Raw genomic sequence first — 112,330 nt, 5'->3', positions numbered from 1 at the left:
GTTGTCGAGGCAGATCCAGCCGCTCGCGCCGTCGACCCGCTGCTGGGTGCCCTTGATGAGCCGCCACTCGTTGCGGACCTCTTCGAGGGTGGGGATGTCCTTGCTGCCCTTGGCGAACCGGATGCCCTGGTACGTCAGCCGCATCGCGTCGTAGGCGATGATCAGCTGGCCGTCCTCCAGGTCGACGTCGCCGATCGGGCCCACCTTGTCGCCCTGGCCTTCCAGCACCAGATCCTGGAGGACCTTCGCGTCGGCGGCCGAACCCCCGGTCGCGGGCGGGGACTTCAGCCACGCGTCCGGATGGGCGAGGGCGGTGTAGCGGACGGTGAGGTTGCGGTTCAGGGCGTCCCGGTCCAGGTCCTTGTCGCCGGTGAGGTAGGACGCCTCGTCGCCGGTGAGCAGGGTGAACTTCCGCTTCTGGCAGCCGCGTTCACCGAGTGCGTTGATGAACTGGCGCAGCTGGGTGTGGCGTCCGGCGAACAGGATGGTGTCGGTGCCGGTGTCCGTGTCGCAGACCAGGTGGGTGATCTGCTCGAAGTCGTTGGCGGTGGAGCCCTCCAGGCTGCGGTCGCCGGGCGGGTTGAACGACCAGGGGGCGTACGGCGATCCCTTGAGCAGTTTCTCGAAGGAGCGCTGGAGGGTCAGTGAGTAGGGGTCGCCGTCGTCCTTGTCGTCCGCCTTCTGGTCGTAGACCAGGACCGCCTTGTCGGCCGCGACCTGGGCGAAGGAGGTGAGCGCGCGGGCCTCGTCGGTGTTGGTGGGGGCGACCCGGGCGAGCCCGGGGAAGGGGTCCTTGCCGCTCTGGCCGTTGGCGAGGTTGTCGGCGGTGATGGAGGTGCCGATCACCGCGATGCCGCGGGCGGTGAGCTTGCTGACGGCCCGTTTGTTGTTGGCGGTGCTCAGCCCGATCCCCGCCACCGCCCGCAGCCGGTCCTTGCCGCCGGTCATGCTCTCCAGCTGGTCGACGGTGTGTTCCCAATGGGCGCCGGTGGCACCGGGGTTGGCGAGCACCAGCCGGATCGCGGGGACGGTCCCGTTGGACCGGTGGTTGGCCTGGTACTGCGCGAGATATGCGCCCTGGAGCTCGTGCAGCACGTCACCGAGGTTGTCGGCGTCGGTCGCGGTGAAGGGCTCGAACAGGGCCACGGTGACGTACGGGCCCTTGATGGACCGGTTCTCGCGGTCGATCGCCCGGACGACCGGCCGCAGCGGGGCCCTGCCCCAGTCGTAGCCGGTCGCCGAGACGCCCACGCACTCGTCGCCGCCGTCCGCTTCGACGACCCCGGCCGCGCAGGAGTGGTCGTCGTGGGCGAGGGTGCGCACGCCGAGGACCAGGCCCGCCGTCACCGCCACGGCGAGCACGATCGCGACGTACCGGCGCAGCGGAATCTCCCACACGCCCTCCCGCAGCCACGTCCCGAAGCCTCTGCCGGCCATCACGCCTCCCCCTCGCTGTCGTCCTCGTCGTCCGGGATGCGCAGCGACCGCCCCGCGAGCGCGTCCTCGGGCCAGTCCCGGGAGGCCCGCCACAGCAGCGCGTTGCCGGCCGGGCGCAGGTTGGACAGCTGCTCCAGCTCGAAGCGCAGCCGGTCGCAGACCCTCGGGTCCGGCAGCGCGAGCGGGTCGGTCAGCTGCCACACGGCGTGCAGCAGCCGTCGTATCCGCAGATGCAGGACGGGGTCCGCTTCGTCCACGTCGTCCGGCACCCGCTGTACGGCGTCCGTGTGGCCCAGCGCGATCGCCGCGCGCCGGTCGTCGCGGGCGGCGAAGTCGTGGCCCTCGGCGTCGTGCGCGTGGAAGTAGGGTGCCGAGGCGACGAAGCGAAGGGTGCGCAGCCAGGTGCGGGTGTCCAGGGCGGTGAAGGTGTCGCGCAGGTGGGCCACGGCCGACTCGGTGGTGCCGAGGGCGAGTTCGTGGTGCAGCCGGTAGCGGGCGCGGGCTTCGTCCGGACCGGTCGGGGCGTAGTACGCGATCAGCGTCTCGTGGGCCTCGCGCCAGCGCCCGTGGTCGGCGGAGCGGTGGTGCAGCCGGAGCAGCAGCAGGGTCCGCACGAAGGGGTCGCCGACGAACCGGCCCGGCACCTCCGGCAGCCCCTCCTGGATGAGCCGGGTCTGCAGGGCCCGTACGTCGGCCGGCCCGAAGTCGTCCGGCAGAAGGGCCTCGGCGAGCGCGGTGGCGGAGTCGTGGTCGTGGGCGGCGGCCAGCACGGTGAGCTCCTCGAGCCGGTCCGCGGGCACGAGCCGGTCCAGGAGTTCGACGTAGGCGGGCCTGCCGTCGCGGTCCTCGTGCAGCCGTACGTCCGAGGTGAGCAGGTCGCCGAGGGAGGCGGTGCCGTTCTGTGCGGCGGACTCGGTGAGCAGCGTGATGCCGAGCGGATTGCCGCCGGTCAACCGGTGCACTGCGTGCGGGAGTTGGGGTGGCACCTGGTGCTCGTCGACGATGTGCAGGGTGTCGTCGGCGGTCAGCGGCGGCAGGGAGACCAGCAGGGCGCGGGAGGAGGGGGACGCGGGGTCGGGTGTCCAGTCGGTGCGCCGGGCGACCTCGGGGAGGGTGTGCCGTACGGCGTTGCGCAGGGCGGGGCGGCCGGCGCCGCGCAGTGCGGTGATGAAGACGACATGGTCGGCGATGCCCTCGGAGCGGTCCCGCAGGACGGGGTCGGTGAGGCCGGGGCCGGGCGCGGACTGGGCGTTGTCGACGAGGACGAGGGGGCGGCCCAGGCGCTGCATACGGGGCAGTACGCCGGTGTAGGCGTCGGTGAGGTCGGCGAGCAACGCCCGGACGAGATACCGCTCGGCGTGTTCGCGGGAGGTGCCGCCGGCCCGGAAGTGACCGGACAGCAGCATGAGTCCGCGCCGTGCGTTGCGGCTCGCGTTGGGGTAGTCCCGCCACCAGGTGGCGGCACGCTGCTGACGGCGGTGGACGAAGCTGTCGGAGATGGACTCCAGCGTCGCCTCGATGGCGGAGGACAGCAGTGGCCCGGTGCCGGTCGCGGCGGCGGCGACATTCGCGGCGACCCGCCCGGCCCAGCGCCCGGCGAACCCGGCGATCCACGACCCGCTCTCGTTGAGCAGCAGGATCCGCTCGACCTCGCGCCGGATCCGCTCGGAGTCGGCGTCCCGCCACCCTCCGGCGGCGACCGCGACCAGGCCCGACATCAGCCGCGGGAAGGTGATCCGCCCCGCGCCGGTCACCGGCTCCGCGAGCTGCTCGGCGATCACCAGCAGGGCTTGCGAGACCGGCGACCAGGCCTCGGCGTCCCGGCCCGCGGGCGGCGCCGCGAACTCGGCGGCCTCGCAGTCGATCAGGGCGACCGGGGTGTGCCCCTGGTAGGCCTCCCGCAACTCGCCGAGCAGGGCGCTCTTGCCCGTGCCGCGCGCGCCGGTGAGCACGACGAAGGGGAGTTCCTGCGGATGTTCCACCGCGATGGCCCGGTGCTGGTGCGGCCGCAGTCCCACGAGCCGGGGCGCGAGCCCCGGCGGTTCCGTGTCGAACAGCGCCCCGCGCCCGTGCAGCTGTCTGTGCACCCGCATTCCCCCCATGCGCGCTGTGTATCAATTACAGGGTACGGAGGGGGAGTTGGTTCGGACTAGATCGCGTGATGTCCGTCGGGTTACGAAAGTGTCGACTTGGGACCGGTCAGGAGCCCGCTCTGAGCACGAGTTCCAGCAGGCCCGGGAAGCGGGCGTCGAACTCCGCCCGCCGCAGCCGGTTGACCCGCCTCGGCCCCTCGTCACGCTGCTCCACGAGCCGGCCGACGGGACCGTGTCCCTGCCGGTCACACGGGCAAGCTGCTGCTGAGGGTCGGTCGATCCTCGTGAAGTGCCGCCCGTCTCCTGGACATTCGGCGGGGAATTTTGACACGGTGGGGTGCGCCGGCCCGTAATCGAACACGTGGTCGATGACGCCTTTCGGGAGCCCGCCGTGTCCCTCTCCTTCTACGCCGAGCAGAGTGCCTTCTCCGACCCGGGTGAACTCGCCTTTCTCTACGACGAGTTGCCGCACGATCCCGCCCAACTGGCCCGTGTCGTACGTGATGTGATGATCCACCGGGTCGAGGGTGATCTCTTCGGCCACACCCATCCGGCCGACCGGCTCCACAACGACGCGGAGTCCCGCTACATCGACGTCGTCCTGCGGATCCTCACCGAGCGGAACGACGCCCCGCTGACCGTGCGGCGCGAGCCGGGGGACCGGTTCGTCGGGATCTGCCGTGACTTCACGCTGCTGCACGTCTCCCTCCTGCGCCATGCCGGCATCCCGGCCCGGCTGCGGTCCGGGTTCGCCGACTACTTCGGTACGACCGGCTTCCACGGCGACCACGTCGTCACCGAGTACTGGGACGAGGAACGGGGCTGGCTGCTGGCGGACGCGCAGCTGGCCGACCCGGAGTTCACGGCCAACTGGGCGGTGGACTTCGACCCGATGGACGTTCCCCGGTCGCGTTTCCTCGTCGCCGGTGAGGCCTGGCGGGCGATCCGGGAGGGCGGGGCGGACGAGACGGCCTTCGGACTGCATCCGCCGACGGAGGGGCCGTTCTTCGGGGAGCGGTTCGTGGCGGGCAACATCCGGCTCGACCTCGCCGCGCTGAACAAGGTGGAGACCTTGCTGTGGGATGTCTGGGGTGAGGACGACGGGGAGCCGGGGACGGCGTTGCCGCAGGCGTCGAGGGAGTTCTACGACCGGGTCGCGCCGGTGGTGAGCGGGGAGGTGTCCTTCGAGGCCGTGCGGAGGCTGTTCGCCGAGGAGGACGGGTTGCGGACGCCGCCGACGGTCACGTGTTACGCGCCCTTCAACGGGACGCACCTCGTCACCCTGCGCTAAGCGGTTCTTTTGAGGTGCGGCGCCGTCGCGGCCGGCCGCCGCGTTTCACGTACGACCCGGTGCGCACAGGTCGCCGTCAGCAGCTCCCCCAGCAGGTCCGGGTCGTCGATCTCCAGGCCCAGCAAGGTCTCGATGCGCTCCAGGCGTTGGTACAGCGACTGACGGCCTATGTGGAGCAGAGCGGCCGTGCGGGTCGGGGAGCAGCCGTTCCTCAGATGGGTCTCCAGGGTGCGGACCAGGTCACTCGGGTGGGCCGCCTCCCAGGACAGCAGGGGGCCCAGGGTGCCCTGGACCAGGGCCGACAGGCGTTCTCTGTTGGCGTCCACCCCACCCCTCGTCAGCTCCCGCTCCAGGGCCAGTGCCCTCGACGAGGTCACCAGGGGGCCCTCCGGGTCAGCCGGTTCGGCCGAGGGGACGGTCAACGCCAGCTCCAGCGTCGTACGGGCCGCCCGCAGTGTGTCGCTCCAGCGCAGCCAGCCGCCGTCGGAGGCGGAGACGGCGTGTCCCACGGCGACCGTGAGTCCGGGGGCCGCCGTCGTGCGGAAGACCTCCTGGACCGCCTTCACCGGGTCGCCGGGGCGGGTGGCGCCGTGCAGGGACAGCAGTGCCAGGACGTCGCCCGGGAACGCGGCCCGCACCACCCCGGCCCCGCCCAGCAGCCGTACCGCACGGTCGACGGTGCTCACGTCCCGGGTGCCGTGCAGCGACACCCCGATCAGCCGGGCGCCCGGGCCCGGATGGAACCCGGCGAGCGCCGCCCGCGCCTCGACCTCCGGCTGGTTCAGCGCCGCCCGGTCGGCGAGGTCGGCGAGCAGGGCCGCCGTATGGTCGTCGCCCCACGGCCGTACCACCGAACGGCCCGACAGACCGCGGGCGACGATCGCCCGGTTGGCGGCCTCCGTGATCCGTACGAAGGGCACGACCCGGTGCATCGCCAGCAGCGGCAGCTCACGGCGGCGGGCCTCGTCGACCACCTCGGCGGGCATCACCGGCAGGGACCGGCCGACCTCCACCGCCAGCCCGGCGGCGCCCCGGGCGGCCAGCTCCCGGACGTAGCGGCGACGGGTCTCCTCGTCGGGGTCGGACAGGCCGAAGCCGTTGGTGAGCAGGAGCTCGCCGCCGTCCAGGAAGTTCGCGCCCTCGTAGACCTCGCTCGAGTGCACCCAGCGCACCGGGCGGTCCAGCGCGGTGTGTCCGGCCAGCAGGTCGGGCTCGGCGGCGCGGACCGGATCGAGGGTCAGGATCTCGCGAAGGGTGAGTGCGGGCATGCGCGCCTCCCGACAGTTCGTCCGGCTGTGGGCTGCCCGGAGAGTACTTTCCGCACGTTGCCCTCGTGTTTCGGCCACAGGAGAGTGAGAGGCATGGATCAGGCACAGGCACACCAGTGGCTCGCCACCGCCGTCGAGGAGGCCCGCGCCGGGCTCGCCGAGGGCGGCATCCCCATCGGGGCCGCGCTCTACGGCGCCGACGGCACCCTCCTCGGACGCGGCCACAACCGGCGCGTCCAGGACGACGACCCCTCCACGCACGCCGAGACGGCCGCCTTCCGGGCGGCCGGACGGCAGCGGTCGTACCGCGGTACGACGATGGTGACCACCCTCTCGCCCTGCTGGTACTGCTCCGGACTGGTCCGGCAGTTCGGGATCGGGCGGGTCGTGGTCGGGGAGGCCACCACCTTCCACGGCGGCCACGACTGGCTCGCCGGGCACGGGGTGGAGATCGTGCTCGTCGACGATCCCGAGTGCGTCCGGATGATGACCGACTTCATCGAGAAGAACCCGGCACTGTGGAATGAGGACATCGGTGAGTGAGCCCCGCATCCCCACGATCGATCTGCGCCCCTGGGTGGACGGCGACCCCGAGGCCCGCGCGGCGATCGCCAGGACCGTCGACGAGGCGCTTCGGACGGCCGGCTTCCTGCTGGTCACCGGGCACGGAGTCGACCCGGCCCTGCGCACCCGGATCCGGGAGGCGGCGCGGACCTTCTTCCGGCTGCCCGCGGAGACGAAGAGGGAGTACGAGGCGAAGGTCGGCGGCCGGGGATGGCTCGGTCCGGGCGCCGAGGCCAACGGCTACTCGGAGGGGACCGAGACCCCGCCGGACCTGAAGGAGTCGCTGACCTTCGCCACGCACGAGCCCTTCGAGGACCCGGTCGTCAACGCGGAGTGGTACGCGCCGAACGTCTGGCCCGCCGAGGTGCCGGAACTGCGGACGCTGTGCGAGGAGTACCTGGAGCAGATGGGCGAGCTGGAGAAGCGGCTGCTCTCCCTCCTCGGTGAGGCCCTCGGGCTCGAACCCGACTTCTTCTCCCGGCACATGGACCATCCGACCTACGGCTTCAACATCAACTGGTATCCGGGGACCGAGGTCATCGGGGAGCCGCAGCCCGGGCAGTTCCGTATCGGCCCGCACACCGACTTCGGCACGGTCACGATCCTCGACCGGCAGGCCGGCAAGGGCGGCCTCCAGGTCTTCACGGACGCCGGCGGCTGGGAGGACGCGCCCTTCGACCCCGACGCGTTCACCATCAACATCGGTGACCTGATGGCCCGTTGGACCGGCGACCGCTGGCGGTCCGGCCGGCACCGGGTGCTGCCGCCACCGGCCGACGCGCCCGCCGAGGAACTGATGTCACTGGTCTACTTCGGCGAGTGCACCCCGGGCACGACCGTCGAGTCCGTCCCGGCACCGGTCGGACGCGTGGCGTACGAACCCGTCGACTCCCACACGTACCTGCGGGCGAAGCTGGACTCGATCACGGTCGCCTGAGGAGAGCACGGCGGGCGGGGCCCCCGTGGGCTTTCCGGCTACGGGGGCCCCGCAGCGCGGCGGCGGCTCACCTGTGCCGACACTGCGGCCGTCGACGCGCAGGCCGCCGCCAGTGCACCGAGGGCACCCTCGTCGCCCGGGCCGAGGGAAACGGCCGTGCACTGCCGACCGTCCGGTCCTCGGCCTGAGCGGCCGTCACCTGGCCGGTGACCGCCTCCGCAGCGCCGCGTACAGCACCGCGCTCACCGCGAAGCCGACTACAGGGGTGATGTCCCCGAACGACGGCCAGTGCTCCGGTACGTAGCCGACGTAGTCCTCCTGGTTGGAGAAGAGGGGGACTGAGACCGCCACTCCGATCAACAGGGCCGCGAGACCGGGCCAGTTGGTGAAGGCGCGGTCGGTGAGGCGGGCGGCGAGGACGTCGTGGGAGGTGCGGGAGCGCGTGAGGCGTTCGACCAGGACGACGCCCAGCCAGGGCGCCACCCAGTACGCGATCACCAGCAGGAACGCCTCATACGCCGCCCCCGCGTCGGAGAGCGAGGCCCACGCCGCCGCCGTACCGGCGACCCCGGACACCACGACCAGCACGCTCCGGCTCAGCCAGGCGGGGAGGTCCAGGCCGAAGGAGGCGATCGAGATGGCACCGGAGTACACGTTGAGGGCGTTGGCCGAGACCCCGCCCAGGATGATCGCGAGCAGGACCAGGTCGCCCAGCCAGCCGGGCAGATGGCCGGTGAAGGCCGCCGTCGGGGTCGCGTCCTTCGGGGCCAGGATGGTCGCAGAGGCCGCGCCGATCACCGCGACCACCGTCACCGACAGGAACAGCCCGAGCGCCGGGTAGAGGATCGTCCTGAACCTGTTCGCGGTACGGGGGAGATAGCGCGAGTAGTCCGAGGCGTACGGGTTCCAGCCCGCCGCGTAGCCCCAGGCCGCGCTGAACGCGAGCAGGAACCCGCCGACGCCGCCGCCGGTGCCGCCCCCGCCGAGGTCGGCGTCCTTGAAGGTCCACACCCCGGCGAGCAGGAAGATCACCGCGAGGGCGGGGAAGGCGTACTTCTCGAAGACGTGGACGAAGTTGTGGCCGATGAAGCCGATCAGGATCTCGGCGGCCACCACCAGGAGGAGGGACGGCAACGGGCGCAGCCCGGTCAGGGTGTTGAGCGCGAAGGCCGCGCTCACGCTGTTCACCGCGAACCAGCCGACGCCCGCCACCAGGCCGTTGGCCGCGGCGGGCAGGATGTTGCCGCGGTGCCCGAAGGAGAAGCGGCCGATCACCATCTGCGGCACCCCGAACCGGGGCCCGTCCAGGGACAGGACGCCCTGGGTGATCGCGCCGAGGGCGGTGCCGAGCACGATGGCGGCCGTGGCCTGCCAGAAGCTCAGGCCGAAGAAGAGGACCGCGATCACGCCGATGAAGACGGTCGCGAACTCGATGTTCGGAGAGGCCCAGGTCCACAGGAGCTGGAGCGGGCCGCCGTGGCGTTCGGCCTCGGGGATGGGTTCCGAGCCCGCCGCCTCGACGGCGATGACCTTGTCACCGTATGCGGGAGCGAGGGTGCCGGCGGAGTCGGCGGGAGCTGTCGTCATGCGAGGTAAGTGTCCGGCCCGCGTCCGGCTCCGCCCAGGGGCGCAATGTCCGCTTCGGGGGGCTCGGCGGCTTACAAGGTGTACGGCTTACACGGCGTACGGCCCCGGGTCAGTTCGCCTTCGGGTCCTCGCCCTGCTCCCGGCGCTTCAGTTCCTCCTCGCGGCGGCGCAGGTCGGCCTCCCAGTCCTTCAGCAGGGCCTCGTCCTTCTTGTGCTCGGCCTTGAGGGAGTTCAGGAACTCGGGGTTGTCGTCGGGGGCGACGTACTCCATGCGGTGGTTGCGGTGCCACTCGGAGGGGGTACGGCCGTTCACCGGCGGGGTGCGCAGCTTGCCCGCGGCGAGCCAGGCGATCGGGCCGACGATCCAGAACAGCAGGATGATGAAGACCCAGGCGATCTTCGGAAGGTGCTTCGCCTCGTCCTCGGGGGTGTTGAGGCAGTCGATGAACGCGTAGATCGTCAGCGCCAGCGGAATCAGGTACATCAGCAGCCGGAACATGTCTTTTGGCCCCCCAGGGAACGTTGTGTGGAGCCTGTGACGGGCCCCTGACGGGGTCAGGGTAGCGGCTCGGGGATACTTGACCCCATGGCTTACGACGATCTTCGCTCCCTGCTCAGGGCACTGGAACGCGAGGGAGACCTCAAGCGGATCAAGGCCGAGGTCGACCCGTATCTGGAGGTCGGGGAGATCGTCGACCGGGTCCAGAAGGCGGGCGGCCCCGCGCTGCTCTTCGAGAACGTCCGCGGGTCCGCCATGCCGCTCGCCATGAACGTCTTCGGGACCGACCGCCGGCTGCTGAAGGCATTGGGCCTGAAGTCGTACGGCGAGATCTCCGAGAAGATCGGCGGGCTGCTGCGTCCCGAACTCCCGCACGGCTTCGTCGGCGTGCGTGAGGCCTTCGGGAAGCTCGGCGCGATGGCGCACGTCCCGCCCAAGAAGGTGAAGTCCGCGGGCGCCCCGGTCCAGGAGGTCGTCCTCACCGGGGACGACGTCGACCTCGACCAGCTCCCGGCACTCTTCACCTGGCCGCAGGACGGCGGGTCCTTCTTCAACCTGGGACTCACCCACACCAAGGACCCGGAGAGCGGGATCCGCAACCTCGGTCTGTACCGCCTGCAGCGCCACGACAAGCGCACGATCGGCATGCACTGGCAGATCCACAAGGACAGCCGCAACCACTACCAGGTCGCCGCCCGGCGGGGCGAGCGCCTCCCGGTCGCGATCGCCTTCGGCTGCCCGCCCGCGGTCACCTACGCCTCCACGGCCCCTCTTCCCGGGGACATCGACGAGTACCTCTTCGCCGGGTTCATCGCGGGCAAGCGGATCGAGATGGTGGACTGCAAGACGGTCCCGCTCCAGGTCCCCGCGCAGGCCGAGGTGGTCATCGAGGGCTGGCTGGAGCCGGGCGAGATGCTGCCGGAGGGGCCCTTCGGGGACCACACAGGGTTCTACACCCCGCAGGAGCCGTTCCCGGCGCTGAAGATCGACTGCGTGACGATGCGGAAGCGGCCGCTGCTCCAGTCGATCGTCGTGGGCCGCCCCCCGACGGAGGACGGACCGCTGGGACGCGCCACGGAACGCTTCTTCCTCCCCCTGCTGAAGATCATCGTTCCGGACATCGTGGACTACCACCTGCCCGAGGCGGGCGGCTTCCACAACTGCGCGATCGTATCGATCGACAAGAAGTACCCGAAGCACGCGCAGAAGGTGATGCACGCGGTCTGGGGGGCACACATGATGTCGCTGACCAAACTGATCGTGGTCGTCGACGCCGACTGCGACGTGCACGATCTGCACGAGGTCGCCTGGCGGGCGCTGGGCAACACCGACTACGCCCGTGACCTCTCGGTCGTCGAGGGACCGGTCGACCACCTCGACCACGCCTCCTACCAGCAGTTCTGGGGCGGCAAGGCGGGCATCGACGCGACGAGGAAGTGGCCCGAGGAGGGCTACACACGGGACGGCGGCTGGCCCGAGATGGTGCTGTCCGACCCGGAGACGGCGGCGAAGGTCGACCGCCGGTGGAAGGAGTACGGCCTGTGAGCCCCATCCCCGCGGGCGGCCCGGCCCTGTTCATCGGCACCGACACCGACTACGTGGCCCTCGTGCGGCCCCGACTGGACCCGGCCGACCCGGGTGTCCGGGCGGCCGCAGAGCAGGCGGGCGTCACGCCGGAGGAGCTCGCCGGCCCAGGTGACACCTGGGCCGTCCTCTTCGAGCACGGCGGCGACGGCGACGGCTTCGAGCTGCCCGGTGTGCGCGACGCGGAACCCGCCGACTTCGCGGAGCGGCTGCGCGCGGAACTCAGTGCGGCGGACGGTCCGTTCACGGTCGACGGCGGAGCGGCGCTGCGGCTGGACGCCCGCCCGGCCGGCGCGGACGGATACGCCTTCACAGCGCACATCACCCCGCCCGACGACGCCGGGACACCGCTGACCGTGCAGACGGGCCCGCTGTCCGCCGCCGCACTCCTGACCGACCTCGACGCCTTCCTCGGGAGCCTCGCATGATGACCACCGCCGACGGGGTCGTGGGCCCGGGCCCGGCCCCTCAGCCGACGGGGAAGGTGAAGGGCTTCCTGCGTCTCGTGATGATCGAGCACTCGGTCTTCGCGCTGCCCTTCGCGTACATCGCCGCGCTGACCGCGATGTACGAGTGGGACAAGAACATCCACTGGGGGCGGCTGCTCCTGGTGACGGTCTGCATGGTCGGCCTGCGCACCTTCGCGATGGCGGTCAACCGGATCATCGACCGGGAGATCGACGCGCGGAACCCCCGGACGGCACAGCGGGAGCTGGTCACCGGGGCGATGTCGGTGAAGCACGCCTGGACCGGCGCACTGGTCGCGGTCGTGGTCTTCCTCGGCTCGGCGGCGCTGCTGAACCCGCTGTGCCTGGCGCTCGCTCCCGTCGCGGTGATCCCGATGGTGGTCTACCCGTACGGGAAGCGGTTCACGAACTTCCCCCAGGCCATCCTCGGTCTCGCCCAGGCGATGGGTCCGGTGGGCGGCTGGCTCGCGATCACCGGGGAGTGGTCCTGGGACGCGGTCATCCTCGGTCTGGCCGTCGGCATCTGGATCGGCGGGTTCGACCTGATCTACGCCTGCCAGGACGTGGAGACGGACCGGGAGATCGGCGTCATGTCGGTGCCGGCGCGGTTCGGTATCCCGGCGGCGATCTGGGGGGCCCGGGTGTGCCACGCCCTGACGACGTCCCTCCTGATCTGGTACGCCGTGGCCACGGAGGCGGGCGGGTTCTTCTGGGTGGGCCTGATGATCGTCGCGGGTGCGTTCGTGTACGAGCACTCGATCGTGCGTCCGCATGACCTGTCCCGCCTCAACCGGGCGTTCTTCAGCGTCAACGGCTTCATCGGGATTGCCCTGTTCGTGTGTGCGCTGCTGGATCTGCTGGTGCGGGGGTTGACGGTCTGAGGCGGGATCATGGGGGCCCGCGGGTCGGTTGCGGGCTTGCGGGTTGTGGGGGTTGCTCGCGCAGTTCCCCGCGCCCCTGAGTAGGTACAGGTCCTCGGTGTTTGAACGCGAACGCCGTTGCCACCCCTGCCACCAGGCCCGGCGGGCTGCGAGGCGGTGGGGGAGTGGGTTCACTCACGCCTGGAGCGCGTCGTGACCCGGCTTGCGCCTGAGCAGGAACGCGGCCGCCACTCCCGCCATCAGCCCCAGCAGATGCCCCTGCCAGCTGACCCCGGTCTGGGTCGGCGCCAGGCCCATCACGATCGAGCTGCCCCAGATCGCACCGACCAGCACCCCTGCGAGAACGCCCAGCGGGCGGCGCTCCACCACCCCGCTCACCAGCAGGTAGCCGAACAGGCCGAAGATCAGGCCCGACGCGCCCGCCGTGTTGGTGTGGGCCGGGGCTATGAGCCAGACGCCGAGGCCGTCGGCCACGATGATCAGGGCGCAGACGGCGGCGAACCGGCGCAGGCCGCCGAGGGCCGCGAGGAACCCCATGACCAGCAGCGGGACGCTGTTGGCGGCCACGTGGGCGAACCCGAAGTGGATGAAGGCGGCCGGGACGACGTCGACCAGCTCGGACGGGGTGCGCGGGGTGATGCCGAGGCCGTCGAGGGCGTGGCCGCTCGCCACGTCCACCACTTCCAGCAGCCATAGCAGCGCGACCCAGCCCGCCATCAGCTTGGCCGCAGCCTTCGCACGGTCACCGCGCGACCACTCGAGTTCCCTGCCCGTCATGCCGATCCCCTCCCCGTCGGAAGAACGCCCGACCCCCCTTGGCCGGTTCCCACCCTGTGACGCCGGATAGGCTCGGGGGTGTGAACCCAGTCAAGCCAGGAGAGACGCGGCGTACGCCTTGGATCGTAGGGGTGTCCGGCGCCTCCGGCACCCCGTATGCCGCGTCCGTACTGCGTGCGCTGCTCGCCGCCGGTGAGAGCGTCGACCTGGTGGTCTCCCGTGCCTCGCGGCTCACCCTCCTCGACGAGACGGGGATCTCGTTCCGGGACGCGCACTGGCGCGAGGACCTGCGGGAATGGCTGGACCGGGGGGCCGACGGCAAGCCCGGCACCTTCGAGGCGGACATCAGCGCCGTGCGGTACTGGAACGCCGGGGACCTGGCCGCAGGGCCGTCCTCGGGGTCGTATCCGAGCAAGGGGATGCTGATCGTCCCCGCCTCCACCGCCTGTGTCGCCGGAGTCGCCCTCGGCCTCTCCAAGGACCTGTTGCAGCGGGCCGCGAGCGTGACGCTGAAGGAGCGGCGCCCGCTGGTCGTGGCCGTACGGGAGACTCCCCTGAACGGCCAGACGCTCCGGCACCTCGTCGCACTCGACGACGCCGGCGCGAGCGTGGTCCCGGCCTCGCCGGGGTTCTACGCGGGCGCCACCCACATCCAGGACCTGGTGGACTTCGTCGCCGGGCGGGTGCTGGACGCGGCGGGTGTCGGGCACGACCTGTACCGGCGCTGGCGGGGCGAACTGGGCGGCGGCGCCCCGGGTCAGTAGGGCGGGTCAGGTCGGCACGGCACGTCGGGTCAGCAAGGCAAGTGGCAGTACCTCTCATCACTTCAGGCACTTTTTCAGCGGAAGGCTTCGATCCCATGGACGCGGTGGACAGGCAGCTCATCCAGGCCCTGAGGGAGAACGGCCGGGCCTCCTACGCGGAGCTGGGGCGCCTCGTCGGTCTGTCGGGACCCAGCGTCACCGACCGCATCAACCGGCTGGAGGCGGCCGGTGTCATCACCGGTTACCGCGCCACCGTCGACTCCGCCTCGCTCGGCCTCGGCGTCACCGCGCTGATCGGTATCTCGCTGGGGGACGCGGTCGACCACGAGGACGTGGCGCGCCGGCTGAGAGACCTCGGTGAGATCGAGGACTGCTGGTTCATCGCGGGCGACGACTCGTACATGCTGAAGGTCCGGGCGCCTGACGTCGACGGGCTGGAGAAGATCATCCGGCGGCTGTCCGGGACCGAGGGGGTCTCCCGGACCCGCACCACGATCGTGCTGTCGACGAAGTGGGAGAACCGGGTCGGCGAGCTGCCCGAAGAGGCGTAGACGTACGGTTGTCGGAGTCGTTCGGGGTCGTCGGAGAGAGGTGTGGGCATGGACGTCGGGCTCAAGCGCGAGCTGGAGGACAAGGTCAGGGCCGGTGAGCGGCTGACCCGTGAGGACGGCATCGCGCTGTACGAGTCGGACGACCTGGCCTGGCTGGGCGGTCTCGCGCACGAGGTGCGGACGCGGAAGAACGGCGACGTCGTCCACTTCAACGTCAACCGTCACCTCAACATGACCAACGTGTGCACGGCGTCCTGCGCCTACTGCTCCTTCCAGCGCAAGCCGGGGGAGAAGGACGCGTACACGATGCGCATCGAGGAGGCGGTGAAGCTCGCCAAGGCGATGGAGGGCGAGAACCTCACCGAGCTGCACATCGTCAACGGGCTGCACCCGAACCTGCCGTGGCGCTACTACCCGCGGTCGCTGCGCGAGTTGAAGGCGGCGCTTCCGGAGGTCTCCCTGAAGGCCTTCACCGCGACCGAGATCCACCACTTCGAGACGATCTCGGGTCTGTCGGCGTCGGAGATCCTCGACGAGCTGATCGACGCGGGTCTTGAGTCCCTCACCGGCGGTGGCGCGGAGATCTTCGACTGGGAGGTCCGGCAGCACATCGTGGACCACCGCACCCACTGGGAGGACTGGTCCCGCATCCACCGCCTGGCGCACGAGAAGGGGCTGAAGACCCCGAGCACCATGCTGTACGGCCACATCGAGGAACCCCGTCACCGCGTGGACCACGTCCTGCGGCTGCGTGAGCTCCAGGACGAGACCGGCGGCTTCCAGGTCTTCATCCCGCTGCGCTACCAGCACGACTTCGTGGACGTGAAGGACGGCAAGGTGCGCAACCGCCTTCAGTCCCGCACCCAGATGGCGACGGGCGCGGAGGCCCTGAAGACCTTCGCGGTCTCCCGCCTGCTGTTCGACAACGTCCCCCACGTCAAGGTCTTCTGGGTCATGCACGGCGTCCAGACCGCCCAGCTGGCCCTCCAGCACGGCGCGGACGACATGGACGGCTCGGTGGTCGAGTACAAGATCACCCACGACGCCGACAACTACGGCACGCCGAACAAGCTGACCCGTGAGGACCTGCTGGACCTCATCCGCGACGCGGGCTTCCGCCCGATCGAGCGGAACACGCGGTACGAGATCATCCGCGAGTACGACGGCCCGGACACGGGCCGCCGGGAGGCACCGCAGCCGATGCGTCTCTGAGCGCCCGGAGGCGGCCCGGGTCGCGGAAGCCGACACTCGGTGAACTAAGCGATCAACCCTCACGGCCCCGAGACCGCGCCCCTCTTGGCCCACCGCCTGCACCTACGGGCACGTGGACGCCGCCAGGGGCGCGGGGAACTGCGCGATCAACCCCCACCGGCCCGCACCCGGGGCCCGAGACCGCACCCCCTTCGCTCACCGCCCGTACCTACGGGCACGTGAATGCCGCCAGGGGCGCGGGGAACTGCGCGATCAACCCCCACCGGCCGGCACCCGGGCCCGAGACCGCACCCCCTTCGTTCACCGCCCGCGCCCACGGGTACTCGGCCGTCATGGTGAGCGCCGAGGCACCTGAGGACGCGTACACCGCCGAACCCTTCCTCCCGGACCGTGGCGGCCTGGCCGCCCTGCGCGAGGCCGCCGCCGGCTGCCATGGGTGCCCCCTCCACCGGGACGCCACGCAGACCGTCTTCGGCGAGGGCACCGCACACGCGCGCGTGATGCTCGTGGGCTAGCAGCCCGGTGATCAGGAGGACCGGCAGGGGAAGCCGTTCGTCGGGCCTGCCGGGAAGCTCCTCGACCGGGCCCTCGCGGAGGCCGGGATCGACCCGGCGGACGCCTACGTCACCAATGCCGTCAAGCACTTCAAGTTCACGCAGGCCGAGCCGCGCAAACGCCGTATCCACAAGGCGCCGAACCTGAGGGAGATGACGGCCTGCGCCCCCTGGCTCGCCAGGGAGCTGGAACTCGTCGGACCGGAGCTGATCGTCGTGCTCGGCGCCACCGCGGGCAAGGCGCTGCTCGGCTCGTCGTTCCGGGTGACGCAGGTGCGCGGGACCGTGCTGGAGGAGGAGATCCACGGCAGGCGCGAGCGCCTGGTGCCGACCGTGCATCCGTCGGCGGTGCTGCGGGCCGACGACAGGGAGGCCGCCTACCGGGGCCTGGTGGCGGACCTGGAGGTGGCGGCCCGGGCGCTCGGGTGACGTACGTGACGCCGGACCCCACTTGAGGCGACCCAGACGTAATGTCTCGCCTCATGCCCCTTACCTTCACCCTCGACCCGGCCGTCACCCCCGCCCTCCGCGACGGAATCCTCGACCTGTGGGCCGACGTCTCCAACGCCGGTGGCGCCGTCGGGTTCGTCGCACCGGTGGAGCCGGAGACGATCCGCCCCGAGCTGGTGAAGCACTTCGCGGGCATGGCGGAGGGGCGGACACGGCTGCTCGTGGGACACGACGAGGAGGGACGGGTCGCCGCCACCGCCTTCTTCAGCTTCAACACGCACCGCCTGATGACCCACTGGGTCTGGCTGTACACGGTGATGGTCCACCCCCGCCACCAGGGCCGGGGCTACGGCCGCGACCTCCTCTCCGCGGCGGCCGACGCGGCCCGCACCTTCGCGGGCATCGAGGCGATCCGGCTGACCTGCCGCGGCGGTCTCGGCCTGGAGCGTTTCTACGGCTCCTGCGGCTACAAGGAGGTCGGCCGCATCCCGGACGCCATCCGGGTGGCGCCGGGTGACGACCGGGACGACGTGATCATGCTGCTGCCGCTCGCCTGACCCGCGTCGAAGATCGGGTGCCCGGCGTGCTTCACTGGACAGTGCCCCTTTGGGGTGTTCGAGCCGTTCGATACGGATACGGAAGAGTGGATTGACATGCTCCGCTACACGCTGATGCGCCTCGGGATCCTGGTGGGCTGCCTCGTGGTCGTCTGGGGCCTCGTCTACTCCGGCCTCGCCCCGCGCGGTCTCGGCGACTCCAACGGCATGTGGATCGTCCTGCTCTCCCTGCTGCTCTCCGCCCCCATCAGCTTCGTGGTCCTGCGCAAGGAGCGCGACCGCGCCTCCATCCAGGTCGTGCAGCGGGTCGACCGCATGAAGGCCAACCTGGAGGCCAACCGCAGCCAGGAGGACGAGGCCGCCGACGAGTCCGCCGCCCCCTCCCAGGGCCAGGCCCCGCAGACCTCCTGACGTCAACGCCCCTGCTGCCGTGCCCGCGTGACCGTACGCTTTGCGCATGGGTGTCGTGAAGAGCAAGCGCATGCCGCGTGCCGTGCGGGAGCAGCAGATGCTGGACGCCGCCGTCGAGATCTTCGGGCAGCGCGGGTACATGGCCGCCTCGATGGACGAGATCGCCGAACTCGCCGGTGTGTCCAAGCCGTTGGTCTATCTGTACCTGAACTCGAAGGAAGACCTCTTCACCGCGTGCATCCGCCGGGAGGCGGCCGCGCTCACCGAGGCCGTGCGGACGGGCGTGCGGACCGACCTGCCCGCGGACCGTCAGCTCTGGGACGGGCTGCTGGCGTTCTTCACGCACACCTCGCAGAGCCCGCACGGCTGGTCCGTGCTGCATCTCCAGGCCCGTATCCACGGTGAGGCGTTCGCCGCCGAGGTCACCGCGATGCGCGAGGAGATCGTCGCGTTCGTGACCCATCTGATCGTGGTCGCGGCCCGCGAGGCCCACCGCGACCCCGATCTGCCCGAGCGTGAGGTCGCCGGCCTCGCCGAGGCGCTCGTCGGTGCCGCCGAGTCCCTCGCCGCCTGGGCCAACGCGACCGAGGGCGTGACCGCGCGGCAGTCGGCGGCCACCCTCATGAACTTCGCGTGGGCCGGTCTCGGGAACCTGATGGAGGGCCGGCCGTGGACCCTCCAGGACACGTCTTCCGGGAGCGCCCCGCTCCAGGTCAGCTGACGGCGCCTTCCGGACCGTGCCCGGGCAGTGCGTACACGCCCCCGCTCACATGCACCCGGTCGCCGCCGCACAGCTCGAACCGCTCGCCGTCCGCCGCGTACGTCACCGTCCCCGGCAGCAGCACCGGCGCCCTGAACTCGGCCCGTACCAGCACCGCTTGCGGTGTGCCGTGCGCCGCCAGACAGCGGGCCGCCGTCCACATGCCGTGCGCGATCGCCCTCGGGAAGCCGAAGAGGCGGGCCGTGAGCGGGTACAGGTGGATCGGGTTGCGGTCCCCGGACGCGGCGGCGTAACGCCGTCCGATGTCCCCGGCCAGCCGCCACTCGGCGACTCCGGGCAGCGACTCGTGCTGCTCCCGGTCCCCTGACGGCTGACCGCCGGTCTCCGTCGTGCGGTGCCGCGCCAGATAGGTGCTCACCGACTCCCACACGACCTCCTCGCCCACCCGCAGCTCGGTGACGACCGCGACCTCCGTACCGCGCCGGTGCGGCACCAACCCGTCGACGTACACGGTGAGTTCGTACTCACCCGACGCGGCCAGTTCCCGGTACCGGGTGACCTCGATCGACGTGTGCACCAGTCCGAGCAGCGGCAGCGGGAAGTCCCGCCCGCTCATCAGCCTCATGGCCAGGGGGAAGCCCAGCACATGCGGATACGTCACCGGCAGCGCGTCCTCCCCGGTCGGGAAGCCGCACACCCGCTCGTAGGCGGCCAGCCGCGCGAGGTCAACCCGCAGCCGGGGCAGCACCAGCCGGGTCCGGGGGAAGGCCGCGCCGGCGGAGGGCCGCTTGAAGGGGGAGCGCAGGGCGCCCGCGGCCAGGAGGGGGAGGAGGGAGGGCGACCGGGTGAGGATGGTCGGGAGCCCACCGGAGTCCGGCCCCGCGGGCCCCGAGCCCGAGGCCCGTCCGCCCCCGCCGTGCGACCCCTCGGCCTGTGTGTCGTCCGCGTACATCCCCACTACGCCCCCAGCAAGCTCTGGCCGCAGACCCGCACGACCTGCCCGTTCACCGCTCCGGACGCCGGATGCGCCAGCCACGCCGTAGTCTCGGCCACGTCGACGGGCAGTCCGCCCTGTCCGAGGGAGTTCATCCGCCGCCCCGCCTCCCGGATGAACAGCGGGATCGCCGCGGTCATCTTCGTCTCGATGAACCCCGGGGCGACCGCGTTCACCGTGACCCCGTGCTCGGCCAGTGCCCGGGGTGCCAGGGAGCGCACCAGTCCGACGACACCGGCCTTGCTGGCGCCGTAGTTGGTCTGCCCGGCGTTCCCGGCGAGCCCCGCGATGGAGGCGGTGGCGACGATCCGCCCGCCCCGCCGCAGCGTGCCCGTCTCCAGCAGCGCGTCCGTGGTGCGCAGCACGCTCGCCAGGTTCACGTCGAGCACCGAACTCCAGCGCTCCGCGGGCATGTTGACCAGGCGCCGGTCCCGGGTGATGCCCGCGTTGTGGACCAGCACGTCCAGCCCGTCCGGCAACGCCTGAGCGATCCGCGCGCCCGCGTCCGCGGCCGTGATGTCCAGCGCGAGGGCACTGCCCCCGAGCCGCGCGGCCAGCCGCTCGGCGTCCGCCGACGCCCCCGGCACATCGAGTACGACCACCCGCGCCCCGTCCCTCGCCAGCGTCTCGGCGACCGCCGCACCGATGCCCCGCGCCCCGCCGGTCACCAGGGCCGTCCGCCCGGCCAAGGGGTGATCCCGGTCGACGTCGGCCTCCTGCGGCTGTCCGACCTCGATCACCTGGCCGCTGACGTACGCCGACTTGGGGGAGAGCAGGAAGCGCAGGGTCGACTCGGCCGCGGACGCGTCGGTCAGCCGTACGAGATTGACCGTTCTGCCCCGCCCGATCTCCTTGCCGAGCGAGCGGGTGAACCCCTCCAACGCCTGCTGGGCGGCGGCCTGGTGGTGGTCGGAGGGGTCGAGCGGCGCCCCCAGGACGACGACCCGCCCGGACCCGGCGACCGACCGCACGACCGGGTGCAGAGCGGCATGCACCTCCGCGAGCCCTTCGACGTCCCGTACACCGGTGGCGTCGAGGAGAACGGCGGCGGGCGCGTCCGACGGGGCGGGGAACTCCGGACCGGACAGCTCCGGACCGGACAGCTCCGACTTGCCCGCCGTGAGCAGCAGCACCCCACCGTCGAAGGCCGGGGACTCCTGCGACCACCGCCGCAGCACCGCCGGCTGCGGAAGTCCCAGACGGCTGGTGAGGAACCGACCCGGCGCGGTACCGGTGAAGCTCAGATAGCGGTCGGCCATGTCCATCTCCCGGGTCGGTCGCAGATTCCTTACTCTGGAGTAAGGTTACCGTAGGTAACTCGATTTTCGAGGTGAGGAGCTGGTGGAGATGAGGCCCCTGAAGCCGCCGGTCGCCCGGCGCGTGGCGATCGTCGCCGGTACCCGCGTCCCCTTCGCCCGCTCGGACGGCCCGTACGCCACCGCCTCGAACCAGGACATGCTCACCGCCGCCCTCGATGCCCTCGTCGAACGCCATGGGCTCCAGGAGCCGGGCACCGTGGGGGAGTTCGTCGCCGGTGCCGTCCTCAAGCACGCCCGCGACTTCAACCTCGCCCGCGAGACGGTCCTCGGCTCGCGGCTGGACCCGCGCACCCCGGCGTACGACATCCAGCAGGCGTGCGGGACCGGTCTCCAGGCCGTCATCGCCGCCGCCAACAAGATCGCCCTGGGGCAGACGGAGTCCGCGATCGCGGGCGGTGCGGACACCGCGAGCGACGCGCCCCTCGGCGTCAACGACGACCTGCGCCGCATTCTGCTGGAGGCCCGGCGGGCGAAGTCGGCCGGCGGCCGCCTGAAGGCGCTCGCGCGCATCCGCCCCACCCACCTCGTGCCCGACATCCCGCGCAACGCCGAACCCCGTACCGGTCTGTCGATGGGCGAGCACGCGGCCGTCACCGCCCGCGCGCGGGGTGTGAGCCGCCAGGCGCAGGACGAGCTGGCGGCGACGAGTCACCAGCGGCTGGCGGCGGCGTACGAGCGGGGTTTCTTCCGGGAATTGGTGGTTCCGTTCCGGGGCCTGGCGCGCGACCAGAACCTCCGTCCCGACTCGACCGCCGAGAAACTCGCCGGGCTCAAGCCGGTGTTCGGCCTCAAGGACCCGGAACCCACCATGACGGCCGGGAACTCGACCCCGCTGACGGACGGCGCGGCTCTCGTGCTGCTCGCGTCGGAGGAGTGGGCCGAGGCGCGCGGCCTGGAAGTCCTGGCGTACCTCACGGCGTACGAGACGGCGGCCGTGGACTTCGTGCGGGGGGATGTCGTACAGGGTGAGGACGGGCTGCTCATGGCTCCCGCCCACGCCGTCCCCCGGATGCTGGAGCGGGCCGGGCTCGGCATGGAGGACTTCGACCTGGTGGAGGTCCACGAGGCCTTCGCCTCCCAGGTCCTGGCGACCCTGGCGGCCTGGGAGAAGCGGGGCCTGGCCCCGGTGGACCGGGACCGGCTCAACGTCACCGGATCCTCCCTCGCCACCGGGCATCCCTTCGCGGCGACCGGTGCGCGGATCGTGGCCACGCTCGCGAAGCTGCTGGCCGAGCGGGAGGGCCCGGGGCGCGGCCTGATCTCGGTGTGCGCGGCGGGCGGGCAAGGCGTCACGGCGATTCTGGAGCGCCCGTAGGGGCCGATAGCTGACAAAGTCTCACTTTGCGGTCGAGATTGCACAGTCCCGGCTCCGGACCATCAACGAACCCGCACAGGCTCGCCACTTGAGCCACTTAGGATCACCGTCCTAACCCCTGGTAACCCTTCCCGGCGCACTCGCGGGTGAACGCCCCGGTACGTCCCCTGCGTACCTCATGCAGCGGAGCTGTACCGAGCTGCACGTCCCAGGAGCTGACCATGTCCCTCTCGTACGTGTCCGGCCACGACTACGACGGCGCACCCGTACTCGTGGAACCAGAGATCGTGCGGCTGGACGGTGAGGTCCGCGAGGTGTCGGTGCCGCCGCTGGTCCCGCCGCTGACCCACGGCTCACTCGCCGACCTGCCCTTCGACAACGCGGAGGCGGCGCCGGAGCAGCGGGTGATGAGCCGCCGTACCGACGACGGCCACTGGGTCGACCTCACGGCCGCCGAGTTCGCCCAGCAGGTGCTGGCCGTCGCCAAGGGCCTGATCAGCGAGGGCCTGATGCCGGGCGACCGGGTCGCGATCATGGCGCGTACGACGTACGAGTGGACGCTCCTCGACTTCGCCGCCTGGGCCGCGGGCCTGGTGACGGTCCCCATCTACCCCACGTCCTCCGTCTTCCAGACCCGGTTCATCCTCCAGGACTCCGGCGCGGTCGCCCTGGTGACCGAGACGGCCGCCCAGGCCGCCGCCCTCGGCCCCGAGCTGAGCCGCCTCCCCGACCTGCGCCACATGTGGATCATGGAGAAGGGTCATGTGGAGCGCCTGGGCGAGCTCGGCCAGGCCGTCCCCGAGCAGGAGATCGGCGTACGGCGGGGCATGCTGGGCCCGGGCACGGTCGCCACCGTCGTCTACACCTCCGGCACCACCGGCCGCCCCAAGGGCTGTGTGCTCAGCCACGGCAACTTCCTCACCGAGGTCGACAACGCGATCGAACTCCTCTACCCGGTCTTCAAGTCGAAGTCGGACGAGGCGGACCTGGCGACCCTGCTCTTCCTGCCCATCTCGCACGTCTTCGGCCGCATGGTCGCCGTCGCCTGCGTCCGTGCCCGCGTCCGCCTCGGGCACGCGCCGAGCCTCCAGGCCGACGACCTGCTGGCCGACCTGGCCAGCTTCAAGCCGACCTTCCTGCTCGTGATCCCGTACATGCTGGAGAAGGTCTTCAACAACGCCCGCGCCAAGGCGGAGAGCGGCGGCCGCGTCACCGTCTTCGACCGCGCGACCAATGTCGCCGTGCGCTACGGCGAGGCGACGGAGGCCCGCCTCGCGGGCACCGGCTCCGGCCCGGGCGCCGCCCTGAAGGCGGCCCGCACCTTCTACGACCCGCTGGTGTACCGCCGTATCCGCAACGCCATGGGCGGCAGGATCCGGCACATCATCTCCGGCGGCTCCCCCCTCGGCCGCCGCCTCGCCGCGTTCTACGCGGGCGCGGGCATGGAGATCTACGAGGGCTACGGCCTGACGGAGTCGACGGGCGCGGCCACGGTGACGCCCCCGCTCAAGTCCCGCCTGGGCACGGTGGGCTGGCCCCTGCCCGGCACCCGGGTGCGCATCGCGGCGGACGGCGAGATCCTGCTGCACGGCGGCCAGGTGTTCCGCGGCTACTGGGACCCGTACGGGGAGGGGGTCGCCCCCGCCTCCGCCGACGGCTGGTTCCCGACCGGCGACATCGGGCAGCTGGACGACGAGGGCTATCTGACGATCACGGGCCGCAAGAAGGAGATCCTGATCACCGCCGGCGGCAAGAACGTCGCCCCGGCCCCGCTGGAGAACTGGCTGCGCTCCCACCCCCTGATCTCGCAGTGCATGGTCCTCGGTGACCGCCGGCCCTACATCTCGGCCCTGATCAGCCTCGACATGGACGGCGTCAACCACTGGCGCCAGATGAACGGCAAACACCCCGTCCCCGCCGAACTCCTCGTCAACGACGAGGAGTTGAGACACGTCCTGCAACGCGCGGTGGACGAGGCCAACAAGATGGTCTCCCGCCCCGAATCCATCCGCCGCTTCACGGTCCTGCCGACCGACCTGACCGAGTCGGCCGGCCACCTGACCCCGTCGATGAAACTGCGCCGGGAGGCGGTCATGAAGGACTTCGCGGGGGCGATCGAGGGGATGTACGAGCGCTGAGCGCCGTGCGAGCGCTGAGGCCGTGCGAGCGCGGTCAGCGCAGGACGTCCCTCGTCAGCACGCCCTGCTCGGTCGCCAGCGTGTGGTCGTAGTGCACGCCGGGCCCGCTCAGCCGGTACCGCTCGCTCGTCGTGGCCACCGCGTGCCGGTCCTCGCGTGCCACGCCGAGCGTGAAGGTGGCGTCGCCGTGGTAGCTGTCGTCGACCCGGGTGGCGCCGAGACGGGCCCGGTCGGCGACGGACATGACGACCCGCAGACGGTTCGCGGCGTCGATGGTGGCGCGGCCGTCCAGGGCGTAGTCGCGATCCGTGCGGGCCACGTGCCCGTTGCGGGTGACGACCTGGTGATCGCTCCATGTGCCGCTCATGTCGTCCGTGTTCTCGTCGGGCGTCCACTGGTGGTCGATGGCCGTGCTGAGGGTGCGCTCCACGGTCGTGGTGACCCGGCCGTGGGAGGTGTCGAGGTAGCCGGTGACCTTGAGCCGGTCCTTGCCTGCAGTGACCAGGTGCCGCAGTGAGCCGTCGGTGAAGTCGTTGCTCACGGCCGGCTCGGTCCTCTCGTACGACGTGACGGCCCCCTTCAGTGCCGACCTGTGCGCGTCCTGCCACACCAGGACGTTGGTCGGCGCGCTCCACCCGGTCTGCCCGGCCGGCACGCCGACCACCTTCACGTCCACGGTGTGCGCCCTGCCGTCGTCGAGGAGCCCGGCGAAGGGGGTCAGGTCGAAGGTGAGCGGACGTACGTCGAAGGCGGTGGGGGAGGGGATCACCGACCACAGGTAGGGCGACCAGCCGCCGGTCCACACGTTCGGGTACGGGGACGCGATCCCGGCGACCCTCCCGTCGACGCTCACCTGCACCTCACGGTACGGCCCGTCCTCCCCACCCTGGCAGGAGTACGACGCCTTCGGGGTCGTGGCCGAGTACCAGAACTCCTCGCAGCCACCGCCCGACCCGGTCGCGTACACCTCGGCGAGGACGCGCTCGGAGTTGCGGGGGACGGTGAGGGAGGCCCCGGTGGTGACGCTGTCGCCGGCGCTGAGGGGGATGACTTGGTCGGGAGCGTCCGTGGTGCGGTCGGGCCCGGGGGCGTAGAAGGTGAGCGTCACCTTGACGTTCAGCACGCCCGTGTAGGTGCCGTCGACAACGTTGCCGATGAGCATGTCCACGGACTGGGCGCTGCTCAGCGTCCTCTCGTACTCGGTCACGTCCTTCTCGACGGACCAGCCGATCCCGTCCTGCGAGGGCTCCGGGGTCGACGTCCGGAACACCTGCACCCCGCCGATGTCGAGGTACCCCAGCCGGTCGAACTGCCGCCCCTTCACGGTGCCGTCCATCCGCAGCACGACCTTCGACCACCGGCCGGGCCTGCCGCAACCGGTCGGCGGTGTGTACGTCCCCGTGTACGGCGTGAAGTCCTTGAACTGCGCCTCCGCAACGGTGACTTCGCAGGCCCGGGTGTGCGGGGTGCTGATCGGCGGGGCGGCGGTGACGGGGTCGTGGTAGTCGGTGCCGAACTCGGCGGGCACGGGGGTGTCGGCGGCCGCCGTCCCCGCCGCGAGGGCGAGTGAGGCGAGGGCGGCGGTGAGGAGGGCGACGGTGCGCCGCAGGGGTGGTCGTCTCATGCGGCGCAGTGAACCCGCGTACTCCTCGTGTGACCAGAGGGCCAGGAGAGGTCTTGACCAATTCCAGTCCCTCCGCTGACCTTCGCGGTCACCTGGAGACGTCGGCCAGGAAGGGGGCCCAAGCGGTGGGGGAGACGGTGACGTTCGGGCCGGTGGGGTGCTTGGAGTCGCGGAGGTGGATGGTGTGGGGGGTGACGGCGACTTCCAGGCATTCGCCGCCCTCGCCGTCGCTGTAGCTGGACTTGAACCAGGCGAGCCGCTCGATGTTCATAGCTCCTCCAGCTTCTGCTCGATCAACTTCCGTGATTCCGATGGAGACAGGGCCATCGCCCGCATGATCCCATAGCGGTCTGCGATCTTCCGGACCTCTTCGGATTCAGTGATCAGCCGGGGGTACCCCTGCACCTCCGTGTACGCCACCTGCCCGTACCTCTTGGGTGTCAGTAGGTTGAACGCACCACCCAGGTTGGGGTGTTCCTCTACGCAGGTCGGCATGACCTGGATCTCGACGTTCTGCATGCGTCCGACGTGCAGCAGGCGTCGAAGCTGATCGGCGTGCACGCGGGGGCCGCCGATCGGCCGGTCCAGCAGGACCTCTTCGAGAACGTAGCTCACGATCGGCACCGGCGAACGCTCGAAGACCTGCTGTCGAGAGAGCCGGTCGGTCACCCGCTTCTCGATCGTCTCCCCATCGAGAAATGGGCGCCTTTTCGCGAATACGGCCCAGGCGTGGTCCTGGGTCTGCAACAACCCCGGCACCCCGTTGCTGGCATAGAAGTGCAGCTCGACCGCCTCAGCCTCCAACCCGGCATAACTCCGGTACCACTCCGGATGGCGCGTCCGGGTCTTCGCCATCGCCTCCTCGACCTCCGGGACGACCTCCTTCAACAGGCCCCCGGCATCAAGGAGTTCGTCGGCCTTCTCCAGCACCTCGGGGCGCAGCGTCCGCACCCCCCGCTCCATGGCGGAGATGGCGTCCGGGCCGTACCCCACCAGCTCCCCGAACTCCTTCTGCGTGAGCCCCTTCCGCTCACGCAGAAGCTTCACCATCTTGCCGAGCGCGACGAACAACCCCGCCGTACCGTCCGCCTCCGCAGGCGTCTCCGGCCTCCGCTCACCCACGCGCCCCACCCCTCCCGCCCGACAGCCCGTACACCGAACCCACCGCAGCCGTACAGCTACTCAGCGTCGCCGAGTCGCTCCTGGTCAGCGTAGATTCAACCCAGCACGCTGAGTCACGTGAACGCCGAAATCTCCACCCCCACCGACGAACTGACCCAGCGTCTGAGCGCCACCCCGAGAGGCGCCCGCCTGGCCCGCAGACTCACCGCCACCCAGCTCACCGCCTGGGGCCACCCCCACGACTCCGACGTGAACGACACCGCGCAGCACCTGGTCGCCGAGCTCGCCGCCAACGCGGTGACCCACGGCCGCGTCCCAGGAAGGGACTTCGAGCTGCGCCTCCTGCTCCTCCCGGAGAACACGCTGCGTATCGAGGTGAGCGACGCGCGAGGCGACCGCAGGCTCAGGTTCGTGCGGGACACGGACGGCGAACACGGCCGCGGCCTGATCCTCGTCACCCTCCTCGCCGACACCTGGGGCGTCACGGAGCGGGACGTCGGCAAGACGGTGTGGGCCGAGATCGGGCTCGGGCCGTGAGGAGGATCAGTCGTGGGTGGCCTCGGTGCGGCAGGACCGCACCACCGTGTCCGCGAACGCCCGCGCCAGCGGCGACAGCGCGTCCCAGCGCCGTACCGCCCAGCCGACGGACAGCGGACGCAGGGCGGGGAGGGGGACCAGCCGCAGGTCCCCCCGGCCCGGTACGTCCAGGCCGGGCAGTGCGGGCACCACCGCCCGCCCCAGCCCCAGTTCGGCCAGCAGCAGCGCCGTGTCCCAGTCCGCCACGCTCGTGTCGAAGGCGAACCGGACGCCCAACTCCGCGCAGGCCGCGTCCAGATGGGCGGCGGAGGTGGAGTTCGGGGGAAGGCGGATCAGCCGTAGGCCGGACAGGTCGGCCGGCTCCACGTGGGCGCGCCGGGCGAACGGGTCGTCGGCCCGTACCGCCAGCACCCACGGCAGCTCCATCACCGGCCGCTGTTCTATGCCCCGCACCGGCGTCCCGAGCGTGATCCACGCCAGGTCGAGACTGCTGTCGGCCAGCGCGTCGAAGCAGGCCCGGCTGGAGCTCTCGGTCCTGAACTCCAGGCTGACGTCCGGGTGTTGCTGCCGGAAGGACACCACCGCTTCCGACATGAAGTGCCGTACGGTCGTCGCGCCCGTCGCCACCCGGACCGACCCAATCTCCCCGTCGACCAGTTCGCGCAGGCGGCGCAGGGCGAGATCCAGGCCCGCGATGCCCTCCGCCGCGGCCGCCTCCAGCACCCGCCCGGCCTGCGTCGGTACGACTCCCCGAGGCTGCCGCTCCAGCAGGCTGATCCCCGTCTCCCGCTCCAGCCGCTTCACATGCTGACTCACCGCGGACTGCGTGCAGTCCAGCTCGCGGGCCACCGCACTGAGGCTTCCGGCGCGGCACACGGCCACGAACACACGCAGGTCGTCCAGGGTCATGGCCCCAAGCTAACACTTGGGTCCAGCGACAAATCCTTAGGATTGACTGGGGCAAGCGCCCGTACGACGATCTCCTCAGGGCCCGGGCGGCAACCCGCTCCCAACCCGGGGGGAGCGGGTGCCGACCCAACCCACGCCCACTGCCGAGGAGTCCGGTGTCCACCACAGACGAAGCCAGAGCCCTCTTACGGCGGCTCGGCGCCGATCGCACTCCCCACCCAGGCGGCACCCTCCTCGCCCACCTCGAACGCGTCCACGCCCAACTCGCCCTCTGGGAGGCCCGCCCCGCCCTCCGACTCGCCGGCCTCTGCCACGCCTTCTACGGCACCGACGGCTTCCCCGCCGGCCTGCTCCCGCTCGACCGGCGTACGGAACTCGCCTCCGTGATCGGCCCGGACGCCGAGGCGATCGTGCACTTCTACGCGAGCTGCGACCGTAAGGCGACCTACCCCCACCTCCTGGAGCCCCGCTTCCGGGACCGGTTCAGCGGGCGGACCTACGCCCCCGATCCCCTCCTGTGCAGGGACTTCGCCGAGCTCACCGCCGCCAACGAACTCGACCTCGCCCGCCGGGACCGGGACTTCCGCGCCAAGTGGGGGCCCGAACTCCTCGCCCTGTTCACCCGGTTCCGGCCGCTCCTGAGCGAACCCGCCTGGCAGGACACCCTCGCCGCCCTCCACACCCCTTGACTTCTCAAGACCCCCGCGCGACGTTCCGGACCCTTCGTCCATACCAACCGCAGGGGGACCCGACCATGAGTGTGACCCGAAGACACCTGCTGGCCGCCGGCGCCGGGGTGGCCGTCGCCGCCGGGGTGCAACAGGGCGCGAGCGCCGCCGATCTGCCGCCGCTCGGGACGTACGACGTCGTCGTCATCGGTTCCGGCGCCGCCGGTATGACCGCCGCGCTCACCGCCGTGAAGCAGGGGCTCAGCACCGTGGTGCTGGAGAAGGCGCCCACCTTCGGCGGGTCCGCCGCCCGGTCCGGGGCCGGGATCTGGATTCCCAACAACCCCGTCATCCTCGCCGCCGGAGTCCCGGACACCCCGGCCAAGGCGGCCGCCTACCTCGCCGCCGTCGTGGGCCCGGACGTCCCTCTCGCCCGGCAGCGGGCCTTCCTCGCGCACGGCCCCGCGATGATCTCCTTCGTCCTGGCCAACAGCCCGCTGCGGTTCCGCTGGATGGAGGGCTACAGCGACTACTACCCCGAGCTCCCGGGCGGCCTGCCGAACGGCCGCTCCATCGAACCCGACCAGTTCGACGGCAAGCTCCTCGGCGCCGAACTCGCGCGCCTGAACCCGCCGTACCTCGACGTCCCCGCCGGTCTGGTCGTGTTCAGCGCCGACTACAAGTGGCTCGCCCTGTCCGCCGTGAGCGTCAAGGGCGCCGCCGTCGCCGCCGAGGCCCTGGCGCGCGGCACGAAAGCGGCTCTGCTCGGGCAGACGCCGCTCACCATGGGGCAGTCCCTGGCGGCCGGCCTGAGGAAGGGGCTCCTGGACGCGAACGTGCCCGTCCGGCTGGGCACCCCCCTCACCGAGCTCTACGTCGAGAACGGCACCGTCGCCGGAGCGGTGACCCCGGCCGGCCTCTTCCGTGCCCGCCGGGGCGTGATCGTCGGCTCGGGCGGCTTCGAGCACAACGCGGCGATGCGGGCCCAGTACCAGCGCTCGCCCATCGGCACGGAGTGGACCGTGGGGGCGAAGGAGAACACGGGGGACGGCATCCGGGCCGGGCAGCGACTCGGCGCCGATGTCGCGCTGATGGACGACGCCTGGTGGGGACCGGCCATCCCGCTCCCCGACGAGCCGTACTTCTGCCTCGCCGAACGCACCCTCCCCGGCGGCCTCGTCGTCAACGCGGCCGGTCGGCGGTTCGTCAACGAGGCCGCCCCCTACAGCGACGTCGTCCACACCATGTACGACCGGAACCCGACCGACCCGGACATCCCGGCGTGGCTGATCGTCGACCAGAACTACCGCAACCGGTACCTCTTCAGGGACATCGCGCCGACCTTCGTCCTCCCCGACGACTGGTACGGCTCGGGCGCCGCCCACAAGGAATGGACGCTCGACGCCCTCGCCGCGTCCATCGGGGTCCCGGCAGGAGCCCTCCGCGCCACCGTCGACCGCTTCAACTCCCTTGCCCTGAAGGGCGACGACCCGGACTTCGGACGCGGTGACAGCGCCTACGACCACTACTACACGGACCCGTCCGTCCTCCCGAACTCCTGCCTGGCCCCGCTCTGGCTGCCCCCGTACTACGCCTTCCGGCTCGTCCCGGGAGACCTGGGGACCAAGGGCGGCCTGGTCACCGACGCCCGCGCGCGTGTCCTGCGACCCGACGGCTCCGTCGTCCCCGGCCTGTACGCCGCCGGGAACGCCAGCGCGGCCGTCATGGGCCACAGCTACGCGGGCGCGGGCTCGACGATCGGTCCCGCGATGACCTTCGGGTACATCGCGGCCCGGGACATCGCCGGGGTGCTCTAGTCGCGCCTGAAGATCAGGGCGGCCTGCCTGGTCGACTCGTTGGAGAGGGGTTCGCGCACCGTCCGGGACACGGGCGCGAACCCCGCCGCCGTGAGCAGCTCGCTCATGTCGTCGGGCTGCCGCCGCAGGAAGTCCAGCGTCACCTGGTGCCCCCAGGGATTCTCGTGGCGGCGGGGTTCGTCGCCGATCTGGAACGCGAGGAGCAGATGCCCGCCGGGGGCCAGGACCCGCCTGAACTCGGCGAAGAGGGAAGGGAGTTCGTCCACAGGGGTGTGGATGGAGGAGTACCAGGACACCACGCCCGCGAGCGCCCCGTCGGGCAGGTCGAGGTCCAGCATCGAGCCTTGCTCGAAGCGCAGCCCCGGGTTCTCCCGGCGTGCGATCGCCAGCATCGACTCCGACAGGTCGAGGCCGAAGACGGACAGGCCGAGGGAGGCGAGGTGCGCGGTGACCCGCCCGGGGCCGCAGCCCAGGTCGGCCACGGGTTCGCCCTCGCCGACGAGTGCGGCGAACGCGGCGAACACCGCCCGGTCCAGCGGCTTGCCGGGGATCTCGGCGGAGAAGCGCTCGGCGTAGTCCTCGGCGATGGCGTCGTAGAAGGTGCGGGTGGCGGTCACGAAGTCGGTGTCGGTCATGGCCGGGGACCCTAGTGGCCCCCACTGACACTCACGCCAGACCGGCCGCCCGCAGTACGGCGGTCGTGCCCGCCGCCCCCAGCACCACCACCACGAACGGCGCCCTCCGCCACGCCAGCACGGCCCCCACCAGAATCCCGGCCGGCCGCGCCCACCCGGCGAAACCACCGTCCTCCGTCAGCGCCCCGGTCACCAGTAGCGCCACCAGCAGGACGATCGCCCCTGCCGACAGCAACTCCTGCACCCGCTCCGGCAGTTCCACCCGCCCGTGCAGCACCGGCCCGACCAGCCGGAAGGCGTACGTCCCTACCGCCAGCACCAGGATCATGGCGACCGTCGCGTTCATGCTGCGGCCCTCCGACGGCCGTACGCGACGAGTCCCGCCAGCGCCACCAGCACCGGCACCCCCGCCGGGACCGCCGGCGTCACCGCCAGGGCCAGGGCGGCGCCGAGCAGCGCGGAACGCCGTACGGCGGAGTTCGCGCGCAGGGTCGGCAGGACCAGGGCGACGAGCACGGCGGGGAAGGCGGCGTCCAGGCCGTAGGTGGCGGTGTCGCCCAGGGCGCTGCCGGCCAGCGCGCCCAGCAGGACGGTGGTGTTCCACACGACGAACAGGCCGGCCCCGCAGATCCAGAAGGCCGCCCGGCGGCGGGCGGGGTCGGCCTGGGCGAGCGCGAAGGCCACCGGCTCGTCGGCGACGAGATGGGCGCCGAGGAGGCGGGTGAGGCGGCCCGGGCCGAGGAGGTCGGCGACGGCCAGGCTGAAGGCCGCAGTGCGGGTGTTCAGGAGGAGCCCGGTGGCCGCCGCGGCGACCGGGCCGCCCCCGGCCAGCAGGACGCCGACCGCGCTGAACTGGGCGGAGCCCGCGTACACGAGCAGGGACATCACCACCGGCACCCACACCGGTAGGCCCCCGGTGACGGCGATCGCGCCGAAGGAGACGCCCACGACCCCGCTCGCGAGCCAGACGAGCGCACTGTCACGGACCAAGGCTGTTCGCTCTGCCGTACGCATGTTCACTACACTGGACGCCAGAGCCTTCGTTCGTCAAGGCGAACGAACGTACCGATGGAGCGAACAGCATGCCCGAACGCCCCCTGGACTGGATCGCCGCCGCGCTCCGCCGTGAACGTACGCGCGCCGGTCTCTCGCTCTCCGAGCTGGCCAAGCGCGCCGGAATCGCCAAGTCCACGCTGTCCCAGCTGGAGGCGGCGAGCGGCAACCCGAGCGTGGAGACGCTGTGGGCGCTGGGAGTGGCTCTCGGGGTGCCGTTCAGCGCGCTGGTGGAGCCCCCGGTGTCGTCCGTGCAGGTGGTCAGGGCGGGGCAGGGGCCGACCGTGGCCTCGGAGCGGGCCGACTACGCGGCCACCCTGCTGTCCGCGAGCCCGCCCGGAGCGCGGCGGGACATCTACCACCTGCGGGCCGAGCCGGGGGCCGTGCGGGAATCGGAGCCGCACATTCCGGGGTCCGTGGAGCACCTGATCGTGAGCACGGGGAGGGTGAAGGCGGGACCGGCCGGGGAGGAGGTCGAGCTGGACCCCGGCGACTACATGACGTATCGCGGAGATGTGGCCCATTCCTACGAGGCGCTCGATCCCGGCACGACGTTCGTGCTCGTCATGCAGCACATGTAAAGGCAGGAGCCCCGCTGCCGTGCGGCGCGGGGCTCCTTGGGTACTGCATTCAGGTCCGGATCAGAGGCTGGAGCGCCTATGAGACGGGATCACTATGAGACGGGATCGCTCAGACGGGGGTGACGTTCTCCGCCTGCGGGCCCTTCGGGCCCTGGGTCACGTCGAAGGAGACCGCCTGGTTCTCCTCCAGCGAGCGGAAGCCGCTCGCGTTGATCGCGGAGTAGTGGACGAAGACGTCGGGGCCGCCGCCCTCCTGGGCGATGAAGCCAAAGCCCTTTTCGGCGTTGAACCACTTCACGGTTCCGGTAGCCATAAGCCCTCCTTGGGCCCAAAAGGGTTGCCCTGCTCCAGAACCTGCAAGTGTGAAAACAGTGCCGCACAACTGCATTCTTCTGAATACGACTAGAGCCTGCGGTTACATGCTCCGCAGGCTCTGTACTGCAAGGGAAACCAAACTGCAACTTGCGGCGAGCCTAGCACGCGGGCAGCCGAAAGCAATAGAGGCCAAGATCACGTCACTCGGATGTTTGAAGATCGCAAGGGGCTTGACCCCGGGGTCGAACTCCGAAGCGTACCTCAAGGGGTCTAGTGTCGCGATGTGGACAATTCTCGCACCCGGCCGCGCGTCGGCCACATCCAGTTCCTGAACTGCCTGCCCCTGTACTGGGGGCTCGCGAGGACGGGCACGCTCCTCGACTTCGAGCTCACGAAGGACACCCCGGAGAAGCTCAGCGAGAAGCTGGTGCAGGGAGATCTCGACATCGGGCCCATCACCCTCGTCGAGTTCCTCAAGAACGCGGACGACCTGGTCGCCTTCCCCGACATCGCCGTCGGCTGCGACGGCCCGGTCATGTCCTGCGTCATCGTCTCGCAGGTCCCCCTGGACGAGCTGGACGGCGCCAGGGTGGCCCTCGGGTCGACCTCGCGCACCTCCGTCCGCCTCGCCCAGCTCCTCCTCGCCGAGCGCTACGGCGTCCGGCCCGAGTACTACACCTGCCCGCCCGACCTCAGCCTGATGATGCAGGAGGCGGAGGCGGCCGTCCTCATCGGGGACGCGGCGCTGCGGGCGAACCTCCTCGACGGGCCGCGCTTCGGCCTGGAGGTCCACGACCTCGGCTCGCTCTGGAAGGAGTGGACCGGGCTGCCGTTCGTCTTCGCCGTCTGGGCCGCCCGCCGCGACTATCTCGAACGCGAGCCGGTCATCACCCGCAAGGTCCACGAAGCCTTCCTCGCCTCCCGGAACCTCTCCCTCGAGGAGGTCGGCAAGGTCGCGGAACAGGCGGCCCGCTGGGAGGCCTTCGACGAGAAGGTCCTGGAGAAGTACTTCACGACGCTGGACTTCCGCTTCGGAGCCCCGCAGTTGGCGGCGGTCACGGAGTTCGCGCGGCGGGTGGGGCCGACGACGGGTTTTCCCGGTGACGTGAAGGTGGAACTGCTTCAGCCCTAACCTGCATCCGAACCTTCAGGGGCCTTATGGGGGAGGCAGCATGCAGCCGCTCGGAGTCGACGAGCCCACCGCCGTGGGCCCCTACCGGCTGCTCGGCCGCCTGGGGTCCGGTGGCATGGGCCGGGTCTACCTCGGCCGCAGCGCCGGGGGCCGCACGGTCGCGGTCAAGATCGTGCATCCGCACTTCGCGCTCGACGAGGAGTTCCGCGCCCGTTTCCGCCGGGAGGTGGACGCGGCGCGCAGAGTGGGCGGGGCCTGGACCGCGCCGGTCCTCGACGCCGACCCGGAGGCGCCGGTGCCCTGGGTCGCGACCGGGTACGCGGCGGGCCCATCCCTGTCCTCGGCCGTCGCGGACGGGGGCCCGCTGCCCGAGCACTCCGTGCGGGTCCTGGGCGCGGGGCTGGCCGAGGCGCTCGCCGCCGTGCACGAACTGGGGCTCGTCCACCGGGACGTGAAGCCCTCCAACGTCCTGCTCACCGTCGACGGCCCGCTGCTCATCGACTTCGGCATCGCCCGCGCCACGGACGGCACCGCGTCCCTCACCTCGACCGGTGTGTCCATCGGCTCGCCCGGCTACATGTCCCCCGAACAGATCCTGAGCAAGGGGGTGTCGGGCGCGGCGGACGTCTTCTCCCTGGGCGCGGTACTGGCGTTCGCGGCCACGGGGGCACCGCCCTTCCCCGGGGACTCCTCCGCCTCCCTCCTCTACAAGGTCGTCCACGAGGAGCCCGAACTCGGATCACTGAGCGGTGAGTTGCGGGACGTCGTGGAGCTCTGCCTGGCCAAGTCGGCGCAGGAACGGCCCACTCCGGGGGAGGTGGCCCGGCGGCTGGCTCCGCAGGGCGCGGCGCGGCTGGTGGCGGCGGGATGGCTGCCGGGGGCGCTGGTCGAGCAGGTGGGGCGTAGTGCCGTACAGCTGCTGAATCTTGACGCGGCGGGGGAACGGTCGGCGGAGCAGGCGTCCGGGCCGGTGAAGTTCAGCAGTCCTTCGGTGGGCGGGGGTCCGGCGGGCACGGTGGGCGCGTTCGGGCCGCCGCCGGTGATGCCGGTCGTGTCCGCGGGGGCGCCTCCGGCTGAAGCCGCCGGACCCCCGGCGTATCCGGTCACGCCACCGACGCCCCTCGGTACTCCCTCCGGATCCTCCGGACTCTCTGTGCCCGAGCCCCGGGACGCGGTGCCGGACGAGACGGTCGTGCCCGCCGACAAGCGGCCCGGGCGGCTCTTCGTCTCCGTGGCCGCCACCTCCGCACCCGGCACCAACGGGCGTGGCCGCCGTATGAGCTGCACCGTGGCGCTCGCGGTCGCGGGGGCGCTGGCCGCGGTGACCGTGGGCTCGGTGTTCCTGTTCGACCTGCTGCCGGGGCGGGGCCAGGACGACTCGGCGAGCTCCGGTCCCGGCAGCGACGCGTACTCCTCGGCGCCGACGTCCGTACCGTCGGCCTCCCTGCCGTCGGCGTCCTCCCCGCCCGCCCCGTCACCGTCGGGCGAGCCGTCGAGCGAGGCATCGAGCGAGCCTTCCAGCGGGGCGGCCGAGGTCCCCGCCCGCTATCTCGGCACCTGGGAGGGCCAGGGCACGGGTCTCGGCGGGAGCCTGCCGATGGGGACCTTCCGGATCACCGTCAAGAAGGTGGGCGTCGGCGAGGAGTTGGGCCGCCTGCAGCAGACCGACGCGATCGGCGCGGTCTGCACCGACGTCCTCACCCTGAAGAAGGTCACGGACACGGAGCTCGTCACCACGGCCGTCGGCGCCGAGGACAACCACGCCGGCTGCAACCCCACCGCCCACACCGTCCGCCTCACCACGGTGGGCGACGACCTGAAGTACACCTCGGAGAGCGAGGCCGAGGGATACCCCGAGGCACGGATGTCGAAGGTCGGGCGGTGACCGGACTGCTCGTCGTCGTGGCCGCACTGTGGGGAGCGGCGGCGGGCGCGCTGCTGCCGCGCGCGGCCTACCGCTTCTCCGTCCCGCCCGGGGAACCGTGGCGCCGGACGTGCCCCCACGGGCACCCGCTGGGCGGCTGGTTGGGCCGGGCGAGGTGCGGGGCCTGCGGCAATCGGCAGTCGCAGTCGCAGTCGCAGTCATACGGTCCCGGGACCGCCCTCCTCCCCACCGTCACCGCCCTCCTCTGCGCCGCTCTCGCAGCCGCCACCGGCACTCGCCCGGAGATCGCCGTCTGGCTGCTGCTCGCGCCCGTGGGCGTCCTGCTCGCCGTAGTAGACCTGCGCGTACGACGACTGCCCGACCCGCTCACCCTCCCCCTCGCGGCCGCCGCGCTCGCCCTGCTCGGGGCCGTCTCCTTCGTGCCGGAGCACACCGGGACCTGGCTGAACGCCCTGGGGGGCGCCCTCGCCCTCGGCGTCGGCTACTACGTGCTGTGGCGCATCAACCCCGGCGGCATGGGCTTCGGCGACGTGAAGCTGGCGCTCGGGGCGGGGGCGGTCCTGGGCTGGTACGGCTGGGACACCGTGCTGCTGGGCACCTTCGCGGGCTTCCTGCTGGGCGCGCTCTACGGCGGTGTCCTGGTCCTGGTGGGCAAGGCGGGGCGCAAGACGGCGATCCCGTTCGGACCGTTCCTGATCGCAGGGGCGTACGCGGGGCTGCTGGTCGGGTCGTACACGGCCTGAGAGCGGGAGCGCCCGGCGCCCGGGCCGACCGGCCACGGCTCCGGGACAGGCCGGAAGCCGCGACGACTGCGAAGAACGCGAAGTCACCGGAACGCGAAGTTACTGGGAGGCGAAGTCACTACCGGTCGGCCGTCGTGTCCGTCTGCCCGAGCGCGGCGCCGCGCGGCCTGACATCCGGCTTGTCGGAGGGCTGGCGTAGGCTGGCTCAGACCGCCCGAACCCTTGACGAAAGGCACGCCCCGGTGACCGAGAAGGCCGACCTTCAGTCCGTCCTCGACCGTGCCGCCGAAGGTGGGCGTATCACTCCGGAGGAGGCGCTCGACCTCTACCGCGACGCCCCGCTGCACGCGCTGGGCTCCGCCGCGGACGCCGTGCGCCGCCGTCGGTACGCGGGCACGGAGCACATCGCGACGTACATCATCGAGCGGAACATCAACTACACGAACGTGTGCGTCACGGCGTGCAAGTTCTGCGCCTTCTACGCCCCGCCCACGGCCAAGGACAAGGGCTGGACCCGCGACCTGGACGACATCCTGCGCCGCTGCGCGGAGACCGTCGAACTCGGCGGCACCCAGATCATGTTCCAGGGCGGACACCACCCGGACTACGGCGTCGAGTACTACGAGAAGCACTTCGCCGCCATCAAGAAGGAGTTCCCCCAGCTGGTGATCCACTCGCTGGGCGCGTCCGAGGTCGAGCACATGGCCCGGATCTCCAAGGTGAGCGTGGAGGAGGCGATCCAGCGCATCCACGCGGCCGGTCTCGACTCCTTCGCGGGCGCCGGCGCGGAGCTGCTCCCCGAGCGCCCCCGCAAGGCCATCGCGCCGCTCAAGGAGTCCGGTGAGCGCTGGCTGGAGATCATGGAGACGGCGCACAACCTGGGCGTGGAGTCCACCTCCACCATGCTCATGGGCACCGGCGAGACCAACGCCGAGCGTATCGAGCACCTGCGGATGATCCGTGACGTGCAGGACCGCACGGGCGGCTTCCGGGCCTTCATCCCGTACCTCTACCAGCCGATGAACAACCACCTGAAGGGCCGCACCCAGGCCACGATCTTCGAGTACCTGCGGATGATCGCCATCTCCCGGCTCTTCATGGACAACATCGCCCACATCCAGGGCTCCTGGCTCACCACCGGCCAGGACGCGGGCCAGCTGACGCTGCACTACGGCGCGGACGACCTCGGCTCGATCATGCTGGAGGAGAACGTCGTCTCGGCGGCCGGTGCCAAGCACCGCTCCAACCTCCAGGAAATGATCGACATGATCCGTACGGCGGGACGGGTTCCGGCCCAGCGCTCCACGACGTACGAACACCTCGTCGTCCACGACGACCCGGCCGACGACCCGGTCGACGCGCGCGTGGTGTCCCACATCTCCTCCACGGCGATCGAGGGCGGCACGGCACACCCCGAGCTGAAGATCCTCGCGTCCAACTAGGCCCGCCTTGCTGACCATCCATACCGCCGACCTGGTGGTCTTCGGGGACGGGCGGCCGTCCTTGCCCGGTGGAGCGGTACTGGTCGAGGGGCGGGAGTTCGCGGCCGTAGAGGTGTACGAGGATCTGGCGGCCGCGCATCCCACGGCACGGGTGCGCCGCTGGCCGGGAGTTCTCACCCCGGGCCTGGTGAACCCGTACGGCCCGGAACTGCTGGAGCGGTCCTACCACCCGGACCCCCGGGAGGACTTGGGCAGCGAGCCGATCACGGGTGAGGCGCTGTCGGGCCTCGACATGACCGACGCCCGATGGGGCGCGAGCGCCAGGCGAGGCGTGCAGCGGTTGTTGGCGCACGGAGTGGTGGCGGTGGCGGGTGACCTGCAAACCCCGGCGGTGGCAGACGCTTTGTACCGGGTGGGGATGACGAGCGAGGAGCGCTTCGAAGCCCCTCCCGGCCGGCCCGGCTTCGACCCGCTGATCGGGCGGAGCCTGGCGGAGGCGATCCTGACGCCCCTGCTGCCGCACATGGGCTCGGACGCGACCTTCGCGGCTTTCGACGTACCGGACGAGGCGGCGCTGACGAAAAGCGGCGCGACGGCCTGCGTGGCAACGGTGATCAAGGGCCGCTTGCTGCACCGGCGTAGGTAAGGGCACCTTGGGGGCGCGGGGCTGTGTCGTCATGCGGCTCCGCCGCGTGGGCGCGAGCAGCCACAACGCACCCGCACCCGCACCCGGAACTCAACCGGCCAACGCCTCCCCGAACGCCCCCGCCGACTGAGAAACCCCACTGCAATTGGTCAGTGCGTCATCCTCACCGGATTTCCCTTCCTCGCACTCCTGATCCCTGAAAGTCGACCACATCGACACCCACGCCACCTCCTTCGACGCGGCGAACTCCCGCACCTGCGCGGCGTCGGACAACGTGAACGTCTCCCCGTCCACATCATTCGTACCGATCATCGAAGTGAGCGCCAGGGCCCGCCACGCAGTGGAGTCGGACGTACCGAAAACGTCCTTCAACTGCGCCTGCGCCGCCTTCGCCGAAGTGATCGCGTAATCCCCCATGTCCCCGTCGTAGGACTCCCCGTAGTTCATCGTCATGATGTTGACCGTCGACACCTGAACCGCCTTGTCGTTCGCGGACTCCAGCAACGCCACACTGTCGTCGTCGAGTCCGGACGGCATCACGGGAAGCGTGAACGACACGGCGAGATCGCTCCGTTCCTCCTGGAGCAACGCGATCGCCTCGGACCGCAGATCCACCGAGTCGGAGTCGGTCAGCGCGTCCCCCTCGACGTCGAAGTCGGCGAGCGAGGAACCGGCGGCGTCCAGCGCCTTCCCGTAAGCCGCCGCCAGCTTCGCCACACTGGAGCAGGTCTCGGCCAGCTCCTTCCCGGACGCCCCGCCGAACGACACCCGCACTTCCGCGCCGTCCTCCTTCAGCGCGCCGATCCGGGACTTGACGGAGGAGTCGCCGACAGCCGACGTGCCGTTCCAGGACGGCGTGCAGTCACTCCCGTCGGCGATCACGAACGCGAGGTTGTACACCGAGGGCGAGCCCGCGGAGTCGTTGCCGGAGGCCTCGGTGGCGCTGACGTACGGCGCGTACGAAGTGACCGCCGCCGACGACGACGCCGACGGTGACGCACTCGACGTACCGCTCTGTTTCGGGGGCTCCGCGTCCGAGGCGCTGTCCGATTCGGAGGAACACCCTGCCGTGGCCAGGGCGAACAGACAAATGACCCCGGCCGTCGGCTTCAGGAAACTCCGCATTTCGCATGCACCCGCTCTCGTGATGTCGCTTTCCGGAGGGCGAATGTCTCACACCCCCCTGAGTTTCATGAGGACAGTCTTCGAACAGGGACCTCACAGACGAGGTGGATGGTAAAGAGCGAATCGGTCACGCAAGGCGGACATTCGGCCCCCTTCACCTCCCGGCGGGTCGCGCAGGATTTCTGGGAACCTCTCAGGAAACGGACAGTATAAGAGGTTTCTCATATGCGCCTCACAAGAACGCCACATGTGGACACATAAAGACTGCCTAACGTCTGGGGAATGCATTCCGAGCCTGCCACCGAAAACCGCGCCGAAACGCGCGGTCGCCGCCGCAAACGCGGTAGTAACGGGTCCGCCGAGGGGCCCGTGTTCGTTGACAACTCCGGACGCCGCTCCAAGCTGCTGCGCCGGATCGGCCTTCTCCTCGGCGTCCTGTCCCTCGGGTACGCCGTCGTGCTGGGCCTGGCCTTCATGGGCATCGGCGTCTCCAGCACGACGTTGCTGCCCTTCGCGGGCGGAGGTCCCGGCGGTTCCTCGAACTCCGGCCCCGGCTTCCGGCCGCAGGGCGGGATCGGCACCCCGCCGGCGCTGCCCACCGGTACTCCGCCCACCGGCACCGCCACGGGCGCTCCGCCGAGCGCCGCCCCGACCGCGACTGACTCCGCGACCTCCTTCGCCACCGCCACCGCGGCTTCCAACTGACCGGAACGGCCCACCACATGACCACGACGACGCCCTCCCGCGGCCGCCGGCGCGCTCCCACCCGCATCGAGCGGGCGGCGGGCAAGGCCGCGGCGCTGCAGAAACCGCGGGTCATCCTCGCCCTGCTGCTCCTGCTCGGCCTGACCAGCGTGATGCTGCTCGACGGCTATCTGCGCGCCGAGGTCGGCGGCGACCAGCGGGTGCGCGACGGTGCCGGCTCCAGCAAGGTCCCCGACAAGATCCTCAACGGCGGGCCGATCGTCAGCTTCCGGGGCGGCCAGGCGACCACGACCTCCGTGCCGTCCAGGACCATCGCGCTCACCTTCGACGACGGCCCGAACCCGACGTACACGCCCCAGGTGCTGGAGATCCTGCAGAAGTACGACGTCCCGGCGACCTTCTTCCTGGTCGGCTCGATGGTGTCGCGCTACCCGGGGATCGTGAAGGACATGGTCGACCAGGGCAATGAGGTGGGCATCCACACCTTCACCCATGTCGACCTCTCCTACCAGAGCGACGCCCGCGTCCGGCGCGAGATGACCCAGACGCAGCTCGCTCTCGCGGGCGCGGCCGGTATCACCACCACGCTGTTCCGGGCGCCGTACTCCTCGGAGACGGACGCGATCGACAACTACAGCTGGCCCGTCTACAAGAAGCTCGGCGAGGAGGGCTACACCAGCGTCTTCGTCGACACCGACAGCGACGACTGGAAGAAGCCGGGCGTCTCGAAGATCGTCAAGTGGGCCACGCCGTCCGGGACCTCGGGCGCCGCCGTGCTGATGCACGACGCCGGCGGCGACCGTGAGCAGACGATCAAGGCGCTGCCCGCGTACGTCGAGAAGATGAAGGCGAAGGGCTACACCTTCACCACCATCAGCGGGGTCATCGAGGCGCAGAACACGGCCGCGCGGGCCGGACAGCAGGCGAACGCGCCGGCCGGCACCGGGGGCGGGCAGCTCCAGGGCGGCAACCAGAACGGCACCCACCGCCTCCAGGCCGCGCACCGCGAGGCCACCGGCACGACCCTCTACGAGGGCAAGGCGCTCGTCGTGGCCGTCGCCGTCGCCGAGTACACCGTGCCCACGCTGTCGGTCGGACTCGCGATCGTGGGCGTGGCCGTCATGGGGCGGTTCGGGATGATGCTGATCCTCGCCCGCCGCCACTACCGGCAGCGCAACAGACGCCGCTTCAGCTGGGGGCCCGCGGTCACCAGGCCGGTGACCGTGATCGTCCCGGCGTACAACGAGAAGGAGTGCATCGCCAACACCCTGGAGTCGCTGGCGAGGAGCACCCACCCGATCGAGGTCATCGTCGTCGACGACGGCTCCTCGGACGGCACCTCCGAGATCGCCCGCGAGGCGGCCCGCTCACTGGGCATGACGAACGTCCGCGTCATCCGCCAGGAGAACGCGGGCAAGCCGGCCGCCCTCAACAACGGTGTCCGCAGCGCCAGTCACGACATCGTCGTGATGATGGACGGCGACACGGTCTTCGAACCGGACACCGTACGGCAGCTGGTGCAGCCCTTCGCGAACCCCGAGGTCGGCGCGGTCGCCGGCAACGCCAAGGTCGGCAACCGCAACACGGTCATCGGTGCCTGGCAGCACATCGAGTACGTGATGGGCTTCAACCTCGACCGCCGGATGTACGACCTGCTGCGCTGCATGCCCACCATCCCGGGTGCGATCGGCGCGTTCCGCCGCGAGGCGGTCCTCCAGGTCGGCGGGATGAGCGAGGACACCCTCGCCGAGGACACCGACATCACCATCGCGATGCACCGCGCGGGCTGGCGGGTCGTCTACCAGGAGCACGCACGCGCGTGGACCGAGGCGCCGGGCTCCCTGAAGCAGCTGTGGTCACAGCGCTACCGGTGGTCGTACGGCACGATGCAGGCGTTGTGGAAGCACCGCAGGTCCCTCACCGACAAGGGGCCCTCGGGCCGCTTCGGCCGGGTCGGTATGCCGCTGGTGGTGATCTTCCAGATCGTCACGCCGGTCTTCGCCCCGCTGATCGACGTGTTCACCGCCTACTCGATGATCTTCGTCGACTTCCAGGCGGCGCTGTACGCGTGGCTCGCCGTCCTCGGTGTCCAGCTCGTGTGCGCCGCGTACGCCTTCAAGCTGGACAAGGAGCAGTACCGCTATCTGCTGATGATGCCGCTCCAGCAGCTGGCCTACCGCCAGATGATGTACCTCGTCCTCATCCATTCCTGCATCACCGCGCTCACCGGCGGCCGGCTGCGCTGGCAGAAGCTGAAGCGCACCGGCGAGGTCGGCACCCCGGCGGGGGTGGGCTGATGAGCTGGGAGCAGCAGGGGTATCCGCAGCAGCACGAGGGATACGGCCAGGCGTACGGGTACCCGGGGTACGCGGAGCAGCCGCAGCCCTATGCACAGCAGCCGCAGCCATATGCACAGCAGTCCTATCAGCAGCAGCCGTATCCGCAGGTGTACGTCGACTCGACAGCCCCCTTGCCGGTGGTGGAGCCGGAACCGGAGCCACCGGCTCCCGCTGCTCCCACCGACGCCGAGGCGGAGGAGGAGAAGCCTCCGTCTCGGCCCCCCGGCCGCGACCGCTACTTCGACACGCTCCGGGCCGTCGCCCTGATCCGGGTCGTCACCTATCACACCTTCGGGTGGGCCTGGGCCGGCATGGTCTTCCCCTCCATGGGGATCATGTTCGGTCTGGCCGGCACGCTGATGGCGAAGTCCCTGGAGCGGCCCGCCGGCACGGTGATCCGGAGCCGGATGCGGCGCCTGCTGCCGCCGTTCTGGTTCTGGGGCGTCTTCGTGGTCCTCGCGATGCTGGTCCACGACTGGATGCCGGGCTGGCAGATCGTCTACTGGGTCGTGCCGCTCGGCGATCCGCCGGGCAACACGTGGGGCGAGCAGGCCTGGGAGATCCTCTGGTACCTGCGGACGTACCTCTGGTTCGTCCTGCTGTCCCCGGTGCTGCTGAAGGTGTTCCGGCTGGCACCGGTGCCGGTCCTACTGCTGTCCCTGGCCCCGATCGTGGTCCTCCACTTCCTGTGGGAGCCGCCGGACGACCGACTCGGCAGCGCGCTGACGGATCTGGCCACCTTCCTGTTCTGCTGGATCCTCGGCTTCGCCCACCGGGACGGGGTTCTGGAGCGGCTGAAGCCGGCGGCCGTCGTCGTGCTCTCACTCGCCGCGATCGGGTTCGGCGGCTGGTACGCCTTCACCCACCAGGCCGAGACGGGGTCGTACGACCTCGACGACATCCCCCTCGCGCAGGCCTTCTGGTCCGCCGGGTACGTGATGCTCCTGATGTGGGCCAAGTCGTCCTTCGGGATCGACTTCGCGTGGCTGACCCGCTTCCGGCGGACCGACCGTCTCGTCACGGTCTTCAACTCCCGCGCGGTGACGATCTACCTGTGGCACGAGATCGCGCTGATCCTCGCGGTGCCGCTGATCGACCAGTTCTGGAACGTGCCCGCGTTCGAGAAGTGGCTGCCGCTGGAGAGCCAGTGGTTCATGTTCGGCGTCGGATGGATCCTGATCGCGGTGTTCGTGCTGGTGTGCGGATGGGTGGAAGACGTGGCCGCGAAGAAGAAGCCGCAGCTCCTTCCGGGAGGGCGGCCTGCAAGAATGGGGACGTGACCCGCGCTTCCCTGAACAAGCAGCCGCACGAAGTCGCCTCGATGTTCGACGACGTGGCGGAACGGTACGACCTGACCAACGACGTGCTGTCGCTCGGCCAGGACCGGGTGTGGCGCAAGGAGGTCGCCAGGGCCGTCGACGCCCGCCCCGCCCAGAAGATCCTGGACCTGGCGGCGGGTACGGCCACCTCGTCGCTGCCCTTCGCCCGCACCGGCGCCTACGTCGTGCCCTGCGACTTCTCGCTCGGGATGCTCCAGGTCGGCAAGCGCAAGCACGCCTGGCTGCCGTTCACCGCGGGCGACGCGACGAAGCTGCCCTTCCAGGACGACGTCTTCGACGCGGTCACGATCTCCTTCGGGCTGCGCAACGTCCAGGACACCGACTCCGCGCTGCGCGAGATGTACCGGGTGACCAAGCCCGGCGGCCGGGTCGTGATCTGCGAGTTCTCGCACCCGACCTGGGCGCCCTTCCGGACCGTCTACACCGAGTACCTGATGCGCGCCCTGCCGCCGGTCGCCCGGAGCGTGTCCTCCAACCCCGACGCGTACGTCTATCTCGCCGAGTCCATCCGCGCCTGGCCGAACCAGCCGGCCCTGGCGGAGCGCCTGCAGAAGGCGGGCTGGTCGAAGGTGGCGTGGCGGAACCTGACGGGCGGGATCGTGGCCCTGCACCGGGGCGTCAAGGAGAGCTGAGCGGCGCGGGACTGGACTGGACGGGGCGGGGCGTCAGAGTCCGGTCACACAGCGGACCACGTACGGATCGCCCGGCTCGTCCAGTTCGCGCTGGAGACCGCCGCGCGGGGGGCGGGGCACACGAGGCTCACGGCTGCCCCCGCCGCCCTCACCCGGGCCGAGGTCGAACCACACGTACACCACCGAGTCCCGCGGCACCTCCGCGCCGGCCTGCGGGTACTGGCGTACGACGTAGTCGACGACGGCCTGGTGGAAGTCCCTGCGATCCGGCGCGTTGACGAACAGGCCCTGCGCCTGAGCCGTCTCGCGCGCGTCGACGGCCATGAGTCCGACCAGACGCGGTACGCGCACTTCGGGCGTGTTGGGTGTTATACGCACAGATGTCACCCCCAGCGGTACTGGAAGGGTAACTCCGGCCCGGCGGCGGCCGGAAGTGTCGGGTGTCTATCTGTAGCAGACCGCTACACCGAGTAACCACCTTGCAGGGAAAGCCGGAAGCACAGCGCCTCTTCCTGGAGGAGGGGGTGCGGGAACGTCTCCGCGAGTTTCATTCCGAGGCGTTCGGCGACCGCGATCGACCGTTCGTTGCCGGGTCTGATCATCGCCACCACGTCCGCGACGCCTGCCGCCCTGAGCCGCTCCAAGGTCATCCGCGCGGCCACCGTGGCGTACCCCTGCCCCCAGTACGCCCGCCCGAGCCGCCACCCGATCTCGATCTCGCCCGTGGGTCCCCAGTCCCGAGGCCACGGCTGGGCTCCGGTGAAGCCGATGACCTGCCCGTCCTCGCCGACCATGGTCCACAGGCAGTAACCCCGCTCGGCGTCGTGCCGGCGCTGCCGCGCGGTGAGCTCCTCGTAGACGTACAGTTCCGCCGATTTCCCGCCGTGGAACTCCATGACGTCCGGGTCGTCGAAGACCCTGTGCCAGGCGACGGCGTCCTCGTCGGTGGGGACACGCAGCCGTACAACGGGCAGAGCTCGGTTCACTGGGGCAGCCCTTCAGCCGGGTGATCAATTCTGCTGAATAGACTGCCCATGTCCAGTGCCGGTCGGCACGCGGATTCAGAACTTGATTCCGAACTCATTCCGAGCCTGGGGAGATCCCGCCGTGACCGAGCCCCTGTCCGAGAACACCGCCGATGTCATCGTCGTCGGCGCGGGGCCGGCCGGCTCCACGACCGCCTACCACCTCGCCAAGTCCGGACTCGACGTGCTCCTCCTCGAGAAGACCGAGTTCCCGCGCGAGAAGGTCTGCGGTGACGGCCTCACCCCGCGTGCCACCAAGCAGCTCGTGGCCATGGGCATCGACATCTCCGAAGAGGCCGGCTGGCTGCGGAACAAGGGCCTTCGGATCATCGGCGGCGGCGTACGCCTCGAGCTCGACTGGCCGGACCTGGCCTCCTTCCCCGACTACGGTCTCGTCCGCAAGCGCGACGACTTCGACGAGCAGCTCGCCCGCCAGGCCCAGAAGGCCGGGGCGCGGCTGTTCGAGCGCTGCAACGTCGGTGCCCCGATCGTCGACGACCGCACGGGCCGCATCACGGGCGTCCACGCGAAACTCGGCGAGGACAAGCGCGAAGTCACCTTCCACGCGCCCCTCGTGGTCGCGGCCGACGGCAACTCCACCCGGCTCTCCCTCGCGATGGGCCTGCACCGCCGCGAGGACCGCCCGATGGGTGTGGCCGTCCGGACGTACTTCGAGAGCCCCCGCCACGAGGACGACTACCTGGAGTCCTGGCTGGAGCTGTGGGACCGCCGCGGCCCCGGAGAGGACCGGCTGCTGCCCGGCTACGGCTGGATCTTCGGCATGGGCGACGGCACCTCCAACGTCGGCCTCGGCGTCCTGAACACCTCCGACTCCTTCAAGGAGCTCGACTGGCGCGAGGTGCTGAAGGCCTGGTGCGCCTCGATGCCGGAGGAGTGGGGCTACACCCCCGACCACATGACCGGTCCGATCCGGGGCGCCGCCCTCCCCATGGCCTTCAACCGCCAGCCGCACTACACCAAGGGTCTGCTCCTGGTCGGCGACGCCGGCGGCATGGTGAACCCCTTCAACGGCGAGGGCATCGCCTACGCCATGGAGTCCGGCCAGATCGCCGCCGACGTCATCGTCCAGGCCCACGCTCGCGCGACGCCCGCCCAGCGGGAGATCGCCCTCCAGCGCTACCCGCAGGTCCTCAAGGACACCTACGGCGGCTACTACACGCTGGGCCGCGCCTTCGTGAAGCTCATCGGCAACCCGAAGGTCATGAAGATCGCGGCCCAGCGCGGCCTGACCCACCCGCTGCTCATGAAGTTCACCCTCAAGATGCTCGCCAACCTCACCGACCCCACGGGCGGCGACGCGATGGACCGGATCATCAACGGGCTGAGCAAGGTGGCGCCGAAGGCGTGACGGGAGCCCTCCCTCAGGCGCCGACCGTGCCCTGAGCGCCGTTCAGCGCCTCGATGTTGACCGCCCGGCGGGCGAACACCTCGTCCCGCCGGTCCGCCACCTGCCGCAGCGCCTCCTTGCGTTCCCGCTTGGAGAGCCGGTCCAGATACACGTGCCCGTTCACATGGTCGGTCTCGTGCGCCAGGCAGCGCGCGAAGTACCCGGTCCCCTCGATCACGAGCGGCTCGCCGTCCCTGTCGAACCCGCGGACCACGGCCCGGTCCGGACGCGGTACGTCCATGACGGCGCCCGGCACCGACAGGCAGCCCTCGCTGTCGTCGAGCAGCCTGCGCCCGGCCGGGTCGAGCTGGTCGAGCACCGGGTTGACGAGGTGCCCGACATGCCGGGCCCCGTCGTCGTCCGGGCAGTCGTACACGAAGAGCCGCAGACCGACGCCGACCTGGTTCGCCGCGAGCCCCGCGCCCTCCGCGATGTACATCGTCAGGAACATGTCGTCGATCAGCGCGGCGAGATCGGGCCCGAACTCGGTCACGTCCCGGCACGGCTTGTGCAGCACCTCCTCGCCGACCTCGGTGATGCGCCGTACCTGTCCGCGCCGCGCCTCGGGGGCGAGCCGCGGATACGAGTCGGTGGGCCTGCCCTGGACGAACACACTGGGCATGGTGATGTCTCCTGTCCCTTGGTGGTGGTGCGGATGTGGACCGCAGAACACATCCAACAGCCCGGGGGACAGGTGGGGGCGAGATCGGCCGGAGAAGGGCCCGGACAGGACGAAAGGGCCGCAGCCCCCGAGCGGCTGCGGCCCTGCCAAGTGTTGTTCCGACGTCAGAGAACCCGTACCGCTCCGGTCGGCGGGTCGTAGGACAGCGGCTTCTCGGCGACACCCGTCGAGGGGTTCTGCGCGCCGACGAACATGCCGTCGCCGACGTACACCGCCACGTGGTACGCGCTGCCCGCGCTGCCCCAGTACAGGATGTCGCCCGGCTGCAGGTTGCTCAGCGAGACCTGGGTGCCGGCGGTCGACTGGTCCTGCGAGACGCGCGGCAGGTCGACGCCGATCTGGCTGAACGCGGCCTGCACGAGGCCGGAGCAGTCCCATGAGTTGGGGCCGGTGCCGCCGGAGACGTAGGCGTCACCGACCTGAGCCTTCACGAAGGCGATGACGGCCGCGGCCGAACCGGTGGCCGTGGACGAGCTCGTGGAGACGCTGGCGCTCGCGGAGGCGGACAGGGTGGTCCGCTCGGAGCTGCGCGAGGCGGCCTCCTCCGCGGCGGCCCTGCGTGCCTCCTCGGCCTTCTTCTTGGCCTCCGCCTTCTTCTTGGCCTCCGCGAGGTCCGCCTTGGCCTGCTTCGCGGCCTTCGCGGCGGCCGCGTCACGCTCGGCCTGCAGCTGGTAGTTGGCGGCCGCCTGCTGCATCGCGTCGGCGGACTCGGCGACCTGGCTGCCCAGGTCGGCCGAGAGGGTGGGCAGTTCGAGGGTCTGCGTCGTCGACTCGGCGGCGAACGCCGAAGCCGACGCGCCCGCCGCTGCCATGCTGAGCACGCCACCGGCGACTCCGGCACGCACGGCGATCGAAGTCGTCGCGCTGCGGCGGGGTTTCCGGTGGCTGCGTATGTGAGCGGTGTGGGACATGAGACCAACTGGTATCAGGGGCTCCTCCATACCTTCAAGAAACGTGTGGTGCGCCACAGTTGTTCAATCGGTGGCCCGAATTCCGGGCGTGCCACTCTTTATTGACGCCGTAACGGACATAGCGGACTCTCGTGATCATGGCCGTGATCATGTACTTTCGCTGTTACGCCCGAATTGCCCCGCAGCTACCACCGGTTGGGGCAGTTGGCCAAGCCCCCTTCCTGGGGGGCTCTCGCGCATGTGGCGGAGGTCACGCAACGGTTACGGCGACGGCTGCGTCCGGAGGTGTCCGGCGCTCGTGAATGTGTGCACGTGTCCACACTCGTCCTCGCGCCTCCCTCTGATGTGTGAACGCGTCCACTACCAAGCAGTCGCGTCCAGCGCCAATTTGCATGCAGCGGAAGTCTCTTGATATGGAGATGCCCCTCCCGACCTGCGCCGACTGGCGAAAATGTCACCTCTGGTGATCACTCGGACGCTTCTCGTGTGAAGATCACCGCTGATCCGACTTCATGATCCTTCGTCTGGTGGTGGAGATCACAAAGCTTGTGCAATACCCCGTGTCGCAGATCACAGACCGGCGGGCATAAGATGCGGGTCAGTTGGGCTTGTGACCTGCTTCACATGTTCGCGATCTTCGTCGGGACGGACGGGGGTCAGAGGGACGTATGAGTCGGGTGTGGGTCCGATGCCATCGCCAGCAGTCAGTGCCGACTGAGAGGAGCGAGGAGCGGTGAACGCTTATGCGCCCATCCTCGTACTGGGAGCCCTCGGGGCAGGCTTTGCGATCTTCTCCGTGGTCATGGCCACGCTGATCGGTCCGAAGCGGTACAACCGGGCCAAGCTCGAGGCCTACGAGTGCGGGATCGAGCCGACCCCCACGCCGGCCGGCGGCGGGCGCTTCCCCATCAAGTACTACCTGACGGCGATGCTCTTCATCGTCTTCGACATCGAGATCGTCTTCCTCTACCCCTGGGCCGTCACCTTCGACGCCCTGGGTGTTTTCGGGCTCGTGGAGATGCTGCTCTTCGTGCTCACCGTCTTCGTCGCGTACGCGTACGTATGGCGGCGCGGCGGCCTGGAATGGGACTGAGGGGCCTTTAACTCATGGGACTCGAAGAAAAGCTGCCGAGCGGCTTCCTGCTGACCACCGTCGAGCAGGCCGCGGGCTGGGTGCGCAAGGCGTCCGTCTTTCCGGCCACCTTCGGCCTTGCCTGCTGTGCCATCGAGATGATGACCACCGGCGCCGGACGCTACGACCTGGCCCGCTTCGGCATGGAGGTCTTCCGCGGCTCACCCCGCCAGGCGGACCTCATGATCGTCGCCGGCCGGGTCAGCCAGAAGATGGCGCCGGTGCTCAGGCAGGTCTACGACCAGATGCCGAACCCCAAGTGGGTCATCTCCATGGGGGTCTGCGCCTCCTCGGGCGGCATGTTCAACAACTACGCGATCGTGCAGGGCGTCGACCACATCGTCCCGGTCGACATCTATCTGCCCGGCTGCCCGCCACGGCCGGAGATGCTGATGGACGCCATTCTCAAGCTCCACCAGAAGATCCAGTCCTCCAAGCTCGGCGTGAACGCCGAGGAGGCGGCCCGCGAGGCGGAGGAGGCGGCGCTCAAGGCTCTGCCCACGATCGAGATGAAGGGGCTGCTGCGGTGAGCGACGCGAACGGCACCAACGGAGCCAACCCGGAGAGGGATCTGAGCGGCTCCAACCTCCCCGGCCAGCGCGGCGAGGGCGGCGAGGAGATCCGCGTCCAGCGCGGCATGTTCGGCGCCGACGACGGCGGCGACACCTCCGGCTACGGCGGCCTGGTCCGCTCGATCCGCCTCCCGGGACCCGCGGCGCGCCCCTACGGCGGCTGGTTCGACGAGGTCGCCGACGAACTGGAAGGCGCCCTGGAGGAGCAGGGATTGCTGCCCGGCAACGCGATCGAGAAGACGGTCGTCGACCGCGGCGAGATCACCTTCCACATCGAGCGCGAGCACCTGCCGCGCGTCGCCCGCACCCTGCGCGACGACCCGGCCCTGCGCTTCGAGCTCTGCACCGGCGTCAGCGGGGTCCACTACCTCCACGACAAGGGCCGCGAGCTGCACGCGGTCTACCACCTGCGCTCGATCACCCACAACCGGCTGATCCGCCTGGAGGTCAGCGCGCCGGACGCCGACCCGCACATCCCGTCCCTGGTCCCGGTGTATCCGACCAACGACTGGCACGAGCGCGAGACCTACGACTTCTTCGGGATCGTCTTCGACGGTCACCCGGCCCTGACGCGGATCATGATGCCGGACGACTGGCAGGGCCACCCGCAGCGCAAGGACTACCCCCTCGGCGGCATCGCCGTCGAGTACAAGGGCGCCCAGATCCCGGCTCCGGACCAGCGGAGGTCGTACTCATGAGCACTTCGCATGCCTCCCCTCGGGAGACCACAGAGGGCACCGTCTACACGGTCACCGGTGGCGACTGGGACGAGATCGTCCAGGCCGCGGCCCGCGCCGACGACGAACGCATCGTCCTCAACATGGGCCCCCAGCACCCCTCCACCCACGGAGTGCTCCGCCTGATCCTGGAGATCGACGGCGAGACGGTCACCGAGGCCCGCTGCGGCATCGGCTACCTCCACACCGGCATCGAGAAGAACCTCGAGTTCCGCACGTGGACGCAGGGCACCACGTTCGTGACGCGCATGGACTACCTGACGTCCTTCTTCAACGAGACCGCCTACTGCCTGGCCGTCGAGAAGCTCCTCGGCATCGAGGACCAGATCCCCGACCGGGCCGAGATCATCCGGGTGCTCCTGATGGAGTTGAACCGGCTCTCCTCGCACCTGGTGTGCATCGCCACCGGCGGTATGGAACTCGGCGCCACCACGATCATGATCTACGGATTCCGTGATCGTGAAATGATTCTCGACATCTACGAGCTCATCACGGGCCTGCGGATGAACCACGCGTACATCCGCCCCGGCGGACTCGCCCAGGACCTGCCGCCCGGCGCGGTGGACCACATCCGCGAGTTCGTGAAGAAGATGAAGAAGAACCTCCCGGAGTACGACAAGCTCGCCACCGGGAACCCCATCTTCAAGGCCCGTATGCAGGACGTCGGCTATCTGGACCTGGCGGGCTGCATGGCCCTCGGCGCCACCGGCCCCATCCTGCGCTCCACCGGCCTGCCGCACGACCTGCGCAAGGCACAGCCCTACTGCGGTTACGAGACCTACGACTTCGACATCCCGACCGCCGACACCTGTGACTCCTACGGCCGCTTCCTCATCCGGCTCGAGGAGATGCGCCAGTCGCTCAGGATCGTCGAGCAGTGCCTGGACCGGCTCCAGCCCGGTCCGGTCATGGTCGCCGACAAGAAGATCGCCTGGCCCGCCCAGCTCGCCCTGGGTCCTGACGGGCTCGGCAACTCCCTCGACCACATCAAGAAGATCATGGGCACCTCCATGGAGGCCCTGATCCACCACTTCAAGCTGGTCACCGAGGGCTTCCGCGTCCCGCCGGGTCAGGCGTACGCGGCCGTCGAGTCGCCCAAGGGCGAACTCGGGGTGCACGCCGTGTCCGACGGCGGCACCCGCCCCTTCCGGGTCCACTTCCGCGACCCGTCCTTCACCAACCTTCAGGCCATGGCGGCGATGTGCGAGGGCGGCCAGGTCGCTGACGTCATCGTCGCTGTCGCGTCCATCGACCCCGTGATGGGAGGCGTCGACCGGTGACCACGAGTTCTTCCGAGCGGGGCGTCAGCCTGGGCATGCCCGAACTGCCCGCGCCCGCTTACCCGGACGACGTCCGAGCCCGGCTGGAGGCGGACGCGCGCGAGATCATCGCCCGCTACCCGGACTCCCGCTCGGCGCTCCTGCCGTTGCTGCATCTCGTGCAGTCGGAGGAGGGCCATGTCACGCGCACCGGGATGCAGTTCTGCGCGGACGTCCTGGAGCTGACCACGGCCGAGGTCACCGCGGTGGCCACCTTCTACACCATGTACCGGCGCAGGCCGTCCGGCGACTACCAGGTGGGGGTCTGCACCAACACCCTCTGCGCGGTGATGGGCGGCGACGCGATCTTCTCGGAACTCCAGGAGCACCTGGGCGTCGGCAACGGCGAGACCACCGACGACGGCAAGGTCACCCTGGAGCACATCGAGTGCAACGCGGCCTGCGACTTCGCGCCGGTCGTGATGGTCAACTGGGAGTTCTTCGACAACCAGACCCCGGCGAGCGCGAAGCGCATGGTCGACGACCTGCGCGCGGGGCGTCCGGTCGAGCCCACGCGCGGGGCGCCGCTGTGCACCTTCAAGGAGACCGCGCGGATCCTCGCCGGCTTCCCCGACGAGCGGCCAGGAGCCGTCGAGGCAAGCGGCGGAGCGGGACCCGCGTCGCTGGTGGGCCTCCGCCTGGCCAGGGGAGAGACCGCACCCGCGCGCGTGGTCCATCCGCGCGACGGCGCACCGCAGGGCCGGGACGTCCACGAGCCGTCCCCGTCGGAGCACCTGAGCTCACACGACGCGCCACAGGACACGTCGGCCTCCGACCCGGCCCACCCGGCCGGGCCCGCCGCCGAGGAGGGGGAGTGATGACCTTGGCACCCGAACTGAAGGACACCGGTCCCGAGAAGCTGCTCGCACCCGTGCTGTCGGCCTTCTGGGACCAGGACAAGTCCTGGACGCTGGACGTCTACAAGAGGCACGAGGGATACGAGGGGCTCCGCAAGGCGCTCGCCATGTCGCCGGACGACCTGATCGCGTACGTCAAGGACTCCGGTCTGCGCGGTCGCGGCGGCGCCGGATTCCCCACCGGGATGAAATGGCAGTTCATTCCGCAGGGAGATGGAAAGCCGCACTATCTAGTTGTCAACGCCGACGAGTCGGAGCCGGGGACCTGCAAGGACATCCCGCTCCTCTTCGCGAACCCGCACAGCCTCATCGAGGGCATGATCATCGCGTGTTATGCCATCAGGTCTTCGCATGCCTTCATCTATCTGCGGGGTGAAGTCGTCCCAGTACTGCGGCGACTGCATGCGGCCGTGAGCGAGGCCTACGCGGCCGGCTACCTCGGACAGAACATCCTGGGCAGCGGCCTCGATCTCGACATCACCGTGCACGCCGGCGCCGGGGCGTACATCTGCGGTGAGGAGACCGCACTGCTCGACTCGCTCGAAGGCCGCCGTGGGCAACCGCGGCTCCGCCCCCCCTTTCCTGCGGTCGCAGGCCTCTACGCCTGCCCGACTGTTGTAAATAACGTGGAGTCGATCGCGTCAGTTCCCGCGATTCTGCAAAAGGGCAAGGACTGGTTCAGGTCGATGGGCAGCGAGAAGTCCCCGGGCTTCACGCTCTACTCGCTCAGCGGCCACGTCGCGAGCCCCGGCCAGTACGAGGCCCCACTCGGCATCACGCTCCGCCAGCTCCTGGAGATGAGCGGCGGCATGCGGCCGGGCCACCGGCTCAAGTTCTGGACGCCGGGCGGCTCCTCCACGCCGATGTTCACCGACGAGCACCTCGACGTCCCCCTCGACTACGAGGGTGTCGGCGCCGCCGGCTCGATGCTCGGCACCAAGGCCCTGCAGTGCTTCGACGAGACGACCTGCGTCGTCCGCGCCGTCACCCGCTGGACCGAGTTCTACGCCCACGAGTCCTGCGGCAAGTGCACCCCGTGCCGTGAAGGGACGTACTGGCTCGTGCAGTTGCTGCGCGACATCGAGGCCGGCAAGGGCGTCATGTCCGACCTCGACAAGCTGAACGACATCGCCGACAACATCAACGGCAAGTCGTTCTGCGCCCTCGGTGACGGCGCCGCCTCGCCGATCTTCTCCTCGCTCAAGTACTTCCGCGAGGAGTACGAGCAGCACATCACGGGCCGTGGCTGCCCCTTCGACCCGGCCAAGTCGACGGTCTGGGCCGACTCCCGCACGGAGGTGAACGCATGACCGTGACCACCAGCGCTCCCTCGGGCGGGGGAGAGGCGGCGGTCCCGCCGGAGGATCTCGTCTCGCTGACGATCGACGGTGCCGAGATCAGCGTGCCCAAGGGCACCCTGGTCATCCGGGCCGCCGAACAACTCGGCATCGAGATCCCCCGCTTCTGCGACCACCCCCTCCTCGACCCGGCCGGCGCCTGCCGCCAGTGCATCGTCGAGGTCGAGGGCCAGCGCAAGCCGATGGCCTCCTGCACCATCACCTGCACCGACGGGATGGTGGTGAAGACCCACCTCACCTCGCCGGTCGCCGAGAAGGCCCAGCACGGTGTGATGGAGCTCCTCCTCATCAACCACCCGCTGGACTGCCCGGTCTGCGACAAGGGCGGCGAGTGCCCCCTGCAGAACCAGGCGATGTCCCACGGCCAGGCCGAGTCCCGCTTCGAGGGCAAGAAGCGCACCTACGAGAAGCCCGTACCGATCTCCACCCAGGTGCTGCTCGACCGCGAGCGGTGCGTGCTGTGCGCCCGCTGCACCCGCTTCTCCAACCAGGTCGCGGGCGACCCCATGATCGAACTGATCGAACGGGGCGCCCTCCAGCAGGTCGGCACCGGCGAGGGCGACCCCTTCGAGTCGTACTTCTCCGGCAACACGATCCAGATCTGCCCGGTCGGCGCGCTCACCTCGGCGGCGTACCGATTCCGCTCCCGCCCCTTCGACCTGGTGTCCTCCCCGAGCGTGTGCGAGCACTGCTCCGGCGGCTGCGCCACCCGCACCGACCACCGGCGCGGCAAGGTCATGCGCAAGCTCGCGGCCAACGACCCCGAGGTCAACGAGGAGTGGATCTGCGACAAGGGGCGCTTCGCCTTCCGGTACGCGCAGCAGCGGGACCGGCTGGAGCACCCGCTGGTGCGCAACCCCGAGGGCGAGCTGGTGCCGGCGTCCTGGCCGGAGGCGCTCCAGATCGCGGCCCAGGGGCTGCTCGCCTCACGCGGCCGGGCCGGAGTCCTCACCGGCGGCCGCCTCACCATCGAGGACGCCTACGCGTACAGCAAGTTCGCGCGCGTGGCGCTCGACACCAACGACATCGACTTCCGCGCGCGCGTGCACAGCGGCGAGGAGGCCGACTTCCTGGCCGCGAGGATCGCGGGCCGGGGCAGGGACCTTGACGGTACCGGCGTCACGTACTCCGCGCTGGAGAAGGCACCGGCGGTCCTGCTGGTCGGGTTCGAGGCCGAGGAGGAGGCGCCCGGCGTCTTCCTGAGGCTGCGCAAGGCATGGCGCAAGCACGGTCAGAAGGTCTTCTCGCTCGCCACCCACGCCACCCGCGGTCTGCAGAAGGCGGGCGGCACGCTGCTGCCGGCCGCCCCCGGCACCGAGACCGAGTGGCTGGACGCGCTGGCCGGCGGAGTCGGCCTGGATGACGATGGCAGCAGGGCCGCCGAGGCGCTGCGCACCGCGGGCGCGGTGATCGTCGTCGGCGAGCGGCTGGCCGCCGTGAAGGGCGGACTGACCGCCGCCGTACGGGCCGCCTCCGCGACGGGCGCGCAGCTGGTGTGGATCCCGCGGCGGGCCGGAGAGCGCGGTGCCCTCGAAGCGGGTGCGCTGCCGTCGCTGCTGCCGGGCGGCCGCCCGGCCACCGACCCACGCGCGCGTGAGGAGGTCGCCTCGGTCTGGGGCGTGGCCGAACTCCCGCACCGCTACGGCCGGGACACCGGTCAGATCGTCGAGGCCGCGGTGTCCGGCGAGCTCCAGGCCCTGGTGGTCGCGGGCGTCGAGATCGCCGACCTGCCCGATCCGGCCCGCGCGCGTGAAGCGCTCCAGGAGGTCGGGTTCGTGGTGTCGCTGGAACTGCGTCCCGGTGAGGTCACCGAGCACGCGGACGTCGTCCTGCCGGTGGCCGCGGTCGCCGAGAAGGCCGGCACCTTCCTCAACTGGGAGGGCAGGGTGCGGTTCTTCGAGGCCGCGCTCAAGCCCGACCAGATGACCCGCCGCCTCGCGCCCACCGACGCACGGGTGCTGCAGATGCTGGCCGACGCCATGGACGTACACCTGGGCCTGCCCGATCTGCGCACCACGCGCGCGGAGATCGACCGGCTCGGGCCCTGGGACGGACCGCGCGGCACCGAACCCCTGGAGACCGGGGCCCAGTTGCCGCGGCCCGCCGCCGGAGAGGCGGTCCTGGCCGGACACCGGCTGCTGCTCGACCAGGGACTCCTCCAGCAGGGCGACGAGGCGCTCGCCGGGACCCGGCACGCGGCACACGCGCGGGTGTCGGCCGCGACGGCCGCCGAGGTGGGCGTCAAGGAAGGCGACCTGCTCGCCGTGAGCGGCAAGACCGGAGTCGTCGAACTGCCCCTGCAGATCACCGAGATGCCCGACCGTGTGGTCTGGCTCCCGCTGAACTCCACCGGCGGGGGCGTCGCCTCCGACGCCGGGGTGGTGCCCGGCTCCCTCGTCCACATCGGCCCGGCGACGCTCGCAGCCGAAGCTCCCAAGGAGGTGGAGGCATGAGCCCGTACCTCGCCGCGGAAGACCTCTCGATGTTCGGCACCGACCCCTGGTGGCTCGTCGTCGTCAAGGCCGTCTTCTGCTTCGCCTTCCTGATGCTGACCGTGCTGTTCTCCATCGTCTGGGAGCGCAAGGTCGTCGCCTGGATGCAGCTGCGCATCGGTCCCAACCGGCACGGCCCCTGGGGCATGCTCCAGTCGCTCGCCGACGGCATCAAGCTGATGCTCAAGGAAGACGTCGTCGTCAAGCGCGCAGACAAGGTCGTCTATGTCCTCGCGCCGATCGTCGCGGCCATCCCGGCCTTCATGGCGATCGCGGTGATCCCCTTCGGCCCGTCCGGCAACGAGATCTCGATCTTCGGGCACCGCACGACGATGCAGCTCACCGACCTGCCGATCGCGATGCTGTACATCCTCGCGGTCGCCTCGGTCGGCATCTACGGCATCGTCCTGGCGGGCTGGAGTTCCGGGTCGACGTATCCGCTGCTCGGCGGTCTGCGCTCCTGCGCGCAGATGATCTCGTACGAGATCGCCATGGGCGCCGCCTTCGCCTCGGTGTTCCTCTACTCCGGGTCGATGTCGACCTCGGCGATCGTCGAGGCGCAGCAGGACCGCTGGTACATCGTCCTGCTGCCGGTCTCCTTCATCATCTACGTCATCACCATGGTCGGTGAGACCAACCGCGCCCCCTTCGACATGCCGGAGTCCGAGGGCGACCTCGTCGGCGGCTTCAACACCGAGTACTCGTCGATCAAGTTCGCGCTGTTCATGCTCGCCGAGTACGTGAACATGGTGACGGTCTCGGCCGTGACGACCACGCTCTTCCTCGGCGGCTGGCGCGCCCCCTGGCCCATCAGCACCTTCTGGGAGGGCGCCAACCACGGCTGGTGGCCGCTGCTCTGGTTCGTGATCAAGGTGCAGCTGCTGCTGTTCTTCTTCATCTGGCTGCGCGGCACGCTCCCGCGCGTGCGCTACGACCAGCTGATGAAGCTCGGCTGGAAGGTCCTCATCCCGGTCTCCGTGGTGTGGCTGATGCTCGTCGCGACCGTGCGGACCCTGCGCAACGAGAACTACGACTTCGCCGACATCGCCCTCTACGTCGGCGGCGGCGTCCTGGCCCTGCTGCTGCTCTCCTTCGTGGCCGACATGTTCCGCGAGAAGTCGCAGGCGGCCGCGCAGCCCGCCGAACAGCCAGCCGGGTTCGACCCGATGGCGGGCGGATTCCCCGTCCCGCCGCTGCCCGGACAGGAGTTGCCACCGGTGCCCAGGCGCCGCTCGCGCCAGGAGCGGGAGCTGATTGTCAGTGGCGGGCCCGATACTCAGAGTGACGGATCGCTGACTGGTTCTACGGATGGAAAGGAGGCGTCCGATGGCTGAGGAGCCGAAGGAGACCAAGCCCGGTTTCATGAACCCCGTCGCCGGCTTCGGCGTGACCTTCAAGGCCATGTTCAAGAAGCGGCTGACCGAGCAGTACCCGGAGCAGCAGAAGACCACCGCTCCGCGGTTCCACGGACGGCACCAGCTCAACCGCCATCCGGACGGCCTGGAGAAGTGCGTCGGCTGCGAGCTGTGCGCCTGGGCCTGCCCCGCCGACGCCATCTATGTGGAGGGCGCCGACAACACCGACGAGGAGCGCTACTCGCCGGGCGAGCGGTACGGCCGCGTCTACCAGATCAACTACGCCCGCTGCATCCTGTGCGGGCTGTGCATCGAGGCGTGCCCCACACGCGCGCTGACGATGACCAACGAGTTCGAGCTGGCCGACAGCAGCCGGGCCAACCTCATCTACACCAAGGAACAACTGCTCGCCGGCCTCGAGGAGGGCATGGTCGACTCGCCCCACGCCATCTACCCCGGCACCGACGAGCAGGACTACTACCGGGGCCTGGTCACCGAGGCCGCGCCCGGCACCGTGCCCCAGGTCGCCGTCTCCAAGGGCGAGGTGGTCCAGGAGGCCGACTCCACCTTCGGCGAAAACGAACCGGCGTCCGAGAAGGTGATCGGACGATGACCGCACCCCTCCAGCTCGCCGCGTACTCGACCTCCACCGGCGAGGCCTTCCAGTTCTGGGTCCTCGGCACCGTCGCCGTGATCGGCGCCCTGTGCACCGTCTTCATGAGGAAGGCTGTGCACAGCGCGCTCTGTCTCGCCGGCACCATGATCATCCTGGCGGTGTTCTACCTCGCCAACGGCGCCTACTTCCTCGGCGTCGTCCAGATCGTCGTCTACACCGGCGCGATCATGATGCTGTTCCTGTTCGTGGTGATGCTCGTCGGCGTGACCGCGGCGGACTCCCTCAAGGAGACCATCAGGGGCCAGCGCTGGCTGGCCCTGCTGTGCGGGCTCGGCTTCGGCGTCCTGCTGTTCGCCGGCATCGGCAACGCCTCCCTGAAGCAGTTCAACGGCCTCACCCAGGCCAACGCGGGCGGAAATGTGGAGGGCCTCGCGACCCTCATCTTCACCAAGTACGTCTTCGCCTTCGAAATCACCGGCGCCCTGCTGATCACGGCCGCCGTCGGCGCCATGGTGCTCACGCACCGCGAGCGCACCGAGCGGGCCCTGACCCAGCGCGAGATGGCCGAGCAGCGCGTCCGCGAGGGCAAGCACGTCCCGCCGCTGCCCGCCCCCGGCGTCTACGCCCGGCACAACGCGGTGGACATCGCGGGCCTGCTGCCCGACGGCACCCCCTCTGAGCTCACGGTCAGCAAGACGCTGCGGGACCGCGGCCAGATCCGTGACGTCTCGGCCGAGGCGCTGAACGACCTCAAGGCGCTGGAGCAGCGCGCGGAGGATCGCCTGGAGCGGACCGAGATCGAACCGGCCACCTTCAAGAGGGAGGCGTCGAAGTGAACCCCGTCAACTACCTCTACCTCGCCGCCCTGCTGTTCACGATCGGCGCCACCGGCGTACTGATCAGGCGCAACGCCATCGTCGTGTTCATGTGCATCGAGCTCATGCTCAACGCCTGCAACCTCGCGTTCGTCGCCTTCTCCCGGATGCACGGCAATCTCGACGGCCAGATCATCGCCTTCTTCACGATGGTCGTCGCCGCCGCGGAGGTCGTGGTCGGGCTCGCGATCATCGTGTCGCTGTTCCGTTCCCGCCACTCGGCCTCGGTCGACGACGCCAGCCTGATGAAGCTGTAAGGGGTCGCTGAATCGTGGACAACCTCATCGCGCTGCTCATCGCGGCGCCTCTGCTCGGAGCGGCGGTCCTGCTGACCGGCGGCCGGCGACTTGACGCCGTCGGCCACTGGATCGGCACGATCCTCGCCGCCGCCTCCTTCGTGTTCGGCGCCATCCTCTTCGCCGACCTGCTCGGCAAGAACGCCGAGGACCGCACGCTCATCCAGCACCTGTGGACCTGGATCCCGGTCGAGGGATTCCAGGCGGACGTCACCTTCCGCCTCGACCAGCTGTCGATGACGTTCGTGCTGCTGATCACCGGCGTCGGCTCGCTGATCCACCTGTACTCGATCGGCTACATGGAGCACGACGAGCGGCGCCGCCGCTTCTTCGGCTACCTGAACCTGTTCCTCGCGGCGATGCTGCTGCTCGTCCTCGCCGACAACTACCTGCTGCTGTACGTCGGCTGGGAGGGCGTCGGTCTCGCCTCCTACCTGCTGATCGGCTTCTGGCAGCACAAGCCCAGCGCGGCCACCGCGGCGAAGAAGGCCTTCCTGGTCAACCGCGTCGGCGACATGGGCCTGTCGATCGCGATCATGCTGATGTTCACGACCTTCGGCACCTTCGCCTTCGGTCCGGTCCTCGGCAGTCATGAGAAGCCCGGACTCGTCGAGGGTGCCTCCGAGGCGACGCTCACCGGCATCGCCCTGATGCTGCTGCTCGCCGCCTGCGGCAAGTCCGCCCAGGTGCCGCTGCAGTCCTGGCTCGGGGACGCGATGGAGGGCCCGACCCCGGTCTCGGCCCTCATCCACGCGGCGACCATGGTGACCGCGGGCGTCTACCTGATCGTCCGCTCCGCCAACATCTTCAACCTCGCCCCGGACGCCCAGCTGGTCGTCACCGTCGTCGGTGCCGTCACGCTCCTGTTCGGTGCGATCGTCGGTTGCGCGAAGGACGACATCAAGAAGGCCCTCGCGGGTTCGACCATGTCGCAGATCGGCTACATGGTGCTCGCCGCGGGCCTCGGTCCCATCGGCTACGTCTTCGCGATCATGCACCTGGTGACGCACGGCTTCTTCAAGGCGGGGCTCTTCCTCGGGGCCGGTTCGGTCATGCACGGCATGAACGACGAGGTCGACATGAGGAAGTACGGCGGCCTCAGGAAGTACATGCCGATCACCTTCGTGACGTTCGGCCTCGGCTACCTCGCCATCATCGGGTTCCCGGGCCTGTCCGGCTTCTTCTCCAAGGACAAGATCATCGAGGCGGCCTTCGCCAAGGGCGGCACCGAGGGCTGGATCCTCGGCGCCTGCGCCCTGCTGGGCGCGGCCATCACCGCCTTCTACATGACGCGCGTGATGCTGATGACGTTCTTCGGGGAGGAGCGCTGGAAGAGCCGGCCCACCCGCTCCCCGGAGGCCCCGAGCGCCGAGCCCGCCGCCGAGCACCACGGCGAGCACGCTGAACCCCACCCGCACGAGTCGCCCAGGTCCATGACGATCCCCATGATCGTGCTGGCCTTCGGATCGGTCTTCGCGGGCGGTTTCTTCAGCATCGGCGACCGCTTCCTGCACTGGCTGGAGCCCATCACCGGGCACAGCCACGGAGACGCGCCGATCAGCGCGGCCACGGTCACGGCGGCCACGGTCACCGTGATGGTCATCGGCGTCGCGATCGCCTGGCTCCAGTACGGCAGGCGCCCGGTCCCCGTCGTCGCCCCGCGCGGGTCGCTGCTCACCCGGGCCGCCCGGCGCGACCTGCTCCAGGACGACTTCAACCACGTCGTCCTGGTCCGCGGCGGAGAGCACCTCACGCGGTCCCTGGTCTACGTCGACCACACCCTGGTCGACGGCGTGGTCAACGGCACGGCGGCCTCGGTCGGCGGCCTCTCCGGGCGGATGCGCAAGCTGCAGAACGGCTACGCGCGGTCGTACGCGGTCTCGATGTTCGGCGGCGCGGCGATCCTCGTCGCCGCGACCCTGCTGATGAGGGCGGTCTGATACCGATGTCCTTTCCTCTCCTGACAGCGACGGCGGTGCTCCCGGCGATCGGGGCCATCGCCACGGCCGCCGTGCCGGCCGCCCGGCGCACCGCGGCCAAATGGCTGGCGCTGCTCGTCTCGCTCGCCACGCTCGCCCTCGCGATCACCGTCCTGGTCCGCTTCGACCCGGACGGGGCCCGCTACCAGCTCACCGAGTCGCACGCCTGGATCGCCGACTTCGGGGTCCGCTACGAACTGGGCGTGGACGGCATCGGGGTGGCGCTGCTCGCGCTGACCGCGCTGTTGATCCCGTTCATCATCCTGGCGGGCTGGCACGACGCCGACCCGCTGGAGACCGGCAACAAGCGGTGGCGGCCGACGCAGGGCTTCTTCGCCCTGATCCTGGCCGTCGAGGCGATGGTGATCATCTCCTTCGAGGCCACCGACGTCTTCCTGTTCTACATCTTCTTCGAAGCCATGCTGATCCCGATGTACTTCCTCATCGGCGGCTTCGGGGACCGCGCCCACGCGGGTTCCGACGAGAAGGCGGCGGCCCAACGCTCGTACGCCGCCGTGAAGTTCCTGCTCTACAACCTGGTCGGCGGTCTGATCATGCTGGCCGCGGTGATCGGCCTCTATGTGGTCGCCGGGAACTTCAGCCTCCAGGAGATCGCGGAGGCGCGCGCCAACGGCTCGCTCCACATGGCGACCAACACCGAACGCTGGCTGTTCCTCGGGTTCTTCTTCGCCTTCGCGGTGAAGGCGCCCCTGTGGCCGCTGCACACCTGGCTGCCCAACGCGATGGGGGAGGCCACCGCCCCGGTCGCCGTGCTCATCACGGCGGTCGTCGACAAGGTGGGCACCTTCGCGATGCTCCGCTTCTGCCTCCAGCTCTTCCCGGAGGCCAGCAAGTGGGCGACGCCCGCGATCCTCGTCCTGGCGGTGATCAGCATCATCTACGGGGCGCTGCTCGCGGTCGGGCAGCGGGACATCAAACGCCTTGTGGCCTACGCGTCGATCTCGCACTTCGGCTTCATCATCATGGGCATCTTCGCGATGACCAGCCAGGGCCAGTCCGGAGCGACGCTCTACATGGTCAACCACGGGATCTCGACGGCCGCGCTGATGCTGGTGGCCGGCTTCCTGATCTCGCGGCGCGGCTCGCGGCTCATCGCCGACTACGGCGGTGTCCAGAAGGTCGCCCCGGTGCTCGCCGGCACCTTCCTGATCGGCGGTCTCGCCACCCTGTCGCTGCCGGGCCTCGCGCCCTTCGTCAGTGAGTTCCTGGTCCTGGTCGGCACCTTCGCGCGCTACCCGGCCATCGGCGTCATCGCGACCTTCGGCATCGTGCTCGCCGCGCTCTACACCCTCGTCCTCTACCAGCGGACGATGACGGGACCGGTGCGGCCGGAGGTCTCGGCGATGCCCGACCTGCGCGTGCGTGAGCTCGTGGTCGTGGCCCCGCTCATCGTCCTGTTGATCTTCCTGGGCGTCTACCCGAAGCCCGTCACGGACATCGTGAACCCGGCGGTGAAGTCGACCATGTCCGACGTACACAAGAAGGACCCCAAGCCCGAGGTGGAGGCGGCCAAGTGAGCGCAGTAGCCGTCCACAGCCTGTGGACAACCGCGGCCGACCCGATCTCCAAGATCGACGCGCCGAAGATCGAATACGGGCAGTTGTCACCCACCCTGATCGTGGTGGGTGCGGCGATCATCGGGGTGCTGGTCGAGGCCTTCGTCCCGCGCAAGTCCCGTTACTACGTTCAGCTGTTCGTCTCCGTCGTGGCCCTGTGCGCCGCCTTCGCGGCGGTCGTCGCGCTGGCCGCCGACGGATACGCCACCACCAAGGCGGGCATCGCGGCCATGGGCGCGATCGCCGTCGACGGACCGGCCCTGTTCCTCCAGGGCACGATCCTGCTGGCGGGCCTGGTCGGCCTGTTCACCTTCGCCGAGCGACGGCTCGACCCCGAGACCCACGGCAACCGGGTCGACTCGTTCGCCGCGCAGGCCGCCTCCGTGCCGGGCAGCGACAGCGAGAAGGCGGCCGTGAAGGCCGGGTTCACCACCACCGAGGTGTTCCCGCTGCTGCTCTTCGCCGTCGCGGGCATGCTGATCTTCCCGGCCGCCAACGACCTGCTGACGCTGTTCGTGGCGCTGGAGGTCTTCTCGCTCCCGCTGTACCTGCTGTGCGCGCTGGCCCGCCGCAAGCGGCTCATGTCGCAGGAGGCCGCGGTCAAGTACTTCCTGCTCGGCGCGTTTGCCTCCGCGTTCACCCTGTTCGGCATCGCTCTGCTGTACGGCTACGCGGGTTCGGTGACGTACGGCACGATCGCGAAGGTCGTCGACGGCACCATCGGCACCGTGGACCCGGCGCTCGCCGACACCATGGGCAACGACGCGCTGCTGCTGATCGGCGCCGCGATGATCGTGATGGGCCTGCTGTTCAAGGTCGGCGCGGTGCCGTTCCACATGTGGACGCCGGACGTCTACCAGGGCGCGCCCACCCCGGTCACCGGATTCATGGCGGCAGCGACCAAGGTGGCCGCCTTCGGCGCCCTGCTGCGCCTGCTCTACGTCGTGCTGCCGGGTCTGCGCTGGGACTGGCGGCCGGTCATGTGGGCCGTCGCGATCGTCACCATGCTCGGCGGTGCGATCGTCGCGATCACCCAGACCGACATCAAGCGGCTGCTGGCGTATTCGTCGATCGCGCACGCCGGGTTCATCCTCGCCGGTGTCATCGCGACCACGCCGGACGGGGTGTCGTCCGTCCTCTTCTACCTGGCGGCCTACTCGTTCGTGACGATCGGCGCTTTCGCGGTGGTCACGCTGGTCCGCGACGCCGGGGGTGAGGCCACGCACCTGTCCAAGTGGGCGGGGCTCGGCCGTCGTTCGCCGCTGGTGGCGGCCGTGTTCGCAGTGTTCCTGCTGGCCTTCGCCGGTATCCCGCTGACCTCCGGCTTCGCCGGGAAGTTCGCCGTGTTCAAGGCGGCGGCGGAGGGCGGCGCCGCGCCGCTCGTCGTGGTCGGTGTGATCTCGTCGGCCATCGCCGCGTTCTTCTACATCCGCGTGATCGTGCTGATGTTCTTCAGCGAGCCGCGCCCGGAGGGACCGACGGTCGCGGTGCCGTCGCCGCTGACGATGACGGCGATCGGGGTCGGTGTGGCGGTCACGCTGGTCCTCGGTGTGGCGCCGCAGTACTTCCTGGACCTGGCGAACCAGGCGGGAGTGTTCGTGCGCTGACCGGCGGTGCCTGCACCGTTCATGCGGCGGGCCCCGGCTCCCTTCGAGGGAGCCGGGGCCCGCCGCGTGCGGTCACAGGTCCAGGTGCAGGTCCGGCGTGCGGTCCGGGTTCAAGACCGATTCCGCATCCGGGTCCGAGTCCGCCGAGCACGTCACGTCGGGGTGTGTGGGGCTGAAGAGACCGCTGGGGTTCGTCTTGTAGATCCAGGCCCGCAGGGTGTAGCTGGAGCCCGAGTCCGGCAGGTCGACCGGACCCTGGAACGTCTGGCCGAACATCGTGGGCAGAGCGACACCCGGGCCGGCCTTCACGACCCACTCCACCGCGGTGAGCCTGCGCCCGTGCGGGCCGTCCTCGTAGAGGAGAGCCGCGGGCTTCTCGGGGTCGGTCTGCCCGACGTTCTCCTGCTTGACGTAGCGGTAGCCCGTGCCCCCACGCACGGCGTCGGGGCGAACCCGTCGGCGACGGCGAAGGGTTCGTAGGCGTACAGGCCGGTGGCCCCGTACGTCGCGGGCAACTCGGTCCAGACGGACGGGTCCGGGTCGGCTGCCTGTGCGGGGACGGCGGTCAGTGAGAAGGCCGCTGCCGCCGCGACGGTGAGCACTGCCTTCAGGGGCCGAGGGGCCATGGTGGTTCTCCTTGAGGCGCTTGAGGGCCGGAGAGGCGCGGTGCTGGGCGCCCCGCCGAGGGGAGGGCGGGCCTCCCGGGCCGCCCCAGCAGCATGTCCCCGACTCGAACGAGTGCGCCATGTGACATAGGCCGTTCGAATGAGCACGGAGCGTAACCGGTCCGCCTGTGGATAACTCCGACGCTGTCGGTCCTGCCCCCTATCGTGGAGGCAGTGGTCGAAGGACGACGTACGGGGGACGGGACTATGGGCGGGATGGGCGGTATCAGCGAGATGCCAGGGATCACCGGGACACCGGGCGCGAGCGACAGCGAGGCACTGGCCACGCTGCACCGGGTCTTCGGTTACGACGCCTTCCGCGGCGAGCAGGAAGAGATCATCGAGCATGTGGTGGCCGGCGGGGACGCCGTCGTCCTCATGCCGACCGGCGGCGGCAAGTCGCTGTGCTACCAGATCCCGTCCCTCGTCAGACCCGGCACGGGCATCGTCGTCTCACCGCTCATCGCTCTGATGCAGGACCAGGTGGACGCGCTCAGGGCGCTCGGTGTGCGCGCCGGGTTCATGAACTCCACGCAGGACTTCGACGAGCGCCGCGTGGTGGAGGCCGAGTTCCTGGCCGGGGAGCTGGACCTGCTCTACCTCGCGCCGGAGCGGCTGCGCCTCGACGCCACACAGGACCTGCTCTCCCGCGGCAAGATCGCCGTCTTCGCCATCGACGAGGCGCACTGCGTCTCCCAGTGGGGCCACGACTTCCGCCCCGACTACCTGACGCTGTCGGTGCTCGGCGAGCGCTGGCCCGACGTCCCGCGGATCGCGCTCACCGCGACGGCCACCCGGGCCACGCACGAGGAGCTCACCCAGCGGCTGAACATGCCGACGGCCCGGCACTTCGTGGCGAGCTTCGACCGGCCCAACATCCAGTACCGGATCATTCCCAAGGCCGACCCCAAGAAGCAGCTTCTCGCGTTCCTGCGGGAGGAACACGCGGGCGACGCGGGCATCGTGTACTGCCTCTCCCGCAAGTCGGTGGACGCCACCGCCGAGTTCCTCTCCCGCAACGGCATCGAGGCGGTCCCGTACCACGCGGGGTTGGACGCGGGCACCCGCGCCGCCCACCAGTCCCGCTTCCTGCGCGAGGACGGCCTGGTCGTGGTGGCGACCATCGCCTTCGGCATGGGCATCGACAAGCCGGACGTCCGCTTCGTGGCCCACCTCGACCTGCCCAAGTCGGTCGAGGGCTACTACCAGGAGACGGGCCGCGCGGGGCGTGACGGACTGGCGTCCACGGCCTGGATGGCCTACGGGCTCAACGACGTCATACAGCAGCGCAAGATGATCCAGTCCAGCGAGGGCGACGAGGCGTTCCGGCGCCGGGCCGCCTCCCACCTGGACTCGATGCTCGCGCTGTGCGAGACCGCGCAGTGCAGGCGCGGGCAGCTGCTGAACTACTTCGGCCAGGAACCGGACCCCGCGGGCTGCGGCAACTGCGACACCTGCCTCACACCGCCCGAGACCTGGGACGGCACCGTCGCGGCCCAGAAGGTGCTGTCGACGATCGTGCGGTTGCAGCGGGAGCGCGGGCAGAAGTTCGGGGCCGTGCAGATCGTCGACATCCTGCTCGGCAAGCGCACCGGCAAGGTCATCCAGTTCGACCACGACCAGCTGTCCGTGTTCGGCATCGGCGAGGAGCTCTCCGAGGGCGAATGGCGCGGTGTCGTACGGCAGTTGCTGGCGCAGGGGCTGCTCGCGGTCGAGGGGGACTACGGCACGCTGGTGCTGACCGAGGCGAGCGGTGCGGTGCTGCGGCGGGAGCGGGAGGTGCCGCTGCGCAAGGAACCGAAGAAGCCGGCGAGCGCCAAGGCCGGCTCCTCGTCCTCCTCCGGGCGGGGCAAGGCCAAGGCCGTGGTGGCGGAGCTGCCCGAGGCGCTGGTGCCGGCGTTCGAGGCACTGCGGGCCTGGCGTGCCGAGCAGGCCCGTGAGCAGGGCGTCCCGGCGTACGTCATCTTCCATGACGCCACGCTCCGGGAGATCGTCACCGTCTGGCCCACGTCGGTGACGCAGCTCGGGAGCGTCGGCGGGGTCGGCGAGAAGAAGCTCGCGACGTACGGCGAGGGTGTGATCGGCGTGCTGGCTTCCCTGGACGGCAGTCCGGCACAGGACGCCGCGCCGGCCGGGACCGGCACGGCGACCGGTACGGCGGACGACCACTGGCCCGAGATGGACGCCGAGCCCGAACCGGAGGACTGGATATAGGGCCCCGGGCGCGGACGGTGCCGGCGTTCCCGGGGCTCCGGGTCGTTGGTGCGGGTGGTTTCTAGGGCCGGTCCTGCAGGCCCTTCGCCGCATACGCCCTGACGTCCGCGTCCGGGTCCGTCGTCGCCGTGGCCAGGGCAGCGCGGGCGTCCTCGGTGGCGGTGTGCCGGGTCAGGGCGAGGACGGCGGCCTTGCGGACGTCGGCGTTCGGGTCGGCGAGGGCCTTGGCGAGGGCGGGCACGGCCACGTCGGGGCCGGCGGCGGACAGCGCCGTCGCGGCACCCGACCGGACCTGCCAGGCGGAGGCCGACAGGGCGGTGACGGCGCGGGCGGCGAGGGGCGCGGGGCAGCCGGTGGTGCCCAGTGCTCCGTAGGCGGCCCCCCGCACCAGGGCGTCGGGGTCCTCGGTGAGACGAGTCAGGGCGTCGAGGACGGCGTCCAGCGGGCGTTCGGCCCACACCGTCGCCAGTGCCTTGGCGATCGTCACGCGTACCTCGCGGGACGGGTCATCCGTGGCCGCGCGGGCGAGCTCCTCTGCGGCGTCCACCGAGACGAGGGCACGGACGGCCTCGATGCGGACGGCGATGTCGGGGTCGGGGAGGGCCCCGGCGAAGAGCGCCGTGTCACCGAGGCGCAGGGCGCGCAGGACGTCCAGGGCGGCGGCGCGGACGACCGGGTCGGACTCGGCCAGGGCGGCGGCGAGACCCTCGCGGAGGGCGGGTTCGGGCGGGAGTGTCTCGACGAGTTCGCGCAGGGACGCGGCCGCGGCGGCGCGGACACCGGGGTCGCGGTCGGCGAGGGCCTCCGCGAGGACCGGTCCGGTGCCCGGTGGCGCGGTCTCCGTCAGGACGCTGACGGCCGTTCGGCGGACGGCGGGGTCGGGATCGGACAAGTAGGTCCGGAGGGCGGCGAGTTCGGGTTCCTGCTCGGCGAGGGCAAGGAGCCCGAGCAGACGGGGTGAGGCCGGGGCCGGGGAGACCGGGGCGTCCGTCACGGTGCCGGTACCGGGACGCTCGCCCGTGTCGCCCGTGTCACCGAGCCGCCCGGCGGCGACCGGGGCCAGTTCGCGTGCCCCCGCCGTCGCCACCTCCTCGGCGTGCACCTCGCCGATGTGCCGGGAGGGGCCGCCCACGGGGGTGAACTCGTCGACCGGGACCAGATAGGGAGCCACGGGCCGGGCCGTGAACTCCATCGCACCGGAGGGGGACTTGTGCAGGTCGAGGTGGTGGAACCAGGAGGTGTCGTCGCGATGGGGGTGGTCGAGACGGTCGTGGTAGAGGCCCCAGCGGGACTCCGTGCGGGCCAGGGAGGCGCGCGCGGCCATCTCGGCGCAGTCGCGGATGAAGGAGACCTCGGCGCAGCGCATCAGCTCGTGCGGGGTGCGGGCGCCCATCGCGGCGATGTCGTCCCGCATCCGCTCGAAGGACTCCAGGGCCAGGGAGAGACGGGCGCCGGACTTCGGCGGGGCCACGTAGTCGTTCACGAAGCGGCGCAGCTTGTACTCGACCTGGGGCTGCGGAGGGCCGTCCGGGTTGCGCAGCGGGCGGTAGATCAGTTCGTGCGCCTCGCGCAGCTGGTCGAGCGGCAACTCCCCTTCGTAGGGCGCGTACTGGGAGGCGTCCGCGCCCGCGAGGTCGCCGAAGACGAACGCGCCGATCATGTAGTTGTGCGGGACGCAGGCCAGGTCGCCGGCGGCGTAGAGACGGGGGACGGTCGTACGGGCGTGGTCGTCGACGCGGACGCCGGAGGCCGAGTGGCCGCCGCACAGGCCGATCTCGGAGATGTGCATCTCGATGTCGTGGGTGCGGTAGTCATGACCGCGGCCCTCGTGGAAGGTCCCCCGGGTGGGCCGCTCCGTGGAGTGCAGGATCGACTCCAGGGACGAGATCGACTCCTCGGGGAGGTGACTCAGCTTCAGGTACACCGGGCCCCGGTCGGAGGCGACCTCCGCCGCGAACTCGGCCATCATCTGGCCGGACCAGTAGTCGGAGTCGACGAAGCGCTCGCCGTGCCGGTTGACCTGGTAGCCGCCGAAGGGGTTGGCGACGTACGCGCAGGCGGGGCCGTTGTAGTCCTTGATCAGCGGGTTGATCTGGAAGCACTCGATGCCGGTGAGCTCGGCGCCCGCGTGGTAGGCCATGGCGTAGCCGTCGCCCGCGTTGGTGGGGTTCTCGTAGGTGCCGTAGAGGTACCCGGAGGCGGGCAGGCCCAGGCGGCCGCAGGCGCCCGTCGCCAGGATGACTGCGCCTGCGCGGACCGTGACGAAGCCACCCGTCCGGGTGTTGAAGCCGACCGCCCCCACGGCCCGTCCGTCGTCCGGAGACGTCAGCACCCGCACCGGCATCACCCGGTTCTCGATGCGGATCTTCTCCCGCATCTCGCGCCGCCGCAGCTGCCGGTACAGCACCTTCTTGACGTCCTTGCCCTCCGGCATCGGCAGGACGTACGAGCCGGAGCGGTGGACCTGGCGGACCGCGTAGTCGCCGTGCTCGTCCTTCTCGAACTTCACGCCGTACGACTCCAGGCGCTGCACCATGCCGTAGCCGCGGGTGGCGGTCTGGCGGACGGTGAACTGGTCGACGATGCCGTCGTTGGCGCGGGTGATCTCGGCGACGTAGTCGTCGGGTTCGGCGCGGCCGGGGATGACCGCGTTGTTGACGCCGTCCATGCCCATGGCGAGGGCGCCGGAGTGGCGGACGTGGGCCTTCTCCAGCAACAGCACGTCCGCGCCGTGCTCGGCGGCGGTCAGGGCGGCCATGGTGCCGGCGGTGCCGCCGCCGATGACGAGGACGTCGCAGGAGATCTCCTCCGCCTCGCCGAGGGCGGGAATCTGAAGGGGGGTGTCCACCAGGGTGCCTTTCACGTTCCGGGTCAGGTTCCGAGCGAGGAGAGGACGTCGCGGCGCAGCGCCACGCGCGCGGGATCGTCGTGCGCCGTACGGTCGCGCGGGCGCGGCACCTCGCGTACGGCGGTCAGGCGGCCGCCCCCGAGGAGCGCCACGCGGTCGCCGAGGAACAGGGCCTCGTCCACGTCGTGGGTGACGAAGACGACGGTCGCGCCCGTGCCCTGGAGCACCTCCACCAGCAGGTCCTGCATGCCGGCGCGGGTCTGGGCGTCGAGGGCGCCGAAGGGTTCGTCCATGAGGACGGCGCGGGGTGCTCCCGCGAGGGCGCGGGCCAGTTGGGCGCGCTGGCGCTGCCCGCCGGAGACGCGGTGCGGCAGGTGCCGGGCGTGGTCGGCGAGCCCGACCCGGGCCAGCCAGGACTCGGCCTGTGCGCGTCGCTCGGTGCGCGACAGGCCCTTGATGGCCAGCGGGAGTTCGACGTTGGCGCGCAGGGTGCGCCAGGGCAGGAGGGCGTCCTCCTGGAAGACCAGGGCGCGTTCGGCACCGGGTCCGGTGAGGGGCCGGCCGTCCTGGGCGACCTCGCCCGAGAGCAGGGGGAGGAGGCCGGAGAGCGTGCGCAGCAGCGTGGACTTGCCACAGCCCGAGGAGCCGACGACGGTGAGGATCTCCCCGGGCGCGATGTCCAGGTCGACGCCGGTGACCACGGGGGCGTCGGGACGGCCGAGGGTGGCGCCGCGCAGGGCGAGGCGGGTGCCGCGCGGGGCGGGCGGTGCCTGGGCCGCCGTATCGACGACGGTGTCAGACGAGGTGCTCATCGCGTGTCTCCTCGGCCTCGGATACGGGTCCCTCACGAAGGGGTGCGGGGGCGACGCGTGGTGTCCTGGGCCGGGGCCCGGTGACGTACGACGTCTTCGGCAGCCACCGCGTCAGGCGGCGGCCGAGAAGCTCCACGGCCGTGGAGGTGAGCCAGCCGAGGACGCCGATGGTGACCATGCCGACGAAGACGCCCGCGTAGTTGACGACCGTGTAGTCCTGCCAGGTGCGGTAGCCCACGCCGTACTGGCCGGAGATCATCTCGGCGGAGATCACACAGATCCACGAGACACCGATACCGACGGACAGTCCGCCGAAGATGCCGGGCAGGGCGCCCGGCAGGACGACCGAGGCGAGGATCCGCCACCGGCCGCCGCCCATGGTCAGCACCGCCTCCTCCCACACGGGGGTCAGCGCGCGGACCGCGTGCCGGGTGGAGACCAGGACGGGGAAGAAGGCGGCGGTGAAGGTGATGAAGACGATGCCCTGCTCGTTGGAGGGGAACAGCAGGATCGCGACGGGGACCAGGGCGATCGCCGGGATCGGGCGGACGACCTCCAGGACCGGGCCGAGCAGGTCCTCGGCGAGGCGGGAGCGCGCGACGAGCACGCCCGTCGCCACGCCGAGCACCGCGGCGAGCAGGAAGCCGGTGAGGATGCGGGTGAGGCTGTCGGTGAGATCGGTCCAGTAGTCGGGGCCGGACAGCCGGTCGGCGAAGGCGCGGGCCACGTCGGCGACCGTGGGGAACTGCGAGAAGCGCAGCCACAGGTCGATGTTCAGGCTGGTCAGCAGCTGCCAGAGGCCGAGAGCGACCGCCAGCGAGGCCGCTCTCAGCGCATACCGGGTCACGACGCCCGCTCCAGCGCGTCGGCGTACGTGACGACCCGGGCACCCCCGTGCGCAAGGACGTACGCCCGCGCGGTCTCCGGCGCGACGAAGGGCAGGAGCTGGTCGCCGTCGGCCACCCAGACCGCCTTGTCGGCGAACCAGAGGGTGCCGGTGGTGGCGTCGGGGACGTAGGCGGCGCGGATGCCGGCCTTGTGCGCGGAGACGTACTTCAGCAGCTCGGCAGGTGTCGTGAAGCTCTGGGTCTCGGAGGCGCCCTTGGGCCAGACTTCGCTCGCGGCGGCGGCCGGCGCGGTGGCGAGGCGCTTCGCGTACCCGGCCCCGAGGGCCTTCTTGACGTACTGGTCGTCGACGAAGAAGTCCACGTCGATGTCGCCGGTCAGCTTGGCCGCCTTCAGCACCGAGACGTCCTGCTTCAGCGCGGAGATCAGCTGGGGCTTGACCGCCGGGTCGAAGGTGGCGATGCCGTGATCGCCGTTGTACAGGTAGACGACCTCGGCGGGCAGGCCGGTGGCCTTCGCGACCGACTCGGCGGCGGCCACCGGGTGGTCGTCGAGGTAGTCGGTGGCCTGGGCCTGCGCCTTGAGGAACGCCTCCAGTACCGCCGGGCGCTTGTCGGCGAAGTCCTCGCGGGCGGTGACGCCGTGGAAGGTGGGCAGGTCCAGCTCGGCACCGTCGTACAGGGCCTTCGCCTTGCCCTGGTAGGTGAGCAGGCCGGGCCAGGCGACGAACTGGGAGAGCGCGTCGGTACTGCCCGCCGACAGGGCCGAAGCGCCGACCGCGGGCTGCTGGTTGAGCTTCTCGACGCCCTTGTCGGGGTCGATGCCGGCCCGCTGGAGGGCGCGTACGAGGGTGCCGTCGGCGGCGGAGCCGACGCTGGTGGAGACCTTCTTGCCGCGCAGGTCCTTGAGCGAGGCGAGTTTCGAGTCGGGGGAGGTGACGATGGTGTTGAGGCCGCCGTGGAGGTTGTAGCCGGTGACCGAGACCAGGTGGGTGGGCTTGCCGAGCTGCTTGCCGCGGGCCGCGTTGATGAGGAGCGGGAAGTCGCCCATCGAACCGATGTCGATCTTCCCGGCGGTCATCTGGGCGGTGATGGGGGCGCCCGTGGCGTAGTCCTGCCAGTCGACCTTGTAGGTGTGGCCGTCGTGCAGCGAGTTGAGCTCCTTCTCGAAGTAGCCGAGGGAGCGCAGCAGGGTACCGGCGGTGACCGTGTTGATGGTCTTGGACTGGTAGCCGACGGTGACGGTGACCGTGGCGCCGTCGCCCGCCTGGGCGCTGCCGCAGGCCGTCAGCGGCGCCAGCAACAGCAGGGCGGCGACAACTGGTTTGGTTTTCACGGGAGTTCGGGACCTCTCACCGGAGCAGATAGGGCATGTTGACCGTGACGGCTCCGGTGGGACAGCGGGCCGCGCACGGGCCGCAGTACCAGCACTCGTCGACGTGCATGTAGGCCTTGCCGCTGCTGTTGTCGATGGCCAGCGAGTCCAGCGGGCACATGTCCACGCAGAGCGTGCAGCCGTCGATGCACTTCGACTCGTCGATGGTCACGGGCACGTCGGCCCGCTGGGGCGCCAAGGGCATGGCTGTCTCCAGGAAACGGCTCGGAAAGAGGTCAGAGGGAGCGGTGCAGCAGGCCGCTCATGGTGATGCGGTCGCCGCGGAAGCGGATGAACTCCAGGTCGACCGGGCGGCCGTCGGCGAGGTGCGTGAGGCGTTCCAGCATCAGGACGGCCGCGCCGCGCGGGGCTTCCAGTACGGCGGCGGAGTGCGCGTCCGCGTTCACCGCCTCCAGGGTGATCTCGGCATGGCCGAGGCCCTGGCCGGTGATCGCCTCCAGGAGGCGGAAGACGTCGGTGTTCTCCAGGTCGGCGCCGAGCAGGGCGGTGCCGAGGTCGAGCGGGATGTAGGTGAGGTCGAGGGAGAGGGGAAGGCCGTTCAGGCGGCGCAGGCGCTCTATGTAGAGGACGTCGGTGCCGGGGTCGACCTGGAGGCGCTGGGCCACCGGGTGGGGGGCGGGGGCGGGGCCCATGGTGCGGACCTCGTTGGTGACCGTGCCGTGTTCGCGCAGGGTTTCCGCGAGACCCATCAGACGGTCCAGGCCGTGGGGGTACTTCTGGCCGACGACCACGGTGCCGACGCCGGGGAGGCGTTCGACCAGGCCTTCCGCGCGGAGCAGGTCCAGGGCTTGGCGGACCGTGTTGCGGGAGGCGCGGTAGTCGACGGCGAGGGTCGTCTCGTGAGGGAGGGTGCCGCTCTCGAAGCCACCGGTGAGGACCTGGTGGCGCAGGAGATCGGCGAGCTGCCGAGCCTGATCCGCACGCAGCCGGCGTCGGGCCCGGGCGGCGACGGTGGTCGCGCCCTGCCCGGCGTGGTCCGGGATGCGGTCGGTGGGTGGCATGGCTGGAACCATACCGAGCAGGTAGGAAAACCTGTGTTGCCGAATTGTTGCGCCACCTGATGCCGCGCCAGATCAGCCCATGACCTGCGGTTTCTGTAGCTGTGGGGTGAGATGTGCCACCTGACGGGACAAGCATGGGCCGGTGTACCCACTCAGGGGCGCGGGGAACTGCGCGACGAGCCCCCACCGGCCCGCAGCCGATACATGACCCCTTACGCCAGCGCCGACAACCCCGGCCCAAAAACGATCAACAGCGGCAGCAACGGCACCAGCGCAGCCGTCGCAGACGTCAGCGCCCGCTGCCTGCGCAACAACCTCGGCGGCGGCTCCAACAACCGATCCACCCGCTCACCCAGCAACCGATGACTGGACGCACACGACAACACACCCCGGTGCTGGTTCAGCTCGATCAGCGCCAGCGCGGTCGTCAGATGCCCGCACCGCCGCGACGCCGTGTCGTCCGCCGCCAGCTCCACCAGCCGGTGCGTCTGGTCGCAGAAGTGGGCGAACAGTGGCACCCGGGGAAACCCCGTGGCCAGCGCGGTCGACAGGTGGAGCAGCCAGTCGTGGCGGGCCCGCGCGTGCCCGCGCTCGTGGGTGAGGACGGCGTCCAGCTGGTGGTCGGTCAGCCGGTGCAGCGCACCGGTCGTCACGATCAGCTGCGACGGGTTCCCCGGCATCCACCACGCGTCCGGGTACTCGTCCTCCAGCACCAGCAGCGGACCGCGGGTCGCCGTCCCCAGCCCGGCCGGCAGGTCGGGCGCGCGCTCCCGCAGATGCTCACGGGCGACGCCGCGGCGCCGCCGGGCCTCGACCAGTTCACGGGCCAGCATCGCCGTGGTCCACGCGGCCCCGGCCGCCAGCAGGAGGGTCGAGGCGACCGCCCAGACCGGTGCGGCCGACAGGTCGTACGCCGCGGTCACGGCCGGCGGCGCCGGGGCGAACACATGGTCGCGGACCGTGTGGAAGACCGCCGCCGCCCCGAGGACCAGCGCCGTCAGGCAGCACAACAGGACGGTCGCGACCAGGCACTGCCACACCCACAGCCCGACCACCGGTTCCCGTTCGGGCCACGCGGCCCGGGTGAGCGCGCGCGGTACCGGCACGGCGGCCGCTGCGGCGACGGTGCTCAGCAGGAGCAGGCAGAGAGTCATGCCACGGGCTCCGGATCCTGATCGGAGACAGGGGAGGTGGGGCTGTGTGGTGAGGCGCTGCGGGGCGGCCGGTACGTCGTCCCACGTATGCCGTCCGCCGCCAGTATGCCGTGAGCGGACGTCCCGCGGCAGGACTCGGACAGCCCCGGATGCCTCACACGTCCCCGGAGACCACCCGTCCCGCGACCTCCCCCAGGCCCACCCGGGCCCCGTCCGGACCGGGAGCCCACGCCGACAGCGTCACCACGTCCCCGTCCTCCAGGAACGTCCGCTTGCCGTCCGGGAGTTCCAGCGCGTCCCGGCCGTTCCAGGTCAGCTCGAGGAGCGACCCCCGCTCGCCCGCGGAGGGCCCGCTCACCGTCCCCGAGCCGTACAGGTCACCCGTCCTGAGCGAGGCCCCGTTCACCGTCATGTGCGCCAACTGCTGGGCCGCCGTCCAGTACATGGTGGAGAAGGGCGGCTCCGACACCACGTGGCCGTTGATCGCGACGGAGATCCGCAGGTCGTAACCTCCCGGCTCCACGTCGGAAGCGGTGTCGTCCAGATACGGCAGCAGGTCGTGGGTCCGCGACGGCGGGGCCACCCGCGCCTCCTCCAGCGCGTCCAGCGGGGTGATCCACGCCGACACCGACGTCGCGAAGGACTTGCCGAGGAACGGGCCGAGGGGGACGTACTCCCAGGCCTGGATGTCCCGCGCGGACCAGTCGTTGAGCAGGCACAGTCCGAAGACGTGCTCCCGGAAGTCGCCGAGCCCGACCGGACGGCCGAGCTCGGACGGCACCCCGACGACGAAGCCGACCTCCGCCTCGATGTCGAGCCGCACGGAAGGGCCGAAGACGGGAGCCGCGTCGGCGGGAGCCTTCCGCTGTCCTGAAGGCCGTACGACATCCGTCCCCGACACCACCACCGTGCCCGCGCGGCCGTGGTAACCGATCGGCAGGTGCTTCCAGTTGGGGGTCAGGGAGTCCGCGGCGTCGGGGCGGAAGATCTGGCCGACGTTTCGCGCGTGGTTCTCGGAGGCGTAGAAGTCGACGTAGTCCGCGACCTCGAAGGGGAGATGGAGGGCGACCGAGGACAGCGGGTGGAAGAAGCCCGCGATCTCCTCCTGGTGTGCCGGCACCGTCACCCACGCGGTCAGCGCGCGCCGCACGTCCGACCAGGCCGTGCGGCCGGCGGCCAGCAGGGGCCCCAACGACGGCTGCGCGAGCAGGGAGACGTACGGGGAGCCGAGGGCGGCCGCCGCCGCGCCCGCGTCCAGGACGTGGTCGCCGAGCCGGACGCCGACGGTCCGGTGGGACGAGCCCGAGGGCGAGAAGACGCCGTACGGAAGGTTGTGCGGGCCGAAGGGGTCGCCCTCGGGCACGTCGAAGGGGACATCGAAGGGGGGCATGGGGTGCTGCCTCACTCTCGCGCATGCCGGACGGACCAGGTGGTCGCGGCACACGGTGCGGTCCGGGTGGTCGCGCCACACGTTACGGCCGAGGCGCCGGTCACGGGAGTGGCTGAAGGGCTGGCAATGTGGCTAAAGAGTTAGCAATGTCCTGTTAAGGGATAGTCGGAGGCTTCCATTCCGGCTTAGCGTCCTTTGCGAGCACGGACGGGATGGGTGGGATCGCGTCCGTGGGGGGACGCGTGGGGGGACCGTGGCCAAAAGTGCGAGCAGCATGCCGTTCCAGGCCGACCGCGAGGTACCGGCTCTGATCGTCAAGTTCGGCGACTACCCGCTGCACCACGGCGGAGTCGGCGCGATCCGCAGTCTGGGCCGCCTCGGCGTGCCCATGTACGCCATCACGGAGGACCGTTACACGCCCGCGGCCGCCTCCCGGTACCTCACCCGCGCGTTCGTCTGGCCGACGACCGGCACCGAGGAGCCGGGCCGACTGGTCGAGGGGCTGATCCGGATCGGGCGCCGCATCGGCCGCCCCGCCGTCCTCGTGCCGACCGACGAGGAGGCGGCGGTCCTGATCGCCGAGCACCAGAGCGACCTCTTCGGCCGGTTCCTCTTCCCGCGCGTGGAGCCCGGCCTCACACGCCGGCTGGCCAGCAAACAGGGCCTGCACGAACTGTGCGTGGAACACGGGATCGCGAGCCCGGAGGCCGCCTTCCCGCAGTCGTACGACGACATCGTGGCCTTCGCCGAGAAGGCCCGCTTCCCGGTGGTGGCCAAGAACCGCGAGGCGTTCGTACGGCGCCGGCGGCCCGCGGTGGGCGGTACCACGCGCATCGCCACCCGTGAGGGGCTGCTCGCCCTCGCCCGTGACTGGGGCGAGCGGCCCGGGGTGATCCTCCAGGAGTACCTGCCACGAGAGGAGGCCGAGGACTGGATCGTGCACGCCTACTTCGACGCCAACTCCACCCCGCTGGCCCTGTTCACCGGCGTCAAGGTGCGCTCCTGGCCGCCGCACGCGGGCATGACGGCCAACGCGTACGTCGTCGACAACCCGGAACTCGCGGACCTCGCCGCACGTTTCGTCAAACAGATCGGCTACACCGGCGTCATCGACCTCGACCTGCGCTTCGACCGGCGCGATGGCCAGTACAAACTGCTCGACTTCAACCCCCGCATGGGCGCCCAGTTCCGGCTCTTCGAGAGCGAGTCGGGGGTGGACGTCGTCCGCGCCATGCACCTGGACCTCACCGGGCGGGCCGTTCCGGAGGGGGAACAGCGGGCCGGCCACCGCTATGTCGTGGAGAACATCGACCTGCCCGCCCTGCTCGCCTACCGCCGCAGCGGCTATACGACCCCGCACGCGCCGGCCCGGCCCAGCGGGACCGAACTGGCCTGGTTCGCGGGTGACGACCCGCTGCCGTTCCTCACCATGCTCGGGCGTTTCGTGCGGCCCGGCGCGAAACATCTCTATCAGCTGTGGCGGACCAACCGCCGTGGCAGGACGACCAGTTGAACAGCGCAACCACGAACAGCGGCACCACCACGAAGTGACGACGTGACGTCCTGGGGAGGGACTTCGTGATCCAACCGGTAGCAGTCATCGGCGCCGGGCCCTTCGGCCTGTCGACCGCGGCCCATCTACGGGCGCGCGGCATCCCCGTACGCGTCTTCGGCGACCCCATGGTCAGCTGGCGCGACCATATGCCCGCGGGCATGCTCCTCAAATCGACCCCGGCCGCCTCCAACCTCGACGCGCCCCAGCGCGGCCACACCCTCGTCGACTACTGCGACGCCGCGGGCATCCCCCGCCTGGTGACGGACGAGGACATCGTCCCCGTCGAGACCTTCATCGCCTACGGCCAGTGGTTCCAGCAGAAGCTGGTGCCCGAGCTGGAACAGGTGCGGGTCGTGTCCGTGGACCGCAGCGAACGGGGCGGATTCCAGCTCAAGCTCGACTCGGGGGAGTCGTTCACCGCACGGGCGGTCGTCGTCGCCACCGGTCTGTCGGGGCTCTCCCACCTGCCCCGGGGACTGGCCGTCGCCGCACCCGACGGCCCCGCACCCACCGGCCCCGTCTCCCACAGCTCCCAGCACCACGACCTCACCCGCTACTCCGGAAAGGAGCTGATCGTCGTCGGCGCCGGCCAGTCCGCGCTGGAGACGGCCGCCCTCGCGGCGGAGGCGGGCGCCCAGGTCAGGGTGGTCGCCCGCGGACGCGGCAGCGTGAACTTCGGCGCACCGCCGTGGCAGCAGCCGAGGCTGCGCCCCGAGTCGCCCTTCGGCCGCGCCTGGTCGCTGTGGGCGCTGACCTACTACCCGCACCCCTATCGCCGGCTCCCGCCCGGCGTCCGCCACTACCTGGTCCGACGGGTCCTCGGCCCCCTGGGCGCGTGGTGGCTGCGCGACCGCTTCGAGGGCAAGGTCCAGGTCACCGAGGTGGACCGGATCCTCAAGGCGGACACGGCCGACGGCCACCCGGCCCTGGACGTCCTCACCCACACCGGCACGACGGACCGCCTCGGCGCCGACCACGTCATCGCGGCCACCGGCTACCGCGTCGACCTCGCCGCGATGGACTTCCTCGGGCACGAACTGCGCACCACGCTCGCGGTCAGCCGGGGTACGCCCAGGCTCGGTGCCGGATACGTCTCCTCCGTGCCGGGTCTGTACTTCACGGGCCTGCCGGCGGCGGCGTCCTACGGTCCGGTGATGCGGTTCGTGTGCGGCACGGAGTTCGCCTCACCGAGGCTCGCCCGGCACCTGGCGGCGGCCCACGGCTGATCTCACGAGGTGCAGACGTCCTTCAACCTGGCGGCCGCCGCGTCGATCTTGCCGGAGTCGGGGTCGGTGTCCCCGTTGAGGATGGATTCGTTGTAGTCCTCGATCGCCTTGTCGAGGTCCTTGACGGCCTGGTCGACCTCGCTGTCGCCCGAGTCGTCCTGGACCTTGTTGATCCTGTCGACGTTCTTGTCGATCGTGGCGATGGAGTCGGCGGTCTTCGAAGGGTCGTTCACCGCGTCCCAGCCGGCCTCGTGGATGGCCTTGACGCTGTCCGCGATGGTGTCGGCGTTGGACACGCAGTCCAGGGAGCCGTCGACGCCCTTCGGGTCGCACCCGGTGGCGAGGACGGCGGTGAGGGCGACCGCGGTCAGGGCGGTGACGAGGGTGAGGCTACTGCGAGGGCGCATGACTGTGGCCAACCGTTTCTCGGGGCGGGATTCGACGCCCTCCACGATTCCGCCCCCCGACCGCGCCCACGAGGGAGCTGCGCGGCGTGTGCGGGGTGTAGCCCGGTACACCCCCGGGGTGCTGGCGTGCGGGTGCCGAGGCAGCGGGGTGGTCCGGTACGCCGCGGGGGTGTTCGCGGGCGGGTGCGAAGGCCCGGGCGCGCCGGCGTTACGGCCGCCGACTCCCTGGCGCCGCGCGACGTGTGGCCCGGTACACCCGCGTGCCGGCGTTACGCACGCCAAGCCCCCGGCGTCCCGCGACGGGTGGCCCGGTACGCCCCGGGGTTTTCGCGGGCAGGTGCGGCGGCCCGGGCGTCGAGTGGCGGGTAGCCCGCTCACCCCTCGGCGATCCGCGCCGACGACCGCCAAGCCCCGGCATCCCTCGAAGCGACGGGTAGCCCGCTCACCCCTCGGCGATCCGCGCCGACGACCGCCAAGCCCCAGCATCCCCCGACAGGAAGCCCGGCACACACGCCCCCCCGCGACCCCCGCCTACGCCCGGTAGCCCCCCAGCAGCCGCAACCCCGGCAGCGCCCTGTCCTGGAAGTCGAACAGCGCCAGGTTCTCCCACGCGTTGCCCGAGGACGGGTCCGTCGGGTCCCAGCCGTTGCCCGCGCGGTAGGTCCACAGGCCCTCCCAGTAGCAGTAGCCGAGGCCCTGCCCGTCCGGGACGCCGGCGGCGAGGTCGGCCACCGTGCGCAGCCAGGCGGCCTGCCCCTCGGGGGTGGCGGGGTAGCCGTCGGTCAGCTGAGAGGGGCTGTTCATGATGTCGTTGACGTCGTCCTCGCTCTCCAGCGTGAACGGGTACGCCGTCTCGGCGATCACACAGGGCTTGCCGTAACGCGCGGTGATGTCCGCCATGTTGGCGGCCGCGTCCGCGATCGGGCCGTGCCAGAAGGGGTAGTAGGAGAGCCCGATGATGTCGAAGTCGACGCCGTACGACACCACGTTGTCGAACCACCAGCGGTACAGCCCGTTGTCGCCGCCGTTCGCCAGGTGCAGGATCGTGCGGACGCGCGGGGTGGTGTCGCGGGCGGCGCTCAGACCGGCCTTGAGGAAGGCGGTCATGTTGTCGAAGTGCTCCCAGTTGCCCTCGGGCCAGATCAGGCCGCCGTTCAACTCGTTGCCGATCTGCACCAGTTGAGCCGGGGTGCCTTGCCGCTTCAGCGCTCCGAGGACATCGGCCGTGTGGTCGTACACCGCCCTGGCCAGGCCCGCCACGTCCAGGCCCGCCCAGGCGGCCGGCTTGGTCTGGTGCGCCGGGTCGGCCCAGCTGTCCGAGTAGTGGAAGTCGATCCAGATGCCCACCCCGGCCCGCTTGAGGCGGCGGGCCAGCGGCAGGATGTGCGCCTTGGTGTTGTAGCCGTCGGCCGGGTTCACCCACACCTTGAGGCGGGCGTGCGTGACGCCGGCCCGGGCGATCAGGCGGACCGGGTCCGCGCGGTGGCCGTCGGCCGTGCGGTACACCGCGCCGTGGTCCTCGTTCTTCGGCAGCGAGGAGATGTCCACGCCCCGGATGTCAAGACACCTGCGCCGGGCGGTGGCCGACGCGGCGGTGGCCGGTGCGGCCACGGCCGGTGCCGCCCCCAGTACGGGAACGGCCAGCGCCGCGGCTCCGGCAGCGGTGAGAACACTGCGTCTGCGCATCTCAAGGGGTCCTTTCGCGGACGGTCACGGAGATACCGGCTCTGCGGTGACTTCGGCGGCCCGGGGGAGGGCCGGGGGAAGGTCGAGGAGTGGGGTGAGGGGAGTCGGCGAAACGCCGGACGACCCAGAAAACCCTCATTTTCTGTGATCGTGCACAGTTCCCCTCACCCCTGTCATCGGCGAGCAACAAGTAGGTAACCCCAAGTTCCCGCCATTGACAAGGGGCCGAAACAATTCTCTACTGTGCACGATCACAGAGCCGCGCGGCCCTCGCGCACAGCCTCTCGGTCACGTCCGCAGAACCTCCCCCCACGGCGGTTGCCGCGAACGCGGGACGTCTCGAGACCGGCTGGTTCCAAGTCAGGGGAGATGAAGATGTCGACCAACCGCCGCCAGATCAGCAGGCGCAGCATCCTTGCCGGGGCCGCAGCCCTCGGCCTCACCAGCACCCTCGCCGCCTGCGGCGGTTCCGACGACAAGGACTCCGGCGAGAGCAGCGGGCCGGTCAAGCTGACGTACTGGTCGTGGGCTCCGAACATGGAGAAGGTCGCCGCGATCTGGAACAAGAAGAACCCGGACATCACGGTGACCGTGTCCAAGCAGGCCAGCGGCGGTGAGATCGTCTCCAAGCTGATCACCGCGAAGAAGGCCGGCAACGCCCCCGACCTCATCCAGGTCGAGTACCAGTCCCTGCCGACCCTGGTCTCCAACGACGTGCTGGCCGACATCACCAAGTACGCGGGCGACACCAAGTCCCAGTTCGCCGAGGGCCTTTGGGGCATGGTCACGCTCGGCACGGACGCGCTCTACGCGATCCCGCAGGACGCCGGGCCGCTGATGTTCTACTACCGCGAGGACCTCTTCAAGAAGCACGGCCTGACCGTCCCGAAGACCTGGACGGAGTTCGCCGAGACCGCCCGCGCCGCCAAGAAGGCCGTCCCGGACGCCTACTTGACCACGTTCTCCTCCAACGACCCCGGTCTGTTCGCGGGCCTCGCCCAGCAGGCCGGCGGCAAGTGGTGGACCGTCGACTCGGCCGGCAAGTGGACCGTCGGCATCGACGACGCGGCCACCAAGAAGGTCGCCGAGTTCTGGGGCGGCCTGGTGCAGGAGGGCGTCGTCGACAACCAGCCGATGTACACCCCGGCCTGGAACAACGCGCTGAACAAGGGCACCCACCTCGCCTGGGTCTCCGCCGTCTGGGCGCCTGGTGTGCTGGTCTCCTCCGCCCCCGACACCAAGGGCAAGTGGCGCATGGCCCCGCTGCCGCAGTGGAGGTCCGGCGAGAACGTCACCGGCAGCTGGGGCGGTTCCTCCACCGGTGTCTCCACGGACTCCAAGCACGCCGAGGCCGCCGCCAAGTTCGCCACCTGGCTGAACACCGACCCGGAGGCGCTGGCCGCCCTGGTCAAGGAGGTCGCGATCTACCCGGCCGCCACGAAGGGCCAGTCCGGGGACGTCCTGACCACGCCCGAGTTCTTCTCGAACCAGGCGGACTTCTACACCACGGCCGGCCAGATCGCCGCCACCACGGCCGCCGCGGCCTGGGGCCCCAACGTCAACACGGCCTACACCACCTTCCAGGACGCGTTCGGCAAGGCCAGCAAGGCGAAGAAGGAGTCCCAGTTCGACTCCGCCCTCGCCACCGTGCAGTCGAAGACCTTCGCCGACATGAAGAAGCAGGGCTTCGAGGTGACCGAGGCATGACCAGCGCTCCGCTCAAGGGCGCCGACCTCACCGAGGTCGGGCCCTTGGCGGACGGCACCGGCACCGCCCAGTCCGTCCGCCCCAGCCGCCCCCGCCGCCGTGGCCGCAGCGCACCGTACTGGTTCCTGGTGCCCACCCTCACCCTCTTCGCCGCCTTCACCGTCGTGCCCATCGGGTACGCGATCTGGCTGAGCCTGCACAAGGTCCAGGTCAAGGGCATCGGCCTCGGCAAGGGCGCCCGGCAGCAGGTCTGGAACGGCATCGGCAACTACACCGACGTCCTGAACGACTCCGAGTTCGGCCACAGCGTCCTGCGCGCCTTCGGCTACGGCCTCATCGTCATCCCGACCATGCTGGGCCTCGCGCTGCTGTTCGCGCTGATGCTGGACACCCCGAAGGCGCGCAGCGCGCCCTTCGCCCGGCTGATGATCTTCCTGCCGTACGCGGTTCCCGGCATCATCGCCGCCCTCATGTGGGGCTTCCTGTACCTGCCGGACGTCAGCCCCTTCTACTACCTGCTCGACAAGTTCGGCCTCCCGCAGCCCGACCTGTTCGACGGCGGCAACCTCTACCTCTCCTTCGCGAACATCGCGGTCTGGGGCGGCACCGGCTTCAACATGATCGTCATCTACACCGCGCTCAGGGCAATCCCGCAGGACATCTACGAGGCGGCCAGGATCGACGGCGCGAGCGACCTGAAGATCGCTTTGAGGATCAAGATCCCGATCGTGATGCCCTCGCTGGTGCTCACCTTCTTCTTCTCGGTGATCGCCACCCTCCAGGTCTTCACCGAGCCGATGGCCCTCAAGCCGCTCACCAACGGCCTGCCCAGCTCCTGGAGCCCCCTGATGGCCATCTACGACAAGGCCTTCCTCCAGTCCGACATCTACGGCGCCTCCGCGACCGCGGTCGTCCTGGCCCTGGCCACGTTCGTCCTCTCCTTCACCCTGCTGCGCATCTCCGACCGCTACACCCGGGAGGACCGGGCATGACCCCCCTCACCCTCACCGCCGACGCCTCCCGTGGCGGCCGTCGCACCGCCTGGGTGCCGACGATCGTGCTGATCCTCGGCGCGCTGTACTGCCTGATCCCCATCGCCTGGGTGGTCATCGCGGCGACCAAGGACCGCTCGGAGCTCTTCTCCACCTTCACCTTCGCCCCCGGCACCGGCTTCTTCCAGAACCTGAGCGATCTCACGGACTACCGGGACGGCATCTTCTGGAGGTGGATGGCCAACTCGGCCTTCTACGCCGGTTTCGGCGCCCTGCTCTCCGCCGCGGTCTCCGCCGCAGGCGGCTACGCGCTCGGCCGCTACAGCTTCCGCGGCCGTGAGGCCGTCTTCAAGATGATCCTGGCCGGCGTCCTGGTGCCGTCCATCGTGCTCGCCGTACCGCAGTACCTGCTGCTGTCCAAGCTCGGCATGGCCGACTCGTACTGGTCGATGCTGCTGCCGTCGATCCTGTCGCCCTACGGCGTCTACCTGGTCCGCATCTACGCGGCCGCGTCGGTGCCCGCCGAGCTCATGGAGGCGGCCCGGATGGACGGCGCGAGCGAGTGGAGGATCTTCTCGCGGATCGCCGTACCGATGATGATGCCGGGGCTGATCACGGTGTTCCTCTTCCAGTTCGTCGGCATCTGGAACAACTTCCTGCTGCCGTACGTGATGCTCGCCGACGACGAGAAGTTCCCGATCACCCTCGGCCTGTACACCCTGCTCGCCCAGGGCGCCTCGCAGCCCGCGCTCTACACCCTGGTCATCACCGGATGCCTGCTCGCGATCCTGCCGCTGATCGGGCTCTTCCTGGTGATCCAGCGGTTCTGGTCCCTGGACCTGATGAGCGGCGCGGTCAAGGCCTGAGACCCCGCACCCCCTTTCATGAACGAGGAACATGACCACCAGCGCGAACGGACGCCGCAAGCCACCGACCATCCACGACGTGGCCCGGGAGGCGGGCGTCTCGCGGGGCACCGTCTCCCGCTTCCTGAACGGCGGCCACTACGTCTCGCCCGCCGCGCGGCGGGCGGTGGAGGCCGCCGTCAAGAAGACCGGGTACGTGGTCAACCGGCATGCGCGCAGCCTGAGCACCGGCCGGTCGGACTCGGTGGCGTTCCTGCTGACCGAGCCGCAGGAGAAGTTCTTCGAGGACCCCAACTTCAACGTCCTGCTGCGGGGTTGCACCGAGCGGCTCGCCCAGCACGACATCCCGCTGCTGCTCATGCTGGCCGAGAGCGACGACGACCGGCGCCGGCTGACCCGGTACATCACCTCGGGTCACGTCGACGGCGTGCTGCTGCTCTCCAACCACAGCGGTGACCCGGTCGCGGCCGAACTGCACGATGCCGGGATCCCGTTGGTGGTCTGCGGCAAGCCGATAGGGCGGGGCACCAAGGTGAGTTACGTGGCCGCCGCCGACCGGGAGGGCGCGCAGGACATGGTCCGCCATCTCCTCGCGGGCGGCCGCCGCCGTATCGGCATGGTCACCGGGCCGCTGGACATGCCGGGCGGCCCCGACCGGCTGGCCGGCTACCGGGACGTGCTGGCCGAGGCGGGCCTGCCCTTCGACCCCGCGCTCGTCGTCGAGGGCGACTTCCGGCGCAGCGGCGGCGAACGGGCGGCCCGCCGCCTGCTGGCCCAAGCCCCGGACATGGACGCGGTGTTCGTCGCCTCGGACCTCATGGCCCTGGGGGTGGTGGGCGTCCTTCAGCAGGCCGGGCGTTCGGTCCCTGATGACATCGCTGTCGGAGGCTTCGACGACTCCCCGGCGGCCACCGCCATCGCCCCCGCCCTCACCACCATGCGCCAGCCCTTCGACCGCATCAGCGCCGAGATGGTCCGCATGCTCCTCGCCCAGATCGCGGGCGAGGACACGGCGGGAGTGATCCTCCCGACCGAACTGGTGGTGCGGTCCTCGGCGTGACCGCTGCGCGGGACGCGCGGGGAGGTCGCCGGGCCGTGGGGTCGTCGGCAGATCGTCCGTCCAGGGTCGGCGGGTTCGGGGGCCGGAGTCTCGACGGCATCAGCTCGACCTGGTGGTGCGGTCCTGGGCGTGACCGCTGCGCGGGACGCGCGGCCGAAAAACACCTGGGCCGGACCTCGTCGGACGATGGATCGTGTCGGCGCCGTCCTGAAGGTCCGCAGTCCGCCGGGGTGTTCGGGGTACGCCGGCCCGGTTCGCCGATCAAACCCGTTCGGTACCGCCTCGCCCCTGAACCGGAACTGCCGTCAACGGATGTGAAAGCAGCAGCCGTCCGGTTCGCGTCGAGTCGCAGGGGCCAACCATCCGTATTCTCTGATCATGGCCGCCTCCCCCGCATATTCACTCATCGCCACCGACCTGGACGGCACGCTGCTCCGCGCCGACGACACGCTCTCCGACCGGTCGTTGGCCGCGCTCGCGCGGGTGGCGGCGAGCGGGGCCCGGCATCTCGTCGTGACGGGGCGGCCGGCACCCAGAGTGCGGCCGCTCCTCGACGAGCTCGGCAGCACGGGGCTCGCGGTGTGCGGACAGGGCGCGCAGGTGTACGACGCCGGCGCGGACCGTCTGCTCTGGTCGGTGACCCTGGACCGGGAGCTGGCGGAGACCGCGCTCGGCAAGATCGAGGCCGAGGTCGGGCAGGTGTACGCGGCCGTGGACCAGGACGGAGTCGACGGGCTGACACTCATCGAGCCGGGCTATCTGATGCCTCATCCCACCCTGCCCGCCGTTCGGGTCGGCCGGCGCGACCACCTGTGGCGCGAGCCGATCAGCAAGGTGCTGCTGCGCCACCCCTACCTGTCCGACGACGAGTTGGCGGTCACGGCGCGCTCGGTGGTGAGCTCACTGGCGACGGTCACGATGTCGGGGCCCGGGACCGTCGAACTCCAGCCATGCGGCATCACCAAGGCGACCGGCCTCGCGCTGGCCGCCGAACACCTGGGCCTGGGGCCCGAGGTGACGATCGCCTTCGGGGACATGCCCAACGACATCCCCATGTTCGACTGGGCTGCCCGCGGCGTGGCGATGGCCAACGCCCACCCCGAACTCAAGGCCGTGGCCGACGAGGTGACGCTGTCGAACGAGGACGACGGTATCGCCGTCGTCCTCGAAAGACTGTTTCCGCGGGGCTGATACGGCCTAGTACGCGCTGAACACGTTGTCGATGGACCCGTACCGCTGCGCCGCGTAGTTGCAGGCCGCGGTGATGTTCGCGACCGGGTCGTACGGGTCCCACGAGGTGTTGGCCACGTGGTACGCGTTGAAGGTCGGGTCGATCACCTGGAGCAGACCCTTGGAGGGCGTGCCGGCGGCCGCGTTGGAGTCCCAGAGGTTGATGGCGTAGGGGTTGCCGGAGGACTCGCGGATGACGTTGCGGTAGATGCCGTCGTAGGAGCCGGGAATGCCGTGCTCCGCCATGACGGCGAGGGAGGCCCGGATCCAGCCGTCGAGGGTGTTGGAGTAGCCGAGCGTGGTCGCGGTCTGCACGGTCGGGGTGGCCGCGGACGCGGTGGTCGCCCCGATGAGCGGCAGTGCGAGGACGGCGGCTCCGGTGCCGGCGACGGCGAGCTTGCGGGCGAGACGGCTGATGCGGGGACGGCGGTGCTGAGCGGCAGCAGACATGCGAATTCCTCTCCGTCGCCTGCGAGGTGAGCTGTCGGGTTCGGGCGGGAGCTGCCCGGCCGCGCCGACGAAAGGCGCGACTTCACCCCGAGCCGTACCGGTATGTCCGAAGACGACCGGTCCGGCGACTTACCTGGTTCCCCCGCTCCTGCCGTGGTTCTCGGTGGGTGTTGCGGGCGGTGGCAGGATTCGGCGTCCGCCCGACAGGCCGGGAACGTATGCGAGAGCACATGTCCGGAACAAGTGGCGAATTCACATGCCGTGCCTATTGACCATGGTAAGAGGCATTTGAGGCACTTGATCCTTTGCGTTCGCCAAGCCTCAACTCGGGCACGGGAAAAGGCGGATCGACAGATTCCGCATCCATGCCGATCCGCCCGCGCGAGTGGGCCACATCACAGTCGAGCACAAGAGGGGTAAAACGCCCACGAAGGCTCAACTCGTGTTCAACCGGCCGCCCGTGGGATCCGTTGCTCCCACGTCCGGTGGAAGACCACCTCGCCGCCGTCGGTGCAGACGACCTCGTCGGAGGTGTGGAAGTCCGTCCCGTCGCAGGTGATCTCCGAGCGGGTCCGGACGGTCACGTCCCAGGCGAGCTCGGGGCGGTGCAGCCGGATCGACCAGTCCGAGCGGGTGCGCGCGGACAGCGGGTCCTGCTCGTCGATCGTGTAGGTCTCCAGCGCGTCCTCGGTGAACTCCAGGCCGTCGGGGTACACGCGCGTGCCGCCGCACCGGGGGTCGACCTCCAGACGCCACTCACCCTTGGCCACGTCACGGACCACCAGCCGCTCCGGGCGGGGTTCGTCCAGGGTGGCGGGGCTCCATCCATCAGCGGCTACGCCGCGGGCGGCCCCCAGCGGCGCGGACTGCTCCGGCTCCTCGAAGGCGATGGCCGGGTCCACTTCACGCGCGCGTACCGGCAGTTCGAGGAAGCTGCCCGCCGGCTCCAGCGTGAATCCCGCCTGCGACCCGGGCTGCGGCCAGATCCACGGCCAGTACGCGGAGGACACGGCGAGCCGGATGCGGTGGCCGGGCGGGAAGGCGTGCCCGACGCCGTTCAGCTCGAAGGCCACCTCCTGCGTGGCCCCCGGCTCCCAGGGCACCACACGGTCCCGCCCATGACGGGCCGAGAGGTTCAGCACTCCGCGCGTGACCAGGGTCGACGAGCCGTCCGGGGCGACATCGCAGAGCCGCGCGACGACCTGCCCGCGCGACACCTCCGAGGTCACCCTGAGCCGCACCCGTGGCCGTCCGAGGACCCACGTCTCCTCGCCCACCGCGAACTCGAAGCAGCCCGAGCGGGCGTCCTCCTCCCGCTGGTCCGGCGGCAGGTCGGCGTCGTTCCCGACGGGGCGGAAGCGGCCGGCGTCCACCCCCGTGTGCTGCGGGGAACGGACCAGGACGGGGGCGCCCTGCAGGCCGTACGACACCGTCGTCACGTTCGGGGAGGGCCAGGCCGGCTCGCCGACCCAGCGGCCGGGCAGGGTCTCGTAGGCCGTGGCCGGGGGGTGGGAGTCGCTGACGTAGGCCCTCAGGAGGGGTTCCCGCATGACGCCGGTGTCGACGCCCTTCAGGTGCTGGTCCCACCAGCGCAGCGTCTCCTGGAGGAAGCCGATCGCCGGGCCGGGCGGCAGGCCGCGGTCCGGGTACTGGTGGGACCAGGGGCCGATCAGCCCCCGTACGCGGTCGGCCGGCAGGTGCTCGACTAGCCGGAGGACGGTGTCGCGGTACGGGTCGTGCCAGCCGCCCACCGCGAGGACGGCCGCGCCGATCGCGCCGGGGTCCTCGAGAACGCCCCCCTGGCGCCAGTAGTCGTCGCGGGTCTGGTGTCCGAGCCAGGTGTGGACGAACGGCTCGACCGCGTCGAGGCGTTCGAGCCACATCCCGCGCCAGGCGTCGCCGACATGCAGGGGATCCGGCGGCCGGGAGGCGAAGGCGAGCATCCGCGCCGCCCACGCGTGCATGTCCACCGCGAGGACGGAACCTCCCATGTAGTGCGCGTCGTTGTCATAGCGGTCGTCGGTGGAGCAGACGGTGACGACCGCCTTGAGCGGCTCGGGAGCGAGGGCCGCGATCCGGAGGGAGTCGAAGCCGCCCCAGGAGATGCCGAACATGCCGACCCGGCCGTCGCACCAGGGCTGCGCGGCCAGCCACTCGACGACCTCGACCCCGTCGGCGAGCTCGGTCGCCGATAACGGGTCGCCCGGCACGCCCTCGCTGTTGCCGTGCCCGCGCACGTCCACCCGGACGGAGGCATAACCATGACCCGCGTACCAGGGGTGGCGCTGCCCGTCGCGGGCCGCGGTCCGGTCGGTGAGGCGAAAGGGCAGGTATTCGAGGATCGCGGGTACCGGTTCCTGGGTGAGGGGTCGCCACACGCGTGCGTACAGAAGCGTCCCGTCCGGGAGCGGGATGCGGACGTCGTCGTGGGTCGTCTCGTGGGGGAAGGATGTACGGATGCGCATCGGTGGGGGTTACTTCCCTACAAATCGATAGATATCCGTTCTTTTCAGGTGATCAAAAACATACCGGTCGTGATCCGATACCGCCTGGCATGGACGGGGCGGGCGCTATCGGTGATCCAAAGGTGACCGGATACGCTGACTCGAGTGATGGCAGCGACCTATCGACATTCCGCATAACCGCCAGAAGACACCAGCAGACAGGAGACCCCTCGTGACCGTCGTCGGGCCGTTCGGGCTGAGCGTGCGGGACCAGGCTCTGGAAGCCGATGTCCAGGCCGGAATGGCGGCTGTCGAGGAGGGACTGCTCGAGGCCACCAAGAGCGAGGTCCCCTTCATCACGGAGGCCGCCCAGCACCTGGTGCGGGCGGGCGGAAAGCGGTTCCGCCCGCTGCTCGTGATGCTCGCCGCCCAGTTCGGTGATCCCTACGCGCCGGGCGTGGTGCCGTCGGCCGTGGTGGTGGAGCTGACCCACCTCGCGACGCTGTACCACGACGACGTCATGGACGAGGCCGAGGTCCGGCGGGGCGTCGACAGCGCCAACACCCGCTGGGGCAACTCGGTGGCCGTGCTGACCGGCGACTTCCTGTTCGCCCGCGCCTCGCACATCCTGGCCGACCTCGGGCCGGAGGCCGTCCGGGTGCAGGCGGAGGCGTTCGAGCGCCTGGTCACCGGCCAGATCCTGGAGACCGCCGGGCCGCAGGACGGCCGGGATCCGGTCGAGCACTACCTCGACGTGCTCGGCGGCAAGACGGGCTCGCTGGTCGCGGTCTCGTGCCGCTTCGGGGCGATGATGTCGGGCGCCGACGAGACGGTCGTGGACGTCCTGACCCAGTACGGCGAGCGCCTCGGCGTCGCCTTCCAGCTCGCCGACGACGTCCTGGACATCGCCTCCGACTCCCACGAGTCCGGCAAGACGCCGGGCACGGACCTGCGTGAGGGCATCCCCACGATGCCGGTACTGCGGCTGCGCGAGCGGGCCGCCCGCCTCGGTCTGGCCGACGACATCGCCCTGTGCGAGCTGCTCGACTCCGACCTCACCGACGACGCCCGGCACGCGGAGGCGCTGGCCGCCCTGCGGACGCACCCCGCGCTGGAGCAGGCCCGCAAGGACACCGTGCGCTACGCCGAGGACGCGCGCGCGGCGCTGGCCCCGCTGCGGGAGTGCGACGCGAGGGCGGCCCTGATGGAGCTGTGCGACGCGGTGGTCCACCGCGCGGGTTAGTGACGAGCGTCACTGCCTGGGCATCGTGTGGCCGTAGAAGCCGGCTCGTCGCCGGTCGCGCCCCCTACGGGTCGTAGGGGGCGCTCGCATGTCGTGTCATACCCCAGGTGTACGCGGAGTTGGCCCCGAGGTCTGACGCATCTTCATGGCCGATTTGGTCAGATGGACACCACGGAAAACACCACTCCTCACCGATTCGGGTGAGAATGGCGGCTACGGGTGGACGCACGGGAGTTGACAGCCGCCGCCGACGACGGAGGTAAGGCACACATGGCACCGTACGAATCCGACGACAGCGTGACCGCCGCGGACGCCGAAGAGCTGCGGTCCGCGCGCCGGCGCAAGGCCGCGCGGTACGTCGTGCCGGCCACGGTGGTGGGGCTCGCGGCGGCGACCATCGGGCTGGTCCCGGCGCTCGCCGACTCCGGCGACCCCGACCTGCCGAAGATCAGCGCACAGGAACTCATCGAGAAGATCGCCGCGTCGGACGTGCAGCAGCTGTCCGGCACCGTGAAGATCACCACGGACCTCGGTCTGCCGGACCTCGGCGGCCTGGAGAGCTCGCTCGGCTCCGCCGCCGGGCCCTCCGGCTCGGGCGACGGCTCCTCCGCCGACCCGTCGACCAAGCTCACCGAACTCGCCTCCGGCACGCACACCCTGCGCGTCGCGGCCGACGGCGAGGAAAAGCAGAAGGTCTCGCTGCTGGAGAACGCGGCCGAATACAGCCTCATCCGCAACGGCAAGGACGTCTGGGGCTACGACAGCAAGTCCAACTCGGTCTTCCACACCACGGCCTCCGAGAGCGACGGGAAGCAGAAGAAAGAGCTCCCGGCCACGCCCAAGGACCTCGCCGAGGACGCCCTCAAGGCCGCCGACAAGACCACGTCGGTGACCGTGCAGGGCACCGCGCAGGTCGCGGGCCGGGACGCCTACCGCCTGGTCATCAAGCCCAAGGACGAAGGCACGACGGTCGGGCAGATCACCGTGGCCGTCGACTCCAAGACCGGTCTGCCGCTGAAGTTCACCCTCACCCCGGCGAGCGGCGGCGCGGCCGTCGTGGACGCGGGCTTCACCCAGGTCAGCTTCGCCAAGCCGGCCGCCTCCACCTTCGACTTCACCCCGCCGAAGGGGGCGAAGGTCGAGGAGGGGGACGCGCCGAAGGCGCCCGGGCACTCCGAGGGCCTCGGCAAGGAGCAGCGCGAGCACCTGGGCAAGGACCTCGGCAAGGGTTCCGCCGGGCTCGGCAAGGCCGGCCCCGAGGGGCTGAACGTCATCGGGGACGGCTGGGACTCCATCGCCACCTTCGACACCGGCGGCCAGGGCGTCCCGTCCGGCTCCGAGGCCGGCGGTGACGTCGGCGGCTTCCTGGACTCGCTCGGCGACAAGGTCTCCGGCGACTTCGGGAAGGGCACCGTCTTCAAGACCCGCCTGATCAACGCCCTGATCACGGACGACGGCAAGGTCTACGTCGGCGCGGTCACCAAGGACGCGCTGGTGAAGGCGGCCGACGCGGCGCAGTAGGTCCCCCGCGGGGCACGACGAATCGAGGGAGCCGATGGACCAGCCGTCCGCCACGGAACCGGATCCGGAGGGGTCGGGTGACGGCGCAGGCGGTGGCGTGGGTGCGGACGGAAGCGTCATCCACACCCGCGCCCTCACCAAGCGCTATCGCGGCGGACAGCTCGCCGTGGACGGTCTCGACCTGACCGTCCCGGCGGGCAGCGTCTTCGGCTTCCTCGGCCCGAACGGCTCCGGCAAGACCACCACCATCCGCATGCTGATGGGCCTCATCGAACCGACCTCCGGCACCGCACGCGTCCTGGGCCGGTCCATGCCGCGCGCCACCCGGGCCGTACTCCCGCACGTCGGCGCGCTCATCGAGGGCCCGGCCCTCTACGGCTTCCTCTCCGGCCGCGACAACCTCGTGCGCTACGACGCCGCGGACCCGACCGCCGACCCGCGCACCCGCAACACGCGCGTGGCGGCGGCCCTGGACCGGGTGGGCCTGGCGGCCGCCGCGGGCAAGAAGGCGAAGGCGTACTCGCTGGGCATGAAGCAGCGCCTCGGCCTGGCCGCGGCCCTCCTCCAGCCCCGCAGACTCCTGGTCCTGGACGAACCGACCAACGGCCTGGACCCGCAGGGCATGCGCGAGATCCGCTCCCTGGTGCGGGAGCTGGCCTCGGACGGCACCACCGTCTTCCTCTCCTCCCACCTCCTCGACGAGATCGAACAGGTCTGCACCCACGCGGCGGTGATGGCCCAGGGCCGCCTGATCACCCAGGGTTCGGTGGCGGACCTGGCGGCGGGGGCGAGGGGGAGGCTGGTGGTGACGACGCCGGACACGGCGGAGGCGGCGAGGGTGCTTAAGGAGCAGGGAGTCGGCGATGTGGTCATCGCCGAGGACCGGCTGACGTCCGACCCTCCGGAAGGCGAACTGGCCGCCGTCAACGCCGCGTTGGTGACGGCGGGGGTACGGGTACGGGGCTTCGGCGTCGAACGTGCCTCCCTGGAGGACGCGTTCGTGGCGCTGACGGGGGAGGGCTTCGATGTCGCAGGCTGAGGTGGGGGCTTTCAAGGGGCGCGGGGAACTGCGCGATCAGCCACAGACGGCCCGCAGCCGCCGTACGACTTTCCGAGCCACCCTCTTCCGCAACGAACTCCACACCACCTTCCGCCGCTGGCGCACCCTCGCCCTGCTCGCCGTACTGGCAGCCGTCCCGATCCTCGTAGGCATCGCGGTGAAGATCGAGACCGGCGGCGACTCCCCGTCCAGCAGCGGCGGCGGACCCGCCTTCATCTCCCAGATCACCAACAACGGCCTCTTCCTGGTCTTCACCGCGCTCGCCGCGACCCTCCCGTTCTTCCTCCCGATGTCGATCGGCGTCATCGCGGGCGACGCGATCGCGGGCGAGGCCAATGCCGGCACCCTCCGCTACCTGCTGGTCGCCCCGGCGGGCCGCACCCGGCTGCTCCTCACCAAGTACGCGACGGTGATGACGTTCTGCCTGGTCGCCACCCTGGTGGTAGCCCTCTCGGCGCTGACGGTGGGGGCCGTCCTCTTCCCGCTCGGCGACCTGACGACGATCTCCGGCACGCAGATCACCTTCGCGGAGGGTCTGGGAAGGGCCCTGCTGATCGCCTTGGTGGTGGCCGCCTCACTGACCGGCGTGGCGGCCCTCGGGCTGTTCGTCTCGACGCTCACGAACAGCGGCATCGCGGCGATGGCCACGACGGTCGGCCTGCTGATCACGGTCCAGATCCTCGACCAGATCCCCCAACTGCACGCTCTCCAGCCGTACTTCTTCTCCCACTACTGGCTGTCCTTCGCCGACCTCATGCGGGAGCCGGTGTACTGGGACGACCTGGTGAAGAACCTCGGCCTCCAGGCGCTGTACGCGGCGGTGTTCGGCTCGGCGGCCTGGGCGAGGTTCACGGCGAAGGACATCACGGCCTGACCTGCTCGTAGGGGAACCGCGCGAGCGGGGCCTCCTGGTCGAAGAAGGTCTTCGCGCGGGCGAGGGCGTCGGTGTCCCGCAGGACGTCACCGGGCTTGCTGCCGTTGCCGAGGAGTACCCCGCCGAAGCGCATGCCCATGTACGCGGCCGAGTTGTTGAGGGTGCCGATGAGCGGGGCGGCGACCTCGGACTCCTCGTGCGCCAGCGCGGTGATGCCCCACAGGGTGCGCCCCGCCATGGTTGCCCTGAACTCGACGCCCGGCGTGCGCAGCCAGCCCGACCAGTGGTCGAGGTAGCGCTTGACGTGCGCGGAGACCGAGTACCAGTACAGCGGGGAGGCGATCACGATGTCCGTCGCCGCGAGCGTCGCGTCGAAGAGCAGGGCCGTGTTCCCGATCGTCGGACGCACGTGGTCGGTGTCGTGGCGGAGGTCCTCGAAGTCGGGCAGAGGATGCTCCGTGAGGTCGATCCACTGCTGCTCGACGTCGGGGGGCAGTTGCTCGGCGGCCCGGCGGGCCATCAGTTCGGTGTTGCCGTCGCTGCGGCTGCTGCCGAGCACGAACAGGAAACGGCGCGTCATGGAGATCTCCCGGCTGATCGGCGTACGTCATTACTCGCACATGCATTACTCGCACATGCATTATATGCGCACGCAAGTATCTGTCCAGGGAAGCCTCAGGCGCAAGCCTGTGCCGCCGCTCCCGCCCGTGCCACCTCCAGCAGCAGTGCCTCGCCGCCGTGCCGGGCCACGAGCTGGAGTCCCACTGGGCAGCCGTCGGGGCCGAGGCCGGCCGGGAGACTGAGCGCCGGGTGACCGCTGAGGTTGAACGCCCAGGTGAGAGCGGTGGAGTAGCGGTCGCCCGGCCCTTCGTGGCCGTGCGGCGGGCAGGGGGTCGTGGGCGTCAGCAAGAGGTCGGCGCCGGCGAAGATCTCGTCGAGCAGGCGGTCGTTGGCGGCCCGGATCCGCTCGGCGTCCCGCAGGTCGGAGCCCGGGGTGCGCAGGGCGAGCCAGGCGGGGGCGGGGTCGTGCAGGCGGGGAGGGGTGCGGGGCCGAGCCGGCCGTACGATCCCGGAATCGGCCAGCCGCCCTACCGCCGCGCGGGCGATCCGGACGATCCCGGGGTCGGGGTCGGCGAAACCGAGATCGGGGGACCAGAGGACGGTGACGGGTGCGGTGGCGGGAGGTCCGGTGCGGTCGCGGTGGCCGTCGTCGTCGCCGGAGACCGCGCGCCAGTAGGCGGTCGCGTCGGCGGCGTGGCGGACCAGGATGCCGGGGGCGGTGAGTCCAGGGCGGGGGGAGGCAGCTCGGGTGGGATCGGTGTCGCTACCGGTGCCGGTGTGGCTGCCCGGGTACTCGGCGCCCCCGCCCCCGGGTTGGCCCCCGCGGCCGGAGTTCGTCGTCTTCAGGCCGATCACCCCGCACCACGCCGCCGGGATCCGTACCGACCCCGCCCCGTCGCTTCCCGTCGCCATCGGGACGAGGCCCGCGGCCACCGCGGCCGCCGAGCCCGCCGAGGAACCGCCCGGGGTGCGGTCGGCACGCCAGGGGTTGACGGTACGGCCGTGAGCGCCGAGCCCCCAGGTCTGCCAGGGAGTTCCGGGACCGGGCACGGAGGTCGCGCCGACGGGTACGCATCCGGCCGCGAGGAGCGGTGCCGCACCGCGCAACCCGTGCCGCCCCTTCACCCCGATCGGCACCCCGGCGAGCGGCAGCCGCTCACCCGCGTCGACGCGGAGGTCGATCTCGCGTGCCCGCCGCAGCCCCTCCTCCTCCCACACCTCGACGAACGCGCACAGCTCCGGATCCACGCGCCGGATCCGCTCCAGGGCGGCGGCGACCACGTCCACGGCCCGCAGCGAGCGCGCACGCACCGTCGAAGCCAGGTCCACGGCGGAGAGGGAGTCGGCTGCCGTCATGTGTCGGTGGCCGTCATGGAGCGGTGGTCGTCATGGAGCGGTGGCCCGCGTGAGCCGGACCAGTGCCTCGGTTCCCCGGGGCGGGGTCCGGTTCAGTTCGCCCAGGCGCCACGCGGGGACCCACGGAACGCGGTACACGTCGACCGTGGACTCGATCTCCCTGACCTGCCGGGCGAGCGGGCGCGGGAGCCGGCCGGGGGCGTCCGCGACGAGGACGACGGCGTCGAGGTCGAGCCCCTGCGGGTGCTCCCCGCGCCGGAAGAGTTCCAGGGTGCGCCGGGCGGCGAGCAGGCCCGAGGCGTGGGTACGGGCGACGAGCAGAACGGAGGCCGGGGCGTCGGGGCCGGGCCAGTCGCGTCCGCTGTCATGACCGCCGTAGACGGCGGCCAGGGTGGAGACGCCGGCGCCGCCGTGCGTGCCCACCCACGCGAACCGCCTCCCGGTCGGGGCCACCGGCCCGCGGATCCAGATCTCCGGCCCCTGCTGCACACTCTCTGCCTCTCGCCACGCGTCGGTCGCCTGTCCGCGCCCCGACCCTGCCATCCCACCCGCCCTCCCCCTCCTGGAACAGGCCTGTGACATCACGGTGACGTGAGAACCGGAGGCGAGCGGAGAGACTCGACAGTACGTGCACGACCGTGAGGGATGAGATGTCTCGACTCAGCCGCGAAAAGAAGCGCGACCAGCAGCGGGGGGCCACCCCGATCGACGTCCGCGTCCCCCTGACGGGTGAGTCCGCGACGGTGGCCGGAGCAGCGGTCACCGCGCCGCCCGGCGAGGACCTCCACCGGACCGTCCTGACCCACCTCCACCAGCTCGCCCTGACCAGCGGCCACCCCGTCCACGCCACGATCCACGACGCCCGCATCGGCTATGTGGTCCCCCTGGAAGTCACCACGGACGGCTCCAGCCGCTTCACCGCGGAGCCGGTACGGATGGCGCCGCCGGAGGGGGCGTCGCGAGACCGTGCCGCCGGGCAGGGAGCGCCCACGGCGATCACGCCTGAGCAGGGAGACTGGCCGCTGCCGTCCGACGCGGGCGAGGAGCCGGCAACGTCGCCCTGGCCGTCCGCGGCCTCCGCCCAGCTCGACGAGCCCGCGCGGGACGACCAGGCCCCCACCTTCCGGCCGCAGGACCTGCCCGAGCCGCAGCCGGCGGACGCCGAACCGTTCCCGACCCAGGTCCTACGACAGCTGCCGGACCCTCAGGCCACCGGCCCGGCTCGGGCTCCGGCCCCGGGGACGGCCGTACCCCCGAAGGGTGAGTTCGGCCCACCACCCGTGATGGACGTGAGCCCGGCCTCCGCCCCGGCCCCGCTGTCACCGACCGACCTCGCCTACTCGCCCAGGCCCCTGCCACAGACCCGCCCGGCCCCGACGCCGACCGCGCCGCGGTCCGGACCGGCTCGTACGCCTGTCCCGCCGCCGTCGAGTGCCGCTGCGCCGGCCCCTCAGGCTCCGCCCCCCGGCCCCGGACCCGTTCCCGAGCCCCTGCCCCTGCCGACGGCCGGTTTCGCCGCCGTCGTGCCCCAGCCGCTTCCGTCGGCCTCGCCCGCGCCGCGGCCCGCCGCCCCCCTCATCGACCCGGTCCCCCTCCTGGACGATCCCGGTCCCCAGCCGACGCCCGTACGAGGGTTCGACGCCGTGGCCGAAGCCGTCCTGGGGGAGGGGCTGGTGGTCGACGAGAGCGCGGTGCTCGCGGAACCGGTCGGGCGGATCAGCGAGGCGGTGCGGGAGGGGCAGACGGACGCGGCCGCGGAGTTGGCGGAGCGGGTCGTCGGCGAGGCGTCCGAGACCCTGGGCGCCGAACATCCTGACGTACTGCGGGTGCGCGAACTCGCCGCCTACATCGCCTACTTGGGCGGCGAGCCGGTCCAGGCCGCGGAGATCTCCCTCGACCTGGCCGGCATCCACCACCGCGCCGGAGACACCGAGGCGGCCTACGGCAACGTGCAGAGCGCGGCCACCGCGTGGAAGGCCGTACGGGATCCGCTGCGGGGCCTGGCCCTGGGGCGTGATCTGCTCACCCTGTGGACGGACCTGGCCGCCGGAGAGGGTCCGGCGGCCGAGGACCCCGACAAGCTGGAGTCGGCTCGCGCCCGGATGCTCCGCCTCGCGGAACGCGCCCGGAACGCCGAGGGGTAGCCCAGGAGAAGGCGCGTTACCGCGACAGCTCCCACACCGCGTACGCCACCGCGTCACTGTTGCGGTCCAGGGCCGTGTCGTCGATGTTGGCCGCGGTGTCGCACGACGCGTGGTAGCAGCGGTCGAAGGCCAGCCCCGAGGTACCGCCCCACTTGGCCGCCTGCGCCGCCGTCTTGACGTAGTCGGCCCCGCTGAACAGCCCGCCCACCGGCACGCCCGCGTTCTTGAACGGCGCGTGGTCGGAGCGGCCGTCGCCCTCGGTCTCGATCTCGGTCGGGACGCCGAGGCCGGCGTAGTACGCCTTGAAGGTCTTCTCGATGGCCGGGTCGTCGTCGTAGACGAAGTAGCCGGGGTTCGGCGAGCCGATCATGTCGAAGTTGAGATAGCCGCTGATCCGTGAACGGTTCGCCGTGGACAGGCTGTTGACGTAGTACTTCGACCCGACCATGCCCAGTTCCTCCGCGCCCCACCACGCGAATCTCAGATGCTTGGTGGGGTGGTAGCCGGCCCGGGACACGGCGAGCGCGGTCTCCAGGACGGCCGCCGAACCGGAGCCGTTGTCGTTGATGCCCGCGCCCGCCGTCACGCTGTCGAGGTGCGAGCCGGACATGATCACCTGGTTGGTGTCGCCGCCCGGCCAGTCCGCGACCAGGTTGTAGCCGGTGCGGCCGGAGGACGTGAACTGCTGGGTCGTCGTGGTGAACCCGGCGGCGTCCAGCTTGGCCTTCACATAGTCGAGCGAGGCCTTGTAGCCGGTGCGGCCGTGCGCGCGGTTGCCGCCGTTGGCGGTGGCGATGGACTGGAGCTGGGTCAGATGCGCCTTCACGTTGGCCACCGGGATGTCCGGGGCCGCGGCCACCGCGGGCTGTCCCGCGGGGGCCGCGCCGGCTATGGATCCGCCGGTCAGGAGGGAGACGGTGGCGACGACGGCGGTGGCCGTGACGCGTCCGGGAACCGAGAGCTTCATGTGGGGGGGCTCCGAATTCCGTGGGAATCCCTGAAGGCACAGGGATTCCACAGCGAATGGGTGCCTGGATGGTGAAGCTGAGGTTGACTTACCGTCAAGGGCGGAATCCGGTCAGGGGTGTTCGTATACCGGACCGCAAGCGATCAACCGGAGATCAGAAGGGATCGGCCGGGGATCAGTGGACGCAGAATTCGTTCCCTTCCGGATCCGCCATCACCACCCACGCCCCCGACGGTTCGCTCACCTCGCGCAGCACGCTCGCCCCGAGCCCCGTCAGCCGCTCCACCTCCGCCGCGCGTGTGCCCTCCCCGGGGTGCAGGTCGAGGTGGAGCCGGTTCTTGACGGTCTTCGGCTCCGGCACCCGCTGGAACAGCAGCCGCCGCCCGAGCCCCGTCCCGCTGTCCTTGTCGTACGGGTCGTCCGGATGCCGTACGGCGACCAGGTCCCGGAAGGCCAGCCGGGCGTGATACTCGACGGTGGCCTCGCGCGGCAGCGCGCCGAGCTCCAGCAGCCGCTGGATCAGGGCGTCGTTGTCCTCGGTCTCGTAATGCAGTGCGGCGGCCCAGAAGTCGGCCTGGGCGTGCGGGTCCTCGGCGTCGATCACGACTTTCCAGTGCACGGGTGTCATACCGTCACTTATAGCGGCGACCACTGACAGCGTCCCCGCCCACACTCCCTCGGCGCCTCGGTCCGGGTCGCCGGCGAGCGGATCATCGCGCGCAGGGTGCCATGGATCGGGGGCAGGTCGTACGCCGGTCGAGGCCGTCGGCTCCAGCGCGATTCGGTGAAGCGCACCGCCGGTTCTCCGGCAGGGCGACGACGGGGGGACCACACGGCGACCAGTTCGGCTCGGCGACCCGGATCTCGGCGGTGACGGCGTCTACGGCCTGGGCACAGGGAAGTCCAGCGGCTCCGGACCCGAAGCCAGGCTCTCCGCCTTCCGTACGGCGCCGACCGTGCCCGTGGTCAGGGTGGTGCCGGGCCTGCCGGTCTCCCGCCTGAGCGTCCGCGCGGTGCGCAGGGCGTTCCAGGTGAGCAGCGTCAACGCCAGCCAGACCAGCGCGAACCCGGCCCAGCGCTCGGGAGGCATGGCCTCGTGGAAGTAGAAGATGCCGAGCAGGAACTGGAAGACCGGGGCCAGGTACTGCAGCAGCCCCAGCGTGGACAGCGGCACCCGGATCGCCGCGGCGCCGAAGCAGACCAGCGGGAGCGCGGTGACGACGCCGGTCGAGGCGAGCAGCGCCGCGTGCCCCGGCCCCTCGGCCCTGAAGCTGAGGTCACCCTGGTGGCTGAGCCACAGCAGATACCCGAGCGCGGGCAGGAACTGGATCGCGGTCTCGGCGGCCAGCGACTCGACCCCGCCGAGGTTCACCTTCTTCTTGACCAGGCCGTACGTGGCGAAGGAGAAGGCGAGGGTGAGGGAGATCCACGGCGGCCGCCCGTAGCCGACGGTGAGCACGACCACCGCGGCCGCGCCGACCCCGACCGCCAGCCACTGCACACGCCGCAGCCGCTCCTTGAGCAGCAGCACCCCCATCGCGATGGTGACCAGCGGGTTGATGAAGTACCCGAGCGAGGCCTCGACCACATGACCGCTGTTGACGGCCCAGATGTAGACGCCCCAGTTCACGGTGATGACGGCGGCGGCCACGGTGACGAGTGCCAGCCTGCGCGGCTGCCGCAGCAGCTCCCCGGCCCAGGCCCAACGCCGTACGAAGACCAGCGCGGCGGCGACGAAGACGAGCGACCACACCATCCGGTGGGCGAGGATCTCCGCGGCCCCGGCGGGCTTGAGCAGCGGCCAGAACAGCGGGACGAGCCCCCACATCCCGTACGCGGCGAAGCCGTTCAGCAGACCTATGTGCCGCTCGCCCCTCGACTTCACGGACTCTCCTCCTCGCACTGTCCTCGCCCGCACGAAGGTAACGCCGAGCACCCCCGACTGTCATGCCCGTATCGCTATACGGTCATGACAGCCGGGGGTGCAGCGCCCGAGGGCACGCCGGGGGAGTGGTCGGCGGAGAGTCAGCCCTTGAGCGCGGCCTCGATCGACGCGGCGATCGGGGTGGCCGGACGGCCGGTGAGCCGGGCCAGGTCGCCGGAGGTGACGACCAGCTCGCCCTTCTCGATGGAGGCGTCGACACCGGCGAGGATCGCGGCGAAGGGGGCGGGCAGCCCGGCACCGGTCAGGATCTCGATGTAGGCCTCGACCGGGACGGCGTTGTAGGCGATCTCCTTGCCGGTCTGCTTGCTGAGCTCGGCCGCGTACTCGGCGAAGCCCCAGGGCTCGTCGCCGCCGAGCTCGTACGTCGTGTTCTCGTGCCCCTCACCGGTCAGTACGGCGACGGCGGCGGCCGCGTAGTCGGCGCGCGAGGCGGTGGAGACACGGCCGTCACCGGCGGCCTGGACGACCGCGTTGTACTCCAGGACGGGGGCGAGGTTCTCGGTGTAGTTCTCGTTGTACCAGCCGTTGCGCAGCAGCGAGTAGGGCAGGCCGGAGGCGAGCAGCGCCTTCTCGGTGGCCCGGTGGTCGTCGGCGAGCGCGGCGGTCAGGGTGCCGGGGGCGCTGGTGTAGGCGAGGAGCGCCACGCCCGCGGCCTTGGCGGCGTCGATGACGACCTGGTGCTGGGCGGGGCGGCCCTTGTCGAACTCGTTGCCGGAGATCAGCAGCACCTTGTCGCCGGCCGCGAAGACGCTGCCGAAGGTCTCGGGGCTGTTGTAGTCGGCGACGGCTATCCGCACGCCCTTCGCCGCGAAGTCGGCGGCCTTCTCCGGGGTGCGGACGACGGCCGTGATCTGCTCGGCCGGAACCTTCTCCAGCAGCTGCTCGACGACGTGACGGCCGAGGTGTCCAGTGGCTCCGGTGACGACGATGCTCATGATGTGCGATCTCCTTGTGGGGTGCGGTGGTACTAACCATAGGGGATGCGCTAACTCTGCGAAAGTACCCACTTTGAAGTAAGGTACTGGCATGACGGTAAGTACTGAACAGATCCTCCCGGAGGCGGCGACGGGCGAGGCGATGTGCCCCCACCGTCTCGTCCTGGAACACGTGACGAGCCGCTGGGGCGTTCTGGTCCTGATCCACCTCCTCGACCGCCCGCACCGCTTCAGCGAACTCCGCCGGGCGATCGGCCGGGTGAGCGAGAAGATGCTGACCCAGACCCTCCAGACCCTGGAGCGCGACGGCCTGCTCCACCGCGACGCCAAGCCGGTGATCCCCCCACGGGTGGACTACTCCCTGACCGACCTGGGCCGGGAGGCAGCGGAACAGGTACGGGGCCTGGCGGAGTGGACCGCGCGGAGGATGGGGGCGGTGCAGGAGGCGCGGGAGGGGTATGACGCGCGGAAGAGGGGCTCTGAGCAGGATTGATGCGGGTGTAGCGGGCTCACTGTACGAATGCGGACGGCGCGTGCTGGGCACATACATGTCAGGGCGTTAGCTGGCATGAACCCATGCGCCCCCTCTCCGCCTCCCGCGCCGACTTGAGTCGCCCGGCATCCTGGGGGCGGGGCAATGTGCCCACCCGCGCGCCGGTCCTCGTGCCGCCCACGAGACCACCTACCGGCAGCCGGACGCCTGACCCGGGGGTTCGCATTGGCCACACAGAATCCGGATGCGCGCAGTATCGGTTCTGCAGCGAGGGCGAGGACCGGCCGGGTGCGCACCCCCTACCCGCGACGAGCCTGGCGTCGGCGCCAAGAAGAGCTAGCCCTGGAACTGCTACGTGAGGTCACCCGCCTCGCCGAGGAGATCCGGAACGCCAACCTGATACAGCATCACCGCATCGTCGCGGCGCAGGTGGACCACGCTATGGCGGACCCTGCGCTGGCAGCAGCCATGAGCACGCTCGACAGCCTTACGGACGCCAAGCGGCGGCAAGTGTTGTTCGCCAACCGTGAGTACGGCGCGGTTCTGCTGGGGCACCGCATCGGCGTCTACGGCTGGAACGAACTGATCGGCCACTTGCGCATCTTGGCCCGGAACCGCGTGTTCAAGGAGTACTGGGAGATGACGGTCGAGCACCGCCGGAGTCTTCCAAAGGGGACCCTTGAGGCGAAGGTGGGGAAGGCGGTTGACGTGATCCTGGAGGAACTCGCCGAGGACCCTGACGAGTGGTGGGTTGTCGGTATGGGAGCAGACAGTCCAGCCGGATGATTCCGCGTGCCTTGGGGTAGGGTTTTTCGTTTGGGGCTGAGGGGCCCAGAGTTGGGGCCTGTTAGGAAGAGGTCACCTCAGTGCCAAGCAAAGAGTTCCGGTCCGGTCACATCACTCGCCGCCTCGGGGACCCGCCCTGCCAGCGAGGATCGGTGACGGGCGAGTCATGCCCGGACCTCTTCGAATTGAGCGACGGTGACTTCGCAGTGATCGGCACCGACCGGACCGAGGAGCTGGACGCGTTGCTTCCGGCGGACGCCTCCCGAGCCGACTACGAACGCATTGTCGTCATCACCCGCGACACGCTCCTGCGTGCCAAGAGGGATATCCCCGACGCGTGAAAAGTGAGGGTCTGGGTGCTTTGCCTGAGGCACATGGTATCCGGGCCCTCAGCTTGCGCGGGTACGACGGTTGACGCACCCCCTTTCCGCTTCCCGCTCCGGCTTGCACGCTGGAGGCGGGATGCGTTGGCACTCGTCGGATCGGGGTGGGGCATGACCGTGCCAAGCCAAGAAAAGTTGTTGCAGGAGCTGCTCCAATCGCTCATCCAGCAGCTTGGTCGTATGGCGGACGGATACGACAGGGTTGCGACGGAACTGCACCGGGCGAACTTGATCCAGCTGCGAGGCTTCTTCCTCAAGCGCTTGGATCGCGCGATCGACGATCCGGTGCTCGCGGACTCGCTGAGCACGGGCGAATATGCCAACCTGCCCGATGAGAAACGTCGCCAGATGCTCAACGCGAACGCACAGTACGGGCTTATTCTGCTGGCTCACCAGATCGGATCCATCGACCGGAGCGCACTCCTGGGGGACTTGAAGATCCTTCGCCGTAGTCCGAACTTCGCGGAGTACTGGGAACGCACAGCAGCCGCGCGCAGTTGCTTGGCTCCGGAATCCTTCGAGGCCCGGGTCGGCCGGGCCGTCGACGCCATCATGGACGAACGTCCCGAAGACCTCGAAGAATGGTGGGTCGTAGGTCCGGACGATTGAGAGGTCCAGGGGTGGCGTGCCCGAAGCGTGGCCCGATCTGACCGGACCTGCTCGAGCTGAGCGACGACAACTCCGCTGTCATCGGCACTGACGTCACTGCCACTTTTCGCTCATTCGCGCCAAGCACGTGACCTCACCACATGACGCGCAGAGGGCCCGGATGCCGTGCTGTACCCGGGCCCTCGGTGTTTTGTCCCTGTCAGCCCACCACGGTCCAGGTGTCCCCGCCCGCCAGCAACGCCCCCAGATCCCCCTTGCCGTTCTGCTCGATCGCCGCGTCCAGCTGGTCCGCCATCTGTGTGTCGTACACCGGACGGTCCACCGACCGGAACACCCCGATCGGGGTGTGGTGGAGGGTGTCCGGGTCGGCCAGGCGGGACAAGGCGAAGGCTGTCGTCGGGGACGGCGAATGCGCGTCGTGGACGAGGATCTGCGACTCGTTCGACGGCGTCACCGGCACCACCTTCAGGTCACCCGTCGCCACGTCCCGCACGACCCCCTTGGACAGGTCGGCCCCGAAGCGGATCGGCTGCCCGTGTTCCAGGCGGATCACCGCCTCCTCGGCCTGCTGCTTGTCCTTGAGGGCCTCGAAGGCGCCGTCGTTGAAGATGTTGCAGTTCTGGTAGATCTCGATCAGCGCGGTGCCGGGGTGGGCGGCCGCCTCCCGCAGGACCGAGGTGAGGTGCTTGCGGTCCGAGTCCACCGTCCGCGCCACGAAGGACGCCTCCGCGCCGATGGCGAGTGACACCGGGTTGAAGGGGGCGTCCAGCGAGCCCATCGGCGTCGACTTCGTGATCTTGCCGACCTCGGACGTGGGGGAGTACTGGCCCTTGGTCAGCCCGTAGATCCGGTTGTTGAACAGCAGGATCTTGAGGTTGACGTTGCGGCGCAGCGCGTGGATCAGGTGGTTGCCGCCGATGGAGAGGGCGTCTCCGTCACCCGTGACCACCCACACCGACAGATCCCGGCGCGAGGCCGCGAGGCCCGTCGCGATCGCCGGTGCCCGCCCGTGGATGGAGTGCATGCCGTACGTGTTCATGTAGTACGGGAACCGCGACGAGCAGCCGATCCCCGAGACGAAGACGATGTTCTCCTTGGCCAGCCCCAGCTCCGGCATGAAGCCCTGCACGGCGGCCAGGATCGCGTAGTCACCGCAGCCGGGGCACCAGCGGACTTCCTGGTCGCTCTTGAAGTCCTTCATGCTCTGGCGCGCCTCGGCCTTGGGGACGAGCGAGAGTGCCTCGATCGCGCCCGTGCCTTCCGTGGACGTCTCAGCCATCGATGGCCTCCTTGAGAGCCGTGGCGAGCTGTTCGGCCTTGAACGGCATGCCGTTGACCTGGTTGTAGCTGTGCGCGTCGACCAGGTACTTCGCCCGGACCAGCGTGGCGAGCTGCCCGAGGTTCATCTCCGGGATGACGACCTTGTCGTACGCCTTCAGCACCGCGCCCAGGTTGCGCGGGAAGGGGTTGAGGTGGCGCAGATGGGCCTGCGCGATCGACTCGCCGGCCGTGCGCAGACGTCGTACCGCCGCCGTGATGGGGCCGTACGTCGATCCCCACCCCAGCACCAGCGTGCGTGCCTCGTGCGGATCGTCCACTTCCAGATCCGGTACGTCGATCCCGTCGATCTTGGCCTGTCGGGTACGGACCATGAAGTCGTGGTTGGCCGGGGAGTAGGAGATGTTCCCGCTTCCGTCCTCCTTCTCGATGCCGCCGATGCGGTGTTCGAGGCCGGGCGTGCCGGGGACGGCCCAGGGGCGGGCGAGGGTCTGCGGGTCGCGCTTGTAGGGCCAGAAGACCTCGGTGCCGTCGTCCAGGGTGTGGTTCGGGCCCTGCGCGAACTGCACGGTCAGGTCCGGGAGTTCGTCGATCTCAGGGATGCGCCAGGGCTCGGAGCCGTTGGCGAGGTAGCCGTCGGAGAGCAGCATCACCGGCGTGCGGTACGTCAGCGCGATCCGGGCCGCCTCCAGTGCCGCGTCGAAGCAGTCGGCCGGGGTGCGGGGGGCGACGATCGGCACGGGCGCCTCGCCGTTGCGCCCGAACATCGCCTGCAGCAGGTCCGCCTGCTCGGTCTTGGTGGGCAGACCGGTGGACGGCCCGCCTCTCTGGATGTCGATCACGAGGAGCGGCAGCTCCAGCGAGACCGCGAGGCCGATGGTCTCCGACTTCAGGGCCACGCCGGGCCCCGAGGTCGTCGTCACCGCGAGTGAGCCGCCGAAGGCCGCGCCCAGTGCCGCGCCGATGCCGGCGATCTCGTCCTCGGCCTGGAAGGTCCGTACCCCGAAGTTCTTGTGCTTGCTCAGCTCGTGCAGGATGTCCGAGGCCGGGGTGATCGGGTACGAGCCCAGGAACAGCGGCAGGTCCGCCTGGCGGGACGCGGCGACCAGTCCGTAGGACAGGGCGAGGTTCCCGGAGATATTGCGGTAGGTGCCGACCGGGAAGGCCTTTGTGGCGGGCGCGATCTCGTAGGAGACGGCGAAATCCTCGGTCGTCTCGCCGAAGTTCCAGCCCGCCCGGTACGCCGCCAGGTTCGCCTCGGCGATCTCCGGCTTCTTCGCGAACTTCGTCCGCAGGAACTTCTCCGTGCCCTCGGTGGGCCGGTGGTACATCCACGACAAGAGGCCGAGCGCGAACATGTTCTTGCTGCGCTCGGCCTCTTTGCGACTGAGGTCGAAATCCTTGAGGGCCTCGACGGTCAGCGTGGTCAGGGGGACCGGATGAAGGCTGTAACCGTCGAGCGAGCCATCCTCCAGCGGCGAGGCCGCGTACCCCACTTTCTGCAGCGCCCGTTTGGTGAACTCGTCCGTGTTGACGATGATCTCCGCACCGCGCGGCAGATCGGCGATGTTGGCCTTGAGGGCGGCCGGGTTCATGGCCACGAGCACGTTCGGCGCGTCACCCGGCGTGAGGATGTCGTGGTCGGCGAAGTGGAGCTGGAAGGAGGAGACGCCCGGCAGGGTTCCGGCAGGGGCCCGGATCTCGGCGGGGAAGTTGGGAAGGGTGGACAGGTCGTTGCCGAAGGACGCCGTCTCCGAGGTGAAACGGTCACCGGTGAGCTGCATCCCGTCACCGGAGTCGCCCGCGAAACGAATGATCACCCGGTCGAGGCGGCGGACGTCCTTCACGCCGGCCTCTTTGCGCTGCTCTCCTACGACGGCTTCGTCGGCCTGCTCCGCTGGGCTGCTGACCTGACTGGTCACTGAACTGGACCTCCCTCGAGGCGGCTGTTCGGGAGCGGCCTTCCCGCAGGCCTTCCCAGGATCAACCCTACGACCGCGGGGGTCGCCTTCCCTCGGCCATTCGCATGATGAACGTGGTTTTGCGACGTTACAAAGCAGTGACTTGTCACGATTTACCCGCCCCCCGGCGCTTTCCTCGAAGACGCTCCCTCATCCTTCTTTGGTTCTCGGTCCCGGTGGCCCCTCCGGTCCGTCCGCCGACCGTCGTGCCGATATGTGACACGGTGTCAGATGATCATGAGTTCAGGTAGGTGAGCACCGCGAGCACCCGACGGTGGTCCCCGTCGCTCGGAGACAGCCCGAGCTTCAGGAAGATGTTGCTGACGTGCTTCTCCACGGCTCCGTCGCTCACGACGAGCTGCCGCGCGACCGCCGAGTTGGTGCGTCCCTCGGCCATGAGTCCCAGGACCTCCCGCTCCCGAGGAGTGAGATGGGCGAGCACGTCCTGCTTCCGGCTCCGGCCCAGCAGCTGAGCGACCACCTCGGGGTCGAGCGCGGTACCGCCCTCGGCCACCCGCACCACCGCGTCCACGAACTCACGCACCTCCGCGACCCGGTCCTTGAGCAGGTACCCCACCCCGCGACTGGACCCGGCCAGCAACTCGGTGGCGTACCGCTCCTCCACGTACTGCGACAGTACGAGTACCCCGAGTCCGGGATGTGCCTTGCGCAGTTGTACGGCGGCTCGCACGCCTTCGTCCGTATGCGTCGGAGGCATCCGCACGTCGGCGACCACGACGTCGGGCAGCTCGCCCTGGGCGTCCAGCTCACCGATCGTCTTGATCAGTGCCTCCCCGTCGCCCACACCGGCCACGACGTCGTGCCCACGGTCGGTCAGCAACCGGGTCAGGCCCTCCCTCAGCAGCACTGAATCCTCGGCGATGACCACCCGCACCCTGTCCTCCACGACTCTCGGCCCCCCAGCCCACTGCCTGTCCACGGCTGAACAAGTCCAGCATTCCAGCATTCGGATGCGGGCGGGTGTGGGCAACGGGATTAGGCCCCGAGAATCCGAACAAAGCCGCGAAAACGGGGGGTCGCCCTCGGGATCCGGCCAGGTTGGGGGCAAGGGGCGCTGTGGGCGGGGAGCCGCTGGCCTTTCGTGGAGGGTGGGTGCGCCGGGGTTTCTGGGGGAGGGGGTGCGCCGGGGTCGCTGGGGGAGGGGGGGTGCGCCGGGTCTCTCGCGAGCGCGGGTGCGCCGGGTCTCTCGCGGAGGGCAGGCGGGCCGGGGTCCCCGGCGGAAGGGCAGATGTATCGGGGTCCTTTGCGGAGGGCAGGCGGGCCGGGGTCCCCGGCGGAAGGGCCAGGTGCTTCGAGGGGTCCCTGGCGGAAGGGCCAGGTGCTTCGAGGGGTCCCTGGCGGAAGGGCCAGGTGCTTCGAGGGGTCCCTGGCGGAAGGGCCAGGTGCTTCGAGGTCCCTGGCGGAGGGCAGGTGTGCCGGGTCGCGCTCCCGGAGGGCGGGTGCGCCAGGCATCTCGCGCGGGCACAAGTTTTTGCCGAGGACGGGGGCGCTGGAGCCCTGGTGGGTGTCGGGCTTTCTGGGGGTGTTGGATCCCCGGCGGGGTGTCGGACTCCCTGCGGACGTCGGACTTCCTGCGGGTGCTGGATCCCTGGTGGGCGTCGGGCTTTCTGCGGGTGGCGGAGCCCTGGTGGGTGTCGGGCTTTCTGGGGGTGCTGGATCCCCGGCGGGTGCCGGATTCCCTGCGGGTGCTGGATCCCGGCGGGGTGGCGGATCCCTGGTGGGTGTCGGGCATTCTGCGGGTGGCGGAGCCCTGGTGGGTGTCGGGCTTTCTGGGGGTGCTGGATCCCCGGCGGGTGCCGGATTCCCTGCGGGTGCTGGATCCCGGC

103 protein-coding genes, 3 pseudogenes and 1 riboswitch (1 of these 107 running past the window's edge) are annotated in these 112,330 nt (G+C 70.5%); of the genes and pseudogenes, 61 read left to right on the top strand and 45 right to left on the bottom strand.

What is annotated here, in order from left to right; translation table 11 throughout:
• From ABZT06_RS30220 to ABZT06_RS30210, 3 genes and pseudogenes are all read right to left on the bottom strand, one after another.
• A protein-coding gene (locus ABZT06_RS30220; RefSeq protein ID WP_355747764.1) for a hypothetical protein crosses the window boundary here: on the bottom strand, positions 1-1,437 show its 5' portion. Its footprint begins 126 nt before the window's first position; the window shows 1,437 of its 1,563 coding nt (coding positions 1-1,437); the start codon lies at positions 1,435-1,437; its stop codon lies off the left edge, out of view.
• Positions 1,437-3,530, bottom strand: coding sequence for a hypothetical protein (locus ABZT06_RS30215; protein WP_355747995.1), 2,094 nt, complete (start codon positions 3,528-3,530; stop codon positions 1,437-1,439). The genes ABZT06_RS30220 and ABZT06_RS30215 overlap by 1 nt, the downstream gene beginning before the upstream one ends.
• A 106-nt stretch (positions 3,531-3,636) precedes the next feature.
• Positions 3,637-3,747, bottom strand: a pseudogene (locus ABZT06_RS30210) (transcriptional regulator); the annotation flags it as partial.
• A gap of 174 nt (positions 3,748-3,921) precedes the next feature.
• Here ABZT06_RS30210 and ABZT06_RS30205 point away from each other — a divergent pair.
• Positions 3,922-4,821, top strand: coding sequence for a transglutaminase domain-containing protein (locus tag ABZT06_RS30205; protein WP_355747761.1), 900 nt, complete (start codon positions 3,922-3,924; stop codon positions 4,819-4,821).
• Here ABZT06_RS30205 and ABZT06_RS30200 read toward each other — a convergent pair.
• Positions 4,818-6,089 carry a PucR family transcriptional regulator gene (locus ABZT06_RS30200; RefSeq protein ID WP_355747758.1) on the bottom strand — a complete coding sequence of 424 codons (1,272 nt, stop codon included), beginning with the start codon at positions 6,087-6,089 and terminating at the stop codon, positions 4,818-4,820. The two genes, ABZT06_RS30205 and ABZT06_RS30200, sit on opposite strands and share 4 nt — an antisense overlap.
• A 93-nt stretch (positions 6,090-6,182) precedes the next feature.
• On the opposite strand from ABZT06_RS30200, the gene ABZT06_RS30195 reads away from it, so the two are divergent.
• Together ABZT06_RS30195 and ABZT06_RS30190 are read left to right on the top strand one after the other, a co-directional pair.
• Positions 6,183-6,632 carry a nucleoside deaminase gene (locus ABZT06_RS30195; protein WP_355747756.1) on the top strand — a complete coding sequence of 150 codons (450 nt, stop codon included), beginning with the start codon at positions 6,183-6,185 and terminating at the stop codon, positions 6,630-6,632.
• Positions 6,613-7,590, top strand: coding sequence for a 2-oxoglutarate and iron-dependent oxygenase domain-containing protein (locus tag ABZT06_RS30190; RefSeq protein WP_355747753.1), 978 nt, complete (start codon positions 6,613-6,615; stop codon positions 7,588-7,590). Before ABZT06_RS30195 ends, ABZT06_RS30190 begins: the two co-directional genes overlap by 20 nt.
• Before the next feature lie 195 nt (positions 7,591-7,785).
• On the opposite strand, the gene ABZT06_RS30185 is transcribed toward ABZT06_RS30190, so the two are convergent.
• Positions 7,786-9,177, bottom strand: a complete 1,392-nt coding sequence (locus ABZT06_RS30185; protein WP_355747750.1) for a cytosine permease — start codon at positions 9,175-9,177, stop codon at positions 7,786-7,788.
• A 109-nt stretch (positions 9,178-9,286) separates the two neighbouring features.
• Positions 9,287-9,676 (bottom strand): PLD nuclease N-terminal domain-containing protein, encoded by a 390-nt coding sequence (locus tag ABZT06_RS30180; RefSeq protein WP_355747747.1) that lies wholly within the window; start codon positions 9,674-9,676, stop codon positions 9,287-9,289.
• 87 nt (positions 9,677-9,763) lie between these two features.
• On the opposite strand from ABZT06_RS30180, the gene ABZT06_RS30175 reads away from it, so the two are divergent.
• Genes ABZT06_RS30175 through mqnP form a run of 3 tightly spaced genes read left to right on the top strand, consistent with a single transcriptional unit; the run spans position 9,764 to position 12,608 of the window.
• On the top strand, positions 9,764-11,221 hold the full coding sequence (locus tag ABZT06_RS30175; RefSeq protein ID WP_355747745.1) for a menaquinone biosynthesis decarboxylase: 1,458 nt from the start codon (positions 9,764-9,766) through the stop codon (positions 11,219-11,221).
• Complete coding sequence (locus ABZT06_RS30170; protein WP_355747743.1) at positions 11,218-11,688, top strand: hypothetical protein; 471 nt, start codon at positions 11,218-11,220, stop codon at positions 11,686-11,688. Before ABZT06_RS30175 ends, ABZT06_RS30170 begins: the two co-directional genes overlap by 4 nt.
• The gene (gene mqnP / locus ABZT06_RS30165) at positions 11,685-12,608 is read left to right on the top strand and encodes a menaquinone biosynthesis prenyltransferase MqnP (RefSeq protein WP_355747741.1); all 924 of its coding nucleotides are present in this window, start codon (positions 11,685-11,687) and stop codon (positions 12,606-12,608) included. The genes ABZT06_RS30170 and mqnP overlap by 4 nt, the downstream gene beginning before the upstream one ends.
• Before the next feature lie 174 nt (positions 12,609-12,782).
• Here mqnP and ABZT06_RS30160 read toward each other — a convergent pair whose 3' ends face one another.
• The gene (locus ABZT06_RS30160) at positions 12,783-13,385 is read right to left on the bottom strand and encodes a rhomboid family intramembrane serine protease (RefSeq protein ID WP_355747738.1); all 603 of its coding nucleotides are present in this window, start codon (positions 13,383-13,385) and stop codon (positions 12,783-12,785) included.
• Between the two features lie 80 nt (positions 13,386-13,465).
• Between ABZT06_RS30160 and ABZT06_RS30155 the strand changes: the two genes are divergently transcribed.
• From ABZT06_RS30155 to ABZT06_RS30125, 7 genes and pseudogenes are all read left to right on the top strand, one after another.
• Positions 13,466-14,149: a UbiX family flavin prenyltransferase gene (locus ABZT06_RS30155; protein WP_355747735.1), complete on the top strand. Its 684-nt coding sequence runs from the start codon at positions 13,466-13,468 to the stop codon at positions 14,147-14,149.
• Positions 14,150-14,244: 95 nt separating this feature from the next.
• A complete protein-coding gene (locus tag ABZT06_RS30150; protein WP_007383915.1) occupies positions 14,245-14,700 on the top strand; it encodes an Lrp/AsnC family transcriptional regulator in 456 nt (151 codons plus the stop codon).
• Positions 14,701-14,748: 48 nt separating this feature from the next.
• Positions 14,749-15,912 carry an aminofutalosine synthase MqnE gene (gene mqnE / locus ABZT06_RS30145; protein WP_355747731.1) on the top strand — a complete coding sequence of 388 codons (1,164 nt, stop codon included), beginning with the start codon at positions 14,749-14,751 and terminating at the stop codon, positions 15,910-15,912.
• Between the two features lie 332 nt (positions 15,913-16,244).
• Positions 16,245-16,895: pseudogene (locus tag ABZT06_RS30140) on the top strand (UdgX family uracil-DNA binding protein).
• A gap of 53 nt (positions 16,896-16,948) precedes the next feature.
• Complete coding sequence (locus ABZT06_RS30135) at positions 16,949-17,473, top strand: GNAT family N-acetyltransferase (protein ID WP_355747728.1); 525 nt, start codon at positions 16,949-16,951, stop codon at positions 17,471-17,473.
• Between the two features lie 96 nt (positions 17,474-17,569).
• Positions 17,570-17,884: a DUF4229 domain-containing protein gene (locus tag ABZT06_RS30130; RefSeq protein ID WP_355747725.1), complete on the top strand. Its 315-nt coding sequence runs from the start codon at positions 17,570-17,572 to the stop codon at positions 17,882-17,884.
• A gap of 46 nt (positions 17,885-17,930) precedes the next feature.
• On the top strand, positions 17,931-18,605 hold the full coding sequence (locus tag ABZT06_RS30125) for a TetR/AcrR family transcriptional regulator (protein ID WP_355747722.1): 675 nt from the start codon (positions 17,931-17,933) through the stop codon (positions 18,603-18,605).
• Here ABZT06_RS30125 and ABZT06_RS30120 read toward each other — a convergent pair.
• Positions 18,598-19,563: a MaoC/PaaZ C-terminal domain-containing protein gene (locus ABZT06_RS30120; RefSeq protein ID WP_355747719.1), complete on the bottom strand. Its 966-nt coding sequence runs from the start codon at positions 19,561-19,563 to the stop codon at positions 18,598-18,600. The two genes, ABZT06_RS30125 and ABZT06_RS30120, sit on opposite strands and share 8 nt — an antisense overlap.
• A complete protein-coding gene (locus tag ABZT06_RS30115) occupies positions 19,563-20,858 on the bottom strand; it encodes a 3-oxoacyl-ACP reductase (protein ID WP_355747716.1) in 1,296 nt (431 codons plus the stop codon). The genes ABZT06_RS30120 and ABZT06_RS30115 overlap by 1 nt, the downstream gene beginning before the upstream one ends.
• An 88-nt stretch (positions 20,859-20,946) precedes the next feature.
• On the opposite strand from ABZT06_RS30115, the gene ABZT06_RS30110 reads away from it, so the two are divergent.
• Positions 20,947-22,233: an acetyl-CoA C-acetyltransferase gene (locus ABZT06_RS30110; protein WP_355747713.1), complete on the top strand. Its 1,287-nt coding sequence runs from the start codon at positions 20,947-20,949 to the stop codon at positions 22,231-22,233.
• Positions 22,234-22,454: 221 nt separating this feature from the next.
• Positions 22,455-24,371, top strand: a complete 1,917-nt coding sequence (locus ABZT06_RS30105; RefSeq protein WP_355747710.1) for an AMP-dependent synthetase/ligase — start codon at positions 22,455-22,457, stop codon at positions 24,369-24,371.
• Between the two features lie 34 nt (positions 24,372-24,405).
• Here the strand turns inward: ABZT06_RS30105 and ABZT06_RS30100 are convergent, their stop codons facing one another.
• From ABZT06_RS30100 to ABZT06_RS30090, 3 genes are all read right to left on the bottom strand, one after another.
• Entirely contained in the window at positions 24,406-25,995 is a 1,590-nt protein-coding gene (locus ABZT06_RS30100) for a peptide-N4-asparagine amidase (protein WP_355747707.1), read from the bottom strand.
• Between the two features lie 88 nt (positions 25,996-26,083).
• Positions 26,084-26,266: a DUF397 domain-containing protein gene (locus ABZT06_RS30095; RefSeq protein WP_355747704.1), complete on the bottom strand. Its 183-nt coding sequence runs from the start codon at positions 26,264-26,266 to the stop codon at positions 26,084-26,086.
• Complete coding sequence (locus ABZT06_RS30090) at positions 26,263-27,117, bottom strand: helix-turn-helix transcriptional regulator (RefSeq protein ID WP_355747701.1); 855 nt, start codon at positions 27,115-27,117, stop codon at positions 26,263-26,265. The genes ABZT06_RS30095 and ABZT06_RS30090 overlap by 4 nt, the downstream gene beginning before the upstream one ends.
• Positions 27,118-27,234: 117 nt before the next feature.
• On the opposite strand from ABZT06_RS30090, the gene ABZT06_RS30085 reads away from it, so the two are divergent.
• On the top strand, positions 27,235-27,654 hold the full coding sequence (locus ABZT06_RS30085; RefSeq protein WP_355747698.1) for an ATP-binding protein: 420 nt from the start codon (positions 27,235-27,237) through the stop codon (positions 27,652-27,654).
• 6 nt (positions 27,655-27,660) lie between these two features.
• On the opposite strand, the gene ABZT06_RS30080 is transcribed toward ABZT06_RS30085, so the two are convergent.
• Complete coding sequence (locus ABZT06_RS30080) at positions 27,661-28,563, bottom strand: LysR family transcriptional regulator (RefSeq protein WP_355747695.1); 903 nt, start codon at positions 28,561-28,563, stop codon at positions 27,661-27,663.
• Positions 28,564-28,718: 155 nt separating this feature from the next.
• On the opposite strand from ABZT06_RS30080, the gene ABZT06_RS30075 reads away from it, so the two are divergent.
• Together ABZT06_RS30075 and kstD are read left to right on the top strand one after the other, a co-directional pair.
• The gene (locus ABZT06_RS30075) at positions 28,719-29,252 is read left to right on the top strand and encodes a DUF6817 domain-containing protein (protein ID WP_355747692.1); all 534 of its coding nucleotides are present in this window, start codon (positions 28,719-28,721) and stop codon (positions 29,250-29,252) included.
• 65 nt (positions 29,253-29,317) lie between these two features.
• Positions 29,318-31,048 (top strand): 3-oxosteroid 1-dehydrogenase, encoded by a 1,731-nt coding sequence (kstD, locus tag ABZT06_RS30070; RefSeq protein ID WP_355747689.1) that lies wholly within the window; start codon positions 29,318-29,320, stop codon positions 31,046-31,048.
• Here the strand turns inward: kstD and ABZT06_RS30065 are convergent.
• The 3 genes from ABZT06_RS30065 to ABZT06_RS30055 are packed head-to-tail and all read right to left on the bottom strand — an operon-like array spanning position 31,045 to position 32,697.
• On the bottom strand, positions 31,045-31,683 hold the full coding sequence (locus ABZT06_RS30065) for a class I SAM-dependent methyltransferase (protein WP_355747686.1): 639 nt from the start codon (positions 31,681-31,683) through the stop codon (positions 31,045-31,047). The genes kstD and ABZT06_RS30065 overlap by 4 nt on opposite strands.
• Positions 31,684-31,714: 31 nt before the next feature.
• The gene (locus ABZT06_RS30060) at positions 31,715-32,029 is read right to left on the bottom strand and encodes an AzlD domain-containing protein (RefSeq protein WP_355747683.1); all 315 of its coding nucleotides are present in this window, start codon (positions 32,027-32,029) and stop codon (positions 31,715-31,717) included.
• Positions 32,026-32,697 (bottom strand): AzlC family ABC transporter permease, encoded by a 672-nt coding sequence (locus ABZT06_RS30055; RefSeq protein ID WP_355747680.1) that lies wholly within the window; start codon positions 32,695-32,697, stop codon positions 32,026-32,028. Before ABZT06_RS30055 ends, ABZT06_RS30060 begins: the two co-directional genes overlap by 4 nt.
• A gap of 68 nt (positions 32,698-32,765) precedes the next feature.
• Here ABZT06_RS30055 and ABZT06_RS30050 point away from each other — a divergent pair, with 68 nt between their 5' ends.
• Entirely contained in the window at positions 32,766-33,317 is a 552-nt protein-coding gene (locus ABZT06_RS30050) for an XRE family transcriptional regulator (RefSeq protein WP_355747677.1), read from the top strand.
• Between the two features lie 109 nt (positions 33,318-33,426).
• On the opposite strand, the gene ABZT06_RS30045 is transcribed toward ABZT06_RS30050, so the two are convergent.
• A complete protein-coding gene (locus ABZT06_RS30045) occupies positions 33,427-33,630 on the bottom strand; it encodes a cold-shock protein (protein ID WP_003998944.1) in 204 nt (67 codons plus the stop codon).
• A 285-nt stretch (positions 33,631-33,915) separates the two neighbouring features.
• Between ABZT06_RS30045 and ABZT06_RS30040 the strand changes: the two genes are divergently transcribed.
• From ABZT06_RS30040 to ABZT06_RS30020, 5 genes are all read left to right on the top strand, one after another.
• The gene (locus tag ABZT06_RS30040; RefSeq protein ID WP_355747674.1) at positions 33,916-34,764 is read left to right on the top strand and encodes a menaquinone biosynthesis protein; all 849 of its coding nucleotides are present in this window, start codon (positions 33,916-33,918) and stop codon (positions 34,762-34,764) included.
• Between the two features lie 40 nt (positions 34,765-34,804).
• Positions 34,805-36,649, top strand: a complete 1,845-nt coding sequence (locus tag ABZT06_RS30035) for a serine/threonine-protein kinase (RefSeq protein ID WP_355747671.1) — start codon at positions 34,805-34,807, stop codon at positions 36,647-36,649.
• The gene (locus ABZT06_RS30030; protein ID WP_355747668.1) at positions 36,646-37,392 is read left to right on the top strand and encodes an A24 family peptidase; all 747 of its coding nucleotides are present in this window, start codon (positions 36,646-36,648) and stop codon (positions 37,390-37,392) included. Before ABZT06_RS30035 ends, ABZT06_RS30030 begins: the two co-directional genes overlap by 4 nt.
• 242 nt (positions 37,393-37,634) lie before the next feature.
• On the top strand, positions 37,635-38,834 hold the full coding sequence (gene mqnC / locus ABZT06_RS30025) for a cyclic dehypoxanthinyl futalosine synthase (protein WP_355747665.1): 1,200 nt from the start codon (positions 37,635-37,637) through the stop codon (positions 38,832-38,834).
• A gap of 7 nt (positions 38,835-38,841) precedes the next feature.
• On the top strand, positions 38,842-39,480 hold the full coding sequence (locus tag ABZT06_RS30020; protein ID WP_355747662.1) for a hypothetical protein: 639 nt from the start codon (positions 38,842-38,844) through the stop codon (positions 39,478-39,480).
• Between the two features lie 90 nt (positions 39,481-39,570).
• Here ABZT06_RS30020 and ABZT06_RS30015 read toward each other — a convergent pair whose 3' ends face one another.
• On the bottom strand, positions 39,571-40,605 hold the full coding sequence (locus ABZT06_RS30015; protein ID WP_355747659.1) for a chitinase: 1,035 nt from the start codon (positions 40,603-40,605) through the stop codon (positions 39,571-39,573).
• 369 nt (positions 40,606-40,974) lie between these two features.
• Here ABZT06_RS30015 and ABZT06_RS30010 point away from each other — a divergent pair, with 369 nt between their 5' ends.
• The 4 genes from ABZT06_RS30010 to ABZT06_RS29995 are packed head-to-tail and all read left to right on the top strand — an operon-like array spanning position 40,975 to position 45,621.
• Complete coding sequence (locus tag ABZT06_RS30010; RefSeq protein ID WP_355747656.1) at positions 40,975-41,310, top strand: hypothetical protein; 336 nt, start codon at positions 40,975-40,977, stop codon at positions 41,308-41,310.
• Between the two features lie 17 nt (positions 41,311-41,327).
• Positions 41,328-43,607, top strand: coding sequence for a glycosyltransferase (locus ABZT06_RS30005; protein ID WP_355747653.1), 2,280 nt, complete (start codon positions 41,328-41,330; stop codon positions 43,605-43,607).
• Complete coding sequence (locus tag ABZT06_RS30000) at positions 43,607-44,929, top strand: acyltransferase (RefSeq protein WP_355747650.1); 1,323 nt, start codon at positions 43,607-43,609, stop codon at positions 44,927-44,929. Before ABZT06_RS30005 ends, ABZT06_RS30000 begins: the two co-directional genes overlap by 1 nt.
• Positions 44,926-45,621 (top strand): demethylmenaquinone methyltransferase, encoded by a 696-nt coding sequence (locus ABZT06_RS29995; protein ID WP_355747647.1) that lies wholly within the window; start codon positions 44,926-44,928, stop codon positions 45,619-45,621. The genes ABZT06_RS30000 and ABZT06_RS29995 overlap by 4 nt, the downstream gene beginning before the upstream one ends.
• Positions 45,622-45,654: 33 nt before the next feature.
• Here ABZT06_RS29995 and ABZT06_RS29990 read toward each other — a convergent pair whose 3' ends face one another.
• On the bottom strand, positions 45,655-45,972 hold the full coding sequence (locus ABZT06_RS29990) for a PASTA domain-containing protein (RefSeq protein WP_355747992.1): 318 nt from the start codon (positions 45,970-45,972) through the stop codon (positions 45,655-45,657).
• 110 nt (positions 45,973-46,082) lie between these two features.
• Positions 46,083-46,607, bottom strand: coding sequence for a GNAT family N-acetyltransferase (locus tag ABZT06_RS29985; RefSeq protein WP_355747644.1), 525 nt, complete (start codon positions 46,605-46,607; stop codon positions 46,083-46,085).
• 121 nt (positions 46,608-46,728) lie between these two features.
• On the opposite strand from ABZT06_RS29985, the gene ABZT06_RS29980 reads away from it, so the two are divergent.
• Positions 46,729-48,015, top strand: a complete 1,287-nt coding sequence (locus ABZT06_RS29980; RefSeq protein WP_355747639.1) for a geranylgeranyl reductase family protein — start codon at positions 46,729-46,731, stop codon at positions 48,013-48,015.
• A 13-nt stretch (positions 48,016-48,028) separates the two neighbouring features.
• On the opposite strand, the gene def is transcribed toward ABZT06_RS29980, so the two are convergent.
• Both def and ABZT06_RS29970 read right to left on the bottom strand, forming a co-directional pair.
• On the bottom strand, positions 48,029-48,676 hold the full coding sequence (def, locus tag ABZT06_RS29975) for a peptide deformylase (RefSeq protein WP_355747636.1): 648 nt from the start codon (positions 48,674-48,676) through the stop codon (positions 48,029-48,031).
• 164 nt (positions 48,677-48,840) lie between these two features.
• On the bottom strand, positions 48,841-49,647 hold the full coding sequence (locus ABZT06_RS29970) for a C40 family peptidase (protein WP_031056829.1): 807 nt from the start codon (positions 49,645-49,647) through the stop codon (positions 48,841-48,843).
• 733 nt (positions 49,648-50,380) lie between these two features.
• Between ABZT06_RS29970 and ABZT06_RS29965 the strand changes: the two genes are divergently transcribed.
• The 14 genes from ABZT06_RS29965 to nuoN are packed head-to-tail and all read left to right on the top strand — an operon-like array spanning position 50,381 to position 66,419.
• On the top strand, positions 50,381-50,740 hold the full coding sequence (locus ABZT06_RS29965) for an NADH-quinone oxidoreductase subunit A (RefSeq protein ID WP_007383963.1): 360 nt from the start codon (positions 50,381-50,383) through the stop codon (positions 50,738-50,740).
• 14 nt (positions 50,741-50,754) lie between these two features.
• Complete coding sequence (locus tag ABZT06_RS29960) at positions 50,755-51,309, top strand: NADH-quinone oxidoreductase subunit B (protein ID WP_007383964.1); 555 nt, start codon at positions 50,755-50,757, stop codon at positions 51,307-51,309.
• Positions 51,306-52,049: an NADH-quinone oxidoreductase subunit C gene (locus ABZT06_RS29955; RefSeq protein WP_355747632.1), complete on the top strand. Its 744-nt coding sequence runs from the start codon at positions 51,306-51,308 to the stop codon at positions 52,047-52,049. Before ABZT06_RS29960 ends, ABZT06_RS29955 begins: the two co-directional genes overlap by 4 nt.
• Positions 52,046-53,368 (top strand): NADH-quinone oxidoreductase subunit D, encoded by a 1,323-nt coding sequence (locus tag ABZT06_RS29950; protein WP_062023239.1) that lies wholly within the window; start codon positions 52,046-52,048, stop codon positions 53,366-53,368. The genes ABZT06_RS29955 and ABZT06_RS29950 overlap by 4 nt, the downstream gene beginning before the upstream one ends.
• Complete coding sequence (nuoE, locus tag ABZT06_RS29945) at positions 53,365-54,225, top strand: NADH-quinone oxidoreductase subunit NuoE (RefSeq protein WP_355747629.1); 861 nt, start codon at positions 53,365-53,367, stop codon at positions 54,223-54,225. The genes ABZT06_RS29950 and nuoE overlap by 4 nt, the downstream gene beginning before the upstream one ends.
• Complete coding sequence (gene nuoF, locus ABZT06_RS29940; RefSeq protein ID WP_355747626.1) at positions 54,222-55,574, top strand: NADH-quinone oxidoreductase subunit NuoF; 1,353 nt, start codon at positions 54,222-54,224, stop codon at positions 55,572-55,574. The genes nuoE and nuoF overlap by 4 nt, the downstream gene beginning before the upstream one ends.
• Entirely contained in the window at positions 55,571-58,075 is a 2,505-nt protein-coding gene (locus tag ABZT06_RS29935; protein ID WP_355747623.1) for an NADH-quinone oxidoreductase subunit G, read from the top strand. The genes nuoF and ABZT06_RS29935 overlap by 4 nt, the downstream gene beginning before the upstream one ends.
• Complete coding sequence (gene nuoH / locus ABZT06_RS29930) at positions 58,072-59,448, top strand: NADH-quinone oxidoreductase subunit NuoH (protein ID WP_355747620.1); 1,377 nt, start codon at positions 58,072-58,074, stop codon at positions 59,446-59,448. Before ABZT06_RS29935 ends, nuoH begins: the two co-directional genes overlap by 4 nt.
• A complete protein-coding gene (nuoI, locus tag ABZT06_RS29925; RefSeq protein ID WP_355747617.1) occupies positions 59,441-60,082 on the top strand; it encodes an NADH-quinone oxidoreductase subunit NuoI in 642 nt (213 codons plus the stop codon). Before nuoH ends, nuoI begins: the two co-directional genes overlap by 8 nt.
• The gene (locus tag ABZT06_RS29920) at positions 60,079-60,921 is read left to right on the top strand and encodes an NADH-quinone oxidoreductase subunit J (RefSeq protein ID WP_355747614.1); all 843 of its coding nucleotides are present in this window, start codon (positions 60,079-60,081) and stop codon (positions 60,919-60,921) included. Before nuoI ends, ABZT06_RS29920 begins: the two co-directional genes overlap by 4 nt.
• Positions 60,918-61,217: an NADH-quinone oxidoreductase subunit NuoK gene (nuoK, locus tag ABZT06_RS29915; RefSeq protein ID WP_003974374.1), complete on the top strand. Its 300-nt coding sequence runs from the start codon at positions 60,918-60,920 to the stop codon at positions 61,215-61,217. The genes ABZT06_RS29920 and nuoK overlap by 4 nt, the downstream gene beginning before the upstream one ends.
• A gap of 14 nt (positions 61,218-61,231) precedes the next feature.
• A complete protein-coding gene (gene nuoL / locus ABZT06_RS29910; protein ID WP_355747610.1) occupies positions 61,232-63,196 on the top strand; it encodes an NADH-quinone oxidoreductase subunit L in 1,965 nt (654 codons plus the stop codon).
• A gap of 5 nt (positions 63,197-63,201) precedes the next feature.
• Positions 63,202-64,773 carry an NADH-quinone oxidoreductase subunit M gene (locus ABZT06_RS29905; protein WP_355747607.1) on the top strand — a complete coding sequence of 524 codons (1,572 nt, stop codon included), beginning with the start codon at positions 63,202-63,204 and terminating at the stop codon, positions 64,771-64,773.
• A complete protein-coding gene (nuoN, locus tag ABZT06_RS29900) occupies positions 64,770-66,419 on the top strand; it encodes an NADH-quinone oxidoreductase subunit NuoN (RefSeq protein WP_355747604.1) in 1,650 nt (549 codons plus the stop codon). The genes ABZT06_RS29905 and nuoN overlap by 4 nt, the downstream gene beginning before the upstream one ends.
• 72 nt (positions 66,420-66,491) lie before the next feature.
• On the opposite strand, the gene ABZT06_RS29895 is transcribed toward nuoN, so the two are convergent.
• Positions 66,492-66,857 carry a hypothetical protein gene (locus tag ABZT06_RS29895; RefSeq protein ID WP_355747601.1) on the bottom strand — a complete coding sequence of 122 codons (366 nt, stop codon included), beginning with the start codon at positions 66,855-66,857 and terminating at the stop codon, positions 66,492-66,494.
• Between the two features lie 434 nt (positions 66,858-67,291).
• Here ABZT06_RS29895 and recQ point away from each other — a divergent pair, with 434 nt between their 5' ends.
• Entirely contained in the window at positions 67,292-69,298 is a 2,007-nt protein-coding gene (recQ, locus tag ABZT06_RS29890) for a DNA helicase RecQ (protein WP_355747989.1), read from the top strand.
• 61 nt (positions 69,299-69,359) lie between these two features.
• Here the strand turns inward: recQ and ABZT06_RS29885 are convergent, their stop codons facing one another.
• From ABZT06_RS29885 to fahA, 8 genes are all read right to left on the bottom strand, one after another.
• The gene (locus tag ABZT06_RS29885) at positions 69,360-72,146 is read right to left on the bottom strand and encodes a fumarate reductase/succinate dehydrogenase flavoprotein subunit (protein ID WP_355747598.1); all 2,787 of its coding nucleotides are present in this window, start codon (positions 72,144-72,146) and stop codon (positions 69,360-69,362) included.
• 23 nt (positions 72,147-72,169) lie between these two features.
• Entirely contained in the window at positions 72,170-72,958 is a 789-nt protein-coding gene (locus ABZT06_RS29880) for an ABC transporter ATP-binding protein (protein WP_355747595.1), read from the bottom strand.
• Positions 72,942-73,805: an ABC transporter permease gene (locus ABZT06_RS29875; RefSeq protein ID WP_355747592.1), complete on the bottom strand. Its 864-nt coding sequence runs from the start codon at positions 73,803-73,805 to the stop codon at positions 72,942-72,944. Before ABZT06_RS29875 ends, ABZT06_RS29880 begins: the two co-directional genes overlap by 17 nt.
• Positions 73,802-75,139 carry an ABC transporter substrate-binding protein gene (locus tag ABZT06_RS29870; protein WP_355747589.1) on the bottom strand — a complete coding sequence of 446 codons (1,338 nt, stop codon included), beginning with the start codon at positions 75,137-75,139 and terminating at the stop codon, positions 73,802-73,804. The genes ABZT06_RS29875 and ABZT06_RS29870 overlap by 4 nt, the downstream gene beginning before the upstream one ends.
• 16 nt (positions 75,140-75,155) lie before the next feature.
• Positions 75,156-75,383, bottom strand: a complete 228-nt coding sequence (locus ABZT06_RS29865) for a ferredoxin family protein (RefSeq protein WP_355747586.1) — start codon at positions 75,381-75,383, stop codon at positions 75,156-75,158.
• A gap of 31 nt (positions 75,384-75,414) precedes the next feature.
• Complete coding sequence (locus tag ABZT06_RS29860; protein WP_355747583.1) at positions 75,415-76,200, bottom strand: GntR family transcriptional regulator; 786 nt, start codon at positions 76,198-76,200, stop codon at positions 75,415-75,417.
• A 212-nt stretch (positions 76,201-76,412) separates the two neighbouring features.
• A complete protein-coding gene (locus ABZT06_RS29855) occupies positions 76,413-77,354 on the bottom strand; it encodes a M56 family metallopeptidase (protein WP_355747580.1) in 942 nt (313 codons plus the stop codon).
• A 154-nt stretch (positions 77,355-77,508) separates the two neighbouring features.
• The gene (gene fahA, locus ABZT06_RS29850) at positions 77,509-78,744 is read right to left on the bottom strand and encodes a fumarylacetoacetase (protein WP_355747577.1); all 1,236 of its coding nucleotides are present in this window, start codon (positions 78,742-78,744) and stop codon (positions 77,509-77,511) included.
• Between the two features lie 274 nt (positions 78,745-79,018).
• On the opposite strand from fahA, the gene ABZT06_RS29845 reads away from it, so the two are divergent.
• Together ABZT06_RS29845 and ABZT06_RS29840 are read left to right on the top strand one after the other, a co-directional pair.
• Positions 79,019-80,257 carry an ATP-grasp domain-containing protein gene (locus ABZT06_RS29845; RefSeq protein WP_355747575.1) on the top strand — a complete coding sequence of 413 codons (1,239 nt, stop codon included), beginning with the start codon at positions 79,019-79,021 and terminating at the stop codon, positions 80,255-80,257.
• A gap of 65 nt (positions 80,258-80,322) precedes the next feature.
• Positions 80,323-81,525 carry an FAD-dependent oxidoreductase gene (locus ABZT06_RS29840; RefSeq protein WP_355747572.1) on the top strand — a complete coding sequence of 401 codons (1,203 nt, stop codon included), beginning with the start codon at positions 80,323-80,325 and terminating at the stop codon, positions 81,523-81,525.
• A gap of 2 nt (positions 81,526-81,527) precedes the next feature.
• Here ABZT06_RS29840 and ABZT06_RS29835 read toward each other — a convergent pair whose 3' ends face one another.
• Both ABZT06_RS29835 and ABZT06_RS29830 read right to left on the bottom strand, forming a co-directional pair.
• Entirely contained in the window at positions 81,528-81,932 is a 405-nt protein-coding gene (locus ABZT06_RS29835) for a hypothetical protein (protein ID WP_355747570.1), read from the bottom strand.
• Between the two features lie 531 nt (positions 81,933-82,463).
• Complete coding sequence (locus ABZT06_RS29830) at positions 82,464-83,618, bottom strand: arabinogalactan endo-1,4-beta-galactosidase (RefSeq protein ID WP_355747567.1); 1,155 nt, start codon at positions 83,616-83,618, stop codon at positions 82,464-82,466.
• Between the two features lie 369 nt (positions 83,619-83,987).
• On the opposite strand from ABZT06_RS29830, the gene ABZT06_RS29825 reads away from it, so the two are divergent.
• The 5 genes from ABZT06_RS29825 to ABZT06_RS29805 all read left to right on the top strand — a co-directional run bounded on the left by ABZT06_RS29825 (position 83,988) and on the right by ABZT06_RS29805 (position 89,434).
• Positions 83,988-85,325, top strand: coding sequence for a sugar ABC transporter substrate-binding protein (locus ABZT06_RS29825; RefSeq protein ID WP_355747564.1), 1,338 nt, complete (start codon positions 83,988-83,990; stop codon positions 85,323-85,325).
• Positions 85,322-86,317 carry a sugar ABC transporter permease gene (locus ABZT06_RS29820; protein ID WP_355747561.1) on the top strand — a complete coding sequence of 332 codons (996 nt, stop codon included), beginning with the start codon at positions 85,322-85,324 and terminating at the stop codon, positions 86,315-86,317. The genes ABZT06_RS29825 and ABZT06_RS29820 overlap by 4 nt, the downstream gene beginning before the upstream one ends.
• Entirely contained in the window at positions 86,314-87,183 is an 870-nt protein-coding gene (locus tag ABZT06_RS29815) for a carbohydrate ABC transporter permease (RefSeq protein ID WP_355747558.1), read from the top strand. Before ABZT06_RS29820 ends, ABZT06_RS29815 begins: the two co-directional genes overlap by 4 nt.
• A gap of 31 nt (positions 87,184-87,214) precedes the next feature.
• Entirely contained in the window at positions 87,215-88,243 is a 1,029-nt protein-coding gene (locus tag ABZT06_RS29810) for a LacI family DNA-binding transcriptional regulator (protein WP_355747555.1), read from the top strand.
• Between the two features lie 378 nt (positions 88,244-88,621).
• Complete coding sequence (locus tag ABZT06_RS29805) at positions 88,622-89,434, top strand: HAD family hydrolase (RefSeq protein WP_355747552.1); 813 nt, start codon at positions 88,622-88,624, stop codon at positions 89,432-89,434.
• Positions 89,435-89,440: 6 nt separating this feature from the next.
• Here ABZT06_RS29805 and ABZT06_RS29800 read toward each other — a convergent pair whose 3' ends face one another.
• Positions 89,441-89,923 carry a transglycosylase SLT domain-containing protein gene (locus ABZT06_RS29800; RefSeq protein ID WP_355747549.1) on the bottom strand — a complete coding sequence of 161 codons (483 nt, stop codon included), beginning with the start codon at positions 89,921-89,923 and terminating at the stop codon, positions 89,441-89,443.
• Between the two features lie 3 nt (positions 89,924-89,926).
• A riboswitch (cyclic di-AMP (ydaO/yuaA leader) is annotated at positions 89,927-90,099 on the bottom strand.
• A 270-nt stretch (positions 90,100-90,369) separates the two neighbouring features.
• On the bottom strand, positions 90,370-92,388 hold the full coding sequence (locus tag ABZT06_RS29795) for a CocE/NonD family hydrolase (RefSeq protein ID WP_355747546.1): 2,019 nt from the start codon (positions 92,386-92,388) through the stop codon (positions 90,370-90,372).
• 211 nt (positions 92,389-92,599) lie between these two features.
• Here ABZT06_RS29795 and ABZT06_RS29790 point away from each other — a divergent pair, with 211 nt between their 5' ends.
• The 4 genes from ABZT06_RS29790 (at position 92,600) to ABZT06_RS29775 (ending at position 97,065) form a co-directional block, all read left to right on the top strand.
• Positions 92,600-93,610, top strand: coding sequence for a polyprenyl synthetase family protein (locus ABZT06_RS29790; protein WP_355747544.1), 1,011 nt, complete (start codon positions 92,600-92,602; stop codon positions 93,608-93,610).
• Positions 93,611-93,880: 270 nt separating this feature from the next.
• Positions 93,881-95,131 carry a sigma-E factor regulatory protein RseB domain-containing protein gene (locus ABZT06_RS29785; RefSeq protein WP_355747541.1) on the top strand — a complete coding sequence of 417 codons (1,251 nt, stop codon included), beginning with the start codon at positions 93,881-93,883 and terminating at the stop codon, positions 95,129-95,131.
• A 34-nt stretch (positions 95,132-95,165) separates the two neighbouring features.
• Complete coding sequence (locus ABZT06_RS29780; protein WP_355747538.1) at positions 95,166-96,170, top strand: ABC transporter ATP-binding protein; 1,005 nt, start codon at positions 95,166-95,168, stop codon at positions 96,168-96,170.
• On the top strand, positions 96,157-97,065 hold the full coding sequence (locus ABZT06_RS29775; protein ID WP_355747536.1) for an ABC transporter permease: 909 nt from the start codon (positions 96,157-96,159) through the stop codon (positions 97,063-97,065). The genes ABZT06_RS29780 and ABZT06_RS29775 overlap by 14 nt, the downstream gene beginning before the upstream one ends.
• Here the strand turns inward: ABZT06_RS29775 and ABZT06_RS29770 are convergent.
• The 3 genes from ABZT06_RS29770 to ABZT06_RS29760 form a co-directional block, all read right to left on the bottom strand.
• The gene (locus ABZT06_RS29770) at positions 97,055-97,645 is read right to left on the bottom strand and encodes an NAD(P)H-dependent oxidoreductase (RefSeq protein WP_355747533.1); all 591 of its coding nucleotides are present in this window, start codon (positions 97,643-97,645) and stop codon (positions 97,055-97,057) included. The genes ABZT06_RS29775 and ABZT06_RS29770 overlap by 11 nt on opposite strands.
• A 95-nt stretch (positions 97,646-97,740) precedes the next feature.
• A complete protein-coding gene (locus ABZT06_RS29765; protein WP_355747530.1) occupies positions 97,741-98,982 on the bottom strand; it encodes an amidase in 1,242 nt (413 codons plus the stop codon).
• Between the two features lie 30 nt (positions 98,983-99,012).
• Entirely contained in the window at positions 99,013-99,525 is a 513-nt protein-coding gene (locus tag ABZT06_RS29760; RefSeq protein WP_355747527.1) for a DUF6668 family protein, read from the bottom strand.
• A 107-nt stretch (positions 99,526-99,632) separates the two neighbouring features.
• Between ABZT06_RS29760 and ABZT06_RS29755 the strand changes: the two genes are divergently transcribed.
• On the top strand, positions 99,633-101,126 hold the full coding sequence (locus ABZT06_RS29755) for a hypothetical protein (RefSeq protein ID WP_355747524.1): 1,494 nt from the start codon (positions 99,633-99,635) through the stop codon (positions 101,124-101,126).
• 16 nt (positions 101,127-101,142) lie between these two features.
• On the opposite strand, the gene ABZT06_RS29750 is transcribed toward ABZT06_RS29755, so the two are convergent.
• The 4 genes from ABZT06_RS29750 to ABZT06_RS29735 all read right to left on the bottom strand — a co-directional run bounded on the left by ABZT06_RS29750 (position 101,143) and on the right by ABZT06_RS29735 (position 104,973).
• Complete coding sequence (locus ABZT06_RS29750) at positions 101,143-102,093, bottom strand: M28 family metallopeptidase (RefSeq protein ID WP_355747522.1); 951 nt, start codon at positions 102,091-102,093, stop codon at positions 101,143-101,145.
• Between the two features lie 175 nt (positions 102,094-102,268).
• Positions 102,269-102,721 (bottom strand): VOC family protein, encoded by a 453-nt coding sequence (locus ABZT06_RS29745; protein ID WP_355747519.1) that lies wholly within the window; start codon positions 102,719-102,721, stop codon positions 102,269-102,271.
• Positions 102,722-102,973: 252 nt separating this feature from the next.
• Complete coding sequence (gene rarD, locus ABZT06_RS29740) at positions 102,974-103,921, bottom strand: EamA family transporter RarD (RefSeq protein ID WP_355747986.1); 948 nt, start codon at positions 103,919-103,921, stop codon at positions 102,974-102,976.
• 197 nt (positions 103,922-104,118) lie between these two features.
• Positions 104,119-104,973, bottom strand: coding sequence for an SDR family oxidoreductase (locus ABZT06_RS29735; RefSeq protein ID WP_355747515.1), 855 nt, complete (start codon positions 104,971-104,973; stop codon positions 104,119-104,121).
• A 91-nt stretch (positions 104,974-105,064) separates the two neighbouring features.
• Here ABZT06_RS29735 and ABZT06_RS29730 point away from each other — a divergent pair, with 91 nt between their 5' ends.
• The 4 genes from ABZT06_RS29730 to ABZT06_RS29715 all read left to right on the top strand — a co-directional run bounded on the left by ABZT06_RS29730 (position 105,065) and on the right by ABZT06_RS29715 (position 107,244).
• Complete coding sequence (locus ABZT06_RS29730) at positions 105,065-105,466, top strand: helix-turn-helix domain-containing protein (protein ID WP_355747512.1); 402 nt, start codon at positions 105,065-105,067, stop codon at positions 105,464-105,466.
• Positions 105,467-105,754: 288 nt separating this feature from the next.
• Positions 105,755-106,252, top strand: a complete 498-nt coding sequence (locus ABZT06_RS29725; protein WP_355747509.1) for a DUF6082 family protein — start codon at positions 105,755-105,757, stop codon at positions 106,250-106,252.
• Positions 106,253-106,362: 110 nt separating this feature from the next.
• Positions 106,363-106,593: a hypothetical protein gene (locus tag ABZT06_RS29720; protein WP_355747983.1), complete on the top strand. Its 231-nt coding sequence runs from the start codon at positions 106,363-106,365 to the stop codon at positions 106,591-106,593.
• A gap of 153 nt (positions 106,594-106,746) precedes the next feature.
• Complete coding sequence (locus tag ABZT06_RS29715; protein WP_355747506.1) at positions 106,747-107,244, top strand: DUF6082 family protein; 498 nt, start codon at positions 106,747-106,749, stop codon at positions 107,242-107,244.
• Between the two features lie 199 nt (positions 107,245-107,443).
• On the opposite strand, the gene ABZT06_RS29710 is transcribed toward ABZT06_RS29715, so the two are convergent.
• The 3 genes from ABZT06_RS29710 to ABZT06_RS29700 all read right to left on the bottom strand — a co-directional run bounded on the left by ABZT06_RS29710 (position 107,444) and on the right by ABZT06_RS29700 (position 111,378).
• Positions 107,444-108,523 (bottom strand): 2-oxoacid:ferredoxin oxidoreductase subunit beta, encoded by a 1,080-nt coding sequence (locus ABZT06_RS29710; RefSeq protein ID WP_355747503.1) that lies wholly within the window; start codon positions 108,521-108,523, stop codon positions 107,444-107,446.
• Positions 108,516-110,444, bottom strand: coding sequence for a 2-oxoacid:acceptor oxidoreductase subunit alpha (locus ABZT06_RS29705; protein WP_355747500.1), 1,929 nt, complete (start codon positions 110,442-110,444; stop codon positions 108,516-108,518). The genes ABZT06_RS29710 and ABZT06_RS29705 overlap by 8 nt, the downstream gene beginning before the upstream one ends.
• Before the next feature lie 274 nt (positions 110,445-110,718).
• Positions 110,719-111,378, bottom strand: a complete 660-nt coding sequence (locus tag ABZT06_RS29700) for a response regulator transcription factor (protein WP_277922183.1) — start codon at positions 111,376-111,378, stop codon at positions 110,719-110,721.
• Between the two features lie 667 nt (positions 111,379-112,045).
• Between ABZT06_RS29700 and ABZT06_RS29695 the strand changes: the two are divergent.
• Positions 112,046-112,330 (top strand): annotated as a pseudogene (locus ABZT06_RS29695) (hypothetical protein); the annotation flags it as partial.

The sequence above is a fragment of the Streptomyces sp. NPDC005483 genome, assembly GCF_040606035.1.
Taxonomy (GTDB): Bacteria; Actinomycetota; Actinomycetes; order Streptomycetales; family Streptomycetaceae; genus Streptomyces.
The sequence above is the reverse complement of the archived record's forward strand: the minus strand, read 5'-3'. Positions and strand labels throughout refer to the sequence as shown.

Excerpts from the sequence above, each read along its gene's own strand:
- ABZT06_RS30110 (WP_355747713.1), top strand. The coding sequence starts at position 20,947 with ATGAGGCCCCTGAAGCCGCCGGTCGCCCGGCGCGTGGCGATCGTCGCC.
- ABZT06_RS29880 (WP_355747595.1), bottom strand. The coding sequence starts at position 72,958 with ATGAGCACCTCGTCTGACACCGTCGTCGATACGGCGGCCCAGGCACCG.
- ABZT06_RS30050 (WP_355747677.1), top strand. The coding sequence starts at position 32,766 with ATGCCCGAACGCCCCCTGGACTGGATCGCCGCCGCGCTCCGCCGTGAA.
- nuoH (WP_355747620.1), top strand. The coding sequence starts at position 58,072 with ATGAGCCCGTACCTCGCCGCGGAAGACCTCTCGATGTTCGGCACCGAC.
- ABZT06_RS29775 (WP_355747536.1), top strand. The coding sequence starts at position 96,157 with ATGTCGCAGGCTGAGGTGGGGGCTTTCAAGGGGCGCGGGGAACTGCGC.
- ABZT06_RS29710 (WP_355747503.1), bottom strand. The coding sequence starts at position 108,523 with ATGGCTGAGACGTCCACGGAAGGCACGGGCGCGATCGAGGCACTCTCG.
- ABZT06_RS30195 (WP_355747756.1), top strand. The coding sequence starts at position 6,183 with ATGGATCAGGCACAGGCACACCAGTGGCTCGCCACCGCCGTCGAGGAG.
- ABZT06_RS29730 (WP_355747512.1), top strand. The coding sequence starts at position 105,065 with ATGACGGTAAGTACTGAACAGATCCTCCCGGAGGCGGCGACGGGCGAG.
- mqnE (WP_355747731.1), top strand. The coding sequence starts at position 14,749 with ATGGACGTCGGGCTCAAGCGCGAGCTGGAGGACAAGGTCAGGGCCGGT.
- ABZT06_RS29825 (WP_355747564.1), top strand. The coding sequence starts at position 83,988 with ATGAAGATGTCGACCAACCGCCGCCAGATCAGCAGGCGCAGCATCCTT.
- ABZT06_RS30045 (WP_003998944.1), bottom strand. The coding sequence starts at position 33,630 with ATGGCTACCGGAACCGTGAAGTGGTTCAACGCCGAAAAGGGCTTTGGC.
- ABZT06_RS30130 (WP_355747725.1), top strand. The coding sequence starts at position 17,570 with ATGCTCCGCTACACGCTGATGCGCCTCGGGATCCTGGTGGGCTGCCTC.
- ABZT06_RS30005 (WP_355747653.1), top strand. The coding sequence starts at position 41,328 with ATGACCACGACGACGCCCTCCCGCGGCCGCCGGCGCGCTCCCACCCGC.
- ABZT06_RS29745 (WP_355747519.1), bottom strand. The coding sequence starts at position 102,721 with ATGACACCCGTGCACTGGAAAGTCGTGATCGACGCCGAGGACCCGCAC.
- mqnP (WP_355747741.1), top strand. The coding sequence starts at position 11,685 with ATGATGACCACCGCCGACGGGGTCGTGGGCCCGGGCCCGGCCCCTCAG.
- ABZT06_RS30100 (WP_355747707.1), bottom strand. The coding sequence starts at position 25,995 with ATGAGACGACCACCCCTGCGGCGCACCGTCGCCCTCCTCACCGCCGCC.
- def (WP_355747636.1), bottom strand. The coding sequence starts at position 48,676 with ATGCCCAGTGTGTTCGTCCAGGGCAGGCCCACCGACTCGTATCCGCGG.
- ABZT06_RS29830 (WP_355747567.1), bottom strand. The coding sequence starts at position 83,618 with ATGCGCAGACGCAGTGTTCTCACCGCTGCCGGAGCCGCGGCGCTGGCC.
- ABZT06_RS30060 (WP_355747683.1), bottom strand. The coding sequence starts at position 32,029 with ATGAACGCGACGGTCGCCATGATCCTGGTGCTGGCGGTAGGGACGTAC.
- ABZT06_RS29780 (WP_355747538.1), top strand. The coding sequence starts at position 95,166 with ATGGACCAGCCGTCCGCCACGGAACCGGATCCGGAGGGGTCGGGTGAC.
- ABZT06_RS30175 (WP_355747745.1), top strand. The coding sequence starts at position 9,764 with ATGGCTTACGACGATCTTCGCTCCCTGCTCAGGGCACTGGAACGCGAG.
- ABZT06_RS29795 (WP_355747546.1), bottom strand. The coding sequence starts at position 92,388 with ATGCGCATCCGTACATCCTTCCCCCACGAGACGACCCACGACGACGTC.
- ABZT06_RS29755 (WP_355747524.1), top strand. The coding sequence starts at position 99,633 with ATGTCTCGACTCAGCCGCGAAAAGAAGCGCGACCAGCAGCGGGGGGCC.
- ABZT06_RS30160 (WP_355747738.1), bottom strand. The coding sequence starts at position 13,385 with ATGACGGGCAGGGAACTCGAGTGGTCGCGCGGTGACCGTGCGAAGGCT.
- ABZT06_RS30035 (WP_355747671.1), top strand. The coding sequence starts at position 34,805 with ATGCAGCCGCTCGGAGTCGACGAGCCCACCGCCGTGGGCCCCTACCGG.
- ABZT06_RS29765 (WP_355747530.1), bottom strand. The coding sequence starts at position 98,982 with ATGACGGCAGCCGACTCCCTCTCCGCCGTGGACCTGGCTTCGACGGTG.
- rarD (WP_355747986.1), bottom strand. The coding sequence starts at position 103,921 with ATGTGGGGGCTCGTCCCGCTGTTCTGGCCGCTGCTCAAGCCCGCCGGG.
- ABZT06_RS30080 (WP_355747695.1), bottom strand. The coding sequence starts at position 28,563 with ATGACCCTGGACGACCTGCGTGTGTTCGTGGCCGTGTGCCGCGCCGGA.
- ABZT06_RS29860 (WP_355747583.1), bottom strand. The coding sequence starts at position 76,200 with ATGCCACCCACCGACCGCATCCCGGACCACGCCGGGCAGGGCGCGACC.
- ABZT06_RS30135 (WP_355747728.1), top strand. The coding sequence starts at position 16,949 with ATGCCCCTTACCTTCACCCTCGACCCGGCCGTCACCCCCGCCCTCCGC.
- ABZT06_RS29960 (WP_007383964.1), top strand. The coding sequence starts at position 50,755 with ATGGGACTCGAAGAAAAGCTGCCGAGCGGCTTCCTGCTGACCACCGTC.
- ABZT06_RS29935 (WP_355747623.1), top strand. The coding sequence starts at position 55,571 with ATGACCGTGACCACCAGCGCTCCCTCGGGCGGGGGAGAGGCGGCGGTC.
- ABZT06_RS30190 (WP_355747753.1), top strand. The coding sequence starts at position 6,613 with ATGAGGACATCGGTGAGTGAGCCCCGCATCCCCACGATCGATCTGCGC.
- ABZT06_RS29800 (WP_355747549.1), bottom strand. The coding sequence starts at position 89,923 with ATGTCTGCTGCCGCTCAGCACCGCCGTCCCCGCATCAGCCGTCTCGCC.
- ABZT06_RS30095 (WP_355747704.1), bottom strand. The coding sequence starts at position 26,266 with ATGAACATCGAGCGGCTCGCCTGGTTCAAGTCCAGCTACAGCGACGGC.
- ABZT06_RS29820 (WP_355747561.1), top strand. The coding sequence starts at position 85,322 with ATGACCAGCGCTCCGCTCAAGGGCGCCGACCTCACCGAGGTCGGGCCC.
- ABZT06_RS29815 (WP_355747558.1), top strand. The coding sequence starts at position 86,314 with ATGACCCCCCTCACCCTCACCGCCGACGCCTCCCGTGGCGGCCGTCGC.
- ABZT06_RS30150 (WP_007383915.1), top strand. The coding sequence starts at position 14,245 with ATGGACGCGGTGGACAGGCAGCTCATCCAGGCCCTGAGGGAGAACGGC.
- nuoI (WP_355747617.1), top strand. The coding sequence starts at position 59,441 with ATGGCTGAGGAGCCGAAGGAGACCAAGCCCGGTTTCATGAACCCCGTC.
- ABZT06_RS30105 (WP_355747710.1), top strand. The coding sequence starts at position 22,455 with ATGTCCCTCTCGTACGTGTCCGGCCACGACTACGACGGCGCACCCGTA.
- ABZT06_RS29970 (WP_031056829.1), bottom strand. The coding sequence starts at position 49,647 with ATGTCCCACACCGCTCACATACGCAGCCACCGGAAACCCCGCCGCAGC.
- ABZT06_RS30185 (WP_355747750.1), bottom strand. The coding sequence starts at position 9,177 with ATGACGACAGCTCCCGCCGACTCCGCCGGCACCCTCGCTCCCGCATAC.
- ABZT06_RS29865 (WP_355747586.1), bottom strand. The coding sequence starts at position 75,383 with ATGCCCTTGGCGCCCCAGCGGGCCGACGTGCCCGTGACCATCGACGAG.
- ABZT06_RS29835 (WP_355747570.1), bottom strand. The coding sequence starts at position 81,932 with ATGCGCCCTCGCAGTAGCCTCACCCTCGTCACCGCCCTGACCGCGGTC.
- ABZT06_RS30125 (WP_355747722.1), top strand. The coding sequence starts at position 17,931 with ATGGGTGTCGTGAAGAGCAAGCGCATGCCGCGTGCCGTGCGGGAGCAG.
- fahA (WP_355747577.1), bottom strand. The coding sequence starts at position 78,744 with ATGCCCCCCTTCGATGTCCCCTTCGACGTGCCCGAGGGCGACCCCTTC.
- ABZT06_RS30215 (WP_355747995.1), bottom strand. The coding sequence starts at position 3,530 with ATGCGGGTGCACAGACAGCTGCACGGGCGCGGGGCGCTGTTCGACACG.
- ABZT06_RS30180 (WP_355747747.1), bottom strand. The coding sequence starts at position 9,676 with ATGTTCCGGCTGCTGATGTACCTGATTCCGCTGGCGCTGACGATCTAC.
- ABZT06_RS30015 (WP_355747659.1), bottom strand. The coding sequence starts at position 40,605 with ATGCGGAGTTTCCTGAAGCCGACGGCCGGGGTCATTTGTCTGTTCGCC.
- ABZT06_RS30000 (WP_355747650.1), top strand. The coding sequence starts at position 43,607 with ATGAGCTGGGAGCAGCAGGGGTATCCGCAGCAGCACGAGGGATACGGC.
- ABZT06_RS29950 (WP_062023239.1), top strand. The coding sequence starts at position 52,046 with ATGAGCACTTCGCATGCCTCCCCTCGGGAGACCACAGAGGGCACCGTC.
- ABZT06_RS30065 (WP_355747686.1), bottom strand. The coding sequence starts at position 31,683 with ATGACCGACACCGACTTCGTGACCGCCACCCGCACCTTCTACGACGCC.
- ABZT06_RS29770 (WP_355747533.1), bottom strand. The coding sequence starts at position 97,645 with ATGACGCGCCGTTTCCTGTTCGTGCTCGGCAGCAGCCGCAGCGACGGC.
- ABZT06_RS29810 (WP_355747555.1), top strand. The coding sequence starts at position 87,215 with ATGACCACCAGCGCGAACGGACGCCGCAAGCCACCGACCATCCACGAC.
- ABZT06_RS29920 (WP_355747614.1), top strand. The coding sequence starts at position 60,079 with ATGACCGCACCCCTCCAGCTCGCCGCGTACTCGACCTCCACCGGCGAG.
- ABZT06_RS29760 (WP_355747527.1), bottom strand. The coding sequence starts at position 99,525 with ATGGCAGGGTCGGGGCGCGGACAGGCGACCGACGCGTGGCGAGAGGCA.
- ABZT06_RS29905 (WP_355747607.1), top strand. The coding sequence starts at position 63,202 with ATGTCCTTTCCTCTCCTGACAGCGACGGCGGTGCTCCCGGCGATCGGG.
- ABZT06_RS29855 (WP_355747580.1), bottom strand. The coding sequence starts at position 77,354 with ATGACTCTCTGCCTGCTCCTGCTGAGCACCGTCGCCGCAGCGGCCGCC.
- ABZT06_RS29735 (WP_355747515.1), bottom strand. The coding sequence starts at position 104,973 with ATGAGCATCGTCGTCACCGGAGCCACTGGACACCTCGGCCGTCACGTC.
- ABZT06_RS30115 (WP_355747716.1), bottom strand. The coding sequence starts at position 20,858 with ATGGCCGACCGCTATCTGAGCTTCACCGGTACCGCGCCGGGTCGGTTC.
- ABZT06_RS29845 (WP_355747575.1), top strand. The coding sequence starts at position 79,019 with ATGCCGTTCCAGGCCGACCGCGAGGTACCGGCTCTGATCGTCAAGTTC.
- ABZT06_RS29785 (WP_355747541.1), top strand. The coding sequence starts at position 93,881 with ATGGCACCGTACGAATCCGACGACAGCGTGACCGCCGCGGACGCCGAA.
- ABZT06_RS29750 (WP_355747522.1), bottom strand. The coding sequence starts at position 102,093 with ATGAAGCTCTCGGTTCCCGGACGCGTCACGGCCACCGCCGTCGTCGCC.
- recQ (WP_355747989.1), top strand. The coding sequence starts at position 67,292 with ATGGGCGGGATGGGCGGTATCAGCGAGATGCCAGGGATCACCGGGACA.
- ABZT06_RS30055 (WP_355747680.1), bottom strand. The coding sequence starts at position 32,697 with ATGCGTACGGCAGAGCGAACAGCCTTGGTCCGTGACAGTGCGCTCGTC.
- ABZT06_RS29715 (WP_355747506.1), top strand. The coding sequence starts at position 106,747 with ATGACCGTGCCAAGCCAAGAAAAGTTGTTGCAGGAGCTGCTCCAATCG.
- ABZT06_RS30200 (WP_355747758.1), bottom strand. The coding sequence starts at position 6,089 with ATGCCCGCACTCACCCTTCGCGAGATCCTGACCCTCGATCCGGTCCGC.
- ABZT06_RS29805 (WP_355747552.1), top strand. The coding sequence starts at position 88,622 with ATGGCCGCCTCCCCCGCATATTCACTCATCGCCACCGACCTGGACGGC.
- kstD (WP_355747689.1), top strand. The coding sequence starts at position 29,318 with ATGAGTGTGACCCGAAGACACCTGCTGGCCGCCGGCGCCGGGGTGGCC.